Annotated in this window: 83 protein-coding genes and 1 tRNA gene (1 of these 84 running past the window's edge); 45 read left to right on the forward strand and 39 right to left on the reverse strand. The window is 62.8% G+C overall.

Annotation, left to right across the window (positions count from 1 at the left end; translation table 11 throughout):
- Positions 1-289: the start of a magnesium-translocating P-type ATPase gene (mgtA, locus tag QZ409_RS06525; protein ID WP_296708201.1), read on the reverse strand. It extends 2,366 nt beyond the left edge of the window; only the first 289 of its 2,655 coding nucleotides appear in the window; it begins with the start codon at positions 287-289; its stop codon lies off the left edge, out of view.
- A gap of 246 nt (positions 290-535) precedes the next feature.
- Here mgtA and nrdR point away from each other — a divergent pair, with 246 nt between their 5' ends.
- The 8 genes from nrdR to QZ409_RS06565 all read left to right on the forward strand — a co-directional run bounded on the left by nrdR (position 536) and on the right by QZ409_RS06565 (position 8,309).
- The gene (gene nrdR, locus QZ409_RS06530) at positions 536-1,021 is read left to right on the forward strand and encodes a transcriptional regulator NrdR (RefSeq protein WP_296708205.1); all 486 of its coding nucleotides are present in this window, start codon (positions 536-538) and stop codon (positions 1,019-1,021) included.
- A 1-nt stretch (position 1,022) separates the two neighbouring features.
- Entirely contained in the window at positions 1,023-2,126 is a 1,104-nt protein-coding gene (gene ribD / locus QZ409_RS06535; RefSeq protein ID WP_296708207.1) for a bifunctional diaminohydroxyphosphoribosylaminopyrimidine deaminase/5-amino-6-(5-phosphoribosylamino)uracil reductase RibD, read from the forward strand.
- A gap of 464 nt (positions 2,127-2,590) precedes the next feature.
- Complete coding sequence (locus tag QZ409_RS06540; RefSeq protein WP_296708213.1) at positions 2,591-3,469, forward strand: nucleotide kinase domain-containing protein; 879 nt, start codon at positions 2,591-2,593, stop codon at positions 3,467-3,469.
- A gap of 200 nt (positions 3,470-3,669) precedes the next feature.
- Positions 3,670-3,945, forward strand: a complete 276-nt coding sequence (locus tag QZ409_RS06545) for a hypothetical protein (RefSeq protein WP_296708215.1) — start codon at positions 3,670-3,672, stop codon at positions 3,943-3,945.
- On the forward strand, positions 3,942-4,139 hold the full coding sequence (locus QZ409_RS06550) for a hypothetical protein (RefSeq protein ID WP_296708218.1): 198 nt from the start codon (positions 3,942-3,944) through the stop codon (positions 4,137-4,139). The genes QZ409_RS06545 and QZ409_RS06550 overlap by 4 nt, the downstream gene beginning before the upstream one ends.
- 122 nt (positions 4,140-4,261) lie before the next feature.
- Positions 4,262-5,167, forward strand: coding sequence for a toprim domain-containing protein (locus tag QZ409_RS06555; RefSeq protein WP_296708221.1), 906 nt, complete (start codon positions 4,262-4,264; stop codon positions 5,165-5,167).
- A 456-nt stretch (positions 5,168-5,623) separates the two neighbouring features.
- Complete coding sequence (locus QZ409_RS06560; RefSeq protein WP_296708244.1) at positions 5,624-7,435, forward strand: hypothetical protein; 1,812 nt, start codon at positions 5,624-5,626, stop codon at positions 7,433-7,435.
- A 637-nt stretch (positions 7,436-8,072) separates the two neighbouring features.
- The gene (locus tag QZ409_RS06565; protein WP_296708249.1) at positions 8,073-8,309 is read left to right on the forward strand and encodes a hypothetical protein; all 237 of its coding nucleotides are present in this window, start codon (positions 8,073-8,075) and stop codon (positions 8,307-8,309) included.
- Positions 8,310-8,496: 187 nt separating this feature from the next.
- Here QZ409_RS06565 and QZ409_RS06570 read toward each other — a convergent pair whose 3' ends face one another.
- The 7 genes from QZ409_RS06570 to QZ409_RS06600 all read right to left on the reverse strand — a co-directional run bounded on the left by QZ409_RS06570 (position 8,497) and on the right by QZ409_RS06600 (position 12,229).
- Positions 8,497-8,721, reverse strand: a complete 225-nt coding sequence (locus QZ409_RS06570) for a hypothetical protein (protein WP_296708252.1) — start codon at positions 8,719-8,721, stop codon at positions 8,497-8,499.
- A gap of 227 nt (positions 8,722-8,948) precedes the next feature.
- Positions 8,949-9,797 carry a DUF5677 domain-containing protein gene (locus QZ409_RS06575; protein ID WP_296708255.1) on the reverse strand — a complete coding sequence of 283 codons (849 nt, stop codon included), beginning with the start codon at positions 9,795-9,797 and terminating at the stop codon, positions 8,949-8,951.
- Between the two features lie 75 nt (positions 9,798-9,872).
- Positions 9,873-10,364: a hypothetical protein gene (locus QZ409_RS06580; protein WP_296708258.1), complete on the reverse strand. Its 492-nt coding sequence runs from the start codon at positions 10,362-10,364 to the stop codon at positions 9,873-9,875.
- 122 nt (positions 10,365-10,486) lie between these two features.
- Entirely contained in the window at positions 10,487-10,687 is a 201-nt protein-coding gene (locus QZ409_RS06585) for a hypothetical protein (RefSeq protein ID WP_296708260.1), read from the reverse strand.
- A gap of 14 nt (positions 10,688-10,701) precedes the next feature.
- Positions 10,702-11,205, reverse strand: a complete 504-nt coding sequence (locus tag QZ409_RS06590; protein WP_296708262.1) for a hypothetical protein — start codon at positions 11,203-11,205, stop codon at positions 10,702-10,704.
- Complete coding sequence (locus QZ409_RS06595) at positions 11,205-11,393, reverse strand: hypothetical protein (RefSeq protein WP_296708265.1); 189 nt, start codon at positions 11,391-11,393, stop codon at positions 11,205-11,207. Before QZ409_RS06595 ends, QZ409_RS06590 begins: the two co-directional genes overlap by 1 nt.
- Positions 11,394-11,404: 11 nt before the next feature.
- Positions 11,405-12,229, reverse strand: a complete 825-nt coding sequence (locus tag QZ409_RS06600; protein WP_296708268.1) for a hypothetical protein — start codon at positions 12,227-12,229, stop codon at positions 11,405-11,407.
- 524 nt (positions 12,230-12,753) lie between these two features.
- Between QZ409_RS06600 and QZ409_RS06605 the strand changes: the two genes are divergently transcribed.
- The 4 genes from QZ409_RS06605 (at position 12,754) to QZ409_RS06620 (ending at position 15,672) form a co-directional block, all read left to right on the forward strand.
- Entirely contained in the window at positions 12,754-13,212 is a 459-nt protein-coding gene (locus QZ409_RS06605) for a hypothetical protein (RefSeq protein ID WP_296708270.1), read from the forward strand.
- A 2-nt stretch (positions 13,213-13,214) separates the two neighbouring features.
- Complete coding sequence (locus QZ409_RS06610; protein WP_296708273.1) at positions 13,215-13,619, forward strand: hypothetical protein; 405 nt, start codon at positions 13,215-13,217, stop codon at positions 13,617-13,619.
- A gap of 37 nt (positions 13,620-13,656) precedes the next feature.
- The gene (locus QZ409_RS06615) at positions 13,657-14,154 is read left to right on the forward strand and encodes a hypothetical protein (protein ID WP_296708275.1); all 498 of its coding nucleotides are present in this window, start codon (positions 13,657-13,659) and stop codon (positions 14,152-14,154) included.
- A gap of 1,272 nt (positions 14,155-15,426) precedes the next feature.
- On the forward strand, positions 15,427-15,672 hold the full coding sequence (locus QZ409_RS06620; protein ID WP_296708278.1) for a hypothetical protein: 246 nt from the start codon (positions 15,427-15,429) through the stop codon (positions 15,670-15,672).
- Between the two features lie 305 nt (positions 15,673-15,977).
- Here QZ409_RS06620 and QZ409_RS06625 read toward each other — a convergent pair whose 3' ends face one another.
- Complete coding sequence (locus QZ409_RS06625) at positions 15,978-16,211, reverse strand: hypothetical protein (RefSeq protein WP_296708280.1); 234 nt, start codon at positions 16,209-16,211, stop codon at positions 15,978-15,980.
- Positions 16,208-17,527, reverse strand: a complete 1,320-nt coding sequence (locus tag QZ409_RS06630; RefSeq protein WP_296708283.1) for a site-specific integrase — start codon at positions 17,525-17,527, stop codon at positions 16,208-16,210. The genes QZ409_RS06625 and QZ409_RS06630 overlap by 4 nt, the downstream gene beginning before the upstream one ends.
- 170 nt (positions 17,528-17,697) lie before the next feature.
- On the opposite strand from QZ409_RS06630, the gene QZ409_RS06635 reads away from it, so the two are divergent.
- The gene (locus QZ409_RS06635; protein ID WP_296708287.1) at positions 17,698-18,318 is read left to right on the forward strand and encodes a riboflavin synthase; all 621 of its coding nucleotides are present in this window, start codon (positions 17,698-17,700) and stop codon (positions 18,316-18,318) included.
- A 93-nt stretch (positions 18,319-18,411) separates the two neighbouring features.
- Here QZ409_RS06635 and QZ409_RS06640 read toward each other — a convergent pair whose 3' ends face one another.
- Positions 18,412-18,897, reverse strand: coding sequence for a YidB family protein (locus QZ409_RS06640; protein WP_296708290.1), 486 nt, complete (start codon positions 18,895-18,897; stop codon positions 18,412-18,414).
- Positions 18,898-19,093: 196 nt separating this feature from the next.
- Between QZ409_RS06640 and QZ409_RS06645 the strand changes: the two genes are divergently transcribed.
- The 5 genes from QZ409_RS06645 to QZ409_RS06665 all read left to right on the forward strand — a co-directional run bounded on the left by QZ409_RS06645 (position 19,094) and on the right by QZ409_RS06665 (position 23,902).
- Positions 19,094-19,351 carry a GlsB/YeaQ/YmgE family stress response membrane protein gene (locus tag QZ409_RS06645; RefSeq protein WP_296708293.1) on the forward strand — a complete coding sequence of 86 codons (258 nt, stop codon included), beginning with the start codon at positions 19,094-19,096 and terminating at the stop codon, positions 19,349-19,351.
- Between the two features lie 195 nt (positions 19,352-19,546).
- Positions 19,547-20,029 (forward strand): 6,7-dimethyl-8-ribityllumazine synthase, encoded by a 483-nt coding sequence (ribH, locus tag QZ409_RS06650; RefSeq protein WP_296708295.1) that lies wholly within the window; start codon positions 19,547-19,549, stop codon positions 20,027-20,029.
- Positions 20,029-20,484: a transcription antitermination factor NusB gene (nusB, locus tag QZ409_RS06655; RefSeq protein WP_296708298.1), complete on the forward strand. Its 456-nt coding sequence runs from the start codon at positions 20,029-20,031 to the stop codon at positions 20,482-20,484. Before ribH ends, nusB begins: the two co-directional genes overlap by 1 nt.
- A gap of 40 nt (positions 20,485-20,524) precedes the next feature.
- Positions 20,525-21,520, forward strand: coding sequence for a thiamine-phosphate kinase (gene thiL / locus QZ409_RS06660; protein WP_296708300.1), 996 nt, complete (start codon positions 20,525-20,527; stop codon positions 21,518-21,520).
- A 243-nt stretch (positions 21,521-21,763) separates the two neighbouring features.
- The gene (locus QZ409_RS06665; RefSeq protein ID WP_296708303.1) at positions 21,764-23,902 is read left to right on the forward strand and encodes a sodium-translocating pyrophosphatase; all 2,139 of its coding nucleotides are present in this window, start codon (positions 21,764-21,766) and stop codon (positions 23,900-23,902) included.
- Between the two features lie 123 nt (positions 23,903-24,025).
- On the opposite strand, the gene QZ409_RS06670 is transcribed toward QZ409_RS06665, so the two are convergent.
- The gene (locus tag QZ409_RS06670; protein WP_296708306.1) at positions 24,026-24,523 is read right to left on the reverse strand and encodes an outer membrane protein assembly factor BamE; all 498 of its coding nucleotides are present in this window, start codon (positions 24,521-24,523) and stop codon (positions 24,026-24,028) included.
- 194 nt (positions 24,524-24,717) lie between these two features.
- Here QZ409_RS06670 and QZ409_RS06675 point away from each other — a divergent pair, with 194 nt between their 5' ends.
- The 7 genes from QZ409_RS06675 (at position 24,718) to QZ409_RS06705 (ending at position 29,465) form a co-directional block, all read left to right on the forward strand.
- Positions 24,718-25,236 (forward strand): ubiquinol-cytochrome C chaperone family protein, encoded by a 519-nt coding sequence (locus QZ409_RS06675; RefSeq protein ID WP_296708308.1) that lies wholly within the window; start codon positions 24,718-24,720, stop codon positions 25,234-25,236.
- A gap of 62 nt (positions 25,237-25,298) precedes the next feature.
- Positions 25,299-25,874, forward strand: a complete 576-nt coding sequence (locus tag QZ409_RS06680; protein ID WP_296708309.1) for a DUF177 domain-containing protein — start codon at positions 25,299-25,301, stop codon at positions 25,872-25,874.
- 103 nt (positions 25,875-25,977) lie between these two features.
- A complete protein-coding gene (plsX, locus tag QZ409_RS06685) occupies positions 25,978-27,078 on the forward strand; it encodes a phosphate acyltransferase PlsX (RefSeq protein WP_296708310.1) in 1,101 nt (366 codons plus the stop codon).
- Positions 27,079-27,124: 46 nt separating this feature from the next.
- The gene (locus QZ409_RS06690) at positions 27,125-28,123 is read left to right on the forward strand and encodes a beta-ketoacyl-ACP synthase III (RefSeq protein ID WP_296708311.1); all 999 of its coding nucleotides are present in this window, start codon (positions 27,125-27,127) and stop codon (positions 28,121-28,123) included.
- 209 nt (positions 28,124-28,332) lie between these two features.
- Positions 28,333-28,677 (forward strand): integration host factor subunit alpha, encoded by a 345-nt coding sequence (locus QZ409_RS06695; protein ID WP_296708463.1) that lies wholly within the window; start codon positions 28,333-28,335, stop codon positions 28,675-28,677.
- Positions 28,678-28,786: 109 nt separating this feature from the next.
- Complete coding sequence (locus tag QZ409_RS06700; RefSeq protein ID WP_296708312.1) at positions 28,787-29,317, forward strand: MerR family transcriptional regulator; 531 nt, start codon at positions 28,787-28,789, stop codon at positions 29,315-29,317.
- Between the two features lie 70 nt (positions 29,318-29,387).
- A tRNA-Pro gene (locus QZ409_RS06705) sits at positions 29,388-29,465 on the forward strand.
- Between the two features lie 82 nt (positions 29,466-29,547).
- Here QZ409_RS06705 and QZ409_RS06710 read toward each other — a convergent pair.
- The 6 genes from QZ409_RS06710 to QZ409_RS06735 all read right to left on the reverse strand — a co-directional run bounded on the left by QZ409_RS06710 (position 29,548) and on the right by QZ409_RS06735 (position 34,148).
- Positions 29,548-29,898 carry a 4a-hydroxytetrahydrobiopterin dehydratase gene (locus QZ409_RS06710; protein ID WP_296708313.1) on the reverse strand — a complete coding sequence of 117 codons (351 nt, stop codon included), beginning with the start codon at positions 29,896-29,898 and terminating at the stop codon, positions 29,548-29,550.
- A gap of 463 nt (positions 29,899-30,361) precedes the next feature.
- Complete coding sequence (locus QZ409_RS06715) at positions 30,362-30,814, reverse strand: host attachment protein (protein WP_296708314.1); 453 nt, start codon at positions 30,812-30,814, stop codon at positions 30,362-30,364.
- Between the two features lie 188 nt (positions 30,815-31,002).
- The gene (locus QZ409_RS06720; protein WP_296708316.1) at positions 31,003-31,824 is read right to left on the reverse strand and encodes an FTR1 family protein; all 822 of its coding nucleotides are present in this window, start codon (positions 31,822-31,824) and stop codon (positions 31,003-31,005) included.
- Between the two features lie 10 nt (positions 31,825-31,834).
- On the reverse strand, positions 31,835-32,167 hold the full coding sequence (locus QZ409_RS06725; protein ID WP_296708318.1) for a cupredoxin domain-containing protein: 333 nt from the start codon (positions 32,165-32,167) through the stop codon (positions 31,835-31,837).
- A gap of 32 nt (positions 32,168-32,199) precedes the next feature.
- The gene (locus QZ409_RS06730; RefSeq protein ID WP_296708320.1) at positions 32,200-33,090 is read right to left on the reverse strand and encodes a transporter; all 891 of its coding nucleotides are present in this window, start codon (positions 33,088-33,090) and stop codon (positions 32,200-32,202) included.
- A 158-nt stretch (positions 33,091-33,248) separates the two neighbouring features.
- A complete protein-coding gene (locus QZ409_RS06735; RefSeq protein ID WP_296708323.1) occupies positions 33,249-34,148 on the reverse strand; it encodes a LysR family transcriptional regulator in 900 nt (299 codons plus the stop codon).
- 140 nt (positions 34,149-34,288) lie between these two features.
- Here QZ409_RS06735 and QZ409_RS06740 point away from each other — a divergent pair, with 140 nt between their 5' ends.
- From QZ409_RS06740 to QZ409_RS06750, 3 genes are read left to right on the forward strand one after another with little or no spacing between them, the layout of a single operon-like run.
- On the forward strand, positions 34,289-34,897 hold the full coding sequence (locus QZ409_RS06740) for a YceI family protein (protein ID WP_296708326.1): 609 nt from the start codon (positions 34,289-34,291) through the stop codon (positions 34,895-34,897).
- On the forward strand, positions 34,898-35,482 hold the full coding sequence (locus tag QZ409_RS06745) for a cytochrome b/b6 domain-containing protein (RefSeq protein WP_296708329.1): 585 nt from the start codon (positions 34,898-34,900) through the stop codon (positions 35,480-35,482).
- Complete coding sequence (locus tag QZ409_RS06750; protein ID WP_296708332.1) at positions 35,479-36,030, forward strand: YceI family protein; 552 nt, start codon at positions 35,479-35,481, stop codon at positions 36,028-36,030. Before QZ409_RS06745 ends, QZ409_RS06750 begins: the two co-directional genes overlap by 4 nt.
- Positions 36,031-36,044: 14 nt before the next feature.
- Here QZ409_RS06750 and bfr read toward each other — a convergent pair whose 3' ends face one another.
- From bfr to QZ409_RS06810, 12 genes are all read right to left on the reverse strand, one after another.
- Positions 36,045-36,524 carry a bacterioferritin gene (bfr, locus tag QZ409_RS06755; RefSeq protein WP_296708336.1) on the reverse strand — a complete coding sequence of 160 codons (480 nt, stop codon included), beginning with the start codon at positions 36,522-36,524 and terminating at the stop codon, positions 36,045-36,047.
- 120 nt (positions 36,525-36,644) lie between these two features.
- Entirely contained in the window at positions 36,645-36,842 is a 198-nt protein-coding gene (locus QZ409_RS06760) for a hypothetical protein (RefSeq protein ID WP_296708343.1), read from the reverse strand.
- A gap of 194 nt (positions 36,843-37,036) precedes the next feature.
- Entirely contained in the window at positions 37,037-38,686 is a 1,650-nt protein-coding gene (locus QZ409_RS06765; protein WP_296708347.1) for an OFA family MFS transporter, read from the reverse strand.
- 35 nt (positions 38,687-38,721) lie between these two features.
- On the reverse strand, positions 38,722-38,976 hold the full coding sequence (locus QZ409_RS06770) for a formate dehydrogenase subunit delta (RefSeq protein ID WP_296708349.1): 255 nt from the start codon (positions 38,974-38,976) through the stop codon (positions 38,722-38,724).
- Positions 38,973-39,815 (reverse strand): formate dehydrogenase accessory sulfurtransferase FdhD, encoded by an 843-nt coding sequence (gene fdhD / locus QZ409_RS06775; protein WP_296708351.1) that lies wholly within the window; start codon positions 39,813-39,815, stop codon positions 38,973-38,975. The genes QZ409_RS06770 and fdhD overlap by 4 nt, the downstream gene beginning before the upstream one ends.
- Complete coding sequence (gene fdhF / locus QZ409_RS06780; protein WP_296708353.1) at positions 39,802-42,648, reverse strand: formate dehydrogenase subunit alpha; 2,847 nt, start codon at positions 42,646-42,648, stop codon at positions 39,802-39,804. The genes fdhD and fdhF overlap by 14 nt, the downstream gene beginning before the upstream one ends.
- A 9-nt stretch (positions 42,649-42,657) precedes the next feature.
- Positions 42,658-44,214: a formate dehydrogenase beta subunit gene (locus QZ409_RS06785; protein WP_296708357.1), complete on the reverse strand. Its 1,557-nt coding sequence runs from the start codon at positions 44,212-44,214 to the stop codon at positions 42,658-42,660.
- Positions 44,211-44,699 carry an NAD(P)H-dependent oxidoreductase subunit E gene (locus tag QZ409_RS06790; RefSeq protein WP_296708359.1) on the reverse strand — a complete coding sequence of 163 codons (489 nt, stop codon included), beginning with the start codon at positions 44,697-44,699 and terminating at the stop codon, positions 44,211-44,213. Before QZ409_RS06790 ends, QZ409_RS06785 begins: the two co-directional genes overlap by 4 nt.
- A gap of 223 nt (positions 44,700-44,922) precedes the next feature.
- Positions 44,923-48,237 (reverse strand): efflux RND transporter permease subunit, encoded by a 3,315-nt coding sequence (locus QZ409_RS06795; RefSeq protein WP_296708361.1) that lies wholly within the window; start codon positions 48,235-48,237, stop codon positions 44,923-44,925.
- Positions 48,234-51,362, reverse strand: coding sequence for an MdtB/MuxB family multidrug efflux RND transporter permease subunit (locus QZ409_RS06800; protein WP_296708364.1), 3,129 nt, complete (start codon positions 51,360-51,362; stop codon positions 48,234-48,236). The genes QZ409_RS06795 and QZ409_RS06800 overlap by 4 nt, the downstream gene beginning before the upstream one ends.
- Positions 51,363-51,398: 36 nt before the next feature.
- Positions 51,399-52,679, reverse strand: a complete 1,281-nt coding sequence (locus tag QZ409_RS06805) for an efflux RND transporter periplasmic adaptor subunit (RefSeq protein ID WP_296708368.1) — start codon at positions 52,677-52,679, stop codon at positions 51,399-51,401.
- 234 nt (positions 52,680-52,913) lie between these two features.
- Positions 52,914-54,422: an efflux transporter outer membrane subunit gene (locus tag QZ409_RS06810; RefSeq protein ID WP_296708371.1), complete on the reverse strand. Its 1,509-nt coding sequence runs from the start codon at positions 54,420-54,422 to the stop codon at positions 52,914-52,916.
- A gap of 602 nt (positions 54,423-55,024) precedes the next feature.
- Here QZ409_RS06810 and QZ409_RS06815 point away from each other — a divergent pair.
- Positions 55,025-55,900 (forward strand): lysophospholipid acyltransferase family protein, encoded by an 876-nt coding sequence (locus tag QZ409_RS06815; protein WP_296708373.1) that lies wholly within the window; start codon positions 55,025-55,027, stop codon positions 55,898-55,900.
- 31 nt (positions 55,901-55,931) lie between these two features.
- Here QZ409_RS06815 and QZ409_RS06820 read toward each other — a convergent pair whose 3' ends face one another.
- Positions 55,932-56,672, reverse strand: a complete 741-nt coding sequence (locus QZ409_RS06820; protein WP_296708378.1) for a glycosyltransferase family 25 protein — start codon at positions 56,670-56,672, stop codon at positions 55,932-55,934.
- Positions 56,673-56,795: 123 nt separating this feature from the next.
- Here QZ409_RS06820 and QZ409_RS06825 point away from each other — a divergent pair, with 123 nt between their 5' ends.
- Positions 56,796-57,587, forward strand: a complete 792-nt coding sequence (locus tag QZ409_RS06825; RefSeq protein ID WP_296708381.1) for a glycosyltransferase family 2 protein — start codon at positions 56,796-56,798, stop codon at positions 57,585-57,587.
- Here the strand turns inward: QZ409_RS06825 and QZ409_RS06830 are convergent.
- Positions 57,584-58,537: a D-2-hydroxyacid dehydrogenase gene (locus QZ409_RS06830; RefSeq protein ID WP_296708385.1), complete on the reverse strand. Its 954-nt coding sequence runs from the start codon at positions 58,535-58,537 to the stop codon at positions 57,584-57,586. The two genes, QZ409_RS06825 and QZ409_RS06830, sit on opposite strands and share 4 nt — an antisense overlap.
- Before the next feature lie 126 nt (positions 58,538-58,663).
- Here QZ409_RS06830 and QZ409_RS06835 point away from each other — a divergent pair, with 126 nt between their 5' ends.
- From QZ409_RS06835 to hflX, 8 genes are all read left to right on the forward strand, one after another.
- The gene (locus QZ409_RS06835) at positions 58,664-59,878 is read left to right on the forward strand and encodes an FAD-dependent oxidoreductase (RefSeq protein ID WP_296708388.1); all 1,215 of its coding nucleotides are present in this window, start codon (positions 58,664-58,666) and stop codon (positions 59,876-59,878) included.
- 175 nt (positions 59,879-60,053) lie between these two features.
- Positions 60,054-62,237: a PAS domain-containing sensor histidine kinase gene (locus QZ409_RS06840; protein ID WP_296708391.1), complete on the forward strand. Its 2,184-nt coding sequence runs from the start codon at positions 60,054-60,056 to the stop codon at positions 62,235-62,237.
- Between the two features lie 13 nt (positions 62,238-62,250).
- Complete coding sequence (locus QZ409_RS06845) at positions 62,251-63,618, forward strand: sigma-54 dependent transcriptional regulator (RefSeq protein WP_296708393.1); 1,368 nt, start codon at positions 62,251-62,253, stop codon at positions 63,616-63,618.
- A gap of 7 nt (positions 63,619-63,625) precedes the next feature.
- Positions 63,626-64,144, forward strand: coding sequence for a chromate transporter (locus tag QZ409_RS06850; RefSeq protein WP_296708395.1), 519 nt, complete (start codon positions 63,626-63,628; stop codon positions 64,142-64,144).
- Complete coding sequence (locus QZ409_RS06855) at positions 64,141-64,686, forward strand: chromate transporter (protein WP_296708397.1); 546 nt, start codon at positions 64,141-64,143, stop codon at positions 64,684-64,686. Before QZ409_RS06850 ends, QZ409_RS06855 begins: the two co-directional genes overlap by 4 nt.
- A complete protein-coding gene (locus QZ409_RS06860) occupies positions 64,683-65,543 on the forward strand; it encodes a D-amino-acid transaminase (protein WP_296708402.1) in 861 nt (286 codons plus the stop codon). The genes QZ409_RS06855 and QZ409_RS06860 overlap by 4 nt, the downstream gene beginning before the upstream one ends.
- Positions 65,544-65,720: 177 nt before the next feature.
- Positions 65,721-65,972, forward strand: coding sequence for an RNA chaperone Hfq (gene hfq, locus QZ409_RS06865; protein ID WP_296708407.1), 252 nt, complete (start codon positions 65,721-65,723; stop codon positions 65,970-65,972).
- A 56-nt stretch (positions 65,973-66,028) separates the two neighbouring features.
- Positions 66,029-67,363, forward strand: a complete 1,335-nt coding sequence (gene hflX / locus QZ409_RS06870) for a GTPase HflX (protein ID WP_296708410.1) — start codon at positions 66,029-66,031, stop codon at positions 67,361-67,363.
- Positions 67,364-67,365: 2 nt separating this feature from the next.
- On the opposite strand, the gene QZ409_RS06875 is transcribed toward hflX, so the two are convergent.
- The 3 genes from QZ409_RS06875 to QZ409_RS06885 are packed head-to-tail and all read right to left on the reverse strand — an operon-like array spanning position 67,366 to position 70,754.
- Positions 67,366-68,016: a phosphatase PAP2 family protein gene (locus QZ409_RS06875; RefSeq protein ID WP_296708413.1), complete on the reverse strand. Its 651-nt coding sequence runs from the start codon at positions 68,014-68,016 to the stop codon at positions 67,366-67,368.
- Between the two features lie 54 nt (positions 68,017-68,070).
- Positions 68,071-69,960 carry an ABC-F family ATP-binding cassette domain-containing protein gene (locus QZ409_RS06880; protein WP_296708416.1) on the reverse strand — a complete coding sequence of 630 codons (1,890 nt, stop codon included), beginning with the start codon at positions 69,958-69,960 and terminating at the stop codon, positions 68,071-68,073.
- Between the two features lie 26 nt (positions 69,961-69,986).
- Positions 69,987-70,754 (reverse strand): DsbA family protein, encoded by a 768-nt coding sequence (locus QZ409_RS06885; protein WP_296708420.1) that lies wholly within the window; start codon positions 70,752-70,754, stop codon positions 69,987-69,989.
- Between the two features lie 104 nt (positions 70,755-70,858).
- On the opposite strand from QZ409_RS06885, the gene QZ409_RS06890 reads away from it, so the two are divergent.
- Positions 70,859-72,046: an aminotransferase class I/II-fold pyridoxal phosphate-dependent enzyme gene (locus QZ409_RS06890; RefSeq protein ID WP_296708423.1), complete on the forward strand. Its 1,188-nt coding sequence runs from the start codon at positions 70,859-70,861 to the stop codon at positions 72,044-72,046.
- Between the two features lie 21 nt (positions 72,047-72,067).
- On the opposite strand, the gene QZ409_RS06895 is transcribed toward QZ409_RS06890, so the two are convergent.
- Both QZ409_RS06895 and tyrS read right to left on the reverse strand, forming a co-directional pair.
- Entirely contained in the window at positions 72,068-72,865 is a 798-nt protein-coding gene (locus tag QZ409_RS06895) for a DUF72 domain-containing protein (RefSeq protein ID WP_296708426.1), read from the reverse strand.
- A 13-nt stretch (positions 72,866-72,878) separates the two neighbouring features.
- Positions 72,879-74,138, reverse strand: a complete 1,260-nt coding sequence (gene tyrS / locus QZ409_RS06900) for a tyrosine--tRNA ligase (RefSeq protein WP_296708428.1) — start codon at positions 74,136-74,138, stop codon at positions 72,879-72,881.
- Positions 74,139-74,295: 157 nt separating this feature from the next.
- Between tyrS and QZ409_RS06905 the strand changes: the two genes are divergently transcribed.
- Positions 74,296-75,972 (forward strand): glycosyltransferase family 61 protein, encoded by a 1,677-nt coding sequence (locus tag QZ409_RS06905; protein WP_296708432.1) that lies wholly within the window; start codon positions 74,296-74,298, stop codon positions 75,970-75,972.
- 134 nt (positions 75,973-76,106) lie between these two features.
- Here the strand turns inward: QZ409_RS06905 and QZ409_RS06910 are convergent, their stop codons facing one another.
- A complete protein-coding gene (locus tag QZ409_RS06910) occupies positions 76,107-76,526 on the reverse strand; it encodes a secondary thiamine-phosphate synthase enzyme YjbQ (RefSeq protein WP_296708435.1) in 420 nt (139 codons plus the stop codon).
- A gap of 172 nt (positions 76,527-76,698) precedes the next feature.
- Here QZ409_RS06910 and QZ409_RS06915 point away from each other — a divergent pair, with 172 nt between their 5' ends.
- Positions 76,699-76,974: a hypothetical protein gene (locus QZ409_RS06915; protein WP_296708437.1), complete on the forward strand. Its 276-nt coding sequence runs from the start codon at positions 76,699-76,701 to the stop codon at positions 76,972-76,974.
- On the opposite strand, the gene QZ409_RS06920 is transcribed toward QZ409_RS06915, so the two are convergent.
- On the reverse strand, positions 76,967-77,464 hold the full coding sequence (locus QZ409_RS06920; protein ID WP_296708440.1) for an SRPBCC family protein: 498 nt from the start codon (positions 77,462-77,464) through the stop codon (positions 76,967-76,969). The two genes, QZ409_RS06915 and QZ409_RS06920, sit on opposite strands and share 8 nt — an antisense overlap.
- Before the next feature lie 452 nt (positions 77,465-77,916).
- On the opposite strand from QZ409_RS06920, the gene rpsL reads away from it, so the two are divergent.
- The 4 genes from rpsL to QZ409_RS06940 all read left to right on the forward strand — a co-directional run.
- Positions 77,917-78,288 carry a 30S ribosomal protein S12 gene (gene rpsL / locus QZ409_RS06925; protein ID WP_088520448.1) on the forward strand — a complete coding sequence of 124 codons (372 nt, stop codon included), beginning with the start codon at positions 77,917-77,919 and terminating at the stop codon, positions 78,286-78,288.
- Positions 78,289-78,323: 35 nt separating this feature from the next.
- Positions 78,324-78,794: a 30S ribosomal protein S7 gene (gene rpsG / locus QZ409_RS06930; protein WP_296708447.1), complete on the forward strand. Its 471-nt coding sequence runs from the start codon at positions 78,324-78,326 to the stop codon at positions 78,792-78,794.
- A gap of 30 nt (positions 78,795-78,824) precedes the next feature.
- On the forward strand, positions 78,825-80,900 hold the full coding sequence (gene fusA / locus QZ409_RS06935; RefSeq protein ID WP_296708449.1) for an elongation factor G: 2,076 nt from the start codon (positions 78,825-78,827) through the stop codon (positions 80,898-80,900).
- 31 nt (positions 80,901-80,931) lie between these two features.
- Positions 80,932-81,072 (forward strand): GTP-binding protein (locus QZ409_RS06940; protein WP_296708465.1); only part of this gene is annotated, 141 nt, incomplete at its 3' end.

Raw genomic sequence — 81,072 nt, forward strand, 5'->3', positions numbered from 1 at the left:
AAAAAGACACGACAGCAAGCGTCCCGAGCAGGGCGTTCAGCGGATTGCGCGCCCGCTGCCAGATTTCCTCGAATATCGACAGCTTGCGCTCGCGCGTGACGCGATTGGGGCCGAATTTCTTGAGGCGGACGGCCGCCTCGTCGGCGGAAAGGCCCTCGGGCGAAGACGCGAGACGGGCGAAAACCGCATCGCAGTCGAGGCTGCTGAATTCGAGCAAAGCCGCGTCGGCCTTGGCGGGGGGAGGCGCGGGCGATTTTTGCGCGCGTTCCACGCGGGGAAAATCATTCATGGCGTACTCCGCCGGGCGGATTCAGCATGATCTTGGCATATTCCTGCAACGAAATAATTGCCTTGATCCGGATCAGCGCTGGTTTTCAAGGGCAGGGCGCGCGTTCCGGCGACGCCGACCTCACGCCCGGTTCATGCGCGCGCTTGTTCCGGCTTCCGCGAATCGGCAAGATGCCGCCCGCACGCGCCCCGCGAAGCGATTCGCGGCCCGGCGCCGTCCTCATTGCGCCAGAAAGGGACCTGACCCATGCGCTGTCCCTATTGCGGCAGTCTCGACACCCAGGTGAAGGATTCGCGGCCGACCGACGATTCGTCCTCGATCCGCCGTCGCCGCGTCTGCCCGGATTGCGGCGGGCGTTTCACGACCTTCGAACGCGTGCAATTGCGCGAACTGACCGTGGTCAAGAAATCCGGCCGCCGCGCGCCCTTCGACCGCGACAAGCTGGTGCGCTCGGTCCAGATCGCCCTGCGCAAGCGCCCGGTCGATCCCGAACGCGTGGACCGCATGCTCAACGGATTGGTGCGCCAGCTCGAAAACCAGGGCGAATCCGAAATTCCGTCCGAAACTATTGGCGAACTGGTGATGCAGGGGCTGAAAACGCTCGACGAAGTCGCCTATGTGCGTTTCGCCTCGGTCTATCGCAATTTCCGCGAGGCGCGCGATTTTGGCCCGCTGCTCGACGAATTTTCCGACGATGGCGCTGCCGCGCGCCATAAGGAAGAGGACGCCTGAGATGGCTCTCACGAGCCAGGACGAGCGATTTTTCCGAGCCGCTCTGGCGTTGGGCCGGCGCAATCTCGGCGCGGCGGCCCCCAATCCGGCGGTCGGCGCGCTCGTCGTCAAGGACGATGTGGTGATCGGGCGCGGCTGGACCGCGATTGGCGGGCGCCCCCATGCCGAAACCCAGGCGCTGGCGCAGGCGGGCGAACGCGCTCGTGGCGCGACGCTTTATGTAACGCTGGAGCCCTGCGCCCATCACGGCCGGACGCCGCCCTGCGCCGAAGCCGTCGTCGCGGCTGGAATCGCCCGCGTGGTCGGCGGCCTGACTGATCCCGACGACCGTGTCGCCGGCGAGGGATATGCTGTGTTGCGGCGGGCAGGGATAGAAGTCGAGGCCGACGTCCTGCCGGAGCTGTGCCGGAGCGCCCATCGCGGCCATATCCTGCGCGTGACCGAAGGCCGGCCGATGGTGACGCTGAAGATCGCACAGACCGCCGACGGGCAGGCGGCGGGCGCCGCGCATGACCGCCGCCTCGCCATTACCGGACCAGCCGCCAACTCGCGCACCCATGTCATGCGCGCAATGCATGAAGCGATCATGGTCGGGATCGGCACGGCGCTTGTTGACGATCCGCTGATGACGGTGCGCCTTCCCGGCTGCGACCGGAAGCCATTGCGGGTTGTGCTCGACGCCCGGCTCGACCTGCCGCTGCGCTCGCGTCTCGTCGTCGGCGCGGGGGATTTCCCGACGCTCGTCCTGTGCGGGGAGGGAGCCGATCGGTCGCGGCGCGCGGCGCTGCGGGAGCAGGGCGTCGAGATCGAAACCTGCGCGCTGGACGGCGCCCGGATCGACTTGCGCGCGGCCTTGCGCCTGCTTGCGGCGCGCGGGATCTCACGGGTCTTTTCCGAAGGCGGGCCGCGAGTCGGGGCCGCCTTGATCGCTCAGGGGCTGGCCGACGAAATGGTGCTGTTCACCAGCCCCAAGCCGCTGGGCCGCAAGGGCGTCGAGGCGCTGTCCGTCGAGGCGCGCGAAAAACTTGCCGATCCGAACGCCTACGCAATCATGGAACAAGGCTTGCTGGGCGCGGATAATTTCATCCATTACGAGAGACAATGACCGCTTGCGGCGGCTTTTACCAGCAATCGTGGGCGTTTCTAGCCCCGGGTTAGGGCTGGTTATGCGTTGGCTCTTATAGCGTACCCGCGAATCGTGGTTCGCTGAACCTCTGCCGGGGAAATCACATTACAGAAATTTAATCTGTTCTCCTTCGAGCCCTGTTCGAGCGCGAAATGTTCTCATTTCGCGTTCCCAGTCTGTTCTCGTGAGGGGGTGCGGAGCGTCTATGTTTCGCCCGGAAGAGCACCCAACGGCGATCTTCGCTGAGTTGATCTTGGAAATGAATCGCTTAAATGTGGATATACGGTCGCTCGGCTAAGTTACGTTGCCGATCCGCCGTGTACGCTACCGTTGAGAGACGGGTCTAACCTTTTGCCTCGCCTCTCTTTTGCTTTTTAACATCGTGAAAATCGAAGCAACCCGCGCGGGAAACCGTCGCGGGAACGCTACAGGAGTGCCTAATTATGGAACACGTTACACACTACTTCGACGCCGCCCGCCTCGGGCAATTCATCAACTACATCATCGAGCGCGAGAACGTCCGGATTCGGAAGGAGCGCGGCGACCCGAAGCCGTGGACCGATGATCCGCTCTTGCGGCAGTACCGCTTTACCAATATCCGCCGCGAAGACGACTATGTGACGCGCTGGATCGCGAAAAACTGGCGGACGCCGAACGCCGACGATCCCGACTTCTGGTTTGCCGCTTACGTCGCGCGCCAGATCAACGAGCCCGCCACGCTCGCCCGTCTCGGCTATCCCGTCCCGTTCGACCCCGAGCATTTCCTGCGTGTGATGGACGAGCCGAACCCCGGCGGCGAAAAGCTCTATCGCGCCGCCTATATGGTCCGCTCTTCGTCCGAATATAAGGGCCGGTCCAAGGCGGAATATCTCGCCGAAAAGGAGTTTGGACCGGCGTGGGAACGGCGGATTTATTTGCGCCCGAGGCCGACCGACACCCTTCGCTCCTACCACCGTCGTCTCGTCCAAGAGCAGTACGGGATGGGCTCCTTCATCGCCGCCCAAGTCGTCGCGGACACGAAGTTCACGGGTCTGATGCGAAACGCGGACGACTGGATAACCTTCGCCGCGCCGGGACCGGGGAGCCGCCGTGGGCTCAACGTCCTGAAGGGGCGCGATCCGGAAGCGAAATGGAACGAATCCGACTGGCTGCGGACGCTTAGGGAGCTGATCGCCGTGGTCGCGCCGGAGCTGAAGGACCGGGCGGGCATCGTGCTTTCGGCGCAGGACTATCAAAATAATTTGTGCGAGGCGTCGAAGCTTTTTCGCGGCTATTCGAAACAGAAATATCGCGCACCGCCCGAAGCCATCGCCGCAGAGTAAATCGCCGTTGGGAGGCGAGCAGAAAGCTTTCGCCTCGCCTCCTCCTTTCGGTTGGATATAACTCTTGTTGGGCGATGCGTAAAACCAACGCCCAACACAAATAAATATTCCCAATCTAGTGGCGAATCGCTCTAGGCGGTCTCCAATAGGTCCTCCTATATCTAGGCAGCTCTCTCTTATTCTCGCTCGGCAGCAAAGAAATGAACCACGACAACTTAAACCTCCCCGAGGCGGTTCAATTCCGCATCGAGGAAATCCGCGCCCGTCAACGCGCCGACCATCGCGGCGCTGTATCGATCCGCGAAGCGTCAGGCCTTCTCGGATTGGCCGAAATCACGGTGCGCAAGAAGATCGGCTCTGGCGAAATCGTGTCGCAGAAAGACGGCCGCGCAAGGCGGATTCCGATTGGCGAAATCTATGACCGAATGGTCCGCGTCGTGGTCGCCGGAGCGGCGAAGCCGGAGGCGCGGAAATGACCGACCGTTCGGGAATGAGCCCCCTGAAGCCTGTCTCCTTGGCGGAATCTATATCAATCGACCAAGGGCAGAAACGCGGCTTCACGCTTATGGACGAGCCCAGCCTTAAACGCCTGAGCCGTTCCGCCCGTCAGCAGAGGCGCGCGTCCGAAGCCGAAGCGCGCCGAGCCGCGAAGAAAGCGAAGGCGACGTGACCGCCTCGACCGGCCCCAGCGAGCCCGAAACCGGCTGGCGTCGATAAGATTGCAACAGGGCTCTCGCGCCGAAGCCCTTGGCCGCCTTGGCCGACGATTGATTGGGCGGAAAGTCAACGCAAGTGACCGATGAAATTTATACCATCGCCTCAGCCTTCGGGATCATTTCCGAGGAGGCGGGCGTCTACAACTGCTGGTGTCCCGTCTGCGGCTATAAATGCCTGTCGGTGTTTCGAGCCGAGGACGGCCGCCCCGACTTCCTGTGCTGGTCCTGCCGAGATAAGGCGGCCATCCGGCGCGAAGTCGAAGCCCGTGGACTCGTGCGCGGCGAAAGACCGCCGAAGGTCGCCCGCGCCGAGCAGCTCAAGGACGCGACGACGCTCTGGACGGCCGGTGCGCCAATCGGCGGCACCCTCGCAGCCGCCTATATGGCTCGGCGCGGACTGATGGACCCTTACCCCGACGCGCTCCGCTATCTGGACGTTGACGCAGCCGGAGCACTCGGCGGCGACTTCTACCACGGCCTCATCGCTCGTGTTGAACGCGCGGGCGCGCGGCGGACGTTTTTAGGTTGCCACTTTACGTCCCTGACGCTGGGCGGCCGGAAAATCCATGGTGGGAAGTCGATTTACAGGCGCTTCGGCTTGCTGTCCGGCGGAGGTGTCTGGTTCGGCGAACCGGGCGGCGATGGAGAGCTTGTGGTTGGCGAGGGAATCGAAACCACCCTTTCGGCTATGCGCCTTTTCGGGGCGGGCTGGGGCGTGGCCGCGCTCGGCGCTGCGAACTTCTCCCGGCTGGTCCTCCCGGCGACCGCGTGGCGCGTCCTGCTCGCCGCCGATAACGATGTGAACGGCGACGGCCAGCTTGCCACCGCTGTCGCGGAATCGCTGTGGTTGGGCGAAGGTCGAAAGGTCCGGGTGGAGACGCCGCCCGAGCCCGGGACTGATTGGAACGATGTATTGAGGAAAGTTTATTCGAGCAACCCAACGGCGAAATTATCAGCTTTACTAAGAAACGGAATCGCCTAATCTTCGTCGTTAGCTCCCGGCACTCGCCCTTGCCGGCGTTTGGTCCTTGATCGAACGGGCCGGGAGCCCCCCCACTTTTCTAGGTGGGGCGGTCTAAGCAGGCAGGGCGGGGTGGGACCAACCGGCGGGGCAAGCATTCCTTACAGCTTGCCGACCTTCAACGCGCGACCATTCGCGTGTGACGGCTGAATCACGTCTGGCGTCCGAACGGGCGGCGGAAACGCAAACCGCCCGCTCCGGGTGACTAGTCCGAGGCGAGCGGAAAGTATGATTGGAGGCAAGGATACACGAGCGACCCGGAAAAAAGTTACCCGCGCGGTCTTTATACGTCGAAGGCCACGTAAAGTCTATAATAAGCCAGAGTTTGTTTTGTAGGTGGCGTGTAAGATTAAATTACTACCCTGCCGACTAGTAGGGCGAGCAAAAGGAGAAGCTCTCAATGCAAGGATACTTAGGATGGAAAACCCGAAGACAGACGTCATCAGCATTATCGTTGACGCCGATCTAGCCAAACTGAAAGACTGGCTTAAGGAAAGCAACCCACGAGAAGCTGTGCGAGTGCTTGGCGGATACGCTGGCGACCGGAAAAAGACCCGGGAACCAATTGACTTCGATCTGGATGATTATTGGGCCGAGGTCCTCGCAGTTATTCCTGGGTGGGTCGATCTGGAGGGCGTCTTTCGCGAGGCCGCTATCGCAGCGCTGGGCTCGAAGACGCGGCGGAAAAGGACCGCCGAGCCGTCGAACAAGCCGCAGGTCCGGATCAGCGCTGGACGGCTCGATAAGATAACCACCGAGGTCCAAGAAGCTCTTCTCGATAAGGGGCTTTACCAGCGCGGTAGCAAGATCGTTCGACCGGGCCATATCAAACAGAAAGATCGGGACGGCGAGACAACCCACCTCCCGGGCATTATTGAACTCGACGTGGCGCAGTTCCGACTCCACGCCACCGAGCGCATCGACTTTTTGAAGTGGAACAAGGCGGATAGGGATTGGGTGCCGAGCGACTATTCGCTTGAATACGCGAATGCGCTGCTATCGAGCGGCGACCGGCTGGGCTTCCCGCTGATCCGGGCTGTTGTCGCGGTGCCGGTGGTCCTCGAAAACGGGCGAATTATCCAGACACCCGGCTTCGACGCCGAAACAGGAATCTTCTTCGACCCGGGCGCGGTCTCGTTTCCGGCGATTCCGGACCACCCGACCAAGGTGGATTCCGAAAAGGCGCTGGCCGCGCTCTGCGAGCCGCTGAAGGAGTATCCCTTCGCGCTGAAAGAGAACGAGACAAGGGAAAACAATCTCTCGTTGTCGGTGGCCCTGTCCTATCTCCTGACCATCGTAAATCGGCCCGCCTTCTCGCACGTCCCGGGCCACGCCTTCTCCGGCAACAGCGCGGGCGTCGGTAAGGGCAAGCTGGTCGCGGTCGGAAGCATTCTGGCGACCGGAACCACTCCGGGGGTTATTCGGATTGGCGTCAAGGAGGAGGAATTTGAGAAAGCCCTTTCGACCGCGATGTTGCAAGGCCGGGGCCACATCGCCATCGACAACGTCGATCAGGTCCTCAAGGGAAATCTTCTCGATCAGGCCATCTCAGAAGACTTCATCGACATTCGAATTTTCGGCCGACTGGAAAGCCGCACGGTCCCGAACATTTACACGGTGACCGCGACCGGTAACAACCTGATCTTTACCGACGACGCTGTGCGCCGCTGGCTACAATCGAATATCCAGACCAACGAAGAGCGGCCGGAGCTTAAGGCGTTCAATTTCGACCCGGTTGGCTACGCGAGGGCGAACCGCACCGCGCTGGTCGTCGCGGCGCTGACGATCCTCAAGGCATATATCGAGGCCGGCAGACCGAAGAAAATGGCGAAGCTCGGCTCCTTCGAAGATTGGTCGCGAATGGTCCGCGAGGCCCTGATCTGGCTTGGGCTACCTGATCCGATTAAATCAACCGACACGATCCGTGCAAACGACCCCAAGAAGAACCTGTTGAAGCGATTCCTGGAAGTGTGGTCCGATAAGGTGGGCGCGGGCGAAATGTCGGCAAAAGGTCTAATCGACCTCGCCAACAGCGGAGAAGCCGACCCGCTCGACTTGCTGCTGGAAGAAGTGACTGGCGGAAAGGTGAGCCCCGTGGTCCTCGGTCTCTTTCTAAGGAAAATAGAAGGACAAATCGTCGGCGGAAAACGTCTCGTTCCGGAACGCGCGCGGCGCGGTTCTTCGTACTGGCGGCTCGAAGACATCCAAACCAAAACTAGCCTCTTTTGAGGGTTTTGTGGGGTTTGGGAAAAACCAATTGGGGGTCCTAAATAAACTCAGGCGCGGGGGTTAAGGGGGTTAATGGGGGTTTACTACTCCGTCCGCGAGAAATTTAAAATCCTTCAGTAACGGTAGCAGAAACTCCCGCGAACCCCCTTAACCCCCGCGTGATAGTTTATTTCGATGGTCCAACGTGAAAGTGGGGGATTTTGCCGCCGGTGGCGGGCGGGGTTAAGATTCAGAGTGGTTTCTGAGGTGGACGCCTATGCCGAGTAAATCTGAATCATCGAAACGTGTTTGGGACTATATGTCGCCGGAAGCGAGGGTTGCTGCTGCCGACCGTCTCCGCCGACAGGCGAGCCGCGCGGGGAAAGCCTCGTGGAAGAAATTCCGGAATCTCCCGTTAACCGACCAGCTGGCCCATATGGCGAAGCGCTACGCTAACTTTCCCCATACCGGGGCGACGGTGCGGGCGCTCGATACATTAGCCGAGGAACTGGCCGCCGAGGATGCCGCAGAGCTGGCTGAAACTATGAAACGGATTACGGGGGTGGAATGGCCCAAGGCCCGCGTCTCCTGCGCCCCCGGCGAGCGGTTCCCTGCGCATTCGTGTCCCTATTGCAAACGACCGATGGACGCGCCCTGAATGTCGAAGCGTAACGGCCTCACACCAGAAATCCGCGCTCAGGTCGCCAGCCATTACACGACCGAGGCCCGAGCCGCTGGTTTCCGCCATCCGCAAGTCAGGGTGGACGAGCTATCCGACCGGACGCGCGACGTTCTCGTGTCCATCGTGGAGACGGATAAGACCGCAACCGGCTTCGTTCCCGATGACCGCCTCTTCGTTCTCGACTTGAGCGATTATCTGGCCCCCGCCGCGTGAAGCGCGTGGCGCAGGGATGCCTCGGGGATGGTCGCTGGTACTAGGGCGGCCGACGCCTAGCCCTCGCCCGTCTCCGGCCACGCCTGCCGCGCGCCTCGCGCCGGTTCCGCCTGCCCGGAGGAGTAGCCCGGGGGAGTAGAGGCCGCCTTTACAAGCAACCCCTACATCTTCACGACAATACCAAGGTTCACCGAACCTTGTCGGGCGTAGATTGGCGACGGAACTGGACGACGTTGCCCGGGAGCGCGGCCGGGGGCGTCGTGGTGGCGACCGGGAAAAGGCGCATCAGCCATCGCACGAAGAACAGGACCGCGTAAACCGCTCGCGCCGCCGTGTAACCGACGACGAGGAACACAAGCCGAAGCCCGAGGAACACGACCACGAGGGCGACGACGGCGAGGAGAGCGTGCACGGTTTGGTTCCTTTTCCGCACCTATTGTATACGAGATTGACCGCCCGCTGGGCGGGCTTGGGATGGTTCCCGATTCTCCGTAAGATACAGGTGTCCCGACCCGCGATTTTGGCGGGGCTGGATGGTGGTTTATTCGCCCGCGAGCTTGGCTGCTTTGGCTGCTAGGGGTCGAAATCTGACGCTTGGTTCCCGGCATGAATGACCCAGAACGGCGGAAAGCAGTCACATCAGCTTCGACGAGTTTTAGGCGGGGGCAATAATCTGGCGCCTTCCCGGGCTGTCTTGTTCTCAATGCTGAGCTTGGAAAATTCATCCGCAAGAGTGGCGAGGCGCTCTCCATCTGTTGATCCGCCGAGGATTTCGTTGGTTGCGATGCATACGCAGAGCAGCGCATTGCACGCCAGTTCCAGGGTATCCTCTATGGCGAATGGCTCCTTGAGCGGGAGCGCGTGAAGTGTGAAGCAAACATCGTCACCATCGCCATCCCAGGAAACATGACGGCTCAGGGATGTAGCTGAAGGATGCGCGGCGTCGTTAGAGAGTTCCCCGTAGAAGATGTAGGCGTCGCTGATTTTCCCATCATTGGCGGCATCTTTGGGCAGGATGCGGCTCCCCTTGCCGTGCTTCGCCCGCAAACTGGAGTAAAAGCTGCTCAGTGTTTCGGCGAAGTCGTATTTTTGGCTTTGCGCCTTCGACCAATCAAGCAGGCCATTGGCGAGCTTCAGCCTGCTCGCGGCGTCGTCGAGTTCCATTTTCTTGATAAATGCTTCCCCCGTTTGGGCAAGCGACGCAATCCAGAAGAAATTCTCGTAGCAGCACCGAGCCATTGTCCTCGATTCAACGACATGCCCAGTTTCGAGAAGCAGTACCCCGGCCTGAAAGTTTCCCATGGTCCGAGCGAGCAGCGCGAGCGCGACCACCTTGGGATCACGTGTGCCCTCCGCGCTCTCCAAAAAATCCGAGTGGTCGAAAATTGCCTTTCCCTTCTCGTAGAGTCGTTGAGCAAGATCGAGCCAAGCCTGCTTGTTCGGCAAAGCTGTTTCACCTTCGGGTAATCGGTACGTCGGCGAAATCACGCGCCTTCACCTTGGTCATGTCGATTTGCAGATGGAAATTCGGAATTCGCGCGGAGCCTTGGAGTTTTCGTAGGGTCATTTCGCCCGCATTTTCTTTTCGCCCAGTGAATCCTCGATTGTAAAACGATGAACTGCACCGTTTGACCGGGCGCAAAAAGCAAGCGCTTGATTTACTGGCTCTTCGACCCACCGCACCTGTTCCGATTTCCGCTCGATAAAAATGGTTGTCCTCACACACCCCACCAGAGAAATGTCTTCCTCCGCAACAACCTCCGCGGAAGTCCATCTGGTAATTGGCACGGCATAGGGATATTCAACTCTGCCAACCTGCATGACGCCAATTTGCTCAACGGACGTGACTAGGCACTCTTTTCGCGCCTCGATGCAGATTATGCTGTACGAATTATTGGGATAGCCGAGCCCGTCCCCGGTCAGAGTCCCGGCGACGCGGATAACTTCTCCTGTGTCAAAAAATAGTTTGCCGCTGAATAGGATATCGTCGTTGGCTGCATGAGCGACGCCTGTACAAAACATCATGACCATCGCCAATCGCAAATAGCTGCGCATTTTCATCCTCATCGGCATTGAAGCCGAAGCTTTGCACGTTCGTTGTCGAAGGCGAAGGGGGAATTTCGACACGGCAGGGGGATCGCCTTTCATAGCGGGAGGGCGCCACGTTGCCATCGATCTTAATCAATTTGAAGGTCAGAAAAGAGCCGAACTCGGTCATCGCCGTGGGGTACCGAGTGTCTGGTTTTCACCACTAGGGCCTTGGCGCGGGCCATCGCCTTTTTCGTCGCCGCCGACAGCTTCGCCCGCACCATTTCGTTGAACTCAACGCCCTCGCCGCCATCCGACAGATTGAACAGCGTCCCCGTCCCGAGGTCCAACCGGCCGCCCAGCCTCAGTAGTCACCCTGTTCGCGTGGCTTCGGCTCCTTCCCCGGAATCCAAGTCACGACGCCCGTCACCGGGTCCCGGGTCCCGACCGGCATTCCCGGCAAGTCGATCCCAAGGGCTTTCCGTACCACCGCGATATCCGCCGCCCGATCCGCGCGGGTCAGGCGCTTGCGGCCGTTGCAGGCGAACAAGGAATAATCGAGGACGACAAGCCGGATGCCCTGGTCGGGGAGGACCTCCCGGCGGCGTTGGTCATAAATCCGGCGTTGCTCGCCGCGCGTCACGCCGCTTACGGTCATCCGCCTGTTCATAATCGAAACCGATTCGGTGTGCTGGCGCTCGTGATATTCGATGACCCACCCGAGGTCCTGATAAAAGGCGTCAACCGGTAAAGTGCGCCCTGTATCGCCGAGCAGGAAGGCGAAGCGGTGCTGGCGCGACCCTTCGACGCCGAGCACTTCGTCCACGAGGTCGATGATGTAATTTTCGTCCTTTTCGAGCTTGGACATTATGCGTTCTTTCCTGAAATCCGCGCCTCTATCTCCGCCACCCGCGCTTCCTTCGCGATCCGGTCGGCGGTCATCGCTTCGAGCTTCGCCGCCCGAGCCGCAAGCGCCATACGATATTTCGTCTCCCGGCTCCGGGCCGCACGGCGCAATTCGAGCGCGACTTGAAGTTGTTCGTTGAGGTTGGTCACGGTGCTCTCCTTCACTTCGCCGCGAGAATCCGCCGCATTTCGCTGTCCGCCGCGTTACAAACACGCTCGATATAATCCGGGCCTTCACCCGAATGGAGTGAGCCGATTGTGACGAGCCGAATGGTAAGGGCTTCCTTGTCGGCTGTGCTCAAGGTATTGAAAATGTCGCAAACGGCCTCAGCCGCCGTCTCCATCGCGTTGAGCGGGGCCGCGTCCTCGCCGCCCGCGCCCCGTTCCGCCCACAAGGCGCGGTCCACACGCCGAGCGGTCCACGAATCCCCCCCGAAGGCATGGTTAAGCTCTGCGGCCTTCTCCCGGTAGGCTTCGAACATTTCGAGAGCCGTTGAAACCGAAAAGCTGTTCGCCTTCACCTTGAGGAATTTCCCCGCCGCGTGAAAGGCGAAGAGCGCCTGATTATCGACGGTGCCAAAGCGACCGGGGAAGGTCAGTGAGAGAAGCCCCGACGCCGCCGCAACACCCATCCCCCTGATCGCGGTGCCCAGACGGAGGAGGTCCTTGTCCGACCGCGCCCCGGGAGCCGCGAGAGCGGCGCGGAGAGCTTCTATCGCCTCCGGAGGCGTCTGAAGGAGCCCCCGGCGCGCCATGAAGAGGAACATTCCGTTGAACGCGAATTTCCACACCAAATATTCCTCGTGGAGGAAGGTCCGGAAAGCGTCCGCGTCCATAGTGGAAAACCGCGCGGGGAGGTCTTCCTTTTCCAGCCGCTCTTCAAGCGCCGTATTCTTGGGCGAGGACGCCTTCGCCCGCGCATCGTAAACCTCGCCCTCGAAGTATTCCCAGAGGGCCTTATCTGTAGTGTTAAGAAGGTGTAACATTTTCGTTTCCTTTTTCCGGCGGGACCTATCGCCTGCCGCGTGAGACGTATATAGGCGTTTCACCTACCTCGAATAAAGAGTTATTTTGTACCGATTGGCAAAATAGTTACATCCAAGATGATGTACTGTTGAATCCGTGGAGTTGATTGCGGTTATTCGACGCCCAACTCAACTTCCGCCAGCGGTCTGTGTTGGGAAGTTGCTTTGGGGCAGGGTGTCTCTTACCGGGCGGCCCCGGATCGTGGGGCGCTGGATCGCTCCACCGCCCGAGCTTTTGAGTTGGATGCAAGGTTTTCGGTAACAAACCGCCCGCCAGAAACGCCGATTTACTTTTCGGAAACCCGCGCTATCTTCGAAGCGCGCGAGCAGAAGAGCGGTCTGCTGGTGTAAAAGCCCAGAATAGCCATTACAATACTTTTCGAACACCCCGCGCCGCTCTCGCCGGGTTAGTCGTCGCCCCCACCTTGCCGGATGTACGCGCGGTTGGGGGCGACGGCGAAACTTCTGGCTTGGAGGGCCGAAGAATGACCGAAGACGACCAGCCCCGGCTCCCGCCATACTGGGCAAAGACGCCGCCGCTTGGCGTTACGGTTTACCGCCCCCCGGGCGTCAACGACGATCTTATTGCGGCCGAAGAAGAACTCCGGCGGGCGGTGCGCGGGATGACGCAGACTGGGCAAAAAGTTTTTGCCGAGTTCGCGTTTTCAGTCAGATACAACTTCAAAACCGCTTTCGATTATTCGCTGGGCGCTGAAGCCCGGATCAACGCCCTCAATTCCCGGATCGACGCCCTTTCCGAGAAGCTCGCGGCGAGTCTGAACCGTGAGGCGCGACTCGTCCGGGTAGTTGCGATGGTTGAGGCCCGCCTCGCCACGCTGGCCGAAAACGCCGACCTCGATACCATCGAGAATTACATCGACGCGACCCCGGGGAAAATCCCGCTTGTCGTGGTCCCCGAGACAACCCCCATTCAAGGAAATTGACGATGGCCGACCGCGACCGGGAATGCCTCATGACCGAATTCGGCCCGCTGCGTCGGACCATCGCAGAAATCCTTCACATCCGGGCCGACGACGGTGGCGAGCCCTACGACCGGGGCCACGACGCCCCGCCGCTGGTCGCGGACAGCGCGAAGAAGGCGAAGGACGCCGAGGGCGACCTTATCGCCAAGATCACCGATTCGCTTTCGGCGCTTGAGCGGAAAATCGACGCGATGGAGAAGCGGGAGAAGGTGGCCGCCGCCGACGCTGCGCGGCGAAAGGCCGTCCGGGACGCACTCGCCCAAGCCGAGGAAGACGCCGAAAACGGCCGTCCACTCGCCCGCCTTGACCCCATCTCGCGCGCCGAGCAACTCGCCCGGGAGTTTTCCGCCCCGCCCCGCCTGAACTGAAACCCGAAGACCCAACCCGAAGCTGGAGAAATACAAAATGAAAATCGTTGACGCCACAGACGGGAAAATCCTTCCCACCACAATCGAGAACTTCACCACCGGCGAAATCCGTGACGCCTATAATCGTTCGATTGAGGCGCTGGACCGCGTGGTCCCCGAGCCGACCATCGGTGAATCTACCCTCAGCTACGCCCGCCGTGCGGCCAACGCCGCGAAACGCGCGCTGCCCCGCGCCGACCCGCTTTCCCGGCTGGATTTCGCCGAGGTCCCTGACTCCGCGCTCCGGACCCTCTCCAACGAGCTTCTCCGCAATATTTCGACGGCTGTGCTGGACCCCGAGACGACCGCACCCGGCGAGCTTCGAATGGTGCCGATTCGAAATACAGAAAATAACCTGGTGGAGCGCCGGTTTATCGGACGCGATTCGTTCGTGAAGGGCCTCGGGCTCCCGAGCCGCCGCGTGACCGCGATCAACGCGCCCGCGCGCGAAAATTTGATGGCGGCCTATGGGATGTCCGGCGGACGGGGCCGCTAAACCAACCACGAAAACCCCGCTCCGTTTCCGGGCTCAGGGAGCGGGGCAGAACGCGCATCCTAGCGATGAACTTCTGGGGCGCGCGTTCCGGGGGCGCGGCGGTCACGGATTTCTCCGCCCGGAAGCCGCCGCCCTCCGTCTTTCCTCTGGCCTCGGACCCCCGCCCAAATGATTGAACCGGAACTCCGCGAAATCCTCTTCCGTCCATCGCCGAGATGGCCCGAGGCGTCCGCCGCCAGGGTCTCGATTCTCGCCTCCCGGACCTTCGAAGAGGCGGAGGCGGCAGCGCGGCGGCAGAGCGCGCCGAAGGCCGACGCAATCGCCCCTCGATCCACCGGCGGAGCCCGTCATAATTCCTCCAGAACCGCGCCGAATAAGCCCCGCGAGCCGAAGCCGAAGCCGAAGGCGGAGCCCGGGGAAGCCCCGAAGCCGTCGCGCGCCGAAATCGCCCGCGCCTTGTGGGCCGACGATTCCGTGCGCCAGCGCATAATCGCCGGGAAAGCCGCAGCCCTTGCGCGCGAAAACGCCGAGACCGAGAGCCGAGAACGCGAGGCCGCCGAACGAGTGGCCGCAATCCTCGATTCGGCGCGACCGCTCCCGGGGGGAATAAACGGCGGACAGACTTCCAACACAGAAGCCTCAGCCCAACCCATTCCGTCCCCGTCCGTTCCCCCGAAACCAGCCGCGTTGGCCCCGATCTATTCCCCGCCCTTTCGCGCAAAAACCATCTCCCCGCCGAAGCCGGAGAAGCCGGGGCACGATCCGGAGCGCTCGGCGAAGTTGCGTGTAGCTGCGTCGAAGTCGTGGTCCTCGCCCTCGACTCGCCAACGCATTTTAGCGGGCCTTCACGCCTATTACGACAAGCGCCGCGCCGAGCGCACCGCCGAGGCCGCCGCAGCCGAAGGACCACCCCTATGACGCAATATCCGAACAAGCAGGACCTCGCCGCCGGGGCGTTGCCTGTCTTCATCGTCCCCCGCCCGACTTGGATCGGGAAGCCGCCCTCAAATCAGAAAGACCCTGAATCCGCGATCCCAGTCTATTTCGTCGCCCAGCCGACAACCCCCGGTGGCTGGCCGAACGCCCAGAACGACGCGAACGCGGCGGAACCCGTCCGCGTAGTGGCGGGCCTCGGGACCGGCCACGGTTCGGATCAGGGCGTGGATCGAAATGCGTTTCCTGTTTGGGACGCGGGGGGACCGCCGAGTCCTCCATTTTCCGACGACCCACGAAGCCATAATGCCGCCGTCCCGGTCTGGAAGACGAATTGAGGTGGACGACCTCGCAGACCTCCGCTTGCGGCTCGCCGACGCCTTCCTGAAGCGGGACGCCGAGCGGCTCAAGGTGCTCGACTTGAAACATTCGCTTTCCTTCGCCACACGGGACGAACATTACAAGGCCGCCCGACACATCCGGGGACTCATTAAAATTCACGAAGCGGTCCTCGCCGAAAAGATCGCCGCCCACGAAATGGTCCTGGCCGAATTCGTCGCCGCGACCGAGGAGCCCTCGCTATGAGATTTCTAACCCTGTCGGAGGTCGCCCGAGCCCTAAATGTAAGCGCCTCGACTATCCGGGCGTGGGAAAAGCGCGGATCGCTCATCCCGACCCAACGCGGATTATCGGGGGCTCGACTCTACGACGTGGAATTGATCGCGGAATGGGTGAAGCGAGGCCCACCGACAAAGCTCGGTCGCGATATCCGCTGACGCAATAAATGCCCGGGGAGCCCTCGACCACTCCCGGCCGCTATAACCCCCGCGCCACGAGCCAAAGCGCCAGCCCTCGACCACCGCTCGCAATCCTCCGGGGTCTCCCGGGCCTCAGACGCCCCCGTCGCGCCGCTTCTGCCATTCGGCATTTTCCCGCCAGCACAAGATCGCCTCCAGCCGGAGAACGTCCCGGGCTTCGAGGGCCGCCAGCGCCTCGGCGATCCGGGGCTGGTCGCCTTCGAGTTTGAACGGGATGTATTGCTCGTAAAAGGCCACCATCTCGGGGTGAACCTTGGGCCGCTCGCCAAGCGGGAACGTCGATGCGATTGGGTCGCCGGAAATCATTTCACGCCTCCCGCAAACTGAACGACGTTCGACGCCTCGCCCCCGGCCGCCTCGCCGGTCAGGAATCGGGCATAGGCTTCGAGTGCCACCCGGCGCTTCGCAAGGAGCGTTGTCTTCATATAGGCCGCTGTGACCTCCGACCCGACCTTATGCGCGAGGATTCGCTCAGCAAGCTCGCGGTCGAAATGCTCTGTAACGAAGTCGAAAATATTTGACCGGAAGCCGTGCAACGAAGTCGCTTCCCCGAGCCCAAGCGACCGAAGGCGCGAGGCCGGAGATACGCTCGCCATAGGCGACCCGGCGAGACGCCCCGGGAAGATATGTCCGCCGGTGCGCTTCGCCTTCTGGGCTTCGAGGATGGCGAGCGCGGGGGCGGAGAGCGGGACGACGTGCGCCACGCCCTTTTTCATCCGCTTCGCCGGAATCGTGAATGTGTTGGTCGCGAAATCTACTTCGTCCCAGCGCGCATCGAGCGCCTCGCGGAGCCGAACGCCGGTGGCGATGATGAACCGGATCGCGTTCGACGTTGTGTCGTCTTCCTGCGCGAGCCGAGCCCAGAGCGCGGGGACGGAATCGAGAGCCGCACACCGGTGGTTTTTCGTCTTCCTCCCGAGAGCCGCGCCCATCGTCATCTTATGGAAATTCCGCGAAGCTGGATTCGGGATTTCGTCCGACCGCCAGCCCTCCTCAACGCAGAAGTCGAAAATGTTTTCGAGGCGCGAGCGGACGGCCAGCGCGACGGTCGGACCACCTTTGCCTTCCCGGGCGGATTTCCCCTTCGCGAGCGAAAGCGGCCCGAGGATCGCCGCCACGTCGGCGCGGCGAATATCGGCGACGTTTATCTTGCCGATGCGGGGGAGGACGTGATTGGCGAGAGTCGAGCGCCAGCTAGGCAAAGTGGCCGTCTCGAATTTCGAGCCCTTCGCGTTCTTCTGGGCCGTGTATCGGGCGAGAAAGGCTTCGGCCGCCGCCTCGAAGGTTGGGTTGGACGAGGCCGCCCGTTCGGTCGCAGCCGCCTCGGCGCGCTCCCGCTCGCGCTCGATTAGCGGGTCCAGACCTTGGGCCTTTTGCTTAGCGAATTCTCGCGCGGTCTCGCGGGCCTCGGCAAGCGAAACGCCGGGATAGGAGCCAAGGCCCGCCTCACGGATTTTACTGGTAATGGGCGACGTGTAGCGATAGACGAAGGCGCGCGAAACCTTCCCCGACTTCGCCTTTGTAACCGAGAGATAGAGCCCCTGCGTGATCCCGTCGCCGAAGCGCCCGGGGGTGGTCTTCGCCTCAATCTCCTTAACCGTCAGCATTTCCTTCTTCGCCATTCTGAATCCCCTGGTCTCTCTTATAATTGACCCCTCGAAATTGAAGGATTGAAGGGAATATATAGGATACGACGAGATATAAGAAAAGGGTGCAAAGCCTTGATGGTGCTTGGAATTTTATCGCTCTGGATATATCCTAAAGTATCCCAACCCATTTCGAGAGAAAATGAATGTTCACCGGCCTGATCACCGATGTGGGAACGCTTTTGTCCGTGGAGCCGCGCGGCGACCTCAAGCGGCTGAAGATCGCCTCGCATTATCCGCATGACGGCCTCGCGCTCGGCGCTTCGGTGGCCCATAACGGCGTGTGCATGACGCTGGTCGGCTTTGGCCCGCGCAGCGAAAATGACGGCTATGTGAGCTGGCATGAGATTGACGCCGCCGCCGAAACGCTCGCCGTGACCACGGCAGGCTCATGGGCGCCGGGCGACAAGATCAATCTGGAGCGGGCGCTGAAGATTGGCGACGAGCTGGGCGGCCATCTCGTCTCGGGTCATGTGGACGGCGTGGCGACGCTCGTCTCGCGGCGCGATTTCGACGAGATGGCGCATTTCGAGATCGAGGCGCCGAAGGAGCTGGCGAAATTCATCGCCGAAAAGGGTTCGGTCGCGCTCGACGGAACCTCCTTGACGGTCAACAAGGTCGACAAGACCCGGTTCACCATCCTGCTCATCCCGCACACGCTGGACGTCACCATATGGGGCGGGCGCAAGGCGGGCGACCGGATCAATCTCGAAGTGGACACGATGGCCCGCTACGCCGCCCGTCTGGTCGAGGCGGCGGGGGAATGATTTCCTTACTTCCGCACGGGGGACTCCCTTCTCCCCTCGCGGGAGAAGGTGGCTTGGCGGCCAACGGCCGCCAAGACGGATGAGGGGGCGGCCCTACCCCTTGGGCAGTTGGCCGCCGGGCGTCAGCTTGTCCACGATCGTCGGCAGCGCCTGAGCCAGCAGCTGCGACAATTGCGCGGGGTCGAGACCGGCCTGCTGTGCGATTTCCGCGAGCTTGCCGTGGCCGATCGCCGCATTGATCTGTTCCGCGCTGATCGGCTGGTTCTGGCCCGTGCCGACCCAGGACTCGGCCTGCTGGCCGAGTCCGGAATTCTTGAATTGGTCCAGTAATGAGCCGAGCCCGCCTGAGACAGCGGCTCCGCCCGCCGCGCCGGCAAGCAGGCCGCCGAGCTGGCCGAGCAGGCCTCCGCCGCCGGACGCCTGCTGCTGCGGCGTGGGTTGTGGAATTTGGGCCGGCGGCTCTTCCTTGCTGCCGCCGAACATCCGGCCGAGGATCAGGGCGCCGACCGCGATCAGCAACGGCTTTGCGAAATTGCCGCCTGGAACCGCTTCATTAACGGCGTCGTCAAGAGAACTCATCCTACCCTCCTCGTATGAGGCGCGCCGTCCAGTTTGACGGCCGGGCCAGTCTCGCTGCGCCGGAACATTCGCGCAAGTGACGAATTTCTCTTTTATATGGGCCAAGTTTGCGCTCAACTGCGCCGGGATGGCTCTTGCTAGCCGCTGCGGCGCCGCGCCGTCGCCGAACTGAGCCTCCGAAACGGGAGACGTGGTCATGGGTATCCTCAGCTGGATCGTTTTCGGCCTCATCGCGGGCTATATCGGCAGCAAGCTGGTCAACAAGACCGGGCAGGGCATGCTGATGAACATCGTCCTCGGCATTTTCGGCGCGGTCGTCGGCGGCTATCTCGCCACTCTGCTGGGGCTTGGCGGCGTCAGCGGCTTCAACCTTTATAGCCTCTTCATCGCTGTGGGCGGCGCGGTCGTGGTGCAGGTGATCTATCGCGCGCTGACCGGCAGCAGCAGGCTGTAAGCGCCATTTTTGGCGCGAGGGCGTCCGGCGCGGCGATGCGCCGGGTCCCGCTTGACCTTTCCTGAAAAAATCTTCGATTGAACGCTGGCGCGTCTGGGCTTTTTCGGCGCGCCGGTTTTCGCGCGAGCATTAAATGTTGCGCGGAGGCGCCGCCCGTCCTATTCAACTCGCCTTTCCGGGAAGACAGGAAGCCCCATGGCGGAGCCAAGCCGAGCGCCAGAATTGCAGACATCCGTCGCAGGCGCGCATTTTCTGATCGTCGAAGCGCGGTTTTACGATTCTATCGGCGAAATGCTGCTGGAAGGCGCGACCGCGGCTTTTGCGGCGGCGCAGGCGCGCTGGACGGTTGCGCGCGCCCCGGGCGCCTTGGAAATTCCGGCCGCCGCCGCGATCCTGCTCGACGGCGCCGAACAGGCGGGCGCGCCCTATGATGGAGTCGTCGCGCTGGGCTGCGTCATTCGCGGCGAAACCTATCATTTCGAGATCGTCGCCGGGGAAAGCGCCCGCGCCTTGATGGACCTCTCCGTCGCGCGGAAAGTTCCGCTCGGCAATGGCGTTCTCACCACCGAAAACGAGGCTCAGGCCGTTGAGCGCGCCGACCGCGCGCGCCTCGATAAGGGCGGCGACGCCGCGCGCGCGGCGCTCGCCATGTATCGTTTGAAACAGGGGGCGCGCTGATGGCGGCCGAAAATCGCTCCGCCGCGCGTCTCGCGGCGGTCCAGGCGCTGTACCAAATGGAGCTTGGCGGCAAGGGGCTTGCCGAGATCCTCGCCGAATTCGAGACTTGGTGGATCGGCCAGGAGGTCGAGGGCGAGCAATATAAGCCGGCGGAAATCGCCTTTTTCCGCTCCATCGTTTCGGGCGTGGTGGAAAATCAGCTCCAGATCGACCGCGCCGTGGACAAGACGCTGACCGAAGGCTGGCCCCTGCGCCGAATCGAGGCTCTGATGCGCGCCATTCTGCGCGCCGGCGCCTTCGAGCTTTTGCGCCGCGCTGACATTCCCGCCCGCGTGGCGATCAAGGAATATGTCGATGTCGCCGGCGCCTTTTTCGCGCGCGACGAGGCGGGCATGATCAACGCCGTGCTCGACGCCCTGGCGCGCAAGTGCCGCGCCGAGGAATTTTCGGCCTGACGCGAAAAGATCCCTGCGCCGGGTCACGGGAGAGGCGCTCTTGAACGAAGCTGAACTGATCGCCCGCTATTTCGCGCCTCTGGCCGGGGAGGGCGGGCTTGGCCTGCGCGACGACGCCGCCTTGCTGGCGCCGCCGCCAGGGACGGAAATCGTCGTCACCGCCGACGCCTTGATCGCGGGCGTGCATTTCTTCGCGGCGGATCCGCCGGATCGCATCGCCGCCAAGGCGCTCGCGGTCAATCTCTCGGACCTCGCCGCCAAGGCCGCCGATCCGCTCGGCTTCCTGCTCACCCTCGCTCTGCCGCGCGACTGGAAGCCAGTCTGGTTGGAGGCTTTCGCGCGCGGCCTCGGCGAAGTTTCACGCGAATTTCATTGCCCTTTGCTCGGCGGCGATACGGTGTCGACCCCGGGGCCGATGATGCTGTCGATCACCGCGCTGGGGGCGGTCACCGCCGGCAAGATGACTCCCCGCACCGGAGCGAAGCCCGGCGACGCGCTTTATGTTTCTGGAACCATTGGCGACGCCGCGCTCGGACTCATCCTGCGGCAGACGCAGATCGACGGCGCCCCGCCGCCGGTTTGGGCGGCGGCGCTTTCGCCCCAGCAGCAGGACCATCTCGTCGCGCGCTATCTGACGCCGCGCGCGCGCCTTCCGCTCGTTCAGGCCCTGCGCGCCTGCGCCAGCGCCGCCATGGACGTTTCCGACGGCCTTGTCGGCGATCTGCGCGCCATGATGCGCGCAAGCGGCGCCAGCGCGAAGATCGACCTGCGGAAAGCCCCGCTGTCGGAGGCCGTCGTGGCCGCCTGGCGGGCAGATTCACGTCTTTTCGAGCGGATTTTTTGTGGCGGCGATGATTATGAAGTGCTCTGCGCCGTACCGCCGCTGGCGGCGGAGCGTTTCGAGGCCCTCGCGGCGGCGGCGGGCGTTCCCGTCGCGGCGATCGGGACAGTCGGCGCGGCATTGTCGGGCGATATTTTCATCGGGCCGGACGGCGAGCCCGTGATGTTTCGCCAGGAACGGTTCAGTCATTTCTAGCCCTGGCGCCACCAGCCCGCCATTCTGACCCTTGGCCGCCGTTTTCGAGGCGCGAGCGTTGGCTCCTTAAGGGTTGGCGCGGGTATTTTTTGGGACGAGCGTCGGCTTGGCCGCCATTGCGGGGCTCGCCGCTTTGTGGAAGATTGCCCCCATAAGAATGGATTGATCCTGAACAATGCCGACGGCCATCGCTTGACGGCAGTCTCAGAATATAAGGAATCCAAAAATGAAGGGGCGGAATTAATGGCTATTTTGCTAATCATCCTGGGCGGACTACTGTCCATCGCCTATGGAATCGTCACCATCCAGAAAGTCATGGCGGCGGACGCCGGTTCGGCGCGGATGCAGGAAATTTCAGCTGCGATCGCGGAAGGCGCGCAGGCCTATCTTTATCGGCAATACATCACCATCGGCGTGGTCGGCGCGGCAATTTTCGTCCTGCTGGTCTTTCTGCTCGGCGTGAAGACCGGGATCGGCTTTCTGATTGGCGCGGTTCTTTCGGGCGCGGCTGGCTTCATCGGCATGAACGTGTCCGTCCGGGCCAATGTCCGCACCGCCCAGGCGGCGACCAAGTCGCTCGCGGGCGGCCTCGACATCGCCTTCAAGGCGGGCGCGGTCACCGGCCTGCTGGTCGCGGGCCTCGCGCTGCTCGGCGTGTCCGTCTATTTCTGGATTTTGACCGGCCCGATGGGCCTTTCCGTCGATAATCGCGAAGTGATCGACTCGCTGGTCGCGCTGGGCTTCGGCGCCTCGCTGATCTCGATCTTCGCCCGTCTCGGCGGCGGCATTTTCACCAAGGGCGCGGATGTCGGCGCCGATCTCGTCGGCAAGGTCGAGGCCGGCATTCCCGAGGACGATCCGCGCAATCCCGCGACCATTGCAGATAATGTCGGCGACAATGTCGGCGACTGCGCGGGCATGGCGGCCGATCTGTTCGAAACCTATGCAGTGACCGTGGTCGCAACCATGGTGCTGGCCGCGATCTTCTTCAAGGGCGCGGCGACGCTCGGCGCCACCATGCTCTATCCGCTGGCGATCTGCGCGGCTTGCATCGTCACCTCGATCGCGGGAACGACCTTCGTCAAGCTTGGCGCCAATAATTCGATCATGGGCGCGCTCTACAAGGGCCTGATCGCAACCGGCGCCCTGTCGGTCGTCGGCCTTGCCGTAGCTACCCATTTCCTCGTGGGCTGGGGCTCCATCGGCGTTGTCGCGGGACAGGCCGTGACGGGCGCCAATCTCTTCGTCTGCGGCCTCGTCGGTCTCGCGGTGACCGGCGCCATCGTCTATATCACCGAATATTATACCGCCACGGGCAAGCGCCCCGTGGTGTCCATCGCCCAGGCCTCGGTGACCGGCCATGGCACCAACGTCATCCAGGGCCTCGCGGTTTCGCTGGAATCGACGGCTCTGCCGGCTCTGGTGATCGTGGCGGGCATTATCTCCACCTACCAGCTCGCCGGCCTGTTCGGGACGGCGATCGCGGTCACCACCATGCTCGGCCTTGCCGGCATGATCGTGGCGCTCGACGCCTTCGGCCCGGTCACCGACAATGCCGGCGGCATTGCCGAAATGGCCGGACTGCCCAAGGAAGTGCGCCAGTCCACCGACGCGCTCGACGCGGTCGGCAACACCACCAAGGCTGTGACCAAGGGCTACGCCATCGGCTCCGCCGGCCTCGGCGCGCTGGTGTTGTTTGCGGCCTATACCAATGATCTGCGCTCGTTCATCGATCAGGGCCTGCCCTATTTCAAGGACGTCGGCCAGGTCAATTTCGACCTGTCCAACCCCTATGTCGTGGCGGGCCTGATCTTCGGCGGCCTTATCCCCTATCTGTTTGGCGGCATCGCCATGACGGCGGTGGGCCGCGCGGCGGGCGCGGTGGTCGAAGAAGTGCGCCGGCAGTTCCGCGAAATGCCCGGCATCATGGAAGGCACGACCCGACCCGATTACGGCCGCGCCGTGGACATGCTGACCAAGGCGGCGATTCGGGAAATGATCATTCCCTCACTGCTGCCGGTGCTGGCGCCGCTCGTGGTCTATTTCGGCGTGCTGCTGATCTCGGGCAGCAAGGCTTCGGCCTTCGCGGCGCTCGGAGCCTCGCTGCTGGGCGTCATCGTCAACGGCTTGTTCGTCGCCATCTCGATGACCTCGGGCGGCGGCGCCTGGGACAACGCCAAGAAGAGCTTCGAGGACGGCTTCATCGACAAGGATGGCGTGAAGCACTTCAAGGGCAGCGAGGCGCACAAGGCCTCGGTGACGGGCGACACCGTCGGCGATCCCTACAAGGACACCGCTGGCCCTGCCGTGAATCCGGCGATCAAGATCACCAATATCGTCGCGCTGCTGCTGCTCGCCATATTGGCGCATCAGGGGCTTTGACGCCAAAGCCCACGCCGGCCGGGGGCGGTCCCGGCCGGCGAGGCTTCGCTAAAAACGCGTTGCAAAAACAAAAACCCGCGGAGGCGATCCGCGGGTTTTTCGTTGTGACTGAACGCGTTGCGGTCAGAACTTGTACTGGAACTTGCCCATCTGGCCGAGCAGGGTTTGCAGCAGGCGGTTTTCGCCGCCGCCGGTGACCGTCTGGCGTGTCGTGAAATCGACCACCTTGCCGTCCTGCAGGCCGTAATCGCCGGTCCGGGTCACTTTCTTGTTGGCGTCGAAATAGACCGCGAACACCCGTTGTTCCGTCACGCGGGAGGGCATGGCCGGCATCATGCGCTCGACCCGCTGGCTGATGTAATACCAGGCTTCGCCGCCGACGGTGGAGGTGGTCGAGGGCGTGCCGAGCATGATCAGCACCTGTTCAGCCGGCATGCCGGGGCGCACCTGGGCGATAGTCTGGTTGTCGAAGACATAGCCGCGATGAACGACGTTTTCATCGAGCGTGGAGCAGCCCGAGAGCGGCGCCAGGGCAAGCGCTGCTGCGAGTGCGAAAGCGCCGCGGGCGAATGCCTGGCGCGTGTCTTTCGTCGCCTTGCGCCGCTGGATTGTCGCTCGCATTCAGAATCTCCGCTCTTCCGGCAAGTTTGCCCTTGCATCCTGTCGCGCTCACGCCTAACCCCGGGTGAAGGCAAAAGCAAGGCCAAGAGTTACAACAAGTGTTGCGTCAAGTCTTGTATAAGGGCTTGGTTGAAGTCTTGTATCCGGTCCCGCCGCGCTTGGCGCCGGCGCGGGCTGGCGGAGGGTCGAACACTATGATTTTCGGTCTTTTCCGTCCGAAGCCGCTGGCAGATCAAATCGCTCGCCTGCATGAGGCGGTGGTGGCGCAGTCCCGACTCCCGGCGTTTTTTCTGCCGCCCTATGGCGTCGCGGACACGTTCGAAGGCCGCTTCGAGATCCTGACGCTCAACGCTGGCCTGATCCTGCGGCGACTCAGCCTTTTGCCCGACCCGGCGCCCGGGCTGTCCCAAGACCTGTCCAACGCCATCTTTTCGCGTTTCGACGACGCCTTGCGCGAAGTCGGCATTTCGGACGCCGGGGTGCCGAAGAAGATGAAGAAGCTCGCCGGCGCCTTCATGGGACGCGGCAACGCCTATTCCGAGGCGCTGGCGCAGGGTGAGGCGGCGCTCGCCGCCGCGCTGGCGCGCAATGTCCTCGGAGGCGAAGGCGACGGCAAAGCCTTGGCCGTTTATTACCTGCGCGCCAAGGCGGCGCTCGACCAGACCCCGCTCGATATATTTCTGCGCGGCGAAGCCCCTTTTCCCGAGCCCTGACGCGTTTTGGCCTCAAATCCATGCGAGGCGAACGCGTAAAATCAAGCTATTCGGTGCCAAACATGATGCAGACCCATGATCCGGAAGGCGCGCGGCCCTTCTCACGCCCCTTGGTTGTCGCTTCCGTCGGCGACAATGGCTTGCGCCTCAATATCGAGGCGAGCCCGGCGGAATGCGACGCTCTTGCCGAGCTTGACGGCCTCGACGCCATCCGAAAACTGGCGGTGGAGGCCGATGTGATCCGGCGCGGCCGCGACCGCCTCGTTGTCAGGGGCCGGGTCAAGGCCATCGTCGCGCAAACCTGCGTCGTGACGCTCGAACCATTCGACACGGCGGTCGACGAGCCTTTCGAGGTCGAATTTGCCCCGCAATCCGAGGCCGAGGAGGCTTACGCCAAGGCCATGGCCGAAATCGAGGCGGCGCGCGATAAGGCGGCGGCTCTGGCTGAGCAGCCCGACCCGCCAGACCCGATCATCGACGGCAAGGTCGACATCGGCGCCCTCGCGGCCGAATTCCTGGCGCTCGGCCTCGATCCCTATCCCCGAAAGCCCGGCGCGGAATTCGGGTCGCTGACCGAGGACGCGGGCGAACCCCTTCCCAAGCCCTTCGCGGCTTTAGCCAAACTCAAAAAAGACTGATAAACGCAATTAGCGGTCGCTATGTGGGGCTTGCCAAGCGCCGCGCAAAAGCTATTGTCCCGCGCTCCTGTAGGAGCCGGTCGATATCGGAGTCTGGAGAGGAATGAAAAAGCCTGTGCGGATCGCGCTGGACGCCATGGGCGGGGATTTCGGTCCCTCCGTCGTGATTCCGGGCGCGGCCATATTTCTGGGGCGCTATCCCGACGTCGAGTTCGTGATGTTTGGCGACCAGGAGAAGATCGCGCCCTTGCTCCAGGCCCAGCCGCAGCTCGCGGCGGTGACAAGCGTGCGTCACACCAGCGTTTCGGTCGGCATGGCCGACAAGCCGAGTCAGGCCCTGCGCTCCGGGCGGCGCAATTCCTCCATGTGGAAGGCGATCGAAGCCGTTCGCAATGGCGAGGCCGATTGCGCGATCTCGTCAGGCAATACCGGCGCGCTCATGGCGATGTCGAAGATCTGCCTGCGCACCATGGCGCAAATCGACCGCCCCGCGCTCGCGGCGCTGTGGCCGACGCTGCGCGGCCGCTCGATCGTGCTCGACGTTGGCGCGACGATCGGCGCGGACGCCCAGCATTATGTCGATCTCGCCATCATGGGCGCGGCCATGGCGCGCAGCCTGTTCGAGCTTGAACGCCCGACCGTCGGACTGCTCAATGTCGGCGTCGAGGAAGTCAAGGGCATCGAGGAGGTCAAGGCGGCGTCCCGCCTGCTTCAGGCGATCGATTCGCCTCTGCTCGATTATCGCGGCTTCGTCGAGGGCGACGATATCGGACGCGGCGCTGTCGACGTCGTGGTGACCGAAGGCTTCAGCGGCAATATCGCGCTCAAGACGGCGGAGGGCACGGTCAAGCAGATCCGGTCCTATCTCAAACAATCGCTGAACCGGAGCTGGCTGACGCGCCTTGGCGCGCTGCTGGCGCGCGGCGCCTTTGAAGATCTCAGGGCCCGGCTGTCGCCGCGTGAAACCACCGGCGCCGTCTTCCTTGGCCTCGATGGCGTGGTCATCAAGGGACATGGCGGGCTCGACGCCGACGGCTTCTCGGGCGCCATCGAACTGGGCAGCAACATGGTCCGGCATGGCCTGCTCGACAAAATCCGCGACATGATGGTGCTCGCCAACGAACATGCGGCGGCGCTCGAAGGCGTCCCGCCAATCCTTGACGACGAAGAGCGGCTCGAAGCTCCAACGCCCGATCCGGCATGAAAATAATCACCGAAAACGCCAGGCGACGGGACAAGTGACGGGACACGTGACAGGACAAACGCAAGAAAACAAGCGCCTGCGCTCGGTGGTGAAAGGCGTGGGCTCCGCGTTGCCGCGCCGTTGCGTGACGAATCGCGAGCTGGAGAAGGAGGTCGAGACCTCCGACGAATGGATCGTCCAGCGCACCGGAATCACGCAGCGCTATATCGCGGGCGAAGGGGAAACCACCTCGACGCTCGGCGCGGCGGCTGCGCGCGCGGCGCTGGCCAAGGCGAACCTGGCGCCCGAGGACATCGATCTCATCATTTGCGCCACTTCGACGCCGGATTATACCTTCCCCTCGGTCGCAACGATGATCCAGGCCGAGCTGGGCATCACCGGCGGCGTCGCTTTCGATCTGCAGGCGGTTTGCGCCGGCTTCGTCTTCGCCGTGGCGACGGCGGACAAGTTCCTGACCTCCGGCTCGCACAAGCGCGCGCTCGTGATCGGCGCCGAGACCTTTTCGCGCATCATGGACTGGAGCGACCGCACCACCTGCGTGCTGTTCGGCGATGGCGCCGGCGCCCTGGTGCTTGAGGCCCAGGAGGAAGCGGGAACGAGCGCTGACCGCGGCGTCCTGACCAGCCATTTGCGGTCGGACGGCCGCCATCGCGCGAAGCTCTATGTCGATGGCGGGCCTTCGACCACCGGAACAGCCGGCCATCTCCGCATGGAGGGCAAGGAAGTCTTCCGCTTCGCGGTGGGCCATGTGACCGACGTGATGACCGAATCCTTCGCCGCGACCGGGCTGACGGCGGAAGATCTCGACTGGTTCGTGCCGCATCAGGCCAATCAGCGCATCATCGACGCCTCTGCGCAGAAGCTGCACATCGCGCCGCACAAGGTGGTCAAGACCGTGCAGTCGCATGGCAATACGTCGGCGGCCTCGATTCCGCTGGCGCTCACGGTCGCCTGCGAGGACGGTCGAATCAAGCCGGGCGACCTCGTGATGATCGAGGCGATCGGCGGCGGCTTCGCGTGGGGAGCGGCGCTGATCCGCTGGTGAGGCCTTGCCTGTCGCGTGATCTGGATCAAAGATTGGACCGCAAATGGCGTTCTCATCTCGGTCTTGACGGCAAAGGCCTTGTTTTTACTCGGAATCCTCTTTTTTTGGCGTATAATGCCGATTTGGAGCCAGGCTTGAACCTGGCCCTCTGGGAATTTGCGAAGACGAATTCTTTTTGGGAGACGCATTCCATGACCACGGACACCTTGATCCCCAAAACGACGGAACCTGCCGTCGCGGCCGCCCAGAACGAGAGCGCGGAACACCGGCGGACGCTGACCCGCTCTGATCTCGCAGAGGCCGTGTTCCGGCGCATTGGATTGTCGCGGCTCGAATCGGCGCAGCTGGTGGAAACGGTGATTGACGAAATCAGCGACGCCATTCTGCGCGGCGAGAATGTGAAACTGTCGAGCTTCGGCACGTTCCTCCAGCGCTTCAAGCGTGAACGCGTCGGACGCAACCCCAAGACGGGCGTCGAAGCGACGATTTCCCCGCGAAAGGTGCTGGTTTTCAAGGCGTCGCACATCATGCGCGAGCGCATCAACAACGGCTGAATATCGCCGCGCGATCATTTTTCTGGACAAGTCTCGGGTTTGGCCGAAAATCGCCTTTGCGCCGTCGCGGGGATTCGCGGCGCGACGGAAGGGCCCGCCGGAGCGCTTGATGGACAAGACCCAGGACGCATTTCGCACCATTGGAGAAGTCGCCGAGGCGCTGGACCTTCCCCAGCACGTGCTGCGATTCTGGGAAACTAAATTCAGCCAGATCCGCCCGGTGAAGCGCGTCGGGGGGCGGCGTTACTACCGCCCTGAGGACGTCCAGCTCGTCGGCGCTATTCGCGTGCTGCTCTATAGCGAGGGCTATACGATTCGCGGCGTGCAGCGCATCCTGAAAGAGCAGGGCGCACGCGCGGTCGTCGCTGCATCGCGCGCCAAAGGGGCGGCGCAGGGCGCAGATGCTGAGGCCGCAGCGTTCGATCCGGCGCAGACCGGCCCCCGCGCAGATTTCCTGACCGATCCGGACATGGAACAGACCGCCGATCCAGCCTCGGAGCCGGACGAATCGGTCGGGCCATCAGGCGAGACGTTCCCGGGCGCCACGCGCCTTTCCGCCCAGGATCGCCATCGTATGGAGGCCATTCTGGCCGAACTCGCCGAAGGCGCGCGGATTCTCGAAGAAGCCCGGCGTGGCTGACCGGTTTTACGACTGTTTTTTTCGCTGCGGCGTTGCCAGCCTCAAAAGCCTTCTCTATAAGGCGGGCAGTCGGAGTGTAGCGCAGTCCGGTTAGCGCACTAGTCTGGGGGACTAGGGGTCGTGGGTTCGAATCCCGCCACTCCGACCATTCGAAATTTGAATTTGGAGCAAAAAGCCGCGCCGTGTTTGGCGCGGCTTTTTGCGTTTTGCGATCAAGGCGCGGAAACGCCTCACGCGTTCGCGGCTTGCGCGAACAGGCGATCGATCTTCGTCGCCATGATGAAGTCGTTCTCATGCAGGCCCTTGATCTTTTTGGTCTGGAGAAAAATGGTCGCATAGCCCCAGCCAAAATGGATGTCGGGATGGTGGCCTTCGGCTTCGGCGAGTTCGCCGACGGTGTCGACGAAGGCAAGCGCCGCTTTGAAATCCGCGAAGCGAAAACTGCGTTCGATCCGGTGTGCCTCCTGGGCCAGCCGCCAATCCGGAGCCTCCGCGTGGAAATGTTCGGCCTCCTGCCGCGTCAGCGGCGGCGAGCCTCCGCGGCATGGCGTGCAGGTCTTGCCTTGAAGCGCGTTTTCCATCTGGCCTGCCCCCCGTTTCCAGCCGGCCTCATACGCAGCCGCTCGCCTATCTGAAACGCCTCGGCGCTGCGTCATGTTCCAGAAGTCAGCGAATGAAAAGGCGGGATTCGCAACCTTATCGGGGTTTGCTCGTTAACCCTCCGGTCATCCTTTTGGTCTGAACTATATTCTTGCTGGCTCAAGGCGACCTGGGGAGGGAACCATGCAGTTATGGCGTAAAATTTTGCGCGCGGTCCTGTATGACGACGGCGCGCCGGGCCTTTATTCCGGGCTCCTGCCGAATGCGTCGGGCGAGAGTTTTTCCAGCCGGCGGGTTGAACACGACGCCAATGCGGGGAAAACGAATGCGGCTGCGTCACGATCGGGCAAAAACCGTTCGTAATGGCCGGGCGGTGAAATCGTCGCCTGCATGAAAAACGCGCCGCCCGAACGGGCGACGCGTATTAGATCAGCCGACCTAAAATCAGCCCACAATATGTTTCTCGATCTCCCAGACGGGGATCTTGGTGAAGTCCTTGTCGATCTCGGCGATCACCTTGCTCTTGACGTCAGCATGGAGCGCGCGCCGCAAGTCGGCGAGCGTCCTGGCGGGGGCAGCGATCACCAGAACCCGGGTACCGCGTTCGCGCACGAGCGTTTCGAGCGCCTCAGCCGCGCGTTGTGCAAAACGATGCTCTTCGATTTCATGCCAGTCGGTCGTCTCGACAGAGCTGCGCGCGCCGGACCCAACGCTTGAATAGGCGCGGCCGGGACGATCGGAGCCCTGCTCGTGCGTCGGCGGATTTTCCTCGCCGTTCAACACGCGCTCCGTAACCAGATTGGCGAATTTTTCATCCCCCTCATTGCGCAGGAATAGCGCCTTGCGGCCGTCGCCGACGAAGACGAATGCGTCGTGTGGAAGGGCGATTTTGCTCACGATAAAGCTCCCGCATTTCGGGTGGATCGCCGCATTTTGGCGCGGCTTACCGGAGGCGGGGCGGTTTTTGCGCCCCGGGGGCCAGCGCTCGGGCCGGCGCCTTTGGTTTCCTCCGCTATCCCTGAAGATAGGCGCCGGCGGGCCTCGCCGCCATGATGCGCGTCAATTTAAGTACGGGTTCGCAGGTTTCAGGCGGCGGTGGGCCGGCGTGCGGGCGCGGCGAGGCGGGTGGCGATAAAAATTCCGGCCAGCGCTACGAAATAGACCAGCGCCTGCGCCCCGGACGGCTGATCGACATAGCCGAACAACACATGGGCGATGCGGCCGGCGATGGAATCGTCCGGCAGGATGGCCGACGTGTCCCATAGAGTGCCAGAGAGAGCGGTGACGAGGCCCGCCTGCTGGAGGAACACCACGCATTGCGACGCCATGCCGGCGGCGAGAAAGGTGATGAGGGCCGTGGTCACGGCGAAAAGATAGCGCGTGGGGATCGCGACGAGTCCATAGAACATCAGCACGGACAGCGCGCCGCCGAGCGCCAGCCCCAACAGACCGCCGAGCAGCAACTGGCCGAAGCCCGCCGTACCCGAAGCTGCTATGCCATAGAGAAATAGCACGACCTCGGAGCCTTCACGCAGGACCGCGACGGCGACGACCACCGCCAGAGCCGTCATGCTTTGCGAGCCTTCCGCGACTGCGATTCCGACATTGCGCAGGTTGGCGGCCATCTCGCGACCGTGGCTCGCCATCCAGATATTATGCCAGGCGAGCATGACAACCGCGAGGGCGAGGATGCCGGCGTTGAACAATTCCTGCCCCGCGCCCGAAAAGGCGTCCGCCAGCGCGCCGGCGAAAACCGCGACCAGCGCGGCGCCGAGCAGGCCAGCGGCCAATCCGCCGCCGACATAGGCCCCGCGGCCCGGCGCGCCGCGCGTTACCGCCAGCACTATGCCGACGATGAGGCCCGCTTCGATGACCTCACGAAAGACAATGATCAGCGCGCCCAGCATCTCTTGAGTCCTATTCGACGACGAGTTCGCCCTCGGTTGTGGCCTGATGGAAATCATCGAAGAAGCGATAGCGGCCGGCGTTGAGCGGACGGATCTGCATCGAGACTTCGCCGCCGGGCGCTATGATCTTTTCGACGCGCAAGCTCTTGCTCTCGAATTCGGCGGCGGTCGAGTCCAGGTTTTTCACGACAATGGTGAAGGCCTGGTTGGCCGGGGCGCGCACTTCGGCAGGCGAGAACTTATGGTCCTTGATCGTCAGGCGCACGCTGGCCTGCTGCGCCAGGGCGGGCGCGGCGAACAACAGCGAAAGGGCGATAAGGGCGGAAACGCGTGCAGCTTTCATTGTCTTCTCCCAGTGAAAGGCGGGCCAAAGGGTCAGAATTCGAAGCCAACCTTCAAATTCGCATATTGGCGCTCGAAATTGGTCAGGTCGAGATTTCCGGTCTCGCCCTGCGCGCGGCCCGCGACCTGGAAGGACCAGGCTGCGGCGAGGAATATCTTCGGAGTGAACTGAACGTGCAAGGTTGGCCCCACATAAAATGCCGCGCCCTCGAGCGCGTTGAAGCCAAAGCCTTCATAGGAACGATAATATTCGACTTCGCCGCCGAGCGTGACCTGAGGCGTGACGCGATAGGCCATGGCGGCGGTGGCGCCGAAGCCCGAGGCGCGGCTCCAGCTCGGATCGCCGGGCGCGCGTTCGACCTCCGGCTCGTAGATCAGGTTCGCCGCCGCATAAAGCATGTTCGGGATCAGTTCGGTGTCGGCGGCGAGACGGGTCGTCAAGCTGAAGCTGTTGGCGTGCACGCCATTGGCGCCGACGCTGCGACCCCATTCCGGCTGAACCGAGAGGGACAGGCCGATCGGATTGCCGGGACCGCGCCCGATGATCAGCCATTTCGGCTTGAAAGAGAGGCCGGCGAAGTCCCCCCGATGGAGATCATCCAGTCCGGCCACGCCATTGATCTGCTGCGACAGGCCATGGATCGACAGTTCATAGCCCCAATATTGCGACGGGACGTGTTCGAATTCGAATTCCTGCTCGATGGAGCGATAGCTGCCGCCACGTTTGCCGAAGCCGCCGGTGGTTTCCGATTCGAGCTCCTTCTCGCCTTCCGCGCCAATATCCGTGCCTGCGGTGAAGCCGAAGATATATTTGGTCTCAAGCTCATAATAGCGGCTGGAGAAGGCCTCCTGAGCGTTCGCCGCGCCCGCCAGCGCGCACAGAGCTGCCGAGGAATAGACAATGCGGGATAAGGACCTGATCATAAAAGCGTTCCGGCGCTGTGTTTTGAAGGAGCTTGCGAACCCTTTTTTGCTGCGTCGCAAAAAAGACGCAAACGAAACGCTCCTCATTAGAACAATTCAAAACTACGAACCGCATTGTCCGGCTGGTTCGCGGCGGCGCTAAATGACGAATCCTCCACTCACTGAGAAGGGCAGCCCTTCAATCTGTCGATCAGCCAGCGTCCCGCCGGCCCCGGCGGCGCCGCCGTGCGATAGACCGCCGCCATCGGCACGATGCGTCCCGTGAGCGGGCTTTCCGGCGTCGCGAGCTGGATCAGCCGCCCCTCGGCGAGGTCGCGCTCCACGGCGTGCAGCGGCATCGAGCCCCAGCCGAGGCCGCCCAGCAGGAAGGAATGTTTGGCGTAGAGATCGGCCAGCCGCCAGGTCGTCGGCGACATCACGCCATATTCCAATCCGGCGGAGCGATTGGAGCGCTCGGTCAGCACGAGCTGCACGTGCCTGGCCAGTTCGCTTTGCGGGATGACGCCTTCGTAAGTCGCGAGCGGATGTTCGGGCGCCGCGACCATGACGATGGCGACGCCATTGAGCGGCTCGCTGCTCAGGCCCTGGGGGAGCGGCGCGGGACCGCCGACGATGGCGAGGCTGGCGCGGCCATCCAGCACCGGCTCCGTGGCCCCGCCCAGCACCTCGACATAGAGGCGCAGCGGCGTGGCAGGGAATTCCTGCCGAAAATGTTTTGCCGCCTCGGTGATCGCATGGAACGGAAAATAGACGTCGATGACCGCGCAAAGCTCCGGCTCCAGTCCCTGCGACAGGCCCCTGGCGCGGAAATTCAGGAAATCGACCGCTCCGCCGATAATGCGAGCGTCCTTCAGAAGCAGGTGTCCCGCCGATGTGAGCGTCGGCGAGCGGCTGGAGCGGTCGAACAGGGCGATTCCAAGCTGTTCCTCCATCCGGCGGATGAGGTCGCTCACCGCCGATTGCGCACGGCCGAGCTTGCGCGCGGCGGCGGAGAAGCTGCCTTCTTCGGCGGCGGCGATGAAGGTGCGGATCTGATCGAGCGAAAGGCGGTCGTGCATGACGCATTCTATCTGAAAATCAGATGGAATATATCGTAAACCAACGGCTAGACTGGGAGGGAGACTGGCGGCAATTTAGCCGCAGGTCGGCCGGATTCGTCCGCTGGCGTTGCTTGCCCTGTTTAAGAGGAAATTCTCCAATGAATCGTATTCTCACCATCGGCGCCATCGGCGCTCTTCTGCTCGCCGGGGCCGGCTCCGCCGTGCGGGCCGAGGCCGCCGCCAAGGATGTCAAGGCTGGCGTCTACAAGGTCGAGCCCTATCACACCCAGATCAATTTCACGGTTTCGCATTTCGGCCTGTCGAATTTCTCCGGCGTCGTGACCGGCGCTTCCGGCTCGCTGACGCTCGACCCCGCCAAGCCGGAAAACGCGAAGCTCGACGTTTCCGTCGACGCCGCCACCGTGCTGACCACGGTGCAGAAGCTCACAGACGAGCTGAAGGATCCAGAATGGCTCGACGCCGCGAAATATCCCAAGGCGAGTTTTGTTTCGACCAAGGTGACGCCGACCGGCGCCAATGAGGCGACCATCGCCGGCGAACTGACCCTGCATGGCGTGACCAAGCCCTTGACCCTCAAGGCGCATTTCGTCGGCGCAGGCGTCAATCCGATCGACAAGGCTTATACGGTCGGCTTCGAGGGAACGGGCGTCATCAAGCGCACGGACTTCGGCGTCTCGAAATATGCGCCGATGATTGGCGACGAGGTCCATGTGACCATCAACGCCGCTTTCGAACTTCAGCAGTAAATGAGCAAGCCGTCGATCGAGCGTTATGACGCTGTCGCCGTCGTCCTGCATTGGGCGATGGCGATCGGAATTTTCGCCCTGATCGGCGTCGGCTTAGCGATGAAGCACGCGGATCTGCCCAAAATGCGCGTGTTTCAGCTCTTTCAGCTGCATAAATCCATTGGCGTCCTGATCCTGTTGCTGGCTGTCCTGCGGCTGGCGTGGCGGCTCACGCATCGCGCGCCGCCGCTGCCCGAGACGATGCCGGCGCTGGAGCGGAAGGCCGCCCATGCCGGGCATGTCCTGCTCTATCTCTTCCTCTTCGTGCTGCCGCTGAGCGGCTGGGCCTATGCATCATCCTCGCCGTTGAACATTCCAACTGTCCTGTTCGGGCTCGTGCACTGGCCGCATATTCCTTTCCTGGCAGATCTGGCCGATAAGGCGCCCGTCGCGGCGGCGTTCAAGCTTGTGCATGACTACGGCGCTTACGCATTCATCGCCGTTCTCGCGATCCATATCGGCGCGGCTTTGCGGCACGCGTTCAAGGGCGATGTGCCTCTGTCCCGCATGTCATTGTCCGGCGGCCGCCAGGAGTCTTCCAAATGAAATTCTCCGCCGCTTTCGCGGCCTTCGTTCTGGCGGCATCCGCCGCTGATGCGGCGGATTGGAAGGTTGCGCCCGGCGAAAGCGCGCTGACTTTCTCGGGGACGCAGACCGGCGAGAAATTCGCCGCCAAGTTCAGCCGCTTCGACGCGCAAATCGTGCTCGACCCGGACAAGCTCGACGAGGCCAAGATCGTGGTGACCGTAGATATCGCCAGCGCCGTTACCGGAGACAAGCAGCGCGACGCGGCGATGCCGTCGAAGGAATGGTTCGACGCGGCGCGCTTTCCGCAGGCGCGGTTCGAGTCCCGCAAGGTGAGCCGGGCGGCCAACGGCTATGAGGCGCTGGGCGACCTGACCCTACATGGCGTGACAAAGGAAATTCGTCTGCCCTTCACGCTGGCGATCGACGGGCGCAAGGCTCAGGCGAAAGGCCATGTCGATCTGAAGCGCGATGTCTTCGGCGTGGGGCAAGGGGAATGGGCGACCGGGGAATGGGTCGCCCTGGAGGTCGGCGTGGATTTCGACCTGAAGGCTGAAAGGGCGGATTAAATCCGCCCCTTGCTTTACGACGACAATTCGCCGATGTGCTTCTGAGCGTAAAGCTGAACGCCAATCTGGCTGATCAGTTCGAGCTGGGTTTCGAGGAAGTCGATATGCTCTTCCTCGTCATGGGCCAGCTGCTCGAACAGGTTTTGCGTCACGCGGTCGTTGACTGACAGGCAATAGGCGGCCGCTTCGAGGTAAAGCGCGCGGGCTTCGAGCTCGGCGGCGAGATCGGCTTCGATGATCTCTTTGATATTTTCCCCGATCCGCAGGCCGTTCAGCTCCTGCATGTTGGGAAAGCCTTCAAGGAACAGGATGCGCGCCGTGACCTTGTCGGCATGCTCCATCTCTTCAATGGATTCCTTGCGCCACTTCTTGGCGAGCTCCTTGTAGCCCCAATTGTCGAGGATACGGAAATGCAGCCAATATTGGTTGATGGCGGTGAGCTCGCTGCGCAGGGCTTTGTTGAGATATTCGATTACCTTTGCGTCGCCGCGCATGTTCTTTTCCTTTCGGCGTCAGGGAAAATCCCGAGCGCCAATTTATAGCAGAGCGGTCGCCGAGACGTGCTCAAATTAACGTCATGCTTACGGATTGTTCCCGGGAAAAAATCCCGGCGCTCATTCCGCCGCGACGGCGAATTGCTGGATGTTCGCCCGGGCCCGGACGCGGCTTTCGACCTTGCAGGACGCCTCGCGGTCGCAAAAAGACTGAATGTTCTTGACGCAGCGGCCGCATTTGGGCAGGCAACCCTTGCTTCGAAACACTTCGCGCGCACGCTCGGCGGAGGCGCCGCAAGGCTTCACGCTGGATTTCACATCCCGATCCGAGATCTGATTGCAGGAACAGAGGATCATCTCACGCCCGTCGCTGACTTCGACCTAAACAGTAAACTATGTCGGCGAGATCTACGAAAGCATTTTGGCCTTTGTTAGATGGATTCTAAACTGCCGCCCGCCACGGAATAAAAATGGCCGGCCCGGAGGGGAAAATTTTCGGGCGGGCCAGAAGTTCAATGAAAGATCGCCAGCGCCTTGGCGAAGGTTTGCTGCACGCCCCAGGCGAGCGGCAAGCCCACCGCGAGCCAGGCCACCACGGTGCGCCAGTCGAAGGCGTCGCCGGAAATGCCATAGGCGCCAACCGGACCGGACGGAATTGCGTGCGCGGATTCGAGCTTCTCCACTTCTTTTTCGGGCATCAGCCATTTCGGATCGACCGGCCGCACCAAAGCATTGCAGATCAGGCCGAGGACCAGGAAGCCAGCCAACACATACATGGTGACGTCATAGAGCCGGTCTGCCGGAACGCCCGCCGCCTTGTTGAACTCGCGGATATAGTTCACGACGACAGGGCCGACGATGCCCGCCGTGGACCACGCGGTGAGCAGGCGGCCATGGATGGCGCCGACGAATTGCGTGCCGAAAATATCCGCGAGATAGGCCGGAACGGTGGCGAAGCCGCCGCCATACATCGACAGGATCACGCAGAGCGCCCCGACGAACAGTGGCTTCGATCCTATATGGGCGAAGGTGGGCACGCTGGCGTAAAGCGCGATGCCGAGCGCAAAGAAGACGAAATAGGTCGCCTTGCGCCCGAGATGGTCCGACATTGTCGCCCAGATGAAGCGCCCGGCGATGTTGAAAAGGGAGAGCAGTCCGGCGAAGCCGGCCGCGATCACGGCGATGGCCGATTTCTGGCCCGCGTCCAGCGCGGCGAAACCCAGTTCGGGCTTGCCGATCAGCGCGCCGCCGAAAATCTCCTGCAACATGGGCGAGGCCATGCCGATCACGCCTATGCCCGCCGAGACATTGAGGCAGAGCACGGCCCAGATCAGCCAGAATTGCGGGGTCTTCAGCGCGTCGTTGAGGTGGACATTGCCGGTCGAAACCATTTTCTTTCCGGTCGCGGGCGGGGCCCAGCCCGCCGGGCGCCAGCCGTGAGGCGGCACGCGATAGCCGAACGCGCCGGCCATCATATAGACGAAATAGAGGCCGCCGAGCACGAGGAAGGTCTGCCAGACTCCGACGGATTCCGGGGTCTTGAAATGGTTCATCAGCATTGCCGCGAGCGGAGAGCCGATCATCGCGCCGCCGCCGAAGCCCATGATGGCCATGCCGGTCGCCATGCCACGCCGGTCGGGGAACCATTTGATCAGGGTCGAGACCGGCGAAATATAGCCAAGGCCGAGTCCGACGCCGCCGATGATTCCTGGTCCGAGCCAGAGCAGCCAGAGCTGGTGCAGATAGACTCCGAGCGCGCCAATGACCAGGCCGCCCGACCAGCACAGGGCCGCGACAAATCCCGCCTTGCGCGGCCCAGCCCGCTCCAGCCAGCCGCCCCAGATCGCCGCCGAGGAACCGAGCAGCACGAAGAACAAGGTGTACATCCAGCCGAGATCGGCGACCTTCCAGTCGCAAGCCGTGGTGAACAGGGCCGTCATCAGGCCGGAATCGGCGGGGCAGGCGACCGGCTTGGTGATGCCGATGGACTGGCTCAGCGGCAGCCAGAACACCGAAAAACCATAGGCCATGCCGATGCAGAGATGGATCGCCAAGGCCGCCGGCGGAACCAGCCAGCGATTGAATCCGGGCTTGGCAATGGTGGCGTCACGGTCAAGAAGGCCCGGCGCCGAGGGCGCGTCGAGCCTCAGTGCATTTGTCATTAAGTCCCCCCAAGGGATTGTTCTATAGTTTGTTTTTACTTAATCTTTTTTCTTCTAATCCCGCCGCGCGCGGCTTGCAGCAGGGGAGTTAGAGACTGCCCCGGAGCCTCGGCGGCGGCGAGGAAGTCCTCGCGCATTTTTGGCGTCCAGAAATGGTTGATGTGGCTCGCGATGGACTCGGCCGCCTTCTCTTGCGGATAGGCGTGGAAATAATCGGCGATTTCCTGGGCCATGCGGATCAGCTTGGCGTTGTTGTCGTCATGGGCGAAAATATGCGTTTCCTGATTCATGACGCAGCGGCCTCCGATCTAGCGCCGCCCTGAGCTTCAAGCGCGCCGGAAAAAATCATCATGCTGTCGGCGCGGGCGATCGCCGCGAGCGTCAGGCCCAGAGCCTGCGCCCGTTCGATCGCCAGCGAGGTTGGCGCCGAGATGGCGACAAGGGTGGACGCGCCAAAAATCGCGGCCTTCTCGACCATTTCAAAGGAGGCGCGGCTGGTGACGAGAATGAAGCCTTCGCGCGGCGACACGCTCTCGCGGATCAAGGCGCCGATCAATTTGTCGAGCGCATTATGGCGCCCGACATCCTCGCGCACTGCCCTGATGGCCCCGTCGCGCGAGCAGAAAGCGGCGGCGTGGACAGCGTGGGTCGCGGCGTTGAGCTTCTGATTCCGGTCAAGATTGGCCAGGGCGGCGAAAATCGCGCGCGCGGGGACAGGCGGGGCGGGGTTAAGCTTCTCAGCCTGGGGCAATTGCTCCACCGTCTCGACGCCGCACAAGCCGCAGGAGGTGCGGCCGGTCATGGCGCGGCGGCGCGCGAGATGTTCGCGGAACCGTCCCGGCGCCAGTTCGATCCCGACGGACAGGCCCTGGGCCTGCGGCGCGACCGTCACCGCGCGGATTTCGTCCGGCGAGCGGACGATTCCCTCGGTCAGGCTGAAGCCATAGGCGAAATCCTCGGCGTCGCCGGGGCTCGCCATCATCACCGCATAGGGCGCATCGCCATAGACGAAGCTCACCGGAATTTCAGTGGCGATGGGCCGCTGCGTCGGGATCGCGAGGCCGCTCGCCGAGTCGATCCGGAGCGCCGGCGTCAAATGCGACGCGGTCGGACGGTCATTCTGCGGCATCCGGGGTCGCCTCCAGGACTCTCCGCAGGCTCACATCCTCTTGGGCGTTGCGCTCCTGCCAGGAAGAGAGCGCATTGACGCGCCGCACTTCGACGGCCGTGACCTTGTATTCCGGGCAATTGGTCGCCCAGTCGGAATTGTCCGTGGTCACGACATTGGCGCCGGAGCCGGGATGGTGGAAGGTGGTATAGACCACCCCCGGTTGCATGCGTTCCGAGATCTTCGCCCGCAGCGCGGTGTCGCCGGCGCGGCTGACGATGGAGACGAGGTCGCCATCCACGATCCCGCGCTGTTCGGCGTCGAAGGGGTGGATTTCCAGCACGTCTTCCATGTGCCAGAAGCCGTTCTCGGTCCGTCTTGTCTGCGCCCCCACGTTATATTGCGACAGGATGCGCCCGGTGGTGAGAATGAGCGGAAAGCGCGGCCCGCTGCGCTCGCGGGTCGGGACATATTCCGTCAGCATGAAATGGCCCTTGCCGCCGACGAAGCGGTCGACATGCATCAGCGGCGTGCCGTAGGGCGCCGCCTCGTCGCAGGGCCATTGCACCGAGCCCATCTCGTCGAGCTTCGCATAGCTGACGCCCGCGAAGGTCGGGGTCAGGGCCGCGATCTCGTCCATGATCTCGGACGGATGCCCATAGTTCATCTCATAGCCCATGGCGTGAGCGAGTTCGATGGCGACGCGCCATTCGTCCTTGCCGCACAGCGGCGCCATGACCTTGCGGACGCGGTTGATGCGCCGCTCGGCATTGGTGAAGGTGCCGTCTTTTTCCAGGAAGGAGCAGCCCGGCAGGAAAACATGGGCGTATTTGGCAGTCTCGTTCAGGAACAGGTCCTGTACGATCACGCAGTCCATCGCGGCGAGGCCCGATGAAATGTGCTGGGTATTGGGGTCGGACTGGGCGATGTCTTCGCCCTGTACGAAAAGGCCCCTGTAATTGCCTGCAACCGCTTCGTCGATCATGTTGGGGATGCGCAGGCCAGGCTCGTCGTCGATCTCCACGCCCCATAGGGCCTCGAAAGTCTCGCGGGTCGCATCGTCGGAAACGTGGCGATAGCCCGGCAGTTCATGCGGGAAGGAGCCCATGTCGCAGGAGCCCTGCACATTGTTCTGCCCGCGCAGCGGGTTCACGCCGGCGCCGACATGGCCGATATTCCCGGTGGCCATGGCGAGATTCGCCAGCGCCATGACGGTGGTCGAGCCCTGGCTGTGTTCGGTGACGCCGAGGCCGTAATAGATCGCGGCGTTCCTGACGCTGGCGTAAAGCCGGGCGGCGGCGCGCACGTCCTTGGCCGGCACGCCCGTATATTGCTCCATCTCCTCAGGCGAATTCTGCGCCAAAGCGATGAAACGCGCCCAGCTTTCAAACTCGTCGAGATCGCAGCGCGCGCGCACGAAGGCTTCGTTCACGAGGCCTTCGGTGACGATGACATGCGCCAGCGAATTCACCAGCGCGACATTGGTCCCCGGCTTGAGCTGGAGGTGATAATTGGCCTGCACATGAGGCGTGCGGACGAGGTCGATGGAGCGCGGATCGGCGACAATGAGCTTCGCCCCGGCGCGTAGGCGCTTCTTCATTCGCGAGGCGAACACCGGATGGCCGTCGGTCGGATTAGCGCCAATCACGAGCATCACGTCGGCGTCATCCACCGATGCGAAATCCTGCGTGCCGGCCGAGGTGCCGAGCGTCATCTTGAGGCCGTAGCCGGTCGGCGAATGGCAGACGCGGGCGCAGGTATCGACATTATTGTTGCGGAAGGCGGCGCGCACCAGCTTCTGCAGCACGAAGACTTCTTCATTGGTGCAGCGCGAGGAGGTGATGGCGCCGATGGACTCGCGGCCATATTGCGCCTGGATGCGCTTCAGCTCGCTTGCGGTGTAGGAAATCGCCTCTTCCCAGCTCACTTCGCGCCACGGGTCTGTGATCCGCGCACGGATCATCGGCTTCAGCATGCGGTCCTTGTGCGTGGCGTAGCCATAAGCGAAGCGGCCCTTGACGCAGGAATGGCCTTCATTGGCCTTGCCGGCCTTGTAGGGAACCATGCGGATCAGTTCGTCGCCGCGCATTTCGGCCTTGAACGAGCAGCCGACGCCGCAATAGGCGCAGGTGGTGATGAGCGAATGTTCCGGCTGGCCGCGCTCTATGACGCTTTTTTCGATCAGGGTTGCGGTCGGGCAGGCCTGCACGCAGGCGCCGCAAGAGACGCATTCCGATTCGATGAAATTGGTCGGGCCGGGCTTTACACGCGAGTCGAAGCCACGGCCCTCGATGGTCAGGGCGAAAGTGCCCTGCACTTCCTCGCAGGCGCGCACACATCGGTTGCAGACAATGCATTTCGACGGGTCATAGGAGAAATAGGGGTTCGATTCGTCTTTTACGTCTTGGAGATGATTCTCGCCCTGGTAGCCGTAGCGGACCTCGCGCAGGCCGACTTCGCCGGCGGCGTCCTGCAATTCGCAATTGCCATTGGCCGAGCAGGTCAGGCAATCCAGCGGATGGTCGGAGATATAAAGCTCCATCACGCCGCGCCGCAGCTTTGCGAGGCGCTCGTTCTGGGTGTGCACGACCATGCCGTTTTCAGCCGGAGTCGTGCAGGAGGCGGGCGTGCCGCGCCGTCCTTCGATCTCGACGAGGCAAAGGCGGCACGAGCCGAACGGCTCAAGATTGTCGCTGGCGCAGAGTTTTGGAATCTTCACGCCGCGCGACATGGCGGCGGCCATGACCGAGGTTCCTTCGGGAACGCTGATCTGCTCGCCGTCGATGATGAGGGTCACGGTCTTTTCAGCGACGCGGATCGGCGTGCCGAAATCGATTTCCTGAATGAGGCTCATAAGGCGCTCCTATTCGGCCGCGGTCTTGCGCTCGGCCGGGACGAAATCCTCGGGGAAGCGGTCGATGGCCGACAGCACTGGCATGGGGGTGAGACCGCCGTGGGCGCAGAGCGAGCCGGCGGTCATGACGTCGCAGAGGTCGCGCACGATGGCGATATTGGCCTCGACATTGGTTCCGGCGATGATCTTGGCGACGGTTTCCTCGCCGCGGGTCGCCCCGATGCGGCAGGGCGTGCATTTGCCGCAGCTTTCCTTGGCGCAGAAATGGAAGGCGAAGCGCGCCATTTTGGCCATGTCGACGGTGTCGTCGAACACCACGATCCCGCCATGTCCGAGCATGGCGCGGTTGGCGGCCAGGGTCTCGTAATCCATGGGCAGGTCGAGTTCTTTTTCGGTGATATAGGCGCCGAGCGGGCCTCCCACCTGAACGGCGCGAATCGGGCGTCCGCTAGCGGTTCCGCCGCCGAAACCCTCGATGATTTCTCGCAGGCTGACGCCGAACGCCAGTTCGATCAATCCGCCGTGCAAGACATTGCCGCCGAGCTGGACGGGCAGGGTGCCGCGCGAGCGGCCCATGCCGAAATCGGCGTAACTCTTCCCGCCTTCCGCCAAAATATAGGGGACGGCGGCGAGGGTCAGCACATTATTGATGAGCGTGGGCTTGCCAAACAGTCCGGACAGCGCCGGCAGAGGCGGCTTGGCGCGAACGATGCCGCGCTTGCCTTCGAGGCTCTCCAGCAGCGACGTCTCCTCGCCACAAATATAGGCCCCGGCGCCGATCCGCAGTTCGAGATCGAAGGGCTTGCCGCGCCCGAAGGCGTCGCGGCCGATCCAGCCGGCCTGTTTGGCGCTGTTGAGCGCGCTTTCCATGGCGGTCGCCGCGTGGGGATATTCCGAGCGAAGATAGATGAAGCCCTTGGTCGCGCCGACGGCATAAGCCGCGATCGCCATGCCCTCGATGAGCATGAAGGGATCGCCTTCGAAAATCATGCGGTCGGCAAAGGTGCCGCTATCGCCTTCGTCGGCGTTGCAAACGACATATTTGCGGTCGGCGGCTGCGTCGTGGACGGTCTTCCATTTGATGCCGGCCGGGAAGCCAGCCCCGCCACGCCCACGCAGGCCGGACAAGCGAACTTGCTCGACCACGTCTGCGGGCGTCATGGCCAGCGCGGCCTTGAGGCCCTTGAGGCCACCATGGGCGCAATAATCGGCGAGCGAAAGCGGGTCTATGACGCCGATGCGCTCAAAGGTAAGGCGCTGTTGGCGCTTCATCCAGTCGAGCTGGTCCGTCGGGCCGAGGCGCAAAGCATGGTCGCCGCCCTGGAGCGCGCCGGCCTCCAGCAAGGAGGCGACGTCGCGCGCCGAAACCGGGCCATAGGCGATGCGGCCCTGGTCCGTCTCGACTTCGACCAGTGGCTCAAGCCACATCATGCCGCGCGAGCCGTTGCGGACGATCTCGACCGTTTGCCCGCGCGTGGCGGCCTCGCGCCGAAAGGCTTCGGCAACGGCCTCGGCGCCTACCGAAAGCGCGGCGGCGTCGCGGGGAATATAGACCCGAATGCTCATTGCCGGGCTCCGGCCTTGCGCGAGGCGGCGGCGTAAAGCTCGCTCAGGCTCTGCGGATCGAGCTTCCCGAAGATGTCGCCGTCGAAAAGCGCGTTGGGGCCAAGCGCGCAATTGCCGAGGCAAAAAGCGGTCTCAACTCGCACGCCATTGTGATAGCCGCCGTCGATTTGTACGCCCTCGGAATTTTCGAGATGGGCGGCCAGTTCCTCGGCCCCGCGCGCCTGGCAGGCTTCGGCGCGGCAGAGCTTGATCGTGCGGCCGAGCGGCGGCTGGCGCTTGAAGTCGTGATAGAAGGAAATCGTGCCGAAAACCTCGGCGCGCGAGACATTTAGCGTGTTGGCGACGATCGCGACCGCGCGCGAATCGACATAGCCGAATTTTTCCTGCAACGCATGCAGGATAGGAAGCATCGCGCCTTCGAGCGCGGATCGTTCGGTGATCAGCTCGACGGCCAGATTCTCGTCCCAGGCGACCGGAACAGTCATGCGTATCCTCCAGATCCTGCTTTTTATAGGTGCAGGTAGCGATAATTTGTGCGTGACGCCCTTGATGGACGCAAATTATTTTTTCTGAAGAAATGATAGACGCAATCTATCAGCCAAGGGCTATTGCGCGGGGCGCCTTACGACGCAAATATCTGCCGCCGCGACGGCGCATCGCGCCAATCCTTTGAGATGGGGAGCTTATTCGGGCAGACAAGGGCGCCCGTCAGCCGTTTTGCGCGGCCTCGGCGCCCGGCGCCGCGCGGGCGCCGAACAGGGACCGACGTTTCGTCTGCAACCAAAGACTGAAACGGTCCAGATAGAGATAGACGACCGGCGTCGTATAGAGCGTCAGGATCTGGCTGACGATCAGGCCGCCAATGATCGACACGCCGAGCGGGCGGCGCATTTCGCCGCCTTCGCCGAAGGAAATCGCGAGCGGCAGGGCGCCAAGCAAGGCGGCGAATGTGGTCATCAGAATCGGCCGCAGGCGCAGCAGGCAGGCCTCATAGATCGCGTCATAGGAACTGGCGTTGTGGTCTCTTTTCGCGGTGATGGCGAAATCTACCATCATGATTGCGTTCTTCTTCACCAGGCCGATGAGCAGAATCACGCCGATTGCGGCGATGATGTCGAATTGGATGCCGAACGCCCACAGACTGAGCAGGGCGCCAACGCCCGCCGAGGGCAGGGTCGAGAGAATGGTGATCGGGTGGATATAGCTCTCGTAGAGTATTCCCAGCACGATATAGATCGCCAGAATGGCGGCCCCGAACAGCAGCGGCAGCGTGTTGAACGAGCCGACGAAAACGAGGGCGGACCCAGAGGCGCCGCCATGCACGGTGATCGGCATGTGAATTTCCGCTTCGGCGGCGTGAATTTCGGCGATGCCGTCGCTGAGCGAATCCTTCGGGTCGAGGTTGAAGGAAATGGTGGTCGTGACGAAGGGGCCTTCGTGATTGACGGACAGAGGAGCGTTGCCGCGCTCGTAATGGCTGATCGCGGAGAGCGGAATCATTGTCTCCTTGGTCGTGCTGACGGCGGCGCCGGCGGAGGCCGAGCTTTTGCCGGAAGCCGCCAGCGCATTCGTCGCGGCGTTGCGGGCCGAATCGAGGCTGGAGGTCCCGGATTGCGCCGTCGCGCTGGCGCCCGCCTCCGTTTTCTTCGTCACCGCGCCGCTTGGCAGGCTGGTGGAGGCGACGGCGTTGGCCGCGCCGCCGGCGGTGGAAATGTAGATTTCGTCGAGCATGGAGGGGCGCTGGGTATAGCGCGGGTCGATCTCCATGACGACGTGATATTGGTTGATGGCCGAGAAGATGGTCGAGACCTGGCGCTGGCCGAAGGCGTCATAGAGCGTGTTGTCGATCATCGCCGCCGTCAGCCCGTAGCGCGAGGCGGCGTCTCGGTCTATCACCAGATCGGATTCGAGCGATTTGATCTTCTGGTCCGAAGTGACGTCCTTGAGGCGCCCCCGCCGGACCAGATTGTCGGTCAGTTTCTCCGCCCATTCATATAGCTCGGCGGTTTTGTCCGCATAGAGCGTATATTGATATTGCGCCGAGGATGGCCGCCCGCCCGGACTGATGTCCTGGGCTGCCTGGAAGAACAGCCGTCCGCCGGGCACATGGGAAAGCTTGCCGCGCAGCCGGGCGATCACCGCGTCCACGCCCATCTTGCGTTCGGACACGGGTTTCAGCGATGCGAAGACGGTCGCGGTATTGGTGGAGCCGCCCGGTCCGGCGCCCCCACCGGTGAAGCCCACGACATTCTTGACTGCGGGATCGGCCTTCACGATCTCGATCATTTCCGCGAGCTTCTTGCTCACGCTCTGGAAGGAGATGCTCTGGTCGGCCTCAAGCTTGCCCATCAGGCGGCCGGTGTCCTGCTGCGGAAACAGGCCCTTGGGGACGTGGGCGTAGAGGTAGAAATTGAGGCCGACGGTCGCCGCCAGTGCGAAAATGATCAGGCGGGGATGGCGCAAGGCCCAGGCCAGACTGCGGCCATAAGCGGCCTGCACCTTGTTGAACGCCTCTTCGAGAAAATGCGTGCGCTTTACGCCCTGACTGCGGCGCATGAAAAGGGCGCAGAGCATCGGCGTCGTGGTCAAGGAAATGACCAGCGAGATCAGGATGGCGATGGTCAGGGTCATCGCGAATTCGCGGAAGAAGCGCCCAACCAGTCCGCCCATGAACAGGATCGGCGTGAAGACCGCGATCAGCGACAAAGTGATGGAAAGAACCGTGAAGCCGACTTCCTTCGCGCCGAGCACGGCGGCCTCGGTCGCCTCCATGCCCGCTTCGATATGGCGTTCGATATTCTCGACCACGACGATGGCGTCATCGACCACGAAGCCGGTGGCGATGGTCAGGGCCATCAGCGAGAGGATATTGAGGCTGTAGCCGATCAGATACATCACGCCGAACGTGCCCACGATCGACACCACCACGGCAATGGCTGGCGCCAAAGTGGCGCGGGCGTTACCGAGGAACAGAAAGACCACCAGGGTCACCAGGCCAACCGCGATCATCAGGGTGATCTCGGTGTCCTTGAGCGAGGCGCGGATGGTTTGCGAGCGGTCCATCGCCGTGCTCAGGGTGATGTCGCCCGCCAGCGCCGCCTGCAAGCGAGGCAGCTCGGCCTTTATGGCGTCGACCGTCTGGATGATATTGGCGCCCGGTTCGGCGGTCAGGATCGCCAGAACGGAGGGGACGCCATTGGCGAAGCCGGCGTTGCGCAGGTCCTCGACCGAATCCACCACGGTCGCGACGTCGGATAGGCGCACAGCCGAGCCATTGCGATAGGCGATAACCAGCGGCCTGTAATCCTCGGCGTGGGAGGCCTGGTCATTTGTGTAGATCTGGTAGTGGCGCTCATCCTCCTCAATGGCCCCCTTGGGCGCATTGGCGTTCGCCGAGGCGAGCGCGGCGCGCACATCCTCCAGTCCGATGCCATATTTGAACAGGGCCTGCGGATTCAGCTCGACGCGCACGGCGGGCAGGGCGGATCCGCCGATGATGACCTGGCCGATACCCGGAATCTGCGAAAGGCGCTGTTGGAGCACATTGCTTGCGGCGTCGTAGAGCTGGCCGCGTGTAAGCGTTTTCGAGGTGAGGCTGAGAATAAGGATAGGCGCATCGGCGGGGTTGACCTTGCGATAGGTCGGATTGGAGCGAAGGCTGGTCGGCAGGTCCGCGCGGGCGGCGTTGATGGCCGCCTGAACGTCGCGCGCCGCGCCGTCGATGTCGCGATTAAGGCCGAATTGCAGGATGACGCGGCTCTGGCCGAGGCTCGACGTCGAGGTCATTTCCGTCACGTCGGCGATCTGCCCGAGATGCCGTTCGAGAGGCTGAGCCACGCTGTTGGCGACCGTTTCGGGGCTGGCGCCGGGCAAGGAGGCGTTGACCGTTATGGTTGGGATCTGGATCTGCGGCACCGGCGCGACCGGCAGCTGGAAAAAGGCGAGCGCGCCAGACAAAGCGATCGCCGCGGTCAGCAGGATGGTGGCGACCGGGCGTCGGATGAAGGGCGCGGAAATGTTCATTCCGCCGGCTCCCCTTCCGCCGCCGGCTTGAGTGGCGCATTGGGACGGCGCCCGCTCAGCCGCACGGCCAGCCGGTCGAAATAGAGATAGATCACCGGCGTGGTGAAGAGGGTCAGGACCTGGCTGACGACGAGGCCACCGACGATGGCGAAGCCGAGCGGCCGGCGCAGCTCCGAGCCGACGCCGGTTCCAAGCATCAGCGGCAGGGCGCCCAGAATTGCGGCCATGGTGGTCATCAGGATCGGCCGGAAGCGCAGCAGGCAGGCCTGGCGGATCGCTTCGACCGGGCCGAGGCCCTCGACGCGCTCGGCCTCCAGCGCGAAGTCGATCATCATGATCGCATTTTTCTTCACGATGCCGATCAGCAGGATGATCCCGATCACGGCGATGACGTCGAGCTCATAGCCGAACAGCAGCAGCGTCAGCAGTGCGCCGACGCTGGCCGAGGGCAGAGTAGACAGAATGGTGACCGGATGGACGAAGCTCTCATAGAGCACGCCCAGCACGATATACATCGTCACCACCGCCGCCGCGATCAGCAGCAGCTGGTTGGTCAGCGAAGACTGGAACGCCGCCGCCGCTCCCTGCCAGGCGACTAGGAAGGACTCGGGCAGGCCGATTTCCGCCTTGGCTAGGTCGATCGCCGCCACCGCCTCGCCCAGCGAGACGCCCTTGGCGAGATTGAAGGAAATGGTCGTCGCCGGGAACTGGCCGAAATGGGTGACAACCAGCGAGCCAGCGCGCTTTTTGACATGGACGATGGCCGAGAGCGGAACCTGCCCGCCGGAACTCGATGCGTTGGACGGCAGATAGATCGAATCAAGCCCTTTCAGCGAATTCTGCACCGAGGGCGCGCCCTCCAGGATCACGCGATATTGGTTCGACTGGGTGTAGATGGTCGAAATAATGCGTTGTCCGAACAAGTCATAGAGGACATTGTCCACCGTCGCCGGGGTGATGCCGAAACGCGCGGCGGTTTCGCGGTCGATGGTGACGTCCAGCGCCGCGCCCTGCTGCTGCATGTCGCTGCCGACGTCCGTCAGTTCCGGAAGCTGGCGCAGGCGGTCAGTCAGCTTGGGCGCCCATTCTGCGAACAGGCCCCGATTGGCGTTTTCCAGCACGAATTTATATTGCGCGCGGGTGACGCTGGCGTCGATCGTCAGGTCCTGCGAAGGCTGCATATAGAGCTTGACGCCCTCGACCTCGCCCGACTCGCGGTTCAAGCGGCGGATGACTTCGGCGACATTGTCCGTGCGCTGATCCTGTGGCTTCAGATTGATCAGGAAGCGGCCGGAATTGAGCGTGAGATTGGAGCCGTCCACCCCGACGAAGGAGGTGATGGAGGCGACATCCTTGTCTTTCAGCAAAACCTCGGCAAGGGCGCCCTGTAGGCGGACCATCTCCTTGAAAGACACGTCCTGCGGCCCTTCGGACATGGCCTGGATCACGCCGGTGTCCTGCGACGGGAAGAAGCCCTTGGGGATCGCCATGTAAAGCAGGGCCGTGAGACCCATCGTGCCGATGGCGACCAGCAGGGTCAGAAACTGGTGGCGCAACACGACGTCCAGCGCGCGGGCGTAGCCGGCGATGATCCGGTCGAACACCCGCTCGGCGGCGAGATCGAACCACCCGCGCTCATTGTCCGGCCGATGGCGGATGAGCCGCGCGCACATCATCGGCACCAGGGTCAGCGAGACGAAGGCGGAAATGACGATGGTGACGGCCAGCGTCACAGCAAATTCGTGGAACAGCCGCCCCACTACCTCTCCCATGAACAGCAGCGGGATCAGCACCGCGATCAGCGAGACCGTCAGCGAAATAATGGTGAAGCCGATCTCCCGCGAACCCTTGAGCGCCGCGTCGAATGGCTTGACGCCATTCTCGACGTGGCGGGCGATATTCTCGATCATCACGATGGCGTCGTCCACGACGAAGCCGGTGGAGATGGTCAGCGCCATCAGCGAAAGATTATCGAGGCTGTAGCCCAGCAGATACATCACGCCGAATGTGCCGACCAGCGACAGCGGCGCCGAAAGGCTTGGGATGAGAGTCGCGGGCAGCGTGCGCAGGAACAGGAAGATCACCAGCACGACCAGCACAATGGCCAGCACGAGTTCGAACTGCACGTCCTCGACCGAGGCGCGGATCGTCACGGTGCGGTCGGTCAGCACCTCGACATCCACTGCCGCCGGCAGGTCGGCCAGCAGTTTCGGCAGCAGCTTGCGCACCGAATCCACCGTGGCGATGACATTGGCTCCCGGCTGGCGCTGGACATTGAGGATGATCGCGGGGGTACGGTTCGCCCAGGCCGCGAGCTTGCTGTTTTCCGGTCCGCCAATGACCGTGGCGACGTCGCTGAGCCGGACGGGCGCTCCATTGCGATAGGCGAGGACCACCTTGGCGAAGCCCTCGGCATTGGTGACCTGGTCGTTGGCGGCGATGGTCGAGCTTTGCGTCGGGCCGTCGAAACTGCCCTTTGGAATATTGACGTTGGCGTTGCCCAGAATGGTGCGCACATCGTCGATGTTTAGCCCATAGGCCGCAAGCGCCGTTGGATTGAGCTGGACGCGGATCGCGGGTCGCTGGCCGCCCGCCACGCTGACGAGGCCGACGCCGGGCTGCTGCGAAATCTTTTGCGCCAGCCGGGTCTCGCTGAGATCCTCCAGCTCGGTCAAAGGCATGGTTTTGGACGTCACCGCGAGGGTCAGGATCGGCGCGTCGGCGGGATTGACTTTGAAATAGATCGGTGGCGCGGGAAGATCGGCCGGCAGCAGATTGTTGGCGGCGTTGATCGCGGCCTGGACCTCCTGCTCGGCGACATCAAGCGTAAGGGAAAGCCCGAATTGCAGGGTGATGATCGATGCGCCGGCGGAACTCGCCGATGTCATCTCGCTGAGCCCGGGCATCTGGCCGAACTGGCGCTCCAGCGGGGCCGTGACGGAAGAGGTCATCACCTCGGGGCTTGCGCCGGGATAGAAGGTCTGGACCTGAATGGTCGGATAATCCACCGACGGCAGGGTCGCCAGAGGCAACAGGCGATAGGCCATGAGGCCAGCCAGCAGCATGGCGATCATGAGCAGCGTCGTCGCAACGGGGCGCCGGATGAAGGGTTCGGAAATATTCATCGACGCGCGCCTCCGGGCCGCGAAGGCCCCTTCGGCTCAGGGACGCTTGCCATCGGCGTCCTTTCCCCCGCCCGCGACGACGCGGACTTCGGCGCCCTCGCGCAGGCGGTCGGCGCCGTCCACCACGACCTGGTCGCCTGCGGCGAGGCCCGAAAGGATCTGGACCTGATCGCCGTCGGTCTGGCCAAGCTTCAGCACGCGCACGGCGGCCTTTCCGTCGACGACGACATAGGCGTAATCGCCCGGCGCGCCATGCTGCACGGCGGCGAGCGGCGCGGCAAGGGCGTCCTTCAGCACGGACACCATCAAGTGGATATTGACGAATTGATTGGGGAAGAGCGTTTCGTCCTCATTGCTGAAATTGGCGCGCAATTTCACCATGCCCGTGGTGGTGTCGACCTGGTTGTCGAGCACGCTGACCGCGCCGGTCGCGAGCTTTTTGACATTGGCGCGGTCATAGGCGACGGCCTCGAGCTTCGCGCCCTCGCGAATTTTCGGCAGAATCTTCGCCAGCGCGTCTTCCGGCACGGAGAACAGCACCGAGATCGGCTGCATCTGGGTGATCACCGCAATGCCGCTGCTGGAGCCCGCCTGGACGTAATTGCCCGGGTCAACCAACCGCAGTCCGATACGTCCCTCGATCGGGGAAGTGATGCGCGCGTAAGTTATGTTGAGGCTCTGGGCGTCGATCTGCGCCTGATCGGAGCGCACCGTTCCCTCATATTGCTGCACGACATATTTCTGGTTCTGCGCCGTCTGGGCCGCGATCGAATTCTGCTTCAGCAGGGTCTGGTAGCGGGTGTCGTCCGCCTTGGCCTGGGCGAGCAGGCCCTGGTCATGCGCGAGCTGGCCCTCATATTGCGCTTTGAGCGCCTCGTAAGGGCGGGGGTCGATCTGGGCGAGGAAGTCGCCCTTCTTGACATTCTGGCCTTCCTTGAAGCCGACCTCTTGCAGATAGCCCGAAATCTGACTCACCACAGTCACCGTCGCCAGCGGCGTCACGGTGCCGAGCGCGTTAATGGTCACATGGAGGTCGGCGGGCGCGACCGTGGCTATGCCGACCGGGGCCGTAGTCTCGCGTTCGCCGCGTTGGCCGCCCTTCGCGGTCGTGCCCGCCGCCTGGTCTGCCGTCGTCGTCGCATGATCCGGTTGCCGATAATGTCTCCAGCCCCAGAAGGCCAGCGCGGCGGCGAGGATCAGGACAAGCCAGCGCCCCCAGGGCCGTGGCGCGCGGGGACCGCCTGCGGCCTTCTCGCGGGACGGGGTTCCCGTCGACCCGGCGCCGCCATCGCCTGCCTGACGCTGTATGATGGTCATTTCACTCTCTTCCATCAGTCGATACTTTCCGGATCCAGCGGTTCGGGCCTCGCGGATCGGGGCCTTGGCCGGCCAGAGACTTTTCGATCCGAAACAACCGGATCGAGGCTCCAGTTTTTCAGTTGGACGCGTCATTGCTCGGCGGAGCTTCCGCTCATCACGCGAGCCGGCGTCCACTTCGCTTGCAAACGGTCCATGCGCCTCCCGTCGATTTAGGCGACGGAAGGGCGGATTTTAAGGCGTCGGCGGAATTGGCGCAGAGCGCGCCACCGCCTCGATCAAGGGCGGCGCCGTCTCGGCAGCCAGGCTCGCGGCGTCATAGCCGCCGCCCAACGCCTCGATCAGTGTGACATTGGCCACGAACATCGCCTGCCGCGTCCCCAGCACTGCTTCCTCGTCGGCAAGCAGGGTGGCTTCGGCGACGACGACGGTGGTGAAGGGGACCGTGCCCGCGCGATATTGGTTGAGATAGACCTTGACCGCCTCGGCAGCCTGGTCGCGCGCCTGCTCCTGCACCTTGAGCTGCTTGGCGTGAACGCGCAAAGCGACCAATTGGTCCTCGACCTGCTGGAAGGCGGACAGCACGGTCTGCCGGTAATTGGCGACGGACTGGCGATAGCTCGCCTTGGCGGAATCGACCTGCGCAAGGCGCTGGCCGCCATCGAACAGCGGATCGGCGGCGGAGGCTCCGATTGACCAGATCTGGTATGCAGCGAGGAAGGGGAAGGCGTTCGGTCCCGAAAAGCCCCCGGCGGCGGAGAGCGTGATGCTCGGGTAATAGGCTGCGACCGCGACGCCGATCAGGGCGTTCTGCTCCGCGACCTGCCGCTCGGCCGCGGCGATGTCGGGCCTGCGCTCCAGCAGGGACGAGGGCAGTCCGACCGGAATGGCGGGCGGCGACGGGCGCAGGGAGCCACGGCGAATGCCGAGGTCCGCCGGCGGGCGGCCGACGAGTACCGCGATGGCGTGTTCATATTGCTGTCGCTGAATCTCCGTCGCGATGGACTGCGCCTGTGTGTTCAGCACCTGCGTTTGCGCGGTGATGAGATCCGCCTTGGAGACCGTGCCGCTATTATACTGGTTCTGGGTGATCTTCTCGGTTTCTTGATAGACCTTGACCGTACGGTCGAACAGGTCCTTCAGGGAATCCTCATAGCGCAAATTGAAGAATGCGATGGCGAGCTGCGCCTGGGCGGAGAGCGTCGCATTGGAGAGCAGCGCGGAATCCGCTTGAGCGCCTGCGACATTGCTTTCGATCTGGCGGCGGATCTTGCCCCACACGTCGATGGTCCAGCTCACCGTCCCCTGCGGGTAAAAGACAGTCTTGGCGTATGCCCGGCTGACCGATGATGAAACGGCGGAGCCGGAACTTGTGCCGGCGCGGGCGCCGGCGCCGGAACGGGTGACCTCATAGGCGCCATCGACGGTCGGCAGCAGGCTCGCCTGCGCCTGGCGGATCAGGGCCTGCGACTGCTCATAGGCGGCGAGCGCGGCGGCGACATTCTGGTTGTTGACCTCCACCTGCGGCAGCAGGCGGTTCAGCTCCGGATCGCGATAGACGGACCACCAGGCGCCGCGATCGGCGCCGTCGCGCGGTCGCGCCTGGCGCCAGCCCTTCAGCTCCTTGAAATTGACAGGCGTGGCGACATCGGGCGGCGCATAGTCGGGGCCGACCGTACAAGAGGCCAGCAGTAGCGAAACGCCGCCAGCGGCGGCAAGCTTGCGAAAGGAAGATCGAGCCATCAGCGCCGCCCCGGCAGCGGCGCCGCGGCCTTCGCCGATAGCCGCCTGAAAACGCGCCGCCCGATCGCCCGCATGAGAACTCCATTCCTTTGCCCCGGCGCCCATTGGCCCTCGAAGCAATTCCCGACGCCGTTTGTAGGATTTGGCGTATGAACCATTCATTAATGATTCGCGCCGCATTGCGAAAGTCCCGCCAGCGTCGTGGCAGCCAATATTTGCGATCTGTGGCGAAATTGCGCAGGCGAAGCTGGAAGGCTCGCGGCTTGACGGCGGGTCAGGCCTTGGCTAGAGCGGCGCACGTCAAGGTTTAGACTCGATCCTTTTGGCGCCCCGTGGGTAAGTCAATGTTTTGGCGGCGGATCGCGCTTGCCGCCAATAGAGGCGCCGTCGCCAGACGCCCGACATTTGCACGCCCGCAAGCGATCGCTGGCGAAATTGCGGCTATCCCGCATGGCGCGGGGCGCTAGGGATCAAATCTGGATGCTGGCGCTCTATCCGGCTCGCGCATCGGACGCGGGCGATCCTCATGCTTCGGCGATGTGCGCGGGACTTGTCGCGCGGTTCCGGAGCCTTTGTCGTCAAATAGGCAAGGTTTTGACTCGATGGGACCCAAAGAGCCCAATTTTCGCTACTGGATCGAATATCTCGGCTTCCGGCTCATGGGCGTGATCTTCACGATCATGCCGGTCGAATGGGCTTCCAATATCGCGGGCACGCTGATGGCGAAGCTTGGCCCGCATTCCAAGAAGCGCCACCCTCGGCTTATGCGCAATTTGACCGCCGCCTTTCCCGAGATGTCTCAGGAAGAGCGCGACAAGCTGGCGCTGGCCGTCTGGTACAATATCGGCTGCGTCGTCGGCGAGTTTTTCCACATCGACGAGATCGTCCGTGACCGTGTGGAGGTCGCCAATCCGGAACTGCTGGAGGCGGTGGCGAAAAGCGGCAAGGGCGCCGTTCTATGCGGGGCGCACCAGGCCAATTGGGAAGGCGCGAGCGCGGTCGTCAACAAGTTTGGCCTCAGCCCGATGGCGGTCTACCGGCCGATGAGCAATCCCTTCGTGGACGCCGACATGCTTCGCCGGCGCGGCAAATATTACGCCGCCGGGCTCATGGCCAAGCACGCCATCGAAACGCCGGTCGCGCTGATCCGCCACGCCCGCGCCGGCGGCGTGGTCGGCGTTCTGGTCGACCAGCAGGCCTTCATGGGCCTGCCCACGCCGTTCTTCGGCCGTCCTGCGCAGACCACGCCCTTTCCCGCCATGCTCGCGCGCCAGTGCAATATTCCGCTGCTGCTCATCCACGGCTATCGCATGCCGGGCGTGCGCTTCAAGATGTTCATCACGCCAATCGACGTTCCGCGCACCGAAGACCGCAACGCCGACATCTATGAGGCGACGGCGGCGATGCAGGCGGAGCTGGAGAAATCCATCCGCCAGAATCCCGACCAGTGGATGTGGACGCACGACCGCTGGCGGTAATTGGGCTTTATGTTTTCAGGGCCTCTCGTTGTCACGGCCTTTTGGCGAAGGCGTGCCAGAGGCGCACCTGTGCGCGGTAAAAGGGCCGCCCAATCTCGCGGGCGAGCTTGTGGGCGAGCGGCTTGCTCCTGGCCTGAATGGTCGAGCCGCCCAGCGCGGCGGAGGCGTCGCGCACGCCCGAAGGAGTCAGGGCGAGCAGTTCGACCCCGGTGACCCATGACATTTGCAGAAATGTGTCGATGGGCCGGTCAAACGGCTCGGTGACGGCAAGCAGTTTGCGCGCGGCCTCGGCGGTCACGAATTGCGCGATGGCGCGCAGCGGAGGATTTTCGGGGCGGATCAAGGCGAGGCCTTCGCCTTGCGCCAGAATCTCGCCGCGAATGCGGGTCTTGTCCGACGGCGCGAGGGCGTAGGTCCAGAGTTTTCGCGTTTCGCGCGCGAGGGCGCAGGTCCGCGCGAAGGACGCCGCGTCGATTTCGGCGTCGTCCTCGAATATGAGGGCGTAATCCAGCCCCTCCGCCATGATCCGCCGCCACGCCGCGCGATGGCTCAGGAAGACGCCGATTTCCGCGCGGTTCAGGCCGAAGGGATAGCGCGGACGCTGCGCCTGGCGGACATAGGCGCGCTCCAATTCGTCCGGCGTCAGGCGGGCGCCATCGGTCGCGTCCAGGATCTCGCTTGGGCAGGGCAGAGCGGCGCGCAGCCGTTCGACCTGCGGGCGCCGCTGGGCCGACCGTTCGAGATGGATGATGAATGCCTTCAATTCGGACATGGTTTCGCGGCGGCAGGTCTCCTCGCGCTTTTAGCTGGCCGCGCGCCGCCTGTCAGCGGCGCCCTTTTGACAAAAGGCAGGAAAAGGTCTTTTTCGACGCAAATTCTTTCAGGACCGCCACTCGTGACGAAATTGCCGATTTCCGCCACCGTCATCTGCAAGAACGAGGAGGCCTGCATCACCGCCTGTCTCGCCAGCCTCGACTCCTGCGCCGAGATTGTCGTGGTCGATTCCGGCTCGACGGATTCCACGCTGGCGATCATCCGCGATTTCATCGCGCGGGGCTGGCCGATCCGGCTGATCGAGCGCGACTGGCCCGGCTACGCCAAGCAGAAGCAGTTCGCGCTGGAGCAGGCGAAGCAGGACTGGGTGCTGAGCATCGACGCCGACGAATGGCTGGACAATGATCTGCGCCGCGACCTGCCACGCCTGTTGCAGGCGGCGCCGGAGGTCGCGGGCTGGCGTTTGCAGCGCGCCCTCACCTTGTTCGGCCGCACGACGCCCGCGCCACGCTGGGCCAAGCCGGAGCGCATCCTGCGGCTCGCACGGCGCGAGAAAGTCCGGTTCGATGAAGATCTGCTGGTCCATGAAGGGCTGCTCGCCGAGGGTGAGAGCCTCGACGCCCGCAATGGCCTGTTGCGCCACGAGCGGGCTTTGCGGCTCGACGCGCAATTGGGCAAGGAGATCACCTATGCCCGGCTCAAGGCGCAGCAGCGCATCGAGAAGGGCAAGAAACCCAGTCTGCTCAAGCTCGTCGTCAACCCGCCGCTCTATTTCATCCGCGTCTATGTGCTGCGGCGGATGTTCCTGTGCGGAATTCCCGGCTTCATCCACGCCTGGACCGGCGCAATCTATTCGCTGATCTGCGAGGCGCTGCATTACCAGATGTGGTTCGAAAAGAACCGCAAGAGCTAATCCAGCCGGTTCATCCGTTCGCCCTTGACGAAAGCAGCCAGCACGGCGCTGAGCTGATCTGCAAGCGTCTGCTGGGATTCGAGGCTCGCCCAGGCGATGTGGGGCGTCACCAGCACATTGGGCCGGCGCGCCAGCCGCATGATGGCGCTGTCGGCGGGCGGCGGCTCGGGGCGCGTCGCGTCGATTCCCGCGCCGGTGACCAGTCCGGCGTCGAGCGCGCGCTCCAGCGCCTCCTCGTCCACCAGACCGCCGCGCGCCGTATTGATGAGCAAAGGCTTGCGCCGCAGGGCGGAAAACTCCGCCCAGCCGATCATGTTTTCCGTCTCCGCGTTCAGCGGGCAATGCAGAGAGAGAATATCGGACGTGGCCAGAACTTCATCGAATTCCAGCGTCCCGGGCCGCGCCTTCGCGCCCTTGCGGCCGGCAAAGACCGTCTCCATGCCAAAGGCGGCGGCCAGCGTCGCGACTTTCTGGCCGAGCGCGCCCGAGCCAAACAGACCGAGCCTCTTGCCGCGCAGATCGTGAATTTTGTGCGTGTGGAAGGCGAACTGGCCGCAGGCCTGCCACTGGCCCGCGCGCACATCCGCGACATAAGGCAGGATCTGGCGTTGCAGGGCGAGGATCAGCGCGAAAGTGTGTTCCGGGACGGAATCGACGGAATAGGCGCGGATGTTGGTCACGGCGATTCCCGCCGCTCGGGCGGCGCCGATGTCGACTTGATCATAACCGGTGGCGGCGACAGCGATCAGCCGCAGTTTGGGCAAGGCGGCGATTTGCGCCGCCCCAATCCGGACCTTGTTGGTAATGACGATCTCGGCCTCGGCCGCGCGCTCGACGACCTCGTCCGGCGCGGTGGCGGGATAATTGGTCCATTCATGCGGAAAATCGGGCCGGGGCGGGACGATGCCCTCGGCCAGAGTCGCCGCGTCGAGAAAAACGATCTTGTGCATGGAAACTCCACCAAAGGCGGCGAAGCCTAGCATCGCCATTCCGGCAATGGCAAAGCCGGTCGATTGCTTCGGCGCAAGGCTTCGTGCGAAATTTGCGCCGGACGCGATCACGAGGGCGGAAGGCCGATGAGCGAGAGAATGGTCATAATCGGCGCCGGACAGGCTGGCCTGCAGGTCGCCGAAAGCCTGCGCGCCGAGGGTTTTGCGGGCGAGGTCGTGCTGCTCGGCCATGAGAAGGTCCCGCCCTATCAGCGTCCGCCCCTGTCCAAGGCCTGGCTTGCCGGTGAAACGGCCGACGATCGCCTCATCTTTCGTGGCCCGGAATTCCTCGCCTCCAAGCGGATCGACCTGCGTCTTGGCGTCGATGTCGCGGCGATCGACATAGCAGAGCGGCGAGTCGCGCTGGTCGATGGTTCGGCGCTGTCGTGGAGCGGACTGGCGTTGGCGACCGGCGCTCGCGCGCGCCGCCCGGAGCTGCCGGGCGGCGAATTTGCGGGAGTCTGCGTGCTGCGCGATCTCGACGACGCGCGCGAGATTTCCCGCCGCCTCGATTCCGCGCAGAACGTGGTGGTGATCGGCGGCGGCTTCATTGGGCTGGAAGTCGCGGCCGCCGCCCGCAAGCGCGGCTGCGCCGTAACTTTGATCGAGGCGATGGACCGGCTGATGGCCCGCGCCGTGACGCCGAAAATTTCAGGCTTTTTCGCCAATCTGCATCGCGCTCATGGCGTTGATCTGCTGTTTGGCGAACAGGTCGCGACGATTGTCGGTCGGGACGGCGCGGTCGCGGGCGTCACGACCGCCTCGGGGCGGACCTTCGCCGCCGATCTTGTGGTGCTGGGCGTCGGCGCCATCCCCAATGACCAACTCGCGGCGGCGGCGGGCGTCCAAACGTCGCGCGGGATCGTCGTGGACGCCTGCGGCCGCACGTCACATGAAAAAATCGTCGCAGCGGGCGATTGCACGGTGTTGCGGCGCGCCGACGGCAGGATGCAGCGGTTCGAGAGCGTGCAATATGCGGTGGAAAGCGCCAAGGCCGCCGCAGCCGCGCTGATGGGCCGGGAAAAGCCCTTCGCCGCCGCGCCCTGGTTCTGGTCTGACCAATATGACGTCAAGCTCCAGATGGCGGGCCTGAGCGAGGGGTTTGACTGTTGCGTCGAAAGGCCTTCTGGCGCGAACGCCTTTTCCCTGTTCTATTATAGCGCAGGCGCGCTGATCGCCGTCGATTCGGTCAATCGCCCCGGCGAACACCTTCTAGCGCGCAAGCTGCTCGACGCCGGGCTTTCGCCCGACCCGGCCCTGGTCGCCGATCCAGCGTGCGACCTTCGGCTAGTGCTTCGCTGAAGCCCTCAAATCCTCGTAATTTTGTCGCAATTGCGCAACAGCGTTGCATTATTGCCACGCAGCTCGCCATCCTGTAGCTTCCCCTTCCGATTCCCAGCGCACCTCGCGGTCGATGACACAAGATAAGCAAAACCGGCCCGACTCCCGCAAATCGCGCCGCCGCGAGCGCAGTTTTTTGTCGCGCGTCGGCCCATTTGTGGTCGCGATCGCGATTCTCTGCGCTATTGGCAGCTTTCTGATCTTCGCCGGCCTGACCCCGCTCACGCCGACGGACCAGAACGTCCAGTATCTCTTCATCGTGGACGCCGCGATTGCCGCGCTGCTCGCGGCACTTGTGGCTTTCGAGGCGTTCGGGCTGGTCCGCGCATGGCGCTCCAGGACAGCCGCCGCCGGGCTGCATATCCGCATCGTGGCCCTGTTTGCGGTCATCGCCGCCGTGCCGGCGATCAGCATGGCCATCGTCGGCTCGGTCACGCTCGACAAATTGTTCAACCCGGCCTTCATGCGCGACGTGCGCGGCTTTATCGGCGGCGCGACCGAGGCGGCCAATCTGTTCCGCGAAAATCAGTGCCTCTGGCTATTGCAGGAATCGCAGCTCACGGCCTCGGATCTCGATCGCGGCAAGCCGATGTTCGATAGCGATCCCAAGCTGTTCAAGGAGTTTTTCACCTCGCGCGCGCATTTCCTCGGCTTTTCCGCCGCCGCCATGATCAAGCGCGATGGGGCGATCCTCGCGCAGGTCGAGACGGGTTCGATGATCCGTGATCCGGTCGTCAAGCCACAGGATGTCGATTTCGCGGATTCGCTGAAAAACGAGCCGCTCTGCCTCATTCTCAACGAGGGCAAGACCTTCGTGGCTTTGCGCCCGATGCCGTCCTTTGGGGATGTTTTCCTCTACACCAGTCGCCCGGTCGATCCCTTCACGCTGGAATTCCCCAAACAGGCGGCGGCCCTGAATCACCTGTTCGATACGTTCGAATTGCATCGCCACCAGTTCCAGATCACGCTGGCAGTCATGTTCGGCCTGCTCGCCGCGATCATGCTGCTCTCGGCGGTCTGGATCGGCCTTGCGTTCACCAATGGCCTCGTCGCGCCGATCCGCCGCCTCATCGCGGCGACCGATCAGGTGTCGGCGGGCAATTTCTATGTCCAGGTGCCTGTGCGGCAGGCCGAGGGCGACCTCGCCCATCTTGGCTCGACCTTCAACAAGATGACGTCCGAGCTGCGCCAGCAGCAGAACCGCCTGATGGCCGCCAACCAGGTGATGGACGAGCGCCGGGTCTTCACCGAAGCCGTGCTGTTCGGCGTGCCCGCCGCCGTGATCGGCGTCGGCGCGCGGGGCGACGTCACCGTGCTCAATCCTTCCGCGCGGCTACTGGTCAGCGCCGAGGGCGAAGAGGCGGCGGACAAGGCGATCGGCCGGCCTCTGGCCGAGGCGCTGCCGGAGCTGAGCGCCATGCTGCAGGAGGCGCGCGGCGGCTATTCGCGCATGTCGCAGCGGCAGATCGTGCTCAGCCGGGGCGGCCGCGAGCGCACCTATAACGTCCGCATCACGCCCGGGCCGCTTAATCGCGGCGAACGCACCTTCGTCGCCACGCTTGACGACATGACCGATCTCGTCACCGCGCAGCGCACGGCGGCCTGGGCCGACGTCGCGCGGCGCATCGCCCATGAGATCAAGAATCCGCTCACGCCGATCCAGCTTTCGGCGGAGCGTCTCAAGCGCAAATATGGCCGGGTCATCACCGCCGACAAGGACGTGTTCGACCAATGCACGGACACGATCATCCGCCAGGTCGACGACATCAAGCGGATGGTGGACGAGTTCTCGTCCTTCTCGCGCATGCCCAAGGCGCAGCTTGCGACGGACGATCTCACCGCCTGCGTCGAGCAGGTGCTGTTTCTGATGCGCGTCGGCCATCCCGGGATCGCAATTACCGGCTCCTGCCCGCCCGAGCCGGTTGTCGCACGCTTCGACCGCCGCCTTCTGGCGCAGGCTTTGACCAATATCGTGAAAAACGCGACCGAGGGCATAGCCGCGACGGATATGGAAGGGCGCGCGCCGAAGATCGACGTGAACCTGCGCCTCGAGGGCGGCGACGTCATCATCGACGTCGAGGACAATGGCAAAGGCTTTCCGCGCGAAAATCGCGCCCGTTTGCTGGAGCCTTACATGACGACGCGCTCCGAGGGCACGGGCCTGGGCCTGCCCATCGTGGCGAAAATTCTCGAAGATCATGGCGGCGGCATCGAACTTCTCGACGCCGCCTCCGGCCAGGGCGCGCTGGTGCGCCTGCATTTCCCGCTCGTCGCGCAGGTCGCGGCGGGCGAGGGCGCTGACCGCGCCGACAAAGCTTGAGCGAAGGTTGAACATGGCGCATGACATTCTCATCGTCGACGACGAAGCCGACATTCGCGAACTGGTCTCCGGCATTCTGGAGGACGAAGGTTTTGCGACCCGCACCGCCCGCAATTCCGACGAGGCGCTGGCCGCGATCGAGGCGCGGCGTCCGCACATGATCTTTCTCGACATCTGGATGCAGGGCTCGAAGCTCGACGGCCTTCAGCTCCTCGAATCCATCAAGCGCCACCACGAGAGCCTTCCCGTGGTGATGATTTCCGGCCACGGCACGATCGAGACGGCGGTCACGGCGATCCGACAGGGCGCCTATGACTTCATCGAAAAGCCATTCAAGGCGGATCGTCTGGTGCTGGTGGCGGAGCGGGCGCTCGAAACGTCGCGCCTGCGCCGCGAAGTCTCGGAGTTGAAGGCGCGCTCGGCCGGCTCCAACACGCTCGTCGGCCATTCGCAGGCGCTGCAGCAATTGAAGCAGCTGATCGAGCGCGTGGCGCCGGCCAATTCGCGCATTCTCATCACCGGGGCGCCAGGCGTTGGCAAGGAGCTGGCGGCGCGCGCCATTCACGAAGCCTCCGCCCGCGCCGGCGGCCCGTTCATCGTCATCAACGCCGCCGCCATCGCCGCCGAGACCATGGAAATGGAATTGTTCGGCGTCGAGGCGCGCGACGGGCGCCCGCGCAAGACCGGGGCGCTGGAGGAGGCCCATGGCGGCACGCTCTATATCGACGAAGTCGCCGACATGCCGCGCGATACGCAGGCCAAGATTCTCCGCGTGCTCGTGGACCAGAATTTCACCCGCGTCGAAGGCACCACCCGCGTTCATGTCGACGTGCGGGTAATCTCCTCCTCGGCGCGCGACCTGCCGCGCGCCATCGCCGAAGGAACTTTCCGCGAGGATCTGTTCCATCGCCTGTCGGTCGTGCCGGTGCGCGTGCCCTCGCTCGCCGAGCGGCGCGAGGACATTCCCGAACTGATCAGCTTTTTCATGGACCAGCTCGCGGCCAATTCCGGCCTGCCGCGCCGCAAGATCGGCGATGACGCCATGGCCGTGCTGCAATCGCATGACTGGCCGGGCAATATCCGGCAGCTGCGCAACAATATCGAGCGGCTGATGATCCTGACCGGCGGCGATCTCGAAGCCGAAATCACCGCCGAAATGCTGCCGCGCGAGATCGGCGCCCTGGTGCCTTCAACCCCGACCGGATCGGGCGGCGAAAAGCTGATGAGCCTGCCCCTGCGCGACGCGCGCGAAGTCTTCGAGCGCGAATATCTGGTGGCGCAGATCAACCGCTTCGGCGGCAACATCTCCCGCACGGCGGAGTTCATCGGCATGGAGCGCTCTGCCTTGCACCGCAAGCTGAAATCGCTGGCGATTGATTGAGCGCGGCGTGACGCGGCGCGAACTCTTCCTCGGCTTTTTCAAACTCGGCGCGCTGGCCTTTGGCGGCACAGGGCCGATTTCGCGGGCAATCATCGTCGAGGACCGGCGCTGGCTCGACGACGCCGAATTCGCCTCCTTGCTCGGCCTGTGCCAGGCGCTGCCGGGCGCCAATACCTGCAATCTTGCGGTCATGCTGGGCGACCGCTTTTGCGGCGCGACAGGGGCGGCCGTCGCGCTGGCTGGGCTGCTCGCGGCGCCTCTGGCTTTTCTCGTCGCGGTCGCCAGCCTGTTCACGACCTTCTCCACGCTGCCCGACGTGCGGGCGGCGCTTTACGGCGCGACCGCCGCCGCCGCGGGCCTCGCCATCGGCACGGCTTTGAAAATGACGGCCAAGATCCCGTTCGATCCGTGGGTTGTCCTGCTCGCCGCCGCCGCTTTCGTCGGCTCCGCACTGTTGCGCCTGCCTCTGCCGCTGATCCTCGCCGTTCTGGTCCCGACGAGCTTCGTCTTCGCGAGTAGGCGATGAAGGACGATCTTCTCCTCCAGATATTCCTGCGTTTCGCCGGAATTTCCCTGCTGGCGGTCGGCGGCGCCACAGCGGCGTTGCCCGAGGCGCAGCGCCAGATCGTCGGCGAATTACATTGGCTCACGGGCGCAGAATTTGCCGAGACCTTCGCCATAGCCCAGACCTCGCCCGGTCCGAATGTCATCGTCTTTAGCCTGTTCGGCTGGCGGCTGGCAGGCCTCGGTGGACTGTTGGCCGCGACGCTTGGCATTCTGGGGCCATCTTCACTGCTCGCCTTCGCCGCTGCGCGGACGATGCGGCGCGCGGGCGAGGCGGTCTGGCTGGCGCGACTGAAAAAGGCCCTCATCCCGCTCGCCATCGGTCTTATGGCCGCGAATGGCTATCTTTTGGCGCGCGGGGCGGATTCCGGCTTTGTCGCGACGCTCATTACTGTGGCGGCGGCGGCATTTGTCGCCTTGTCGCCACGCAGCCCGCTTTGGGCCATGTTAGCCGCTGCGATTCTGGCGGTCGTCGCCAGCAGATCAGGATTTCTTGCCTCATGAGCCGCATTGCTTACGTCAACGGCCGCTATGTCCGTCACGCCGAGGCGGGCGTTTCGATTGACGATCGCGCCTTTCTCTTCGCCGACGGAATTTATGAGGTGATCGAGGTCTTCGGCGGCAAATTGATCGACGAGGCGGGTCATCTGGCGCGGCTGGAGCGCTCGGCGCGGGAGTTGCGGATCAATCTTCCAGCGGGCGAAGGCGCGTTCAAGCTGATCCTGCGCGAGCTGGTCGCGCGCAATCGCGTGACCGATGGCCATGTCTATATGCAGGTGACGCGCGGGGCCGCACGGCGCGATCATGTCTTCCCGAAGGCCGGAACGCCCGCGACGCTGGTCGCCTTTGCCCATCGCGGCGACCGGGAGGCGGCGGAGGCCAAGGCGCGGGCGGGGATCAAGGTGATCTCGATGCCGGATATCCGCTGGAAGCGGCCGGACATCAAGACCACCAGCCTGCTGCCGAATGTCCTCGCCAAACAGGAGGCCCGGGACGCCGGGGCCTATGAAGCCTGGCTGCTCGATTCACAGGGCTATGTCACCGAAGGCGCGTCCAGCAACGCCTGGATCGTGGACGGGGAGGGGGCTCTCATGACCCATCCAGCCGATTCGGCGATTTTAAGCGGCATAACAAGGGCCCGGCTGCTGCAAATCGCGGCCGCGCAGGGTTTGCGCGTGATCGAGCGCGCCTTCACGCTGGAAGAGGCTTTCGCCGCGCGGGAAGCCTTCATCAGCGGCGCGACGACGCTGGTCATGCCCGTCATCGCCCTCGATGGACGGAAAATCGGCTCCGGCGCGCCGGGACCGGTCGCATTGGGCCTGCGTGCGGGTTTTCACGATTTTGCTCCCGCCAGCGCCTGAGCGGCTTGCGCATTTCCAAACAGGGCCGTTCAAAAGAACTTCTTGCTTAGTTCCTGCGCTTGAGACTCTAATAGGCGAAAGTGCGCCCAACGCGCCTGTTTTGGCTTGAGCTCAAGAACGGAGCCGCAACAGCGTCTTTGGGGCCGACGCAAGGAAAAAAACAGAATAGGAATAAACATGGCGGTCGAACGCACACCCAATCTTCAGGATACTTTTCTCAACTACGTGCGAAAGAACAAAGTCCCGCTCACGATTTTTCTCGTCAATGGCGTCAAGCTGCAGGGCGTCGTGAGCTGGTTTGACAACTTTTGTGTGCTTTTGCGTCGCGATGGCCACTCGCAATTGGTCTACAAGCACGCCATATCCACCATCATGCCCGGCCATCCGATCCAGATGTTCGATCCGACGGAAGAGGGCGCGGAAAAATAAACGGTGGTGAGACGAGCTTGAACGAAAGAACGGCGCCCCTCGAAGGCGCGTCCATATTGGGGCGGAAAACAAAGACCCGCGTCCTTGTGATCGGCCCCTATCTGACCGACCGCGCGGCGAACCATGCGACGGGTGAGACGTCGATGCGCTCGCGGGAGGCCAGGATGTCCGAGGCCGTCGGACTCGCCCTCGCCATCGACGTGGAGATCGTGGGGCAGGAGGTCGTCCCGCTCTCGCAGATCCGTCCGGCGACTTTTCTCGGCAAGGGCAAGGTCGAGGAATTGGCCGAGAAGGTCAAGGAACTCGAAGCCGAACTGGTGGCGGTCGATTGCGCCTTGTCGCCCGTGCAGCAGCGCAATCTCGAAAAGGCCTTTGGCGCCAAGGTCATCGACCGGACCGGACTGATCCTGGAAATCTTTGGCGAGCGCGCGCGCACCGCCGAGGGCGCGTTGCAGGTCGAGCTCGCCCATTTGACCTATCAGAAATCGCGGCTGGTGCGGTCCTGGACCCATCTTGAGCGTCAGCGCGGCGGCTTTGGCTTCCTCGGCGGCCCCGGCGAAACCCAGATCGAAACTGACCGCCGCCTGATTCAGGAGCGGATGACCCGGATCGAGCGTGATCTCGAAACCGTCAAGAAGACGCGCGGCCTGCATCGCAAGAGCCGGCGCGACGTGCCTTTCCCCATCGTGGCGCTGGTCGGCTACACCAATGCCGGCAAATCGACCCTGTTCAACCGGCTGACGAATGCGGAAGTCTTCGCCAAGGATTTGCTGTTCGCCACGCTGGATCCGACGCTGCGCGGCATGAAATTGCCGCATGGCGGCAGGGTCATTCTCTCGGACACGGTGGGTTTCATCTCCGACCTGCCGCACATGCTGGTCTCCGCCTTCCGCGCCACTCTGGAAGAGGTGCAGGAAGCCGATATCATCCTGCATGTGCGCGACATCGCCCATGAGGACGCCGAGGCGCAAAGCGCGGACGTCGAGAAGATACTCGCTGAGCTGGAGATCGACGTTCACGACCACGACCGTTTGATCGAAGTCTGGAACAAGATCGACCTGTTGCCGCCTGAAGAGCGCGAGCGGGTGAAGAATACGGCAGGTTTGCGCCCGGAAGACGAGAGGCCCTGCGCGGTTTCATCGACGACCGGCGAGGGGCTGAACGATCTGCTCGAAGCCATAGAGACGCGGCTTGCGCGCGGGCGCCCGGTGCTGAGCCTGCGGCTTGAGGCGGGCGACGGCGAAGGCCAGGCCTGGCTTTATTCCCACACTGAAGTTCTGTCGCGCGAGAGCGACGATGAAGGCCACGCCTTTTTCGCCGTCCGCGTCGCGCCCGAACAGCAGGACCGGGTGTTGCGGCGCTTTCCCGGGACGGCCGCCAGCGCGCAATAGGCTCAGGCCGAGGCGGTCGCGGTCCTCGGCAATTCCAGCTTCGCCACGAATAGGCCGATCAGCCAGCCCAGCAATCCGCCGGCGAGCACGTCGCTGAGCCAATGATAATCAGCGCCGAGCAGGCCGATGGCCATGGCGAGGACAGCGACGATGGTTGCAGGCCGCAGGCGCGGCGCCAGCACCCATAGGCAGCCGGCGACGGCGCAGACCAGGGCTTCGTGTCCCGAAGGGAAGGACGACCACCCCGCGCCGCCGTGGAACGGCGAGAAACCATAAGCGCCGTCGCGGATGAAGGACGGATTGCCGCCGGTCCAGGTTTCGGGCCACGTCCGGCCAAAGGCCAGCTTCGCCAACTCCTTGGCGCCCATGGCCAGAAACAGGGCCAGCGTGGTCCGCAGAGCGATCAGGCCGCTCGCGCCGAAAGTGCGGCCACGCGCGACCATCCAGCCCGCCCAGACGAGCGACGCGACTGCGGCGGCCTCCATCCAGTCGAGCAAATGGGTGATGGCGATGAAGGGACCGCGCGATTCATGGAAATGGCCGAAGGCGAACAAGGCCAGCGGGCGGTCCAGAAAGAGATAGGCCGGGACGATCGCGCCGAGCAAGACGACGGCGAGGACCGCGCCGGTCGGAAAGGGCCTTTGGGGCGGCATGGTCGGCTCCAATGGAAATAGCCCTGCTTAAGACGGGCAGGCGACGTTTTGACGTCAACCGCCCGTCAGGGCCTCCAGCTCGGAGGAAAGCTCCAGCCATTCCTCTTCCGCCGCATTGAGCGCCCGCTCCAGTTCCGCGCGCTGCTGCGACAGCCGGGTCGCCTCGGCGGGGCTGCGCTCGAAGGCGCGCGGATCGGCCAGCATGAGATCGACGCGGGCGATGAGGTCGCCGAACCGGGTTATCTTCTCCTCGGCCGCCTTGACCTTGCGGGCGAGGGGGGCGGCGTCCTTGCGCGCCTTGGCGGCGTCGCGCCGGGCGTCGGGCGCGGCGGCCAAGTTGGCGTCGCGCTTCTTTTCGGCGCCGTCTTTCTGGCTTTTCCGCGCGGAATCGAGCACGAATTTGCGGTAATCCGCCATGTCGCCGTCAAAACTCTGCACGCGACCATCCGCGACGAGCCACAGTCGGTCGGCGCAGGCTTCGAGCAGATATTGATCATGCGAGACGAGGATCACCGCGCCCTCGTAATCATTGATCGCCTCGATCAGGGCGGCGCGGCTGTCGATGTCGAGATGGTTGGTCGGCTCGTCGAGAATGAGCAGATGCGGGCCGGAGAAGGTGGCGAGGCCCATCAGCAGGCGCGCCTTCTCGCCGCCGGAAAGATTGGCGACCTTGGTGTCGGCCTTCACATTGGGGAAGCCGATCTGGGCCGCGCGGGCGCGGATTTTCGCCTCGGGCGCATCGGTCATCAGCCGCTGCACGGCGAGATAAGGCGTGTCGTCGAGATTGAGATCATCAACCTGATGCTGGGCGAAGAAACCGGCTTCGAGCTTCGAGGACTTGCGAAGCTGGCCCGCCAGCGGCTCCAGCCGGCCGCCGAGCAATTTGGCGAAAGTGGATTTGCCATTGCCGTTCGAGCCGAGCAACCCGATGCGGTCGTCATTTGAGAGAGTCAGGCTGAGTTTCGACAGGACGACCCGCTCGCCATAGCCGGCGGAGGCATTCTCCATGGCGATAATCGGCGGCGAGAGCGGCTTTTCCGGGGAGGGGAAGACGAAGGGCAGGACTTCGTCATCCACCACCGCCGCGACGCTCTCCATCTTCTCCAGCATTTTCAGTCGCGACTGGGCCTGGCGGGCCTTGGTCGCCTTGGCGCGGAAGCGATCGACGAAATCCTGTAGATGGGCGCGCTTTTCTTCCTGTTTTTTGAGGAATTTCGCCTGCAACATCCGCGCCTCGGCGCGCTGGCGGGCGAAGGAATCGTAATTGCCCCGATAGAGCTGCAACTTGCCGCGATCGAGGTGGACAATATGGTCGCAAACGTCGTTGAGCATGTCGCGGTCATGGCTGATGACCACAATGGTCGCGGGATATTTCGCGAGATAGTCGATCAGCCAGAGCGAGCCTTCGAGATCGAGATAGTTCGTCGGTTCGTCGAGCAGCAGCAGGTCGGGTTTGGAAAACAGCACTGCGGCGAGCGCGACGCGCATGCGCCAGCCGCCGGAAAACTCTCTTAACGCGCGATTTTGCGCTTCTTCGTCGAAGCCGAGGCCGGAGAGGATTTCGGCGGCGCGGGCGGGCGCGGCATGTGCCTCGATATCGGCGAGGCGGACGTGGATTTCTGCGATTCGATGCGGGTCGTGGGCGGTTTCAGCTTCTTCCAGCAAGGCCGCGCGCTCGACATCCGCCGCGAGCACGAAATCGATCAGCTTGCCGTCGCCGCCCGGCGCCTCCTGCTCGACGCGGCCGATGCGCGCGCCGCGCGGCAGGTAGATCGAGCCGCCTTCGGCGGAGATCTCGCCGCAGATCAGCCGGAAGAGGGTGGTTTTGCCGGCGCCGTTGCGGCCGACAAAGCCGACCTTGGCGCGCTCCGGCAGCGCCGCGCTGGCGGACTCGAACAGCAGGCGCGGCCCGAGCCGATAGGTGAGGTCGGTGACAGTGAGCATGCCGCCTTATAGCGCGACCCGTCGCCTCAGCAAGCGGTCTTGCCGCATTTAGCCATTGAATCGACGCGCTTCTTGAGCTGCTCGACGCCGACGGCGCCGACCACCGCCTCGTCGCCCACCACATAGGATGGGGTGCCGGTGAGGTTGAGGGCGTCGGCGACCTTCATCGTCTCTTCGATTCCGGCGTGGATCGAGGGGTCTTTCAGCTCTTTCTGAATCCTGTCCATGTCGAGGCCCATGTCCTTGGCGACGCCGAGCGCCTGCTCGCGCCCGACATGGCCGCGGCTGCCCAGCAGCTTCTGATGGTATTCGAAGAATTTCTCGCTGGAGGTCTGCTTGCGCACGGCGGACGCGACCTGCGCCGCCTCGACCGAATCCGGGCCGAGTACGGGGAAATCCTTGAGTACGACGCGCAGGTCGGGCTCGGACTTCATCAGGGTCACGAGATCGCCGAGCGCTCTTTTGCAATAGCCGCAATTATAGTCGAAAAACTCGACCAGCGTGATCTTGCCCTTCGGATTTCCGGTCACCGCATCGAAGGACGAATTGAACAAGGCGTCCTTGTTTTTCGTGATGGCGCGGCTGTGCAGCTCGGCTTCCTCCACCTGCTGCTTTTTCTCCAGCGCGACCGCGGCCTCGCGCAGCACTTCGGGATGATCGACGAGGTAAGAGTGGATGATCGACTCAATCTCGGTCTTCTGCGCCGTGCTGAACTCGGCGGCCGAAGCGGGCAAAGCGAAGGCGGTCAGGCTCAGGCAGGCGGCTAAAATGGCCTTGCGGCTCTGGACGAACATGGACAACTCCGACGGAAAAATCTAACCCTGCTTAGCACTAAATCGGCCTTAGCACTAAATTGGTCTTGGGGTCGAATTGCGGCGCAGTTTTGCAAGAAAAGTTGATGACAGACACCGCCCAGCCCCAGACTGACGCCCTGAACCCCGCCCAGCGCGCGGCCATCGCCCCTTTCATCGCCATGGATGTGAAGCGCGAGGCGGGCCTGCTGGAGCAGGCTGGCGCGCAAATCGTTCATATGGAAGTCGGCGAGCCCAGTGCGCCGCCACCGCGCCGGGTGCGCGAGGCGGCGATCGCCGCGCTTGGCGGCCAGCCGGTCGGCTATACCGACGCCCTGGGCCTCGCTTCGCTGCGCGCGCGCATCGCACGTCATTATCGCGAGGCCTATGGCGTCGCGCTCGATCCACAGCGTGTCGCGGTCACGACCGGCTCCTCCGGCGGCTTTATCATGGCCTTTCTGGCCTTGTTCGACGCGGGCGCCCGCGTCGCGATCCAGAACCCGGGCTATCCGGCCTATCGCAATATCTTTGGCGCGCTGGGCATCGAGGCCGTTGATTTGCCGGTCGACGCCTCCAATGGCTTCGCCGTCACGGCGGCGGCGGTGGAACAAGCCGATGCGGCGCAAAAGCTCGACGGACTTCTGCTGATGAGCCCCGCCAATCCGACTGGCGTGTTGCAAAGCGCCGAGTCCCTGCGGGAAATCGCCGAAACCTGCGCGCGGCGGGGAATCAAGTTCATCTCCGACGAAATTTACCACGGACTGACCTATGACCAGCCGGCGCAGACGGCGTTGGCCTTCTCCGACCGCGCCGTGATCGTCAATTCCTTCTCCAAATATTATTGCATGACCGGTTGGCGCGTCGGCTGGCTGGTCGTGCCGCATGAACTGGTGCGGACTGTCGAGCGTCTGCAACAATCGCTGGCGATCTCGGCGCCAACGCTCTCACAGATCGCCGCCGAAGCCGCCTTCGACGCCACCGACGAACTGGAAATTGTGAAGGCGGGCTATCGGCGCAATCGCGAGATTCTGCTGAATGGCCTGCCAAGCCTCGGCTTCGACCGGCTCGCCCCCGCCGACGGCGCTTTTTATATCTATGCGGACATGAGCCGGTTCACCGCGGACTCTACCGCCTTCTGCCATGATCTGCTGCATCGCGCCGGCATTGCGGCGACGCCGGGCGTGGATTTCGACCGCACGCGCGGCCATCTCGCCCTGCGCCTGTCCTATGCCGGGGCCGAGGCCGATATGGTTCTGGCATTGGAGCGAATGAAGGGCTTTCTGACGTCACGCTGACTGGGGCAGGGGCGCGCAAAGTCACCGCGTCCGTTCGATCAGCGCCATGGCGGCGAGGGGATTGCGCGCCTTGTGCCCGCTGATCACATATAGAAAGACGTCTCGGGATTTGGCGGGCGGCGCAGGGCCGACGTAGTCCAGGCCCTCGGGAGCGCCTCCCGCCGACCATATCTTCGCCCGCTCGGCCCAAATATCGAGATCGGCGTCCGAATAGCCGAGTTCCTCGCTCTCGCTCGATCCCATGATCCGGGCGTAGATGAAGGAGGCGGTCGGATCGGCGATCTGCGGATAGGCGCTATCGCCCGCCACCACGATGGCGACTCCGAACTTTTGCGCCAACGCCACGAAGTCGGGCGTCCGGAAGCTGTCATGGCGCGGCTCGACAACATGGCGCAGCGCGACGCCGTCGATGGATTGCGGCAATAGCCCGAGGAAAGCCTCGAAATCGACCGGATCGAATGTCTTGGTCGGCATGAATTGCCAGTTGATCGGGCCGAGCTTTCGACCGAGCTCCATAACGCCGCTCGCGAAGAAGCGCTCAATGCTCGCGCCTGCCTCGGCCAGCACCCGGCGATTCGTCGCGAAGCGGGGCGCCTTGAGCGAGAACACGAAATCATCCGGCGTCTCGTCGCGCCATTTCGCGAAGGTGTCCGGCTTTTGCGCGCGATAATAGGTCGCGTTGATCTCGATCGAGGTCAGGCGGCGGCTGGCATAGTCCAGCTCGCGCTTCTGGGGAAGCATGTCGGGATAGAATGTCCCGCGCCAGGGCTCATAGCTCCAGCCGCCGATTCCGATCCTGATCTTGCCCGCTGCGCTCATTGCGTCCTGTCTATCACTCCACCTTCAGCAGCACGTGCTTCTTCTTGCCGACAGACAGCTTGGCGACGCCTTCCTGCTCGAAATCGGCCTGGCCGAGCACATAGCGCTCGTCTGTGATCGTGACGTCGTTCAGCTTCAGTCCGCCGCCCTTAATCTGCCGCCGCGCCTCGCCGGTCGAGGGCGTCAGGCCGGCCTTGACGAAGGCGGCGAGCACGCCGAGGCCGGAGGCGACTTCGCCCGCCGCCACGGTCACGCTTGGGAGGCTCTGCGCCAGCACGCCTTCCTCAAACGTCTTGCGTGCTGTTTCTGCGGCGGCTTCGGCCGCCTCGCGCCCATGCAGCAAGGCGGTCGCCTCATTGGCCAGAACTTTCTTGGCCTCATTGATCTCGGCGCCTTGCAGCGCGGCGAGCTTTGCGACCTCGTCGAGCGGCAGGGTGGTGAACAGCTTCAGAAAGCGCGCCACATCGGCGTCCTCGGCGTTGCGCCAATATTGCCAATAGTCATAGACGGGCAGCATGTCGGCATTAAGCCAGACGGCGCCCGCGGCGGTCTTGCCCATCTTGGCGCCCGAGGCGGTGGTCAGCAGCGGCGAGGTGAGGGCGTAAAGCTGCGGCGTTCCCATGCGGCGGCCAAGGTCGAGGCCGGTGACGATATTGCCCCATTGGTCTGAGCCGCCCATTTGCAACAAGCAGCCGTGCCTGCGATTTAATTCCACAAAATCAAAGGCTTGCAGGCACATATAGTTAAATTCAATGAAGGACAGCTCGTGCTCGCGCTCAAGCCGCAGCTTGACCGAATCCATCGCCATCATGCGATTGACCGAGAAATGCTTGCCGACGTCGCGCAGGAAGTCGATGTAATTGAGCTTGCAGAGCCATTCCTCATTATCGGTCAGCAGGGCGTCGGTCTTGCCCGGCCCAAACGCGAGGAATTTCTCGAAAACCTTCTTGATCGAATCCTTGTTGGCTTCGATCTGGTCGACGGTCAGCATCTTCCGGCTCTCGTCCTTGCCGGAGGGGTCGCCGACCCGAGTCGTGCCGCCGCCCATCAATGTGATCGGCTTGCCGCCGGTCTTTTGCAGCCAGTGCAGCATCATGATCGGCAGCAGCGAGCCGACATGGAGCGAGGCCGCGGTGCAGTCGAAGCCGATATAGGCGATCAACTCGCCCGCGAGGGCCTTCTGGTCCAGCCCCTCGACGTCCGAGCACTGGTGAACGAAGCCGCGCGCATAGAGCGTGTTCAGAAAATCGGATTTCGGCGTGTAGCTAGTCATTTTACCCTCGCTGGCGGCGAGATTTAGTTTTTTGCGGGGCAGGGCGCAAGGCGCCGCGATGGCCTTGCATAAAATGAAAAGCAGACAATCCTGGATTTCAGGATCTGCTGTGTGATGGCGCGAAGCATCTTCGCCGGCAGAGAACGCGATGTGGGGTATGACGCTGCTTTCTCCCAGCGGAGAAACTAATGGCCATGCGTTGGCTCTTACCCCCTTGCGAACGCATAGGAAAAGTTGGAGGGTTGACGCAAATACCAGAATAGAAACGCAGGAACAGGCTGCGATCCGCAACACGACGCAGATTTCTTTGCACAATCCAGGTAAGGCAGTGAAAATTTCTGTAACCGAAATTATTCGCGACGCGAATGCAAAAGAAAACAACGGGGATATTTCTGGCGCGATCCGTTTGCTTTGTAATCACCTTGGTTCAACATTTTCTGGGCCCGCCGAGTGGTTGTGGTTCGAAATCGCAAGCAAATCTCTTAAAGTAAATGACCTTTCGACGTTTGAAGAGTTTTCATCTTTGTTTTTGAATTCGCCAGCAACACGCGCCGACAATTATAAGGGAGCATATATCCCTCTGTTGAGGCAGCGAATCGAGAAACGTATTCCGCTCGGCGACGATCGGTCCTTAGAAAAAATGGTTTCTGAGCTATTGAGTTTGAGCGGAAGGCAGGAGGATTTCGATATAGTTTCACGCCTCGGCTTGCCGGCAGTATGCCCGCTTCCGACGACTTCACCCCCCGATTACTCAATACCAATTAGCAGAAATGCGCCTGAGATTGAGAATGTTAAATCGGTAAACTATCCCCATTATGTCGAGCTGATCGCAACGAGACGTCGTGGCGTCAATACATTGATGCATGGCGTTAATAAATGCGAATATATCTCTGACGGAGATAGTTTTGCAATTCTTAGAGGGGATGATGCGTATTATTATACATCCAACTCTCAGTATTTTGAGGATAAAATACACCAAATTAAACAGCTATTAGGGTCGCCTTTCAAGCTGGATGGTAAGGCTGTCGTCGTGTCTGACAGGTTCGGCGGAGAAAATTATTGCCATTGGCTCTTGGATTGGATGGCAAGAGCTGTCGTGGCGGATGGCGTCCGTGGACCGATGGACTGGGTTTTAGCTCATTGCATTGAGCGCGGTTTTCAGAACGACTCTTTCCGTGCCTTTTTTCCGAACAGGAACGTTCGATTACTCAACGGAAAGCGTGTCTGCTGGCTCGCATTTGACGAGTTATCTTATTTCGAGCCAGCCCATGTCGATAATTTACATCCGACGTTTTGGGGCGACTCCAACGCCTTGCATGAAATGCGGAGAAGAATTTTTTCGCGAGTTCAAAACGCCATACCCAAACCAAATCGGACCGCAAGAAAATTGTATATTTCACGGGCGGACGCCCGAGGGCGAAGAGCCATCATTAATGAAGCTGAATTAACGGAACGTCTTGTAAAACTTGGATTTGAAATCGTCACTTTATCCGAGCTTGATTTTAAATCGCAGGTGTTGATGTTTGAAAGTGCATCTATTGTAATAGGTGTCCATGGCGCCGGTTTGACGAATATGATTTTCATGAATGAAAGATCTAATATCTTAGAAATTTTCTATAAGTCATATGGAACGCCAGCGTATATAAGAATTGCGCAATCGCTTGGGTTAAACTATGCATATTACTCGTGTGGATCTAGCGCTGAAGATGATCATTCAGGCCGCCTTTCCGAGCATAGTAACGCATTTTGCAATGTTTCAGTTTACGTTGATGTGGATCGCATTGCGCAATACATAGAGAGTCTGGTCCTCACTCCGTCAGCGCCCTCGATTTGAGCGCGTTGCGCTCCTGCTGAACAGCTACAGCATGTTGGTCTGTGCGGCTGAAACCAGTTTCGCTGAAAGCCATCGGGAATCTTCCCTACGGGCGGCCGAAGGCTTCCTCAAGCTGACGCTGGGCAGCGCTAAACTCATTCCCCAATAATCTTGACCAGCACCCGTTTCCGCCGCCCGCCATCGAACTCGCCATAGAAGATCTGCTCCCATGGGCCGAAGTCGAGCTTGCCATTGGTGATCGCGACGACCACCTCGCGCCCCATGACCTGGCGCTTCATATGGGCGTCGGCGTTGTCCTCGCCGGTGCGATTGTGCCAATAGCCCGACACGGGCTCATGCGGCGCGAGCTTTTCCAGCCAGATTTCATAATCATGATGCAGCCCGCTCTCGTCATCATTGATGAAGACGGAAGCCGTGATGTGCATGGCGTTGACCAGCACGAGGCCCTCGCGCACGCCGCTTTCCCGCAGGGCTTCGTTGACCTGCGGCGTGATGTTGAGAAAGGCGCGGCGGCCCGGCGTGTCGAACCACAGCTCCTTGCGATAGGATTTCATGACGCGCGCTCCCGTTTCGGCCCGGCGCACTGACGCGCGGGGGGCGAAGCTTCGAGGGAATCGTTTTTGCGCGCAAGGCGCTTTTGCGGTGCGGTTCGCGTCCCGCGAATCGGGCTTGCGCGGGCTTCGAGCCTCATTCACCATCCGACCGTTGAATGTGGAGGGAGCATCAATGAAATCGACGAAATTATTTTGCCGGACGGCGGGGCTGGTCATGCTGGGCGCGCTGCTTTCGATTCCCGCCGCGTCCGTGGCGCTGGCGCAGGGAACGCAGCAGGAGCGGTCGGATTGCATGGGCGACGCCTTCAAGTTCTGCGCCGCGGCCATTCCCAATGTCGAAGCGATCGAAGCCTGCCTGAAGGGCAACATTAATGAGCTTTCGCCGTCATGCCGCGCCGAGTTCGAGCCGGCGGGCCGTTCGCGCATGAAGCGCGAGCATTTCAGCTGAGGCCATCGGGAGAGGCTTCGACCAGGGCGGCCAATTGCTCCGTGCAGAGGGGCCAGCCCTGGTGGAAGCCCATCGTTTCGTGCTTTTCGCGGTCGGCGACAGACCAATGCAGCACGCGGGCGCGATAGAGCGCGCCGCTCTCGTGCGGAAGGAAATCCAGCACGAGAGTCATGAAAGGCTGCTGGGAGGGCGTCCAGGCGTCCACGTAAGCGTCCGTCACGACGAGTCGCCGGCCCGGCTCGATTTCCAGATAAACGCCAATATTGGGGAATTCGGCGCCGTCCGGGCTCCGCATGACGATTCGCGACGCCCCGCCGATTCGCAGGTCGCAGCGGGCGTCCGCGACCGACCAAGGCTTCGGCGCGAACCATTTCGTGAGTAACATTGGCTCGGTCCAGGCTTGGAAAAGACGTTCTGGGGCACAGGCGAAAGGCCGCTCAAGCCCCAGTTCCCGATCTTCAGTCCAGGTTCTGCATAGGTTGGCGGACATGGGCGGTCCCTTTTGACTGTTCTTGAGCTAATGCGTGGCGGCGGCGCGAACACGTCGCTTTCCAGCGGTTTTAATGTCAATTTAACGGTCGAAATCGCCGAAAAAACGGTTGACGGGCGCGAGTCCCGCATCTATGTTCCGCCGCACTCAGACAGGCCGTAGACGGGCATGTTTTCTGGCGCCTCGCCGGAAACCCACGCAGTCTAAACGCTGTCGATCAGCTTTGCGACTTAACAGTCATCCGATTCTGAACGGGACCTTCTCGGCGGAATCGTTCATCGACACGATTGGCGTGAGAGCGTTGATCCTCTGTCTGGCAAGCGCCGGAAGCCTCTTTGGGCTGAAGGCGCTCGTTTGCTTCGCAATAAGCCATTCGGGCTTGCGGCGGGGCGGCGCGGGGCGGAATCGTCCCGGCTGCAACCATTTCACTATTCGCTTCGGAAAGGCGAAGGATGCCGACAATTTCCCAGTTGATCCGCAAACCGCGGCAACCGAAAACCTACCGCGAAAAGGCCCGCCATCTTCAGGCCTCGCCGCAGAAGCGCGGCGTTTGCACCCGCGTCTATACGACGACGCCGAAGAAGCCGAACTCCGCGCTCCGCAAGGTTGCGAAGGTTCGTCTGACCAATGGCTTCGAAGTCATCGGCTACATCCCGGGCGAAGGTCACAACCTTCAGGAGCATTCCGTGGTCATGATCCGCGGCGGCCGCGTCAAGGATTTGCCCGGCGTGCGCTATCACATCCTGCGCGGCGTTCTTGACACCCAGGGCGTCAAGGACCGCAAGCAGCGCCGTTCGAAATATGGCGCCAAGAGGCCGAAGTAAGCCGGTCCGAAGTAAGATAGATCTCAGGAGCGAACATGTCGCGTCGTCACAGCGCCGAAAAGCGCGAAGTCATCCCGGACGCCAAATATGGCGATACCGTTCTTGCCAAGTTCATGAACTCCATCATGTACGACGGCAAGAAGTCGGCTGCCGAACAGATCGTTTATGGCGCCTTCGACATCGTCGAAGCCAAGGCCAAGGTCGATCCGCTCGGCGTCTTCAAGCAGGCGCTGGAAAATGTCGCGCCGGCGATCGAAGTCAGGTCGCGTCGCGTCGGCGGCGCCACCTATCAGGTGCCGGTCGAAGTGCGCACCGAGCGTCGTCAGGCGCTGGCCATCCGCTGGATCATCACCGCCGCTCGCGGCCGCAATGACAAGACCATGGTCGATCGTCTCTCGGCCGAGCTGCTCGACGCGTCCAACAATCGTGGCGCCGCCGTCAAGAAGCGTGAAGACACCCATCGCATGGCGGAAGCCAACCGCGCCTTCTCGCATTACCGCTGGTAAGCCCGTAGCCAGAGCCAAGGACTTTCTACCATGCCGCGCAGTCATCCGATCGAGGACTACCGTAATTTCGGCATCATGGCCCATATCGACGCGGGCAAGACGACGACCACGGAACGCATCCTGTATTATTCCGGCAAGTCGCACAAAATCGGCGAGGTGCACGAAGGCGCCGCGACGATGGATTGGATGGAGCAGGAGCAGGAGCGTGGCATCACGATCACGTCCGCGGCCACCACGACCTTCTGGAACGGCAAGCGTCTGAACATCATCGACACCCCCGGGCACGTCGACTTCACCATCGAAGTCGAGCGTTCGCTGCGCGTGCTCGATGGCGCCGTTTGCGTTCTCGACGGCAACCAGGGCGTCGAGCCCCAGACCGAAACCGTCTGGCGTCAGGCCGACAAATACGCCGTTCCGCGTATCTGCTTCGTCAACAAGATGGACAAGATCGGCGCCGATTTCTTCAAATGCGTCTCGGACATCACGACCCGCGTCGGCGGCCGTCCGGTCTGCATCCAGCTGCCGATCGGCTCGGAAAATAGTTTCAAGGGCGTCATCGACCTCATCCGCATGAAGGCGGTCGTGTGGGACGATGAAGGCCTTGGCGCGAAATATCACGACGAGGAAATTCCAGCCGAGCTCCTGGAGCAGGCGAAGGAATATCGCGAGAAGATGATCGAAGCCGCCGTCGAAATGGACGACGACGTCATGGCCGCTTATCTCGATGGCGTCGAGCCGGACGAAGCGACCCTGAAGCGCATGATTCGGACTGCGGTTCGCAAGATCGCCTTCCATCCCGTGTTCTGCGGCTCGGCCTTCAAGAACAAGGGCGTGCAGCCCTTGCTCGACGCTGTCGTCGACTTCCTGCCGTGCCCGATCGACCGCGAGGCGATCCAGGGCGTCGACATGGACACCGGCGAAGTCATGACCCGCAATCCGGTCGAGACCGATCCCTTCTCCATGCTCGCGTTCAAGATCATGGACGATCCCTTCGTCGGCACCATCACCTTCTGCCGTGTCTATTCCGGCAAGGTGGAATCCGGCACGACCGTCCTGAACTCGACCAAGGACAAGAAAGAGCGCGTTGGCCGCATGTTGCTCATGCACGCCAACAACCGCGAAGACATCAAGGAAGCCTATGCCGGCGACATCGTCGCTCTGGCCGGCCTCAAGGAAACCCGCACCGGCGACACGCTTTGCGATCCGCTGAAGCCCGTCATCCTTGAGCGCATGGAATTCCCCGATCCGGTCATCGAGATCGCGATCGAGCCGAAGACCAAGGCCGACCAGGAAAAGCTGGGCATCGCTCTGTCGAAGCTCGCGGCGGAAGACCCGTCCTTCCGTGTCTCGACCGATCAGGAATCGGGTCAGACCATTCTGAAGGGCATGGGCGAGCTCCATCTCGACATCAAGGTCGACATCCTGAAGCGCACCTACAAGGTCGACGCCAATATCGGCGCGCCCCAGGTCGCCTATCGCGAGCGCCTCTCCAAGAAGGCGGAAATCGACTACACGCACAAGAAGCAGACCGGCGGCACCGGCCAGTTCGCCCGCGTGAAGATCGTGTTCGAGCCGAATGAGGCCGGCGGCGGCAACGTCTTCGAGTCCAAGATCGTCGGCGGCGCCGTGCCGAAGGAATATATTCCCGGCGTGGACAAGGGCATCCAGAGCGTCATGGGCGCTGGCATTCTTGCCGGCTTCCCGGTTGTGGACATGAAGGCCACGCTGATCGACGGCGCGTTCCATGACGTCGACTCGTCGGTTCTGGCCTTCGAGATCGCCTCGCGCGCCGCCACCCGCGAAGCCCTTCAGAAGGGCGGTTCGGTTCTGCTCGAGCCGATCATGAAGGTCGAAGTCGTGACCCCGGAAGAATACACCGGTTCGGTCATCGGCGATCTGAACTCGCGTCGCGGCCAGATCCAGGGCCAGGACATGCGCGGCAATGCGGTCGTCATCAATGCGATGGTGCCGCTGGCCAACATGTTCGGCTATGTCAACCAGTTGCGCTCCTTCTCGCAGGGCCGCGCCAACTTCACCATGCAGTTCGACCACTATGAACAGGTGCCGGCCAATGAGGCCGCTAAGGTTCAGGCGAAATACGCCTGAAGCATCTGAAACACCTTGAGGAGTCCGGGCTATGGCCAAGGAAAAATTTTCGCGCACGAAGCCGCATTGCAACATCGGCACGATCGGTCACGTTGACCATGGCAAGACGTCGCTGACGGCGGCGATCACCAAGATTCTGGCCGAGACGGGCGGCGCCACGTTCACCGCCTAT

It is taken from the genome of Rhodoblastus sp., from assembly GCF_019449565.1.
Classification (GTDB): Bacteria; Pseudomonadota; Alphaproteobacteria; order Rhizobiales; family Beijerinckiaceae; genus Rhodoblastus.

Bases quoted from the DNA above. Each gene is read 5' to 3' on its own strand.
- QZ409_RS06730 (WP_296708320.1), bottom strand. From the start codon at position 33,090: ATGATCAGGTCCTTATCCCGCATTGTCTATTCCTCGGCAGCTCTGTGC.
- rpsG (WP_296708447.1), top strand. From the start codon at position 78,324: ATGTCGCGTCGTCACAGCGCCGAAAAGCGCGAAGTCATCCCGGACGCC.
- nrdR (WP_296708205.1), top strand. From the start codon at position 536: ATGCGCTGTCCCTATTGCGGCAGTCTCGACACCCAGGTGAAGGATTCG.
- QZ409_RS06540 (WP_296708213.1), top strand. From the start codon at position 2,591: ATGGAACACGTTACACACTACTTCGACGCCGCCCGCCTCGGGCAATTC.
- QZ409_RS06765 (WP_296708347.1), bottom strand. From the start codon at position 38,686: ATGACAAATGCACTGAGGCTCGACGCGCCCTCGGCGCCGGGCCTTCTT.
- QZ409_RS06905 (WP_296708432.1), top strand. From the start codon at position 74,296: ATGACGCTGCTTTCTCCCAGCGGAGAAACTAATGGCCATGCGTTGGCT.
- QZ409_RS06625 (WP_296708280.1), bottom strand. From the start codon at position 16,211: ATGATTTCCGGCGACCCAATCGCATCGACGTTCCCGCTTGGCGAGCGG.
- fdhF (WP_296708353.1), bottom strand. From the start codon at position 42,648: ATGAGCCTCATTCAGGAAATCGATTTCGGCACGCCGATCCGCGTCGCT.
- nusB (WP_296708298.1), top strand. From the start codon at position 20,029: ATGGCGGCCGAAAATCGCTCCGCCGCGCGTCTCGCGGCGGTCCAGGCG.
- QZ409_RS06720 (WP_296708316.1), bottom strand. From the start codon at position 31,824: ATGCTGGGCGCGCTGATCATTGTCTTTCGTGAGGTCATCGAAGCGGGC.
- QZ409_RS06745 (WP_296708329.1), top strand. From the start codon at position 34,898: ATGAGCAAGCCGTCGATCGAGCGTTATGACGCTGTCGCCGTCGTCCTG.
- QZ409_RS06815 (WP_296708373.1), top strand. From the start codon at position 55,025: ATGGGACCCAAAGAGCCCAATTTTCGCTACTGGATCGAATATCTCGGC.
- ribD (WP_296708207.1), top strand. From the start codon at position 1,023: ATGGCTCTCACGAGCCAGGACGAGCGATTTTTCCGAGCCGCTCTGGCG.
- QZ409_RS06880 (WP_296708416.1), bottom strand. From the start codon at position 69,960: ATGCTCACTGTCACCGACCTCACCTATCGGCTCGGGCCGCGCCTGCTG.
- QZ409_RS06915 (WP_296708437.1), top strand. From the start codon at position 76,699: ATGAAATCGACGAAATTATTTTGCCGGACGGCGGGGCTGGTCATGCTG.
- QZ409_RS06565 (WP_296708249.1), top strand. From the start codon at position 8,073: ATGTCGAAGCGTAACGGCCTCACACCAGAAATCCGCGCTCAGGTCGCC.
- QZ409_RS06875 (WP_296708413.1), bottom strand. From the start codon at position 68,016: ATGCCGCCCCAAAGGCCCTTTCCGACCGGCGCGGTCCTCGCCGTCGTC.
- QZ409_RS06640 (WP_296708290.1), bottom strand. From the start codon at position 18,897: ATGAGTTCTCTTGACGACGCCGTTAATGAAGCGGTTCCAGGCGGCAAT.
- QZ409_RS06610 (WP_296708273.1), top strand. From the start codon at position 13,215: ATGGCCGACCGCGACCGGGAATGCCTCATGACCGAATTCGGCCCGCTG.
- QZ409_RS06710 (WP_296708313.1), bottom strand. From the start codon at position 29,898: ATGGAAAACGCGCTTCAAGGCAAGACCTGCACGCCATGCCGCGGAGGC.
- QZ409_RS06800 (WP_296708364.1), bottom strand. From the start codon at position 51,362: ATGAATATTTCCGAACCCTTCATCCGGCGCCCCGTTGCGACGACGCTG.
- QZ409_RS06885 (WP_296708420.1), bottom strand. From the start codon at position 70,754: ATGTTCGTCCAGAGCCGCAAGGCCATTTTAGCCGCCTGCCTGAGCCTG.
- QZ409_RS06845 (WP_296708393.1), top strand. From the start codon at position 62,251: ATGGCGCATGACATTCTCATCGTCGACGACGAAGCCGACATTCGCGAA.
- QZ409_RS06855 (WP_296708397.1), top strand. From the start codon at position 64,141: ATGAAGGACGATCTTCTCCTCCAGATATTCCTGCGTTTCGCCGGAATT.
- QZ409_RS06725 (WP_296708318.1), bottom strand. From the start codon at position 32,167: ATGAAAGCTGCACGCGTTTCCGCCCTTATCGCCCTTTCGCTGTTGTTC.
- QZ409_RS06785 (WP_296708357.1), bottom strand. From the start codon at position 44,214: ATGAGCATTCGGGTCTATATTCCCCGCGACGCCGCCGCGCTTTCGGTA.
- QZ409_RS06770 (WP_296708349.1), bottom strand. From the start codon at position 38,976: ATGAATCAGGAAACGCATATTTTCGCCCATGACGACAACAACGCCAAG.
- QZ409_RS06890 (WP_296708423.1), top strand. From the start codon at position 70,859: ATGACAGACACCGCCCAGCCCCAGACTGACGCCCTGAACCCCGCCCAG.
- QZ409_RS06810 (WP_296708371.1), bottom strand. From the start codon at position 54,422: ATGGCTCGATCTTCCTTTCGCAAGCTTGCCGCCGCTGGCGGCGTTTCG.
- QZ409_RS06700 (WP_296708312.1), top strand. From the start codon at position 28,787: ATGGACAAGACCCAGGACGCATTTCGCACCATTGGAGAAGTCGCCGAG.
- plsX (WP_296708310.1), top strand. From the start codon at position 25,978: ATGAAAAAGCCTGTGCGGATCGCGCTGGACGCCATGGGCGGGGATTTC.
- bfr (WP_296708336.1), bottom strand. From the start codon at position 36,524: ATGCGCGGCGACGCAAAGGTAATCGAATATCTCAACAAAGCCCTGCGC.
- hfq (WP_296708407.1), top strand. From the start codon at position 65,721: ATGGCGGTCGAACGCACACCCAATCTTCAGGATACTTTTCTCAACTAC.
- QZ409_RS06830 (WP_296708385.1), bottom strand. From the start codon at position 58,537: ATGCACAAGATCGTTTTTCTCGACGCGGCGACTCTGGCCGAGGGCATC.
- QZ409_RS06580 (WP_296708258.1), bottom strand. From the start codon at position 10,364: ATGCGCAGCTATTTGCGATTGGCGATGGTCATGATGTTTTGTACAGGC.
- QZ409_RS06550 (WP_296708218.1), top strand. From the start codon at position 3,942: ATGACCGACCGTTCGGGAATGAGCCCCCTGAAGCCTGTCTCCTTGGCG.
- QZ409_RS06645 (WP_296708293.1), top strand. From the start codon at position 19,094: ATGGGTATCCTCAGCTGGATCGTTTTCGGCCTCATCGCGGGCTATATC.
- fdhD (WP_296708351.1), bottom strand. From the start codon at position 39,815: ATGCCGCAGAATGACCGTCCGACCGCGTCGCATTTGACGCCGGCGCTC.
- QZ409_RS06675 (WP_296708308.1), top strand. From the start codon at position 24,718: ATGATTTTCGGTCTTTTCCGTCCGAAGCCGCTGGCAGATCAAATCGCT.
- QZ409_RS06790 (WP_296708359.1), bottom strand. From the start codon at position 44,699: ATGACTGTTCCGGTCGCCTGGGACGAGAATCTGGCCGTCGAGCTGATC.
- QZ409_RS06630 (WP_296708283.1), bottom strand. From the start codon at position 17,527: ATGGCGAAGAAGGAAATGCTGACGGTTAAGGAGATTGAGGCGAAGACC.
- QZ409_RS06795 (WP_296708361.1), bottom strand. From the start codon at position 48,237: ATGAACATTTCCGCGCCCTTCATCCGACGCCCGGTCGCCACCATCCTG.
- QZ409_RS06805 (WP_296708368.1), bottom strand. From the start codon at position 52,679: ATGACCATCATACAGCGTCAGGCAGGCGATGGCGGCGCCGGGTCGACG.
- QZ409_RS06665 (WP_296708303.1), top strand. From the start codon at position 21,764: ATGGCTATTTTGCTAATCATCCTGGGCGGACTACTGTCCATCGCCTAT.
- QZ409_RS06740 (WP_296708326.1), top strand. From the start codon at position 34,289: ATGAATCGTATTCTCACCATCGGCGCCATCGGCGCTCTTCTGCTCGCC.
- QZ409_RS06560 (WP_296708244.1), top strand. From the start codon at position 5,624: ATGGAAAACCCGAAGACAGACGTCATCAGCATTATCGTTGACGCCGAT.
- tyrS (WP_296708428.1), bottom strand. From the start codon at position 74,138: ATGACTAGCTACACGCCGAAATCCGATTTTCTGAACACGCTCTATGCG.
- QZ409_RS06860 (WP_296708402.1), top strand. From the start codon at position 64,683: ATGAGCCGCATTGCTTACGTCAACGGCCGCTATGTCCGTCACGCCGAG.
- QZ409_RS06680 (WP_296708309.1), top strand. From the start codon at position 25,299: ATGATGCAGACCCATGATCCGGAAGGCGCGCGGCCCTTCTCACGCCCC.
- QZ409_RS06600 (WP_296708268.1), bottom strand. From the start codon at position 12,229: ATGTTACACCTTCTTAACACTACAGATAAGGCCCTCTGGGAATACTTC.
- QZ409_RS06615 (WP_296708275.1), top strand. From the start codon at position 13,657: ATGAAAATCGTTGACGCCACAGACGGGAAAATCCTTCCCACCACAATC.
- QZ409_RS06910 (WP_296708435.1), bottom strand. From the start codon at position 76,526: ATGAAATCCTATCGCAAGGAGCTGTGGTTCGACACGCCGGGCCGCCGC.
- QZ409_RS06590 (WP_296708262.1), bottom strand. From the start codon at position 11,205: ATGTCCAAGCTCGAAAAGGACGAAAATTACATCATCGACCTCGTGGAC.
- QZ409_RS06605 (WP_296708270.1), top strand. From the start codon at position 12,754: ATGACCGAAGACGACCAGCCCCGGCTCCCGCCATACTGGGCAAAGACG.
- QZ409_RS06920 (WP_296708440.1), bottom strand. From the start codon at position 77,464: ATGTCCGCCAACCTATGCAGAACCTGGACTGAAGATCGGGAACTGGGG.
- QZ409_RS06735 (WP_296708323.1), bottom strand. From the start codon at position 34,148: ATGCACGACCGCCTTTCGCTCGATCAGATCCGCACCTTCATCGCCGCC.
- fusA (WP_296708449.1), top strand. From the start codon at position 78,825: ATGCCGCGCAGTCATCCGATCGAGGACTACCGTAATTTCGGCATCATG.
- QZ409_RS06750 (WP_296708332.1), top strand. From the start codon at position 35,479: ATGAAATTCTCCGCCGCTTTCGCGGCCTTCGTTCTGGCGGCATCCGCC.
- QZ409_RS06820 (WP_296708378.1), bottom strand. From the start codon at position 56,672: ATGTCCGAATTGAAGGCATTCATCATCCATCTCGAACGGTCGGCCCAG.
- QZ409_RS06670 (WP_296708306.1), bottom strand. From the start codon at position 24,523: ATGCGAGCGACAATCCAGCGGCGCAAGGCGACGAAAGACACGCGCCAG.
- rpsL (WP_088520448.1), top strand. From the start codon at position 77,917: ATGCCGACAATTTCCCAGTTGATCCGCAAACCGCGGCAACCGAAAACC.
- QZ409_RS06835 (WP_296708388.1), top strand. From the start codon at position 58,664: ATGAGCGAGAGAATGGTCATAATCGGCGCCGGACAGGCTGGCCTGCAG.
- ribH (WP_296708295.1), top strand. From the start codon at position 19,547: ATGGCGGAGCCAAGCCGAGCGCCAGAATTGCAGACATCCGTCGCAGGC.
- QZ409_RS06895 (WP_296708426.1), bottom strand. From the start codon at position 72,865: ATGAGCGCAGCGGGCAAGATCAGGATCGGAATCGGCGGCTGGAGCTAT.
- QZ409_RS06545 (WP_296708215.1), top strand. From the start codon at position 3,670: ATGAACCACGACAACTTAAACCTCCCCGAGGCGGTTCAATTCCGCATC.
- QZ409_RS06635 (WP_296708287.1), top strand. From the start codon at position 17,698: ATGTTCACCGGCCTGATCACCGATGTGGGAACGCTTTTGTCCGTGGAG.